Below are 114,696 nucleotides of genomic sequence, written 5' to 3'. Positions count from 1 at the left end.
GCTTTTTTCCATGTTGTTCACTGCTGTCGCAGTGTTGTTGGTGATGTTGCTTAGCAATTGGCTGATGTGCTCAGTGGCTTCTTTACTGCGCTGCGCCAAATCACGAACTTCTGACGACACCACCGCAAAACCGCGCCCGTGTTCACCGGCACGCGCCGCTTCAATCGCGGCGTTCAGGGCCAGCAGGTTGGTTTGTTCTGAAATGCCGTTGATGGTATCGACAATCTTACTCACGCTCATGGCGTCTTTTTCCAGCTCGCTCATGCAGGTTTGCGTTTGTTCGATTTGCTCCACCAGCGCCTCAACCGCTTTAAAGGAGGACTGGCTCTGACCCTGGCACTCGACGACGCGCTGAGTCATTTGGTGTGTCTCTTCCAGCGCACGCTCTGAAGACTGAGCGATTTCGACACTAGATTGCGACAACTCGGTCATCGCCGCGGCAATGTTTTCACATTTTGCGGTCGTTGCACCGCTGCTTTTACCGAGGTCTTGTGCGCCCATGACAATCTTCTTCAGGCGTTCGGCGCTATGATCGTTGGTTTGCGTCACATCAGACAGCAGGCTGCGAATGTTACTGGTCAGGCCGTTGACGCTTTGTGAAATCTGCGAAATCTCATCACGTCCTTCGGATGCAATCGACACACTCAGATCGCGCTTCGATGCCATTGAATGCAGCGTTTTATTCAGTTTGCCCGCGCGTTCGCGTAGCGTGATGACGCTGGTCAGCAGGCTCCAAACCAACAAGACCGCCACAATCAGGCTGGCAATTAAAATCACGTTCTGATTCCATATAGCCTGAGTCGCCTGCTCGGCCGACATGGTGGTCATCTGTTGTTGAATGCCGTTGCGCAGTTGGTTAATCAATTTGATACGTTCGGTTGCCGCCGCGAACCACTCAGCCGGAGCCGGACCTTCTAACGCATCCAGAGATTGACTTTGTGACAGGTAAGATTGCTGAACCTTATCGACGTTTTTCCAGGTTTCGCTGTTTTTGAATTCGCTGAGTTTGTCGCTCAGCGCTTTTGGCATGGTCATCGCGGCCATACGTTCTGCGTAGTTACCCGATTCGATATAACCATTCACGGCGGTGTACTGCGCCGGTGTGGACGATTTTCGGGCAAACGCACCATTTAGGGCACCACGTACCTGACCTGCACGCTCTTTCATGATCACCACAGAAATGAGAGAGCTGCCCAATTCGGCGACATTCGCATCATCAATGGTCGAGAGCAGAATCTGTGAGTCATCGATCGCCAGTTGGTTCAGATTGGAGTAGTAGGCAAAAGGAGAAACCGTTGGCGTTAACGAGTCGACCTGACGGCGTACATCATTCAACTGAGCGAGCTGGTTTTGCACATCCGCTTTCAGTTTGTTGGCCAATACGGGATTGACGGTCACCGGAGAAAAACTCTGCAGCGCTTTGACGTGCGTATCGGTTTCGCTGCGCTGTTTTCTCAGCTGTTCAACCTGAGGCCCTTGGCCTTTGGAGCCCAGCACACCGGCAGTCAGGCCGCGTTCGAGGGCTAAGTTGTGGGCGAGGTTATCGTACAGCAGGATCAGTTTTACCGTTTCCTGATCGTGTTCGGCGGTTTCGACTCGCTGTCTGAGGTCGAGGACGTTGAACGTAGCAAGTATTAACGCAATGGCGATAGGCAGCCCGGCAATCAGCGTGACCACCCTGTACAAAGGAAAATGCCGCAATAGTTTTTTCATAAAGCCCTCTGACGACTCATTCAATTTATAGGTTTAATCGGTAAAACATTAGTGTAGACAAGGATTAAAAAACATAACGTACGTATTAAAGCAATAAAATTGTATTCCTATTTGCATCGGGTTTGATGCCGGACAAATTACTGCTGTAACACAGGTGATATGTGCATCAACTTTCTCATTAATTACTAGCATTTTTCATACCTTGTTGGATGCATAAAGTGTTTCAAGTTGTGCATAGGTTTTCATCGGGGAAATTTTTCTTTAGACTGCGTGCTTTCGAAATCAACGGGAATGGACACACATGGAACTGAGCGCGCTATTGACTCAACTGACTGAGCAACCTGAAAACGTCGTATTTGCAGAGGTGATTGCCACCATCGATGCGCATTACTATTTCACACCGACGGCGTTTGATAACGGCGAAACCCGCAACGAAGCTAACCAGAATAATGGTTCATGCAAGATTTTTGCGTTCGCCCAGCTGAATCAGCTCAGCCCTGAAGCCACACTGGCCTGTTTTGGTGATTTTTACCGTCAGGATGTATTGCAACATCCGGAGAACGACGATCACCAGAATATTCGCAATTTCATCCGTTTTGGTTGGGATGGCGTGAAGTTTGAAGGCGTGGCACTGACCGCGAAATAAGCCGTGACTGAAAACAAAAAGGGAGGCTGAGCCTCCCTTTTTTCGTCTGATTACACGGCCAATGGCATGTGTTTGGATGGATCGTGGCGTTTGTAAACGCGGCGCAATCCAAGCAGAGCCAGTAGCGACATCACCAACATAATAATGCCCAATGGCAGTTGGTTTGAGGCCGGGAATACGGAGGCCAGCAATGTTGCCAAGCCGGCTCCCAGGTTTTGCATCCCGCCCAGAATCGCGCCGCCAGTACCGGCATGGTAAGGCAGCGGCGCCAACGCGCCAGTGGTCGCAGCCGGAAACAGAATGCCTGCACCCAGAAAGTAAACTGTCGCTCCGCCGATCAAGGTTGGCGCTGTGGTTTGGTCAAGCAGACCCGGGATCAGAACAATCATCGACCCCAACATAATCGCGAACAGGCCCACGCGCAGTGCCCGTTTTTCACTGTAGCGCTGAGCAATCACACTTGATAGCCAGGCACCAGCCAGATAACCCGGAATAGGGGTGACGAACAGCAAGCTGACGGTGGTCGCCGGCAACTCAAGTACGCCGCCTAACAGCACACCCGCGGCACCTTCAAACACTGCAACGCCAGCAAAGGTTGCCACCAAACAGATCAGGTAACCCTGAAAACGGTGATCCGACATTACGAAACTGTAGCTGCGCAGCACCGATTCTTTTTTACGGATCTCTTTTGGCAAGGTCTCGACCATGCTGGTCATCATGGTAATGACCACGGCAATCGCAAACAGCGATAAGAACAGATAACTTGAACGCCAGCCAAAGAACTCCGTCAGGTAGCCGCCCAGCACCGGGGCAATCAGTGGTGAGAAGATCAAACACATGCTGATCAGGCTGTTTGCACGATGCAGTTCTGCGCCAGTAAAACAATCTCGGGTCAGAGTACGGCACATCGCACCGCCACAACCGATGCCCAGACCCTGAATAAAGCTACCCGCCAGGAACCAGGAAAACTCTTGTGCAAACAAAGCAACCAGAGAGCCAAGGATATAGATAACTAATCCCGCGATAATGATTGGCTTGCGGCCCAGGCGATCAGACAGTGGCCCGTAGACAAACTGCGAGACACCATAAGGGATCAGATAGCACGCCATTACCGCCTGCAGCGATGCGGCAGACACCAGAAAATCATCGGCCATATGACCGATAGAAGGCACATACATGGTCTGAGTCATCTGGCCGACAGCGGTCAGAATGGCGATCAGGAACGTCAGTTTGGCTAACGGAAATGTTGCAGACATCTTTTTCTCCACCCAACAACATTAATAACGCGAGAAAGATAAATTACAAAAATATGACTAATGAGAACGGGAAGGAATGCGGTGTTCTCGGCGCGAGATATTAGTGCGGGTGGAGCGCTTTATCAATCGAAAAGTGTGATCTTACGCAAGATAAAAATCTATGTTTTGAATTAGAAAAAGTAATGTGAAATTATTATTCAAGCGGCTGTTTTGCTAAGCATCGGCGACACAAACACACTGAGCTTTCTGGCAGGGCTGAAAGGTCGCGTTTTTCCAACTCAAAACACCAGCAGGTGCTTTTGCCTGCGCTGATATCGCAATGTGCCGGCTCACCACAAGATGGGCAGTGGTGCGTGGTTTGCTGGCCGGATAAGCGCTGCATGATGGTGTCCCGCTCATGGTCGGACAAATGACGCCATTGAATAATTTCATCCATGGTGCGATGGCAACCAGAACAAACTCCGGCGTTATTTTTACAGGCGGCGATACAGGGGGTTTTCATAACAGCTGACTTCTTTATTGAGTAAACGCGAAATATACCTGAAGTCGCGGAGTTGCCCAACCGCAAGCCGGATATCTTTGTTGCTCTGCCTATTGCTTTTGCTAACGGGCATGACTATTATAAATCTAAATGAGAATTAATATCATAAAGGTGTTTTGATGTTACCTTTGCTTGCTGCCTTGGTATTTATGTTTGGATTAGGAAAAAAGCTGCTGGTGCCAGTGCGCTGGACGGTCGCTTTGTCCGTCCTGTTGGTGGCGCTGTATCTGTTCGGTGTGATTAGCGCGGTTCCTGTGTTAGTGACGCTGTTTGTCGCCTCGCCATTTCTGATCCATTTACGCTACAGCGACAAGGCCAACACTCTGTTTGGCCTGTGCGTTGTTGTGCCACTCATCGTGGAAGTGATTCGCTAAGTTATCCTTTGCCGTGTTGTGGTGGCTGGTACGCCAGCGAGGCGTCGTACTTCATAAACACGTTGCTGGCAATTAAGCTGCCGCAGCTGACCAATCCCAATCCCAGCCAGGTCATGCTGGTTGGAATCTCACCAAATACCGGAATTGCCAGTAAGGTTGCAATGGCCGGGGTTGCTGAACCAAATGCCGCCGAGCGTTCCGCGCCCAGTGTGGTTACGGCGTGCAGATAAGTAAATGCGGCAATGACGCCCGCCCCGACACCCTGAATCAAACTGTGACCAAATAGCGTCTGCCATGGCCATTGTGCGACGGGCGTTTGTGCCAGATAACTGGGTAATACGCCTGTCGCAATCAGCGCGAGCAGCAGCACTACGGATAGCAGCGAAATGAATCCGGCCGCTGCCAGCGAATGGAGGTTCGCAACGCGGGCGCAGATGGTAAACACCGCCCACATCATACTGCCGAGCAGAAACAGCAGATGGCCAAACAGTTTGTCACTCTGATAATCCATTGCGCTGGTGGAGAGAAACACGCCAATCCCGCCCAATACCAACACCAACCCAAGGATCCGATGCTGGCTTAACGGCTGATTAAACAGCCAGACGGCAATGCCGGAGACAAAGAGTGGTAGTGTGCCGGGAACCAGTGTGCTGCCATCGGAAACCGGTACAAAATGCATCGCGCTGCCAGTCAGGAGCAGATAGGGCAGGCCGCAACCGATAAACATACCGAGCAGGTAACGCTTGGGCACCACAGCGATTTTTGCTTTGGCTTTCATGACAAACGGCAGCAGCACGATAGCGGGGATCAAAAAACGCGTCAGCGCGATATCGGCAGGCGTCAGCGCGCTGATGGCACCTTCGCGCAGTGATAAGAAAAAGCCAGACCAGAGCAGCAGTGTGGCCAGCATGGCCAGATATCCTGAGAACATATGTCATCCTTGATAAGCAGTGGTGCCGTGTGCGATGCACAAATCCGGCGAAGAGATTTATTATCACGGTTACTTGACGCTGATATTCGGCGAATTTAGTTTATGTAGAGATAAATATTGATGGATTTCATCAATGAACTGAAAAATAACGCTGGAAATAACCAAAAATGAAAATGGACAGAATTGACCGCCACTTGCTGGCTCTGATTCAGAAACAGGGAAGGCTCTCAACCGCCGAGCTTGCGGAGTTGGTGGGGCTTTCGGCTTCGCCTTGCGCGCGGCGACTTAAGCGACTCGAAGATGAAGGCGTGATTGACGGTTATCAGGCTAAACTGAATCGCAAAGCGATTGGCATCGGCATGACTGTGTTTGTTGAAGTGAGCCTCAACAATCATCAAGCCAGTTCGATTGACGAGTTCGAATCGGCGTTGGTGGAGATGGATGAAGTGATCAGCGCGCACGTGGTGTCGGGGGCGTACGATTATCTGCTGGAAGTGGTCAGCCCGGATCTGGTCGGCTATGAGAGCTTTATTCGCAAAGTGCAGCAGTTGGACAACGTGAAAGACATTCACACTCACCTGGCAATGCGTCAGGTCAAACAGGCCGGCTCGCTGCCCGTGTTTCGTTAACAATATTAATGTGCATGGGATTTTATATCAGTCAGTTACGCGTTTACGGTATCTCATATTCCCCGGTTTGCGTAACAGAAAATTAACGTTATAGTGACCGCCTAACGTTGTACAGGAGCTTATGGATGAAGCTAACGATTTCAGGGAAGTTGCAGCTGAGTTTTTTGTTGTTGGCCCTTTTGTTTGTCGCGTCTGCCGCGATGACCTATCGCAGTGTGTCGATATTAGAGCGTCACACGCAATCCCTTCTTAATTCTGATTTACCCACCGTCGATACCAGCCGCGGTATTCAGCAGTCGATTCAGGCAACGCTGTCCACCGTGCGCGCCTACATGTTGCTGGGCAGTGACGAAGTTGCTGGTGAAACCCTCAAGCAGCAGTTGAATAGCATCATCGCGCAAACCGACGAAAGCTTACCGGTGCTGGAAACTCTGATCGCCGAGCAGGATTATCAAACGGTGGTTAAACAGTGGGGCGAGGTAAAAACCTCAGTCAATAAGATCGTGGAACTGGCGCACAGCCCGGAAAACCTGCCGGCACACAACCTGTTTACTAACGAAGCCGCGCCGATTGCCGAGGTGGCGCTGGACCAGATTCAGGGCCTGATCAACGACGAAGCGTCCAAGAAAGAGGGCGATGAACGTAAGCGCCTGTTTAAAGTTTACGCCGACAGCTATAACTCTTTGGCCAACGCTCTATCGGCGATGCGCGACTTCTTGCTGTACGGCAAACCGGAATACCTGAGCAAATATCAGGAGTTCATCAAAGCGCACAACCAGTCGGTCAGCGAGATCGAAGACAAACTCGAATTGCTGGATGACAGCGATCGCTCGTTGTGGGATCTGTTTAAAGAGATGCAACAACTCTATTTCCCTCTGGCGGATCAAACCATCGCGCTGCGTCAGTCGCCAGACTGGAACTTTGCCAACCAGGAAATGGCAAAGCAATTGCTACCTGCGGCGAGCGCGCTGGAAGCGAGTCTGGAAAATGTGGTGGCCGCGCAGCAACAAAAAGCCGATCGCAGCGGGCAGGGTATTGAAGCATCGATTCATCAGGTGCTGACGTTTCTGGTAGTCGCGCTGGTGCTGGTTATTGTTGCGGCACTGGCGATATCCAATTACATGGGACGCAGCATTGGTCGCCGTGTGTCGGAGATTTCACAGCGCGCGCAACGTATTGCCGCTGGCGATGTGTCGCAGCAACCGTTAGCTGTGCAAGGCAACGATGAGCTGTCTGCGCTGACCGAATCCATCAACCGCATGAACGCTTCTCTGGCGGGCATTGTGCGCGGTGTGACGGACAAAGCCAATCAGGTGAGTGAGAGCATGAACGCGTTGCTCAACTCCAATCAACAGACGCTGACTCAGGTGAAAAACCAGCAACAACACATCACGGAGATGGATGCTGAATTGTCTGACGTCGCGCAATCCACCACGCACACGTTGGATCAGGCGCAGCGTTCGGTTGAGACCCTGTCGGAATCGCAGCGCGAAATCGCGCAGGGCAAAGCGTCACTGGAACTCAACAAAGAGACTATGCAGACGCTGCATGAGACGATTGAGAAAGCCAATGTGCTGGTGAGCCAACTCAGTGCAGAGAGTGCGGCGATTGGTAAAGTGACCGAAGTGATTGAAGGCTTGGCAGAGCAAACCAACTTGTTGGCGTTGAACGCAGCGATTGAAGCAGCGCGCGCCGGCGATTACGGCCGCGGGTTTGCGGTGGTGGCGGATGAAGTGCGTTTGCTGGCCACCCGCACTACGCAGTCGACCACCGAGATTAACCAGATTGTGCAGGCGATTCAGTCCTCAACGGCATCGGTGGTGAAAGAGATCCAGCAAGGTCAGCAGATTGCGGAGCTGGGCGCGGAGCACATCGAAGAGGCGGTGGTAAAACTGGAGTCCACCACCGAACAAATCGCGATGTTGAACGATCAAATGTTGCAACTTGCCAGCGCGGCAGAGCAGCAAACCCAGGCTACCCAAGCGATCACCAGCCTGATGCATGGCGTAACGCATGCGGTGGAAGATGTGGCGGCAATCAGCCAACGCTCAAATCAGACTTCACAGCAGGTGCGTGAACAAGTTTCCGACCTGAACCACGAAATGGCACAGTTTAAACTGGCTTAACTGCCGGTAGCGTCGCGTGTAGTCTTCACGCGACGTACTGACCACGCCATTCTATCTATTCTCCTTATCTATTTTATCCTTAACATTGATGAACCTATGTTTATTAAATCTGTTGAATACTGGCTCGGGTTCACGAAGCAGGTTTTTTGTCGTCGGTAATTTCGTCACTTTCTTCTAACGTTAGATCGCTCCTCAGAGGTCCGATGTCTGTGTTTTTTATGAAGCACAGATCCCCTAATAAGAAGGAAGATCACTTGAAAAACAAACTATTACTTTCTGCTCTCTGCCTGTTCAGTTCGTTGTCACTGGCCTCGACCAGTGCGGGCGCGCTCGACCAAACAGGTTATACCCACACCAAATATCCTATTGTGCTGGTCCATGGTCTGTTTGGTTTCGATACGTTAGCTGGCGTGGATTACTTCTACGGCATTCCTCAGTCTCTGACCAAAGATGGCGCGACGGTGTATGTGGCGCAGGTGTCTGCCACCAACAGCACCGAATTGCGCGGTGAACAGTTGCTTGAGCAGGTTGAAACGCTGCTCGCCGCTACGGGCGCGGAAAAAGTCAACCTGATTGGCCACAGTCATGGTGGGCCAACGGTGCGTTACGTTGCTTCGGTCCGTCCGGATTTGGTCGCCTCGGCAACCAGTATTGGCGGAGTAAACAAAGGCTCGGCGGTGGCGGATTTAGTGCGCAACACCATTCCGCAAGACTCTGTCACTGAAGCGCTGGCGGTTAAACTGGCCGATGGCTTGGTGACGCTGATTAACCTGCTGTCTGGCGGCAGCGATCTTGAGCAAGATGCGCTGGCATCGCTGGATGCACTGACGACCCAAGGGTCACTGGCGTTCAACCAAAACTACCCGGAAGGCATTCCTACGACTGAATGTGGTGAAGGCGATTATGAGGTGAATGGCGTGCGTTATTACTCCTGGACTGGCGCATCGACGTTTACCAACGCGCTTGATCCTACCGATGCGGCGATGATGGTGCTGGGACTGGCGTTTGATGGCCCGAGTGATGGCTTGGTGGGGACGTGCAGCGCCCATTTAGGCAAAGTGATTCGAGATGATTACAAGATGAATCATTTGGATGAAATCAACGGCTTGCTCGGTATTCACCACCTGTTTGAAACTGACCCTGTTACCTTGTACCGCCAGCACGCTAACCGTCTGAAACTGCAAGGCCTATAAGGAGTCGATATGCAAAAGACCGCACTGTGTTTAGGAATAGTGGCCGTATTGGGGAGCCTCAGTGCGGCCTTTTGGCCTTCCGATTCCACTTTGCCACCTGCTGTGATGCAGGTGGCGTCTCAAAGCGATACCGAGTTGGATCAATCTTCACCGCGAGATCTGCTCGACTATTTTGTTTCCGGGTTGGGGGAACGTGATTTAAAAGAGATTGAACACCACGTCGCCAACTACGAACAGAGTGCAAACGGCTTTCTGGTCGACGGGGCGTTGTTCGATCAATTTGTGCTCTACAAACAGGCACTGGCTGGGCTTGAACCGTCGGTTGCCATCAGTTCGCTTGATTACCCCTCACTTGCTGAACTTAATCAGCAGATCCTCACCCTGCAGTTGCAGTTTTTTACCCCGCAACAACAGCAGAGTTTGTTTGGCGAAGAAAATCAGCTCAGGCATCTGGCGATGGAAAAACTGCGTATTGCCGGTCAGGCAAGTGACGCCGCCGATGCCAAATCACAGTGGCAGAGCGTTGTGGCTGAGCAGGAAGATTATATTCAGCGTAGCGAACAGAATGCCGATTTAGTCAACCGACTTTACAGCGCCGATGGCGACGATGAACAGTCGCGTTATCTGGCCCGTGTTGAAATGGTCGGTGAAGCCGGAGCGCAGCGTTTGGGGGAACTCGACAATCAACGCGCCCAATTTCAGCAGACGTTAACGTCATATCTAACGCAGCGTGCGCAGCTGCTGGCCGACAACAGCTTGAGTGAGACTCAAAAAGCGCAGCAAATTACCGCGTTGCGTGAATCGAGCTTTGATGCCAAACAATGGCGGCGGGTTGAAGCGCTGGAACGTATGCAAACGCAATAAAAAAAGAGCGCAACGGGCGTTGCGCTCAACTGTTTCCATGGATTAGAAACAAAGGTGGGACTTACAGATCAAGGGAAATGATTGTGGTGGTGCTGGCGCCGTCATCGTCCATCACTTTGAGTGTGATGTCCTGTTTGCCGTAGCTCGGCAGAATGGCGCTAAACATACGGCCACGTTTAATTTTGCCGTTTGGCAGCGTCCATTCTGTGTCGACAATGCGGCCGTCGCTGTCAGTGCTGGTGGACCACATGGTCACCCAGCGACCCAGATGAATGTGACGAGCACTTGCTTCTGGCGGATTGTTCGGCTGCACGACGGTAATGCTTTGAGTGAAGGTATCGCTATCACCCTGATCATCGGTCACGGTCAGACTAACGGTGTACGTGCCTGCGGCGTCATAGCTCCAACTTGGAGACAGTTCGCTGCTGGTTTGGCCGTTGCCAAAATCCCAGACATAACTTGCCAGCTTGCCATCCTGATCCTGACTGTAGTTGTGTGCATTGACACTCAGGCCATTCACATCCAGTTCGAAGTTCGCAGTTGGCGGTACATTCGCTGTGTTGGCGCGAGACAGGCGAACCACACCGTACTCGTTATCCTGGCTCTGATTCACGATGTCGATTTGCAGACCAAATTCGGTTAGCAGGCGGCCGGAGTCCGGTGCTAATGGCGAGCTGTAATCCTGAGAATCAGCAAAGTTTGCGTTACCAATCAGGCTTACGTCCTCAAGAACATCACCATCGGCACTTTCTAGGCGCATTGGCGCTTGGTCAAACAGTGAGAATGCCGCATCACGAACCTGGAATCGGGTTTGCGCTGCTTCACCACTGTTCGCCCAGACCATCGCGTTCTGGTCGGCATCAACTACGCCCAACCAGCCTTCACCCGGGTGTTTACCGACCCAGTTGTCTTTGTACGATTCATCCACATACCACACCAACAGACCCGGTTCGAAGCTGATCAGCTGACCCATGCGTTTGATGTTCGCCAAACCTTCATCGACGTTGTTGTGGCTGCGCCATTGCAGCAGGTAGTAGTGGTTAGCTTCGTGGAAACCATCGTTGGTGGTGTAGCCGTTCAGAGCGAACGTCGAGCCACTTTCCGCGTCATCCAGAGCTGTCACGTTCCCGTCGACGTCCAGCGCCAGATTGTCGATGTACAGACCTTCCATCGCCAAACCGCCATCCGTCACATAGTCAAAACTCAGCTCAACCGTTTGGCCTGCCCAGGCAGACAAATCGAACTGCGCATCGACCCATCCGTTCGACTCGCCACCAATCGCTGGCGCCAGACCCGTATTGTATGGGTCGTCCATCGACGTGATGTTGCCCTGGATCGGCTGGCCGTTAATCAGTACGCGCGCAAAGTCGTAATCTTTTTCGATCTGATACCAGGCTTTAAACGTCAGCATCGCGCTGCTGCCAGCAGGGATGCTGACCTGACGGCTCATGCTGTTTTTCAGATCGTCGCCTTTGTTGGAGTAAAACGCGTATTGGCCTTCATATGGCTGAATGCCTTCGGTGCGTTTCATCGGCAGGTTCACTTTAACCAGGTTCGGACGCGCATTGTCGGTGGTCTGGAACAGGGTGTAAGTGCGAGCGCCTTTTTTCAGATCGTCAATGGAAATCTGGTCGTCGTTAACCCAGCGGCCGCCAATCGCAGTTTGTAGGAATTGCTTAGACCACGCGGAGAACGCGGTTGGCTGCGTGCCGCCAATTTTACCTGCCCAGCTGCCAGAAGACATGATGGACCAGTAAGAGACCGGCTCACCTTTGCCTGTGTATTGCGTGTCGTATTCATCCGGCAGACCAAGGTCGTGGCCGTATTCGTGGGCACACACACCAGCTGCCGCATCAATCGGCTGAATGGTGTAGTCATAGGCTGCATACTGGCCGTTAAAGCGGCCCGGAACTGTGCTGCTGGTGCCTTTTAATACATGGTACTGGCCGAGATTGTAACGGTGTGACCAAATCGCAGCAGCGCCCAGTACGCCACCGCCAGCTTCCTCACCCACAGAGGCGTGGAATACCATCAGGTGGTCAATAACGCCATCCGGTTCACGGTAGTTGCCATCGCCATCGTAGTCGTAACGGTCTTCAACATCGTAGTCGGCAAGGTTGATGCTTGGGTCTTGCGCCAGTTGATCCAGTGCTTCACGCACCAGTTCCTGAGCGTGCATGTCGCTATCGGTCGCGGGAGAGTTGCCACCGTAGTAAGCCGCATTTTTCGATGCGCGATACCAGCCGGCAGCCTGACCAGCAACGCTGTAGCTCTTGCCGGATTCATTCTGGTAGTACTGGCGCATGGAGATCAGGTTTTCGCCATTCGGTCCGGTATAGCCGCTGTCTGAGAACAGCAGATTCTGATAGTGCGCGGCATCGTAACTGTCGTAGAGCATTTCGGTATGCTCTTTGGTGAGCTGGTTGTCGTTCCATGGCAGATCCGGGAAATCAATCAGCAAAGCCAGCACTTTATCGGTACGCTGCTGGCCAATTTCCAGCGCGAACACACTGGCTTTGTGCATGCCTTTTTCTTTCTTGATCACCTTCAGCACTTTCGCGCGTTGCTCAAGTGCCTTTTTGCCAAACTGAGCGTCACCCTTAAAGCCAGAGCGAATTTTGCTCTCCAGATAGAGGTCAAGTGCGTGACGTTTTTCTGCTGCGGTTGCATCTGCGCTAACGGTGCCATTGCGTACCAGCATGTCGATCAACTTGTCTTCGTTAACGACACCCATATCCACTGGTGTTTGTGCAAATGCACCGACGCTAAACCAAGAAGCCACTGCTGAGGCAAGCAAGGTTTTCCTCATGTTTTTCATTATATTTCCTTATTATTTCCCATATTTATGGTGCAAACACGCCAACAGAAAACTCTGCCAGCATGAATTCTTATTGATGTATTTATTCGGAGTCCGGAGAAATACAGTGTTCAGTCGGGTTAGGGTTTGATGAGGAACCGGTATTTTTATTATTAGGATTCTTTTTATTGTGTTTTTTATTTAAATATATATTTAACGCCTGTTGTTGTTGCTCGGCGGTTAGCCCCTGACAAATCACGCCTCGCTCTATCAGAGCTGCGATCAAACGTTCATCATCAGGCTGCGCAGTCGCATTGGCCTGTGAGGTTGCCAGCATTAGTAGCGATGCAAAAATAATTTTCATCGAGTCAACTCAACGTGTGTGAAATATTTGTAACAATTTATAGTCAGCGTATTTCATCGACAAGACGAAATAATTAAGCTCTGAAATAACCATTCCAAATTACACATAATAAGTGAACATAAAATAACGATAATTATTGAGAGTGTGGTCATTTATTTATGCACAATGTTTAAATAAATAACGGATAAATAAAGTAATAAGAAATGCTCTGAGCTTCTTCAGGGTAGATAAAGCATGGTTTTTAGAATTTTTACTCTAAATTGAAGGGCGCGGTGGAATGAAAAAATAACTTACTGTTCGCTCAACACGGGCGGATTTGGCGACTTGCGAAAGTTTGAACTTGATTCATATTTATTATCTATGGTTCAACCAGTGAAAAGTGCTGGGAAATGAATACCTTGCTTAATTATGGTGCAAGCCTGATGGCAGCAGTGATGGTTGCTCGAATTGGGTGCAAAAATGGCAGATAGAATTGGCTGTTTTATGAGCAATAAAAACAATTTTTGTCGGGATATTGCCTGTGTCCGATAAACGTGGTTAATTGAAGCCTCTTTCTGTCTGGAGGACGAATTTGTCATGTGCCGCTGGCTCGCCTATCAGGGCAACCCTATCTATCTCGATCAACTGGTTTATCAACCGGAACACTCCTTAGTTCATCAAAGTATTGAAGCTCGCAAAGCCGTGACGCGCGTCAATGCCGATGGTTTTGGTTTGGGCTGGTACACCGAGCGCAGCACGCCAGGACAATTTCATGAAGTGCTTCCGGCATGGAGTGACGAAAACCTTCGTTCACTGGCTCATCACATTCGTTCCCACCGCTTTATGGCGCACGTGCGTTCATCAACCGGCACGCAAGTTTCACGCCGAAATTGTCACCCGTTTATTTTGGATAAATGGATGTTTCTGCATAACGGTCAGATTGGCGAGTATGAAAAAGTAAAATACACGCTGGAACGCCTGTTGCCGGAATCGCTGTATGTGCAACGGACCGGAACGACTGACAGTGAACTGATCTTTCTGCTGATGATGAAAAACGGGCTGACCGACAATCCAGTGGACGCTATTCGCACCACCATCCATGAAATTGAGCAGGTGATGGCAGAGAAGGGCGTTCACACTCCTTTCAAAGCATCGATTTGTATTTCCGATGGCGAACAGTTCTGGTTGGTACGTTACAGCTCAGACCAACATCCGCCGACGGTGTTCACTAAGGTGATGGAAGGCGACATCATTCTGGCTTCTGAGCCGCTCGATAGTGAACCGGGTTGGACTATTGTCGCGCCGCAAACCATCACCCATGTGCATGGTTCACACTGCAAAACCTTCACCTTTACCTCTGCTCAGGCCGCTTAATCGATCGTTTGATCTGACGTCTTTTTAACGTCAGATCAACATCTTCCTTCTTTTACATAGATTTACAAACAGAAGTGACGCAACCCAGTTGCGGCCACACTTCGATATGGGTATAGTTGCGCCATCTTAATGCGAATGCTTATCAAAATTCATCGCAATTATTAATAGAAAGGAAGATTATGAAATCCGTTATCAGTTTGACGTCTTTGGCCCTGGTGATGTCTTTTTCTGCCCATTCTGCGCAGGTAACCATTGAACACCAGATGGGTAAAACCACACTGGAACAGAAACCACAGCGCGTAGTGGTGATCGGTTTGGGTGCTTTGGATGCGGTAGACAGTTTCGGTATTCAGCCTGTTGCGGTATCGAAAGTGCCTCAACTGCCACCTTACCTGGAAAAGTACAAAGGCGATCAATACGGTCAGGCGGGTTCGCTGTTTGAACCGGATTTCGAATCTATCTATATGCAAAAGCCGGATCTGATCATCATCGGTCCGCGTGCGGCAACCAGCTACGACGAATTGGCTAAGATTGCGCCGACTATCGTATTTGCGGCCGATGACAGCAAAGGTTACTGGGAAAGCACTCAGGAACAATGGCACAACCTGGGTAAAGTCTTTGATATCGAAGCACAAGTGGATGCCAAGATTGCCCAGATCAACGATCAGTTCAAAGCGGTGAACGATTACACACAAACGCATGAAGTGAACGCGCTAACGGTGATGAGCTCAGGTGGCAACCTGACTACTTTCGGTGCTAATTCGCGCTTCTCGGCGATTTACCGCGATTTCGGTTTCCACGAGAACGTGAAAGTGAAGCAGGGCGGCCGTCATGGCGACCTGATCTCTTACGAGTTCATTCGTGAACACAACCCACAGACACTGTTTATCATCGACCGTGACAAACTGGTGAATAAAGGCACGAGCCACACCCACGAAGAGTTTGAAAACGATCTGGTGAAAGCGACAGACGCTTATAAAAACAAACACATGACTTACCTTGACCTGAATGCTTGGTACATCTCCATCTCTGGCGTGAAAGCGACAGAACAGATGGTGGCGGACATGAAACAGTCTATCGGTCTGCTGTAATTGGCGATGGTACAGCCTGCTCTAGAAGCAGGCTGTGAGCCAGCAAGCTGAGGTTAGTTTTGAAAAGATTATTGCTTGTTTTTGTGCTAATCAGCCTATCTTCACTGTTTGTGGGGGTGGGCGATTTGTCTTTTATCGCCCTGATGAATGGCGATGCCAATAGCTGGAACCTGCTGTTCACCAGCCGCGCTCCACGTCTTCTCGCGGTATTACTGGCCGGTGCAGGGTTAAGTATCGCTGGCCTGATCATGCAGCAAATCAGTCAGAACCGTTTTGCCGCGCCGTCCACCTCCGGCACCATCGAGTGTGCGATGCTGGGCTATGTGTTAAGTCTGGTCATTTTTGGTGACGGCAATAACCTGTGGCTGATTTTTGCGGTAGCTATGGTGGGGACGCTGATTTTCGTCCAGTTCATCCAGCGCATTCAGTTTAAGAACGCCATCTTTGTGCCGCTGGTCGGGATCATCTTCGGTAATGTCGTCAGTTCGGCGGCGACGTTTATCGCCTACAAATACGACGCGGTGCAGAACCTGTCGGGCTGGGCGGTGGCCAACTTCGCCAACCTGCTTAAAGGCAACTATGAGCTGTTGTATATCGCGGTTCCCGTGGCGATATTCAGTTACCTGTACGCAGCGCGTATTTCTGCGGTGGGTATGGGTAAAGACTTTGCCGTGAATCTGGGGCTCAATTATCAGCAGGTGCTGGTGATTGGGGTGTGTCTGGTGTCAGTGATGTCGGCGACGGTGGTGATGATTGTCGGTCAACTGCCATTTCTGGGCCTGATTGTGCCGAACGTAGTGAGCTATTACTACGGCGACAACCTGAGACTCAACATTCCGCGTACCGCCATTTTCGGCGCGTTGTTGGTGCTGCTGTGCGACCTGATTGGCCGCGTGATTATCTTCCCGTATGAAGTTCCGATTTCTATGATCATCAGTATTTTTGGTGGTGTGGCGTTTATTGCGCTGATTCTGCGAGGCCAGCGCCATGCACGATAAACTCAAACTCACACTGCTGATTGTGCTGGCGATGGTGTTTGCCGCTGCATTCATCGGTGTCGGCCTGACGCCGGACAACTATCAGTATTTCTTGTCGCGCCGCGTGCCGAAAGTGCTGGCAATTGTGCTGGCGGGTATTGCGATTGCGCAGTCGTCGCTGGCATTTCAAACCATCACCCACAACCGCATTCTGACGCCGAGCATCATGGGTTTTGATTCCTTGTATCTGTTTGTACAGGTGGGGATTGTGGCGCTGTTTGGCGGCCTGAGCAGCTTTGCGATGAACGCGTACCTCAACTTCTCGTTGTCGGTTGCGGCGATGCTGGGCTTTTCGACTGTTCTGTTTACGTTCTATTTCAGCAAAGAGAAGCGCAACCTGATTGCGTTGTTGCTGCTGGGCGTGATTCTGGGGCAGTTGTTCTCCAACATCGCATCTTTCCTCATCATGCTGATGGACCCGAACGATTTTGCGTCGGTGCAGGCGAACATGTTTGCCAGCTTCAACAACGTCAAAGTCAGCCTGGTTTATTTTGTTGCGCCATTACTACTGTTGGTCGCGTATCTGCTGTTTCGCATGCACCGCGTGCTGGATGTGTTTTGGTTGGACAACGATAACGCCGTCAGTCTCGGGGTGGATGTGCGTAAAACTACGCGTAATGTGTTGATGTTGAGCGCGGTGCTGATCTCGATTTCCACCGCACTGATTGGTCCGATTATGTTCTTTGGCATTCTGGTCACCAACCTGACGCGCGAATGGTTTAAATCCTATCAGCATCGCGTGCTGCTGATTGCCTGTTCGGCGATGTCGGTGTTTGCGCTGCTGGCAGGGCAGTGGATCGTCGAAAAAGTGTTCCATTTTGGCACCACACTCAGCGTCATCATCAACTTTGTTGGTGGCATCTATTTCCTTTCTCTTCTGATTCGTAACAAAGTGGTCTAGCAATGATTCAACTCGATAAACTGACGAAAATATTTGGGCAACAAGCGGTGGTGAAAGACGCCAGTGCTGAGTTCGAAAAAGGTAAGGTGACGTCAATCATCGGGCCCAACGGCGCGGGTAAAAGTACGCTGCTCTCAATGGCAAGCCGACTGGTGAATCGCGATGAAGGTAAAGTATGGATCGACAGCAAAGAGCTGGTGGACTGGGACACCAAAGCGCTGGCGAAAAAGCTGTCGGTGCTGCGTCAGGCCAACACGCTGACGATGCGTTTCACAGTGCGAGAGCTGGTCTCATTCGGCCGTTTTCCTTATTCGCAGGGCAAACTGGATGCGCGTGATCAGCAAGTGATCGACCAGTCGATTGAGTATCTCGATCTGCAGAGCATTCAGAACAAGTATCTGGATGAGCTGAGTGGCGGTCAGCGTCAGTTGGCGTTCATTGCCATGGTGATTGCCCAAGATACCGACTATGTGTTCCTGGATGAGCCGCTTAATAACCTCGACATCAAACACTCGTTGCAAATCATGGCGACGATTCAACGCTTGGCGCACGAGCTCAATAAAGCGGTCGTCGTGGTGATTCACGACATCAACTTTGCGTCGTGCTATTCCGATTGCATTATTGCGCTGAAGAAAGGCAAAGTGGTGGCGACGGGCAGTGTGGAAGAGGTGATACGGGAAGAGGTTTTGGGCGATATCTACGAAACGCCGTTCCGCGTGCTTGAGATTGAAGGCAAGCGCATGTGTCTGTATCACACGCACTGATGCCCGATTAATCCGATTGCTTTGCCATAAAAGCCTGCGGTGATTGACCAAAGGCTTTTTTAAATGCCGCGGTAAAGTTGGACGGGTGATGATAGCCCGCTTCATACGCCGCTTCGGTAATGGTGACGTAGCCCCGCTCCAACTGCTGGCGCGCGTTATTGAGGCGTCGCTGGCGCACATAGTTCGCCACCGTCATGCCCATCTGCTGCTTGAATTTGCGTTGCAGATTTGACGTGCTCATCGCCATTTGCTGTGCCAATGCGTCGAGCGATAACTCCTCATAAAGGTGCTGATCGAGAAAATGCACGATCTGTCCCATTTGTGAACAGTAACTGCGAGCCTCGCTGGTCGTTTGTTCGTGATTGAGTGGCTCAAGTTGTTCAACCGTTTTGAGCACCAAATCAATCGCGGCGTGCTCAAGGTGCAAGGTTTCTAACAGAGTCTGCGGTTTGGGCGTTGCCAGTATTCGGCGTACGCCGCTCACCATCTCTTCACTTAATGTCAGATGGCAAAACGCTTTGTCTTGCTGGATAAACTGCGTTAGCGGGCAGGGCTTGCGAATGCGTTTACTCAGCCACGCCTGATCCAGAATGATGTTGAGTTTAACGACGTGATTGTCCTTTTGCAGACGGCGGCGAAAGCTCGCTGGCTGAGTGAAATTGACAATCACGCCCTGAGCCTGCTTGCTCGCCTCTAAATTAAACTCCAAATCGTCATAGCCAAAAATCAAACTGCCCTCAAGCAGCAGCGTGATGATGACCGATGCAGGCGTCGTGGCGACCACATTGGAGTTCGTCAGCTCGTGGCTTATTCCGCCATGCAGCATAAATGCGCCTTCGTTGGCGTAATTGATGTACGATCCTTCTGCCAGTGCGGCCGCCTGTCGCTGGCCGTGGCTAATAATAATCTGCTTATCATCCTGCTGCAGTTTTCGGGTCATCGTGACCTTTTTCGGAATCATTTCCTGACGTTGACTGAGTGACATACGGTTATTTCTCATAAGCGTTATGCGATTTTGCATAACCTATTCATCTTCTCATTCTGAGTGCGTCACTCTACCATGCTTGCGAATTATTATCATTTGTATTTTCATAACTAAAATATAAGGAATGTAAGAAAATGCGTTCTATTCACAAGTCAGTGGTATGTTTGGCGATCAGTGCGGCGCTGAGCAATATGGCTTTTGCCCAGCAAGAAGAGACTCAGACCGACAATGTTGTGGTGTGGGGAACCAAAGTGTCCAGTAGCTCAGAATCTCTGGGTACGGATGATCTGTCAGTTAAGCAGGCTGACCATATGTCCGACCTGCTGCGTGATATTCCTGGTGTGGATGTCGGCGGCACACATTCAGTCAACCAGCGTATCAACATTCGTGGTCTGAACGAAACGGACCTGGATATTAGTCTTGATGGTGCTTCACAACACGCCAACATGTTCCACCACATCGGCAACCTGACTCTTAACCCAGACATTCTGAAATCGGCCGATATTCAGGTTGGTAACAACTCGGTGACGCAAAGTGGTCTTGGCGGTGCGGTGTATTTTGAAACCAAGAACGCGAAAGATCTGCTGCGCGGTGACGAACAATTCGGTGTACGCGTTTTTGGCGGCTACAACTCGAACGCCAGCGAGCAAGGTTCGGTAACCGTTTATGGTCAGCTGAGCGACGATGTTGATGCCATGTTGTACGCACAAGGCATTGCTCGTGACAATTTTGAAGACGGCAATGGCGATGAAACCTTTGGCGTTAAAGGCGATACCTACAATATTCTGGGTAAAGTGGGTTATGAACCAGCGGCCGGCCACCGTTTCCAACTGGCGTATGACCTGTATCGCGATGAAGGCGATTACAGCCCGCGCCCGGACATGAACGGTTCAGCGAACACCAACCTGACTGCTGATGACCTGCTGCCAACCAAATACAACCGTGACACTGTCACTGCATCATACAAACTGACCAAAGAGAAACACAGCGGTACGGTAACGCTTTACAGCAGCGAAACCGAAATCGAACGTGACGAAAGCAAAGTGACCGGTCGTTGGCCGCGTCCGAAAGATACCAATACGGCGACCAACCGTAACGTGGGTCTGAACGCGAAGTTCCAGTCGGATTACCAATTGCTGAACCTGGACAACCGCGTGGTCTACGGTGCCGATGTCGTCGATCAAACCAGTAAGAGCTCTTACGCCGGTTCGTCTTACATGGATGAATCTCGCCTGTCGAACGCTATTTTTGCTGAGAACACCCTGTCACTGACCGAGAGCTGGAACATTACCGCTGGTCTGCGTTACGACGACGTGAAGCGCAAAGCGGTGAATGAAACCAACAACTTCGATGACGTGACCTGGTCTCTGGGCACCGAATGGGCAGTGAATTCAGACTGGACGCTGTTTGCCAATGCTCGCTCGCTGTTTAAAGCGCCTGAGCTGTTGGAAACCTTCGTGATGTATCAACAGACATCTTATTTGGCGGATGACATCAAAGCAGAAACCGGTCTGAACACTCAGGGTGGTGTACGCTTTGACAAGCGCATTGATGATCACTTTGTGGCTGCGAACCTGACGGTATTCCGCACCGAAATCGACGATTACATTATGCAAACCTGGGATAGCGCGGTAGACGGCTATCGCTTTGAAAATACAGGTGATGTAGTGATTAAAGGTTTTGAAGTGAGTGCGACCTACGCATACCAAGCGTTCAGCTCTCGCCTGTCTTACTCACGTTCAGACACCGAAGACAAATCAACCGGCGGTCCGATGCTGGATGCCAACGGCCGCAGCGCCGACATGGGCGACAGCATTGCTCTGAACCTGGGCTATCACGTGGATTCAATCGATACCTTGTTTGGCTGGACGTCAATCGTGGTGCTGGATGAAACCAATGTGGAAGAGAACAGCGATAAGAAAGAAGGGTATGACACGCACAACCTGTATGCGCAGTGGATGCCTTACGCCGTGCCTGACCTGACGGTAACCTTCGGTATCGACAACATCTTTGACGAACTGTACGTATCACACGCATCACGCACTGGCGCGAATGCCCGCGCAGGTGCCATGGATGATTACGAACCGGGTCGCAGCTTCAAGATTTCCGCATCTTACCAGTTCTAACCCTTTTGCCCGCTGCGAGGCGGGCAACATCAAGGATATTTTATGCAATACCAATCTAAAGCCGAATTACGTTCTGAACATGTCGCCAAATACCTTGTCACCTTGTGTCGTCACTTTGCCCGTAAAGTGCCGGCCAGCTGGGATGAAGTACAAGGCCGCGTGGAATTTCCATCCGGTGTGACAACGCTTTCACTTGATGATGAACAGCAGCGCCTGATCTTCGTCTGCCAGAGTGACAGTGCCGAGAAAGTCGCCGTGCAGCAGTCGATCATCAATGAACACATTGTCATGTTCGCGCGTCGTGAACCGATCACACTCGACTGGAATGAGATTCTGGTTGCATAAAATACAAAATATTATTCATAACAACATCAGCTAAGCTAGGCAACAAGGGCTCCTTCAGCAATGACGGAGCTCTTTTTTATTCACTGAACTGTGATTGATGGAAATATTTCCAACCTCAAAAAAAATCAATCATTGTCAAAGATCAACAAAAAAACGTTTCCATCACATAAAAGACTAAAACAAAGTTGAAAGATTCAAAAATTATTGAATAATGGGAGTCTGTAAATGGAGAAGCGCAGGCTTCGAACTCTCAGTCGGAAACAGGATACAACCCCATGTCGAACTCGTATGTGTTGGTCATCAACTCAGGTAGCTCCTCACTTAAATTCGCAGTCATTGATTCAAAGAGCGGTGATGCTTTGGTGTCGGGTCTTGGCGAATGTTTTGGTTTGCCGGAAGCGGTCATCAGCTGGAAATATCAGGGTCAGAAAACCGAAGAAGCCATTAGTACCCCAGAAAACCATCACCAGTACGCGGTAGACCGCATTGTAAAACTGGTTGATACCCTTGGCTTTACCAACGACATCGTGGCTGTAGGTCACCGTATCGTTCACGGTGGTGAGCACTTCACGTCCACCGTGCGCATTGACGACAACGTAATCGACGAAATTGAACAACTGGCTGACCTGGCGCCGTTGCACAACCCGGCACACGTGAAAGGTATCCGTGCTGCGGTTAAAGCATTCCCGACGCTGCCACAGTTTGCTGTGTTCGATACCGCATTCCACCAAACCATGCCGAAAAAAGCGTACAGCGGTGCAATCCCGACTGAACTGTACAAACAGTACGCTATCCGCCGTTACGGTTTCCATGGTACCAGCCACTACTACGTAAGCCGCGAAGCCGCCAAGATGCTCGGCAAAGACGTCAACGACACCAACGTGATTTCAGTTCACCTGGGCAACGGTGCGTCAGTTTGTGCCATCCGCGATGGTCAGAGTGTTGATACCTCGATGGGCTTCACCCCACAAGCTGGCCTGATGATGGGTACCCGTTCTGGCGACATCGACCCTGGCATCATCGAGTTCCTGCTTAAGAAAGGCTGGACCAAAGAACAAGTGTTCGAAACGCTCTACAAAAAATCGGGTTTCCTTGGTGTATCTGGCCTGACTTCTGATGCGCGTGGCGTTCTGGAAGCGATGGAACAGGGGCACGAAGGCGCGAAACTGGCGTTTGAAGTGTTTACCTACCGCGTTGCGAAATACATTGCCTCTTACATGATCCCGCTGGGTCGTGTGGATGGCATCATTTTCACTGGGGGCATCGGTGAGAACTCGCTGCCAATCCGCCGCGAAATCCTGAACTATCTATCCGTGTTCGGTTTCGTTGAAGATGCAAAAGGCAACGAAGACGCACGTTTTGGTAATGCCGGTATTGTCGCGAAGTCCGATATGATGAACGCTATCGCTATGGTCATTCCAACCAATGAAGAATTCGTGATTGCTCAACAATCAGTCGCGATGTTGTAATCGTTTAGTTTGCTCCACACTCTGACGATGCTTAAGCGAACCTTCGGGTTCGCTTTTTTTATTCTTGGTGTTGAATAGGCCATCGCAAAGTACGCGCGTGGCGACACATCGATTACTCACTACATCGGCTTCTGCAACTCATTTTTGTTGCCCTAAGATAGCGAGGTTAGTGTTGGCTTGGTTATGCCCCAAAGCGAGTTGACCCATTGTCTGTGGCGCAGTCAAACCCAGACTTTCTCGCCTAGGAGTTTTCATCCAATTTACTTAAATTTTGCAATTCTTTGAAATGCCTAAAAGCTGGACCGGCATACAGTCATATTGAAATCATGACGATCACATCCCAACTTCGTGCGTGTTTTCACATTTCAATATGAGAAAATTTTATTAAAATCATGCAATTATAAAACCTATGGGGTAGATAATAGGTTTGGGAAACGCACATGCGCGTTTTTCCAGATGGTGAATTTAGCAAAATGCTGATAAGTTCATTACATACAAATAGTTAACTGTGGGCGTTTTCACTGGTCCAACAAGGTAAACGCGCATGCGCACGAATAAGCTGTTATGTGCCAAAGCGTCAAAGGAGAACTATGTTCAAAAAATTTTTGCTAAAGTCTTTAGTTAAATTTAAAGCTAGAGAACGGGTTTATCTTGGCTCTAAATCGTCATTGGAAAATAACGATATGTACTTTATCTGGACTAAGGATTCGAAGAAATATTATCTGGAATCAATTGAAGGTGAAAATGTCCTAACTTTCCATTATCCAGACCCTGACAGTGATGATGCTGAAACTCACAAGATACCGTTCTCTCAGCTGTCTCAATACGACTTGTTGATTAAACATCATTATCGCTTATGGCAATTAGAGTATACAACGTTGCTTAGTGCTTATATTTATAATGTGCTTGGTATTAATCGTGTTAAGTGGTTTTTCGAACAAAGTCGAGATAAAAAAACGATTAGTTATTACGAAAAATTTGAATTATTAAGTGTGGTTCTGAAACATAGAGATGCGTCAAATGAAGTCAATTTCTATGCACTAAAGCGTGAAATCTATGGGAACAGCTCGGAAAAAAGAACTGACTATACCCATAACATGGACTTGCGCTGGAAACTATTAGCCTTACAAGAAAGTGGAGATGTTAGTTTTAAAGATGAAGTTCTCTATCTGTCTAACATAACTGTGAACCCACAGGCTCTGAATACACTTTCGGCATATCAAAGAGAGGAACGAAAGCACCGTGACAGTATTAGGATGGCTCGCATTCAGCAAACCATCGCATTTCTATTGTTTATTTCCGCAGTTATAAATGTGTACTTTACACATATAGCAGATAAAGGCACATAACAAACGCTTTAAGACGGATTCGCAACGCTCGGCGGTTTTGGTTTTAATTGGCTTTTGTGTTTACGGTGCAATAAGCAAGTTTCGTGGTAGTGTTGCTCACCACTTAAGCGGGCGTTATGCGCCAAAATAGAAATGGAGACAGCAATTATGGATGATTTAGTAGGGGTATTACAGAGCGATGGTTTCAACGCCAAGCTTAGAAACAGCAAAATTGTAGTTAAGCTCGAAGGGCTTTCGAATTTTGTATCAATAAGCAAAGATATAGCTGCCGATAAGTACAAAATTAAAACGAATGACACAGTACTATCGATATTAGCTAGTTTCTTTTTGCTGTTTGGTTTATACGGCATCAATCAAGCTAGTGGCGGTAATTTATTAGACTTTGTCCTAGTAACATTTTCTGTGTTGAGTTTCGTCATAGTGATACTCACAGAGCTTAAAGTGACCAAATTACGTGCTGCAATAGGCAGATTGAACCGTGGAACAAGCGAATAACAAAGCGTTCAAGAGGGATTCATGCCGCGTGGCATTTTTAGTTTGCAGTGAGTTTGGGGGGGGAAAGTGGTCTGCGGGAGGTTGGTTTATACGGCAATTACCCCTTAACGCTGGGATTGGCGTGTGTTACTCGGTAAACAACAAAGAACAGAAAAGATATTTAATGTAATCTAAATCAATGTCTTAACTATTGATTGGTTGTTTATTGTTGTTCATTTAAATGCCTGTGTATACAATAATTCTGCTACATAATCGCTACACAGGGAATCCGTGTCATGGCTATCAAGCAGAAAATTACCGCCAGCTCTATCAAAAATCTCACCATCGCGGACGAGCGATTGAACGACACGGAAATCAGCGGATTTCATGCGCGGATTTCCCCCAAAGGGGTGGTTAAGTATTACCTCTACTATCGAATTCACGGTAAGCAGCGCAATTTCTTGCTCGGTTCAGCTAATGCTTTAACGCCAGCGCAAGCGCGAGACTTAGCCAAAGAAAAAGCAGGGCAAGTCGCGGCAGGGGAAGATGTTCAAGTCACTCGCCATGAAGCCAAAAAGCGAGAGCAGCGCAACAGCCTGACACTGAGTAAATTCCTAGAGGAACATTATTCCGCCTATCTCATGTCGATTAATGCAAAAACGGCGCAAAAGTCGTTGATGTGCATTCAAAGCAACTTCAAACATTTATCCACTAAGCCACTGGTCGATATTACCGCTTGGGACATTCAGCAGTGGGTGGCCGAACGAAGCAAAGCAGGTCGCGCCCCCGCCACTATTTCCTATGCCTATAACCGCTTAAGAGCGGTATTTAATCGAGCGGTGGAGTGGGGTTTTATCGATTCTCACTCTCTTGATAATGTGAAAATCCCTCGCATTGATAACAAGCGGATTCGTTACCTGTCGGTGAGTGAAGAAGCGGCCTTGCTGGATAGCCTGAATGCGCGTGATGTGCGTTTAAAAGACGAAGCATTGCAAAGGTATGGTAAGCGCGCCCAAAGGCTAGTGTCACAGCGCTATGTGGATTTCTTAGAGCCGTTGATTGTACTGGCACTCAATACAGGTATGCGCAAAGGCGAAATGTTGTCGCTTAAGTGGTCACACATCAACATGGAAGACAGGTATTTGACCATTCGCTCTGAGAATGCCAAATCGAAAAACAAACGCACCATTCCACTCAATAACACGGTGTATACCATGTTACAGGCTTGGCATGAGCAAAATCCGGATACCGAATTGGTGTTTGAGCGAAATGGCAAGCCGCTCGACTCCTATCAATACCAGTGGGAGTCGTTACTCAAAGAGGCGGGGATCGAGAACTTCCGTTTTCACGACTTGCGCCACCACTTCGCCAGTAAGTTGGTGATGAAAGAAGCGGATTTGAACGTGGTTCGTGAGCTGTTGGGTCATGCGGATTTAAAAATGACGCTGCGCTATGCGCATCTGGCCCCCGAACATAAGGCCAGCGCGGTGAACCTCATCGGTTAAATGCGAGGTGCTTTTTAGAATGTTGCTCTATTGAATTTGGTGTTTTCGGGGATTTTATTTAGAAACATTGTAAACATGATTTAGAAAAACGTCTGCAATCTACAATCTATTTGGTTTTTTATGCTGATGTGGTGCTTTTTGGAGCCCTCAAAAGGGTGTTTTGTGATTGTCTTCGCAAATCGAAACACGCGATTCTAAATCCGATTTCAAATCCCTTTTTTAAACTGTGTAGTTTCAATGTCACTTCCTAAACAACAAAGTAGGTGACACACATATGAAAACACTTGATAAACGTGCATACACAGAGCAAGAAACCTCGATTTACATTGGCATGAGCCGTTCTTTCTTACGTCAGGCCCGTATGGAAGGGCAGCGTAAAAACCGCACCCTCGCGCCACCCTTCATTAAAATTGGTCGTGCGGTTCGCTACCTCAAAGAAGACCTAGACGCTTGGCTTGATAGCCAAACCAAACTTAACCACCTTTCTCAAGGAGGGTGGCTACATGGTTAACTTAACACCAGAACAAATCACGCTACTGAAATGGATGAGAACAGGGCGCACCTTTCAGGTGTGCTCGGATTACTGTCCCCACAATGGCGATGTGCAACCGAAATCCCGTTTACCGATACAGGTGCTGACCTGCCCCCGAGAACTAATCCAAAACTTCATTAGTAATGCTTGTTAAATTACCACTGTTTCGTGCCGTTCTTGTTGTCGCTGCAAACTCAGAAGGAGTTAAGTAACCTAGAGCTGAGTGGGGGCGATTTTCATTGTAATCCATTCGCCAGAGGCTGATTAGGTCACGAGCATGACTCAAATCCCTAAACCAGTGCTCGTTTAAACATTCATCTCTGAACTTACCATTAAAACTTTCAATATAAGCATTTTGTGTCGGTTTTCCTGCCTGGATTACTTTTAAAATCACACCATGCTGATAAGCCCATTGGTCGAGCGCTTTCCCTGTAAATTCTGGGCCTTGATCCGTTCGTATCGATGCTGGATAACCGCGAAACGCAGCGATAGACTCCAGCGTGATCACGACTTCATCTCCCGAGATCCCCGTAGCAACAGGAATATCTAGGCACTCCTTTGTGTAATCATCCACAATCGTCAGGCATTTAATCCGTCTGCCGTTACTGAGCGCATCCATCACAAAGTCCATCGACCAAGTGTGATTTGGTACTGAAGGAAGCAAGAGAGGCTCTCGCTCAACACACTGTGATTTTCTACGTCTCCGTTTGCTGACCGTTAAGCCTAATTCGCAGTACAAGCGATAAACTCGCTTATGGTTAACATCAAAACCTTCTCGCCTCAGAAGGCGATGGATCCGACGATAACCGAATCGACGTCGTTCCAATGCCAGCTCTTTTATACGAGCCTGAAGCTTATCATCCTCGCGATTAGCTTGAGGTTGATATCGCAGTGACGCGCGTTGAATACCGACGAGTAGACAGGCTCTGCGTTCTGAAAGCTGGGTGCTTTTCTGAATGACTTTAACAGCCTTGCGCTTGTCCTCGACGGTCAGTACTTTTGGCTAAGAGCGATTTTAAGTGCTTCTGCATCCAGCAGTGTCTCAGCCAGCAGCTTTTTGAGCCGAGCGTTCTCGTCTTCCAGTGCCTTAAGGCGACGGGCTTCAGAGACATCCAGTCCTGAGTATTTTTTGCGCCATGTGTAAAACGTCGCATCCGATATCCCATGCTTGCGGCAAAGCTCTCTGGCGGGGATACCTGCTTCCGCTTCCTTTAAAATGGCAATGATTTGTTGTTCATTGAATCGCTTTTTCATGTTCATCATCTCCTTGGTTGGATGAACATTACTAAGTGTAGACTGGACTAGATTAAGGGGAGCAGGTCAGTGCATCACAAAGCCATTCACAAACTGATTAGAGAGGGGCTTATCCGCTACACCTCCCAACAGTTCTTCGGTTTGCGTTGGGATGTCTTCTACATCACTGAAAAGGGGAAGGGCATTCAATGACCACTCTCGACCTTTCTTGCATTGACCGTGACGACAGAGCCTTTGTTCAGCAAAGGCTTTTGCCATTTCCGGACGTCATTCAGCGTTTGCTACTTAAAGAATACCTGAGCTATCCAACCAAGTTTGAGCGCAATACCTACCTTAGAACCACGGTCGATTCTATTGCGGCCAAATTGTCGCTGCCGATTGACAAGATAACGCTCAATATCAGTGAAGAAGACTTGCGCGCAAAAGCCAAAGCGCACGCTGCGGAAGTGCTAGAGCGCCGCCGCCGTTTTCGCAATGACGAGCGAACCTTGGGCGTGCTGCGTGAGTTTGTTGCCCAAAAAGGGTTAACGCCCTATGAGGGGCAATATTCACTTAGAGGTGAAGTGGCTCGATACAGTGACCGCAAATGGTGGCTGCGCGGATTACGCAAGGCGTTACGACGTAACACTGAGCTGGTATTGCATCACCTCAACCAAGTGAACAAACACAAAAGCCTTTATTGCTCTATGCCCACACTGATAGCAAGGCGTCACCAGAAAGCCTATCAAAAGGCGTATTTAGAAAACACCATCGCCACCAATGAGCTAGGGCAGTCGTTCTCTTTACTGGAACTGTCACAAAAAGGCGTTTCCGACCCGACTATTCGCAAAGGTGAGCTGATGGTCAGAGCCAGAGGCTTTGAAGACCTAGCCAAAGAGCTTGGTCATGTAGCAACCTTTCTCACCATTACCTGTCCGTCAAAGTACCATCGCAGTTACTCCACATCGGGACAGGTAAACCCCAAATGGGCAGGGCATACCCCGTTAGACGGGCAAACCTACCTGAATGACATTTGGAAACTGATGCGCTCAACACTCAATCGCTTGGGTGTGCGTTTCTACGGTTTTCGTGTAGCAGAGCCGCAACATGACGGCACACCGCACTGGCATTTGCTGCTGTTTGTTGAGCCCAAACACTATGACCTGATGGTGCAAACCATGCGTGATTACGCCATGCGCGAAGAGGGAGAGGAAAAGGGCGCAATGGAGCATCGTTTTACCGAAGTGAAAATCGACCCCACAAAAGGCAGCGCGACCGGATACATTGCAAAATACATCTCGAAAAACATTGACGGCAGCGACCTAGATTGTGGGGTTTACGGGGAAGACCCGAAAGACGCCGCTGCAAGAGTGGACGCGTGGGCCTCCTGTTGGGGTATTCGTCAGTTTCAACAGCTCGGCGGCTGCTCTGTGACAGTATGGCGAGAGCTGCGCCGTCTCAAAGAAATGCAAGATTTACCCGAATTGGCAAAAGAGATTGTCGAAGCGGCAGACAAAGGCGACTGGAAGCGATTCACACAACGCATGGGCGGTGTGTTCAGCACACGCAAAGCGCAAGTGTTTAAACCGCACTATGCGCTCTCAATCGACACGGAGACAGGTGTTATCAAAACCACGCTTTACTGTTGCCAACGAGTTGGTTAGATCATTGAAAGGGGTGGCCATTGAAGGGCGTGAAATCATCACTCGTCTGTTTAAGTGGCGCATCGAACCTAATATGCGTCACGCTTTTTAACTTGGAGTTCTGTGAATAACTGTATTTTTGATGTCTAGAAAGTGAAGTGAGCGATAAGTCAAAGCAAGCGTAAAGTTGATATGGTCTAATGCTCATATCAAATCAATGAATAAAAAAACAGTATGGCAAGAAAGAACGATGGGCTTTTATGGCATCTTATGGATGCCCCGTGGTGGGTCAGTGTGCTTTTCGCAGCGATAGCCTATATCGGCTTGAGCTTTGTGTTACCTGCGTTAGCCATGAGCTCAGAGAATTTTATTTTTAGTGCTATTGCGCCAAACCTGCCAATACTCGCGCCCTATGTCGCGTTTACTCTCCTGATTCCTGCTCCTTTTGCACTCTTCAAGCAATTAAGCCGACAGCGCCAGTTTGCGACCACAACCTTTGAGATAGCCAACCAAGGCACGACCGCCGCTCTAAACAAGTTGTCATGGTTGGAGTTTGAAAGCTATATCGGCGAGTTTTTCAAACAACAGGGCTATGAAGTCAAACAAACGTTCTCGCAAAAGCCGGATGGTGGCGTGGACATCTGGATGAGAAAAGACGGCCAATTAACACTCGTCCAGTGCAAACACTGGAAGGCTCGCAAGGTAGGGATCCAAATCTTACGCGAAATGTACGCCGTGATGATTGAACACAATGCAAGCCAAATGATTATAGTGACATCAGGTGACTTTACCTCAGAGGCAATCAAGTATGCGCTTGATAAGCGCCTGTGGCTAATCAATGGCGGTGAGCTAGTTCATATGATTGAACAAGTACGCAATCGACCGACAGAGAAAACCTTGGAAGTGACACCACCCCAAAACGCCACTCCGCTTTGTCCAAGTTGTCATGCGCCGTTGGTCATGCGAACCGCGAAAAGAGGGCAGAGCAAAGGCAATCAGTTTTACGGTTGTTCTTCTTATCCTCGATGTCGGTATACCAAGGATGTTAGAGAGGCATTTGGGGGAGAGTGATTTCTCTATAGAAGGTTACAGCTTATAGATAATCTTCACAATCTAAACTTTGTACTAGCTGTAGAATTCAGGTATCAATGTGTCATAGTGTGTGGTTGCCTATTGCTTGTGTATCAAACATCCCAACAGCAAGTTTTGCTGAACTGTTGGGAAAATGTATTTCTTGATATGAGCAATACTTGATTACTTCTCTATGACTTATAGAAAAATATAAAGCTCACCAATTAGGGTGAATGTTCGACAATAATGAGAATATTAAGTGATTATTTTACCTATCATTAGAAAACGTAATATTGGGGATGAACTGCAAAAACTAAAAACTCCCTTAAGAAACAAGGTTAGGGCCATCATTAGCGCTGGAGACAAAGAGGCTTTTGGTCTGATGAATAACCTTCGGTTAAAGTGTAGCATGTCAGAACTCTACCTTGCAGAAAGCGCTATTAGAAAGTTATCTTTTAATGGAAATATCCTTCCCTCTTTGTTTCCTAATCAACCGATAGTTACTGAAAAATTTGTACGACTAGAAAGTATTAAGTTATCTAATATCTTGGAATATCTTGATATCGCAATTAAGCATAACTACGATAAGCTATCTAATTTCTTTCATGATATAAACTCAATTAATAATGCAATTCTGAATAATAACAGTAGTCGTGCAGTACAACTAATCAAAAAAGCTATAGGGCAGTATGGTTATAGTCATGCGATTTTAAGGAAAGGCTTGTTAATTAGAGCTATTAACGAATCAGATGAGCTTACTGAACTACAGAAAATCTTATCTGCTTATGGGCTCGGAAGTAATATTTTAAATAGCTTGTTATATTGCTATCGGGAAGAGCAAGATTATTTGAGTGTTAAGCGTTCGGTTATGTCTACAAAAAATTTAGGTGACTATAACCGATTTACTAGAGATATTCTTAGAATAGGTTTTCATCCTCACGCTAAAGACGAAAATGATTTATCAAATTTAATTCAGAGCTGCCTGCAATCATCTCTAGTTGATGCCATCATGATTGCAAAAGTAAATAGTGATTTTTTCGAAGTTTCAAGTTACCCACATATTAAAAATCTCTTTAATAGTATCGATGGAGCAATTCAATCAATTCATGAAATTGCTAAGATATATAATGCATATGATGATCCTGAAGATGTATTCTTTCAACGAAGCAGTGCATGGCTTGAAAACGCCGATGTTGTAGAATATCGGTATTTCTTTGATCACTTCAATGATGCTAGTGATGCTAACTACTTTGAACTTAATGATAAGGTCTTAAATAGAATTATTCTTAATTTTCAAGTTCCGGTCATTGAAAATATTACTCAGGAAAACGTGAAAATAAATGGTAAGGAGGTGTTTAAAGGTAACTCTCTTATTGCTAATTCCGCCCTGTTTAATTTGTCTGTCCACGTATCCAAAGGAGAAGTTATCTTACCGGACGAGGTACTCATTAGGATTATGGAGAATACAAGAGATTTAGGGAGAACAATTAACGTAGAATATTTCAAAGTAATGATTTTATCTGCTACCAGTGAACTCGCCAAAATCATTCTGCTTTCTCTAGTAATCAAAAGAAGTAAAAATGATGCTGATAACTTCATGTTGCGAAGAACACTGCAAAATCACTTAAGAAAACATTACAATTCGGACCTGATTTCATTTGTGCGTGAAATATCGAAAAAATCACAAACAGTGGCTTCTTACATGTATGATATTTGTACAGAGGACTTTATTTCAAAGCTCAGCCACATAATTACTTCAACGGAGCAAATTACAGAAACTCGGGCGGCTCTTCACGACTGGATGGGAGAAGTAACAGGAGATCGTAACTACATTACTAGGGCTAAGAACCTGCGTATCGACCATCGAATAAACTTAGTTAAGAACGAGTTGGATGACAATCGAATTTATGTTGATACGCAGAAGTTCCTCGATTGGATGCAAGATGAAATAGCTCAGGATCTCACTACTGCATTAACGCTGATTAAACATAGTGCAGTTGACGGAAATCCTGGAGAGATTCAGATAACCCATATCATTTCAAAGTGTTATGGAGAGTTTTGTTCCAACAATCTATTTGGTATTGCTTCTTACTTGGGACGAAGACTAAGACACGGCACTTTCAAAGGTCACTTGTACCACAGTGTAGTCAATTCGATAAGCAAGCAATACTCAGATGTTATCAGTGATACCGTTATTGCTCCTCTATGGATGAACCTTAAAAATGATTACGAAAAAGAAGTCGATTTGATAGTTCGTGATAAATTGCACATCAAGAGCAATAGTAAGTTTGAAGGGTTTCTAGATCCAGAGATAAGTGGTCAGAACAAATTAGAAGTTTTAAATGGTTGTCTGAAAAATATTTATGGCGATTTTGAACTAAACGAAAATTCTTATAACTCATTACTGCTTATTAACGAGTATTGCTGGCGTCTTGCTGAGATTGATATGCGCTCAGTAAATAACTATTTGAAAAGTAGAAAATCTGACTTAATCGACTTAGATGCATTAAACGATATTAAACGAAAGTTTAACCTGTGTCGAATTGATGAACAGCGATTAGCCGCTTTCAGTAGAGAAGTGCATCGGTTGGTGAACGAGAAGTTAAGTGAGATGTATGGATGGTTTAAAAAACCTCAAAGTGTGTCTCCTAAAGCATCGTTAAACTTACTCTACAAAGCTGTCGTAGCAGAAGTTCAGCAAAGTTATTCAAGCTTTAATCCTGATACTCATTTTGATGAAGCAGAAGATGTTGAGTTGGTTGGTGGCTCGTACCATGTACTATATGACGCTTTATACGTAATTGTTTTTAATGCAGCTAAGCACGGAAAGCCTTTGGGGTGTATAAGCCGCCATTTTTTAATTGATCAAGATGAGCTAAGTCAGTTTGCGAAGGTTATTTTTACTTCTGAAATACTGGACGAAGAGTGTGAATGTGATGTAAATAATAGGTTGATGATTGCTGATGATACATCCATTGACGATGCTCAATTGCATGAAAGAACAAGCGGTATAAAAAAGTTGTATCACTTACAGAAGTATGACAAATGCTTCAAAATCTTGAAAGTCAAGTGCGAGAATCGCAAAGTATGCATTGAAATGATATACAGGTTGGGCTACTTATGAAGAATGTTCTTATAATAGAAGATGACAGTTTCAAAGCTGACAGCCTCAGTAATTATTTTAATAGGCAAGAAGAAACCTACAGCATAAGTCTTGTCGGATCATTGTCAGAAGCAACAGAGATAGTTAACGAAAGAGAATTTGATCTAATATTAGTTGACATGGCAATCCCTAGCCACCCTTCAGTTATAGGTGGAGGCTCTCCTATGTCCTTGCTTACTGGTGGTATTGATGTCTTACTAGAACTGAACTACTTAAACCGGCGTGATCCTTGTGTAGTCGTAACACAATATCCAGATATTAAAATAGCTGACATCTACTATAACCTTCAAGATGCACCTAAAGTACTCAAATCAGAATTAGGTTGTGAAGTGATTGCGTGCATTGAGTACAAAGAAGACAAAAATACTTGGGAAAGCATATTAGACAAAATTGTGGAAAATATATGAAAATACTAGTTGTAGAAGATAATCAAGAAAAATTAAATGCTATTGTTGATGTTATAAATAGTGCCAATCCAGATGTTGAAATTACTACTTGTAGTGTATTTGTAGATTTTGTTGCATACGTAAATAAAGAGAAATACGATCTACTTGTAACTGATTTACTTCTACCTATTGTTAAAAATAGAGCAGAGGAAGATGTTACAATGAATATTGTTGAAGCGGCAAGAGGTCTTGAGTCGTTAAATCTGAAAACTCCTGTAATTGCTATCACGCAATTTACAGACTCTGCCGAAAGCAACTACCAAATTTTAAATAGAAATGATATAAATATAATAACCTACTCTCCATATTCGGAGGATTGGAAAGAGCCATTTATTAAGAAGATATTGACTTGTACCCCTAAGGAAATATACGACTTTATTATTATATGCGCATTGCAGAAAGAAGCTGATGCATATTTTGAAGCAGGCTATACTACAAAAAAAATCACTATACAACATGGGTTGTCTTGCAATGAAATCACTATCGGTGACTCTACGGGTTTAATCATAGTTCCGCCTAGGATGGGGCTTGTCAATGCATCGATTGTGAGTGCTAGAGCTATTGATCTATTTGAACCCCGTGTTATTTGTATGAGTGGTATTTGCGCAGGAATTGAAGGAAGAGCAAATATCTACGATATAGTAATCCCTTCTCAATGTGATCAGCATGATTCAGGGAAGTGGACTAGTGAAGGATTTGTTTCTGAAAGCTATTCAGTGCCCTTAGATCATGAAATACAGCTTAAAATAGATAAGTTGATTAGAGAAAATGACCTAATCGATGATATTAAATCAGGTGTTGTTTTAAACAGACCTGAAATGCCTGGAGAATCAGGCAACCTTGACGTTAACATATATTTAGCTCCGACTTCAAGTGGTAGCTCCGTTATTGCTGATGAATCTATGCTCAAAAAAATTACGACCCAGCATCGTAAAAAGAATGCTTTCGAAATGGAATCATATGCTCTTTATGAAGCTGCAAGGCAATCGCCATTCAAACCAAGTTACTTTAGCGCTAAAGCTATAGTAGATAACGGTGATTCACAAAAAGGGGATAATTATCATAGAGTAGCGGCTTTAATTTCAGCGAAAGCTGTTTATGGCATATTAAAAAGATTGCTTCAAGAATGATATGAACACTCCTAGAAAAATCAACTAGCGGGTGATTGCGCTAATAATTATATTCTAACGGTTATTTTGATATGTTCATTACTTTGTTGATTAACTAACAGATATTGACTAACGCCTTAAAATAGAAATGTAAGACAAGCTAATCGGGGCTAACATTGATAGCAAACATCCACCTACTAGAAGGAGGTGGATGTTTTATCGCAAGCTTACGCACTCTACACTCTCGGTCAAAATAAACGTAGCATTAATAGCATCTACTTCGGGCAAGTTACTTATACTAACTTTGTTACATTCTTGCAGTTGCTCGAACTAAAGTTTATCAATGAGATAACTACCTTCTGATTGTCATTACAAGCTACATATTTACTACATTTAATTCTAAATCAAGCTATGATTATTATATAAATCATTGATAAATAATATTTATTATTAAAAATACTTTCACCTTAACGCGGCGTTATGTCTATCCGCTTGGAAAGGAGTTCAGTTTGAAAGATCTATCAATGGCTGTAGTGGTAAAACAAGGTAAAGTTCTTGTTCAGAACCGCTACCGACGTGGTAAAGGTATGGTTTTTGAATTTCCAGGCGGCTCGGTTGATTCTGGTGAAAGTGGTGAGCAAGCCGCTATACGGGAACTATGGGAAGAAACAGGTTTAAATGGTCTTAAGGTTCTAGGTAATCACACTGCTCAAAATAACTATGGTGGTGAAATAAGTTATGTAGTTTTAGAGGCTCTACCGAACCAAGAGCCAGCAGCCGTAGACCTAGAACGGAAGCAAACTTTCTACTGGTTTATTCCTACCGATATTCCTCGTGGTGACTTCTTTGACGCTGACTTAGCCTTCATCGAAAAGCATTTAGGATTATACACATAACAAGGCGTTTAAGAGGGGTTCTTAACGCTTGGCATTTTTGGTTCAAAGTTTAGCTTTTGTGTTTATGGCACAATGGTTTAAGTTGTGTGGCATCGCGTTGTTCACCCTTTAACACGGCGTTATAACGCATTTGAGTACGCCATATATCAAGGATTGAAATGGAAGAATATTGGAACCCGATGGTGCCTGAGTTGTCGGTATCAAACTTTACTAATTCTATAGATTTTTATTGTGAAATCATTGGCTTCAAAATTAGAAATCAGAGAAAAGAGCCAGATTTTGTTTACCTTGAGCTTGAGCAAATTCAAATTATGTTGGAGCAAATCCACGATGAAGCATGGGTGATAGGTGAGTTGGTTTGGCCACTTGGAAGGGGTGTGAATTTTCAGATTGAGCTTTCTGATATTGCACCAGTGTATGAACGAGTTAAGGCTTCAAATATTAAACTCTTCAGAGAACTAAAAGAAACTTGGTACGACGTGGGTGAGTGTTTGTCTGGACAAAAGGAGTTCCTTGTCCAAGACCCAGACGGTTATTTGTTAAGGTTTTCGCAGTACTTAGGTGAAAAACCTAAGGCTAAAACTGCGTTATAACAAGGCGTTTAAGAGTGATTCACAACGCGTGGCATTTTTGCTGGGCGTTGTATTTAGTGTTTAAGGTGGTATACGGCGGCTTCGGTATTGCGTTACTCATCCTTTAAGACGGTGTTGAAATATGGACATTAATATTAGATTGAATATTTACAAATATGTTTTCATGGAATTCGTTTATATAGCGTTTTTGTCGCTTGTTTTGTTTGGGCTCTCAAGTGGTAGCAATCAGTGGTTAGGGCTCTTTGTTTTTGCTATGAGTATGGGTACAACCATTAGAGTATTTATGCTGTGGCGCAAGCTCAGGAATAGTGCGCTAAAAATGTCAGGTGGAAGATTGCTTTTCAAAGGGTTTGCTTGCGATGTCACTCAGCCGTGTCGCTTTCTTCCTTTTGGTATTTGGTCGACAGCCAAGGTTTCATATTTTGAAGATAGCATGCAAAAACGTAGTATTTATATTCCTAAAAGTGCTTTAAGCCATGAGCATTGGCAGCAAGTGTTGGGGCATCGTACATAACAAACGCCTCAAGAGGGACTGTTACCGCCTGGTGTTTCCAGTCCCAATGAGCGGCGGTGGTTACGGTTGTTGTGTTTGAGTATTGCGCCATGCCTAATGCGTTGTCAGCCCCTTAGGCGGGCATTAACCCATAGAAATTCTTATCCGAAATTCACTTGATACAACCGACGTACTGCCACGCTTCCTTCCATATCTTTACTAGCAGATGCGTTACAAATATCAGCCTAGATAATGAAGAATTCGTGATTGCTTCATATCTTGACGATGTTTAAGCGAACTTTTGAGTTCGCTTTTTTATGGCTGGAGAACGTAACAAGGTGGGTAAAAAGTACGTGCGATGTAGGTTGAGAACAAGGTCATAAATCTGGAGTGTGAGAGCACGAATTTGTCGCACACAAAACGCGTCCACTATAGTGTGATCATTCTTGGTCAAGTCTGATTCACATCTTAATCAAGCATTAACTCAATACTATCAAGGGACAAGGAGGTTCTATGAGTCATAAAATCAGTGGTGGATGCTGCTGCGGCGAAGTGACCTTTGCCGTGGAAGACGACTTCAAACATTTCTATTTCTGTCATTGCGAGCAATGCCGAAAAATGACGGGGTCAGCGCATGCCTCCAACCTGTTTACGTCACCGGACAACATTCGTTGGCTGAGCGGTGAGGACGTCACGCAGCGTTATGATCATCCGCACCGTTCATTTGCTCAGGTGTTTTGCAAGATATGCGGCTCCGGCCTGCCTTACGTTTCATCCAGCGGAAAATTTTTGATTGTGCCGGCGGGAAGCCTTAACGAAGAGCCAAGCAAAACGCCGGATGCGCGCATTTTTTGCAGCGAGCAGACCGAATGGCATAAAGCCGGGCTGGAAGCGCCGCAAGTGGCGAAGTTTCCGGAGTAGCCTTGAATATGTTGATGCACAAGGACAACCAGTCAGAGACGACAAAGAACAGCGGTTTATTATTCGTCACGCCTGAATTAAGCGAGTTCGAACAGGTCTTCGCGACGGTTAAACAAGGTATTTTCGACTTGGTAGATGAAGTGTTTGGCTGGGATGATGAGTTCCAGCGTCAACGCCTGCACACCGATTATCAGTGGGCTTGGTTCCACTGGATTGTGCACCGTGGCGAGCGGGTCGGCCTCATCTGTTTTAAACCCTATGACAACGCTTACCATGTGCATCTGCTGATTATCTTTCCCCACTATCAGAATCAGGCCATCGGTCAGTCGGTGATGCAACAACTGAACGCCATGGGCCAAAAAGAGCAACGCTCGGCGATAACTTTGTCGAGCTTTGCCGCCAATCACGCCGCTATTCGCTTTTATCAGCGCCTTGGATACCGAATCACGGAGCAAGAAGCGGATTTCGTATCGATGGCGCTCAGGCTGGATGAACGCTAACTAAACGGCATTGCCCTTTGCAGTCGGTTTGAGAATCGGCTAACGTGATGAATCGACATCATCAGGGGGAATGCATGACCAGAAAGATCTTTGTTGTCAGACACGGACAAACTCAGTTCAACGCCGAGCGAAAGTTGCAGGGGCATTGTAATTCACCACTCACCAGTACAGGTAAAGCTCAGGCTTTGGCGGTGGGTACCCACCTTAAATCTCATCTAAATGGTCGCCCGTATCGGGTGTACGCCAGTTCACTGGGACGCGCGGTGCAGACGGCTCATATCATCTGCGATGAAATTGGCTTTGAGAAAGCGCATTTGCATCAAGATGACCGTTTGAAAGAGTTCTCACTTGGCGAGTGGGAAGAAAAGCCGCTGTTTGATTTACTGGAGGAGGATCCGCAACTGCTCGATAGTCGCGATTGGTATCTCAAAGCGCCAAACGCAGAACGCTATCAGGATGTGAAAGCGCGCCTGAAAGAGTGGTTGGCTGAAGTGCCAGAACAGGAAGATATCGTGGTGGTCAGCCATGGTCTTACTGGTATTGTACTGCGCGGACTGCTGTTGGGTCTGAACTACGATAAAGTGTGGGAGCAGGACTTACCGCAGGATGCTTTTTTTGTTATTCAAAACGGCGAAATGGAGCGGGTGAACTGTTACCAGGACAAATCGTTGATTTGATGGCGCCGAATGTCTCGTATGACTTGCCTGCCGCGAGCTCTTTAAGTAGTGTGGCGTCTCGTCCGAGAGGCGAAAACATCCACCTTGTTCTAGGAGCCCGTGCGTGAGCCATAAAGTGCAGAATGTCGACCCGTTAATTTGCCCGTTATGCGGCAATGGCAATGCCTGCGTTAATCTGTCTACCGGAGATGTGACGAAATCCTGTTGGTGCAACGATCCCAACATCACTTTTCCACAGGAGCTGCTGGACCGAGTGCCCAAAGACGCCAAGCGCAAAGCCTGTATTTGCAAAACTTGCGCGCTGAAATTTCAGCATGAGAAAGCGCAGGGCGTTCAGTTTTACCAGCCAGAATAAAGCACTAAGGAAATCGCGACATGGACGGTGACATCAAAGCACTCTTGATGCGGTACCTGACACAACTGGATACCGTGGTTGAGAAAATTCCGCCTGAACTGTTTGCCACAGCGCTGGCAGACGATATGTTCTCATTGGAGATGAACGCGAAAATTGCGGCCAATTTTGCTTTGCGCGGCTATTGCCCGTTAGCCAGAGTTGAAGAGGTATCTTTTTTCACTTCCCAAGCCGGCAAACAAACCGTTCGCCAACAAATTGCCCAAACGCTCGCGTATCTGGCGGCTGAACCTGCTTTACTCCACTGGCAAGATGACCGCGTCTTAAAAGATAACGCGGGAGAGACCACGATAGCGTTGGCGCCGTTTGAGTTCTTCCATCATTACATTGTGCCGAACATGCTGTTTCACCTCAGCATGGTTTACGCCATCGCCCGGGCTAACGGCGTGGCGCTGAGCAAAGGGGATATGGATGGTTTACATCGCTATTCTCCGGGCTTCAGTTTTCTTCCAAAGTAGCCCAGAACGTCAACGAGCCATTCGGCTCGTTTTTTATCGCTTCAATCCCCTGATGCGTCATTTCTCAATGGACGATTTTGTCATCGCGCTTAAATTGTGACCTGAGCCAGATACGCAGAAGATTGCTGTGCTAAAGAGTGTTAATGGTTAAATTTTCACTTCATGTAAGTTCATAAATCAGCATAACCCTGACTATGTTTAAATCAGGGAGTGCTAATTTGAGGCGGCGACAATGGATGAATCAAGGGATATGAACATCGACTTACGCCAAATGGTCATTGCGATTGAAACCGCAGTGTCGTTGGTCGGAATGAACGATACCAATCACGGCAAACGGGTGGGTTACATCGCCAGCCAGATTGCCAGCGAAATCGGGCTCAGCGATGACGATATTCAGTACATTTTTGAACTGGGTATGTTGCATGACTGCGGCGTGTCGACCGAACAAATGCACTCCAATCTGGTGAATCACTTCGACTGGGATGACGCGCATATTCATTGTGAAATCGGTCATCGGTTATTACGAAACTTTGCGCCGCTGGCGAAATTTGCGGTCCCGATTTTGTACCATCACACTCCGTGGGCGGAGTTGAACAAAGCGGACATCAGTGTGCGCGATGCGCGCATGGCGAACCTGATATTTCTGGCCGACAGGATTGATGTGCTGGGTGCGGGCCATTATGAAAGCGATATTTTGCTGGTTCGTGATGACATCGTGGAATCAATCAGCGACAGCGCAGGGAGTTATTTTGATCCCGAGTTGGTGCGTGTATTTCAGAGCATTCAAAAAGCGGAAGCCTTTTGGATTGCGCTTGAGGATCGTCATATCACTCGTTACACCTGGGACATGGGGCGCATGCCCAGTAACCAGCAACTCTCTCTGGCGCAGATCAAGCAGTTGTCGCTCATCATGTCCTATGTCGTCGATCAGAAAAGCCCGTTCACGGCGCAGCATTCGGTCAGGGTGGCGGATGTGGCGCGCAGCATTGCACAGGCTTACGGGTTGCCAGCCTCACAGTGCGACAAAATTGAAATTGCCGGGCTGCTGCACGATCTGGGTAAACTCAATATTCCCGACGATATTCTCGACAAACCCGGCCCACTGGATGAATACGAGCGGGCAGTCATGAGTCGTCACAGCTACGAAACCTATGAAATCCTGCGCAATATTGAAGGGCTGGGGGAAGTGGCTCGCTGGGCGGCGTTTCATCATGAGGGCATCAACGGGGTCGGTTATCCGTTTCACCCACGGGAGCGAGAACTGAGCACGGAAGCGCGCATTATTGCGGTTGCCGATGTATTTCAGGCGCTGGTGCAGGATCGCCCGTATCGCGAGGGCATGAGTCAGGACGGTGTACTGACGTTACTCAGTGGTATGGTTGATGCTGGAAAACTGGACAGCGGGATCGTTGATCTGGTGAATCAGATTGCCGAGCCGCTATATGCCGTCGCCAAGGGAGCCGATCCTAACCACAATCAGGCGTATCTCAACCTGTTTGCCGAGTAATCGGTAAAATTGATCTGTGCTCAAATTTTCAGCTGGAATTTCAGTTTCTTGATTTAGATCTAATGGAAAATTCTGGTTTTGAAAATTTGAGCTATTTTGTTTAAAAACGCGTTAGTTCTCAATTTTTGTCCCTGCTAGCCTACAGCCAATCAAACGTAACCCCGTAAATAAGAACAAGGTTGCCGCACGGTACAGCATGACCTGTACTGGCTGAAGCCAGAGGAGCACAATTATGTCTAACATGTTTTACATCCCTTCTTCTAACCTGATGGGCCCGGGCTGTCTGGCCGATGCCGCGACGGCGATTGCCTCTCACGGTTTTCAGCGCGTATTGATCGTCACTGACCGTTTTCTGAATAAAATGGGCGTGGTCGATAAAGTGGCGGCCCTGCTTAAGCAAGCGGGTGTAGACACGGTCGTGTTTGATGAAACCAAACCTAACCCAACCGTGGATAACGTGGAAGCCGGTTTAGCAAAACTCAAAGCCAGCAACTGTGACTGCGTGATGTCACTGGGTGGCGGCTCTCCACATGATTGTGCCAAAGGCATCGCGCTGCTGGCGGCCAATGGCGGTGAAATTAAAGACTATGAAGGCGTCGATAAATCGGCGAAACCTCAACTGCCTCTGTTTGCGGTCAACACCACGGCGGGTACCGCATCTGAAATGACCCGTTTCTGCATCATCACCGATGAAAAACGTCACATCAAAATGGCGATTGTCGATAAACACGTAACCCCAATGATGTCGGTCAACGATCCTGAGCTGATGCTGGCAAAACCTGCGTCACTGACGGCGGCAACCGGTATGGACGCACTGACTCATGCGATTGAAGCGTATGTGTCCGTTGCGGCAACACCCATTACTGATGCAGTGGCGATCAAAGCGATTGAAATGATTCAGGCCAATCTGCGTCAGGCAGTGAAACACGGCGATGATATCAACGCTCGTGACAACATGGCTTACGCACAATTTATGGCGGGTATGGCATTCAACAACGCATCATTGGGCTACGTGCACGCGATTGCGCACCAGTTGGGTGGTTTCTACGACCTGCCACATGGTGTGTGCAACGCAGTACTGCTGCCTCACGTACAGCAATACAACAGCGAAGTGGCGGCAGAGCGTTTGACCGACGTTGCACGCGCTATGGGTGTGGATACCGAAGGCATGACACCACGTGATGGTGCGGCAGCAGCGATTCGCGCCATCTGCAAGTTGTCATCGGATGTAAACATTCCGGCTGGCCTGACAGAACTCGGCGTGAAAGAAGCAGACTTCGACATTCTGGCTGAAAACGCACTCAACGATGCTTGTGGTTTCACGAACCCGAAACAGGCAACGCATGAAGAGATCGTTGCGATTCTGAAAGCGGCTATGTAATCCGGCTTCAGGTGTTCATGAACCCCCTGTCATGAGCACCTGACCTTTTCCCTTATCCAGCTCTGTCTTTCCTCTGTTACACGCTAAATCCCCATTTTTTATGTTGGGATCATGTTCATATCAGAACGATTCCCTTACACTGGCGTTTCTGCAAACCGTGACCATTTGGGCTGAATGAAAACTCTCAACAGTTTCCGTCGGATTGATGAAACCGAATACGCGTTGTCCACCGACAAAGTCAACATGCTGTACTATCACCTGCCAAAGCATTTTCAGGGCGAATACCGCTCTTACGAGACGCCACGCCTGTGCACGATTTTGCAGGGCAGCAAAGATGTGCGTATCAATCAGTCACAGCAATTTACCTATCGCAAAGAGCAGTGCGTACTGTTGCCACCGCATGCCAACGTGCACATGTCGATGTCGGAATTTACCAAAGCACTGGTGTACGAATTCAGTGAAGACGTGTTGCAGGATGTCAGCGCCAGAGTCGGCGACCAGTTGGAAGTGAAAGCCTCTCTCGATCACGATTACAGCCACTTCCAGATGGATTATCTGCAAGATCGCATCTATACGCTGCATGGTCGCGCGCAGGAAATTTTGCGCAGTAACGACAGCAACATTCCGTTTCTGCTCGATTTGGTGACACAGGAAATGGTGTATGAACTGCTGAAACGGCAGGGTTCGCACGAGATTTTGTCGCAGCATCAACATCATCCGGTCAATCGTGCGATTCGCATGATGAAAGCCCATTTAGGCGAACCGTTATCGATTTCCGAACTGGCGGAAGAAGTGCGAATGTCGCTGCCAAACTTCAGCCAGAAATTCAAACTGGTCACTAACCAAACACCGAAAGAGTATTTCACCCGCTTGAAGCTCAATCAGTCAAAACGCTATTTGAACCAATTGTCGGTCACCGATACCGCACTTGAGCTGGGGTATGAAAATATTTCCCATTTTATCCGCCTGTTTAAGAAAGAGTTTGGTGTGACTCCGAAGCAGTTCAAACTTTCTCAGGAGTTAACACACTAAACTGGTCGAGTCTTTGATTGCGGGAGAAAGACCATGCCTCGTCAAACTGTGCTGATCCGTGGCTTGTTTCGCGGCAAATATCACTGGGGAACGATTCCGGAAAAGCTCAATGCCCGGTTTCCTGAGCGTGAGTTTCTGTGTCTCGATATCCCCGGAGCGGGCGACCGCCACCAAGAACGCTCACCGTGGCGAATTGAGGAGATGGTCGACAGCCTGCGCGCTCAGCGCTATGGCAATGAACCGGTTGATCTCATCGCCATTTCTATGGGCGGAATGATTGGCCTCAACTGGGCCGAACGCTACCCAAATGAAGTGAGCAGCCTGTTTTGCATCAATACCACCGCACGAGGGTTCAGCCCGTTTTATCAGCGGTTGCGTCCTGATAACTATCTCAACATCTTACGGGCACTGTGTGCGCCACCCCAACGCAGAGCCCGCATCATTTATAGTATGGTAGCCAATCGTCCGATGGACGATGGCGTCATCGCGCAATGGTCAGCACTGGAGCAGCGCCTGCCCATGCAGCCGATGAACTTTATCCGCCAGTTGGCCGCAGCGCTGCTTTTTAAGGCGCAGCAACCACAATGCCGCTTGATGTTTGTCTCTTCATTACACGACAAACTGGTCAGCACTTTAGCCACACAAGCGCTGGCCAAAGCATGGCAGTCGCCGTTGATCCTCAACCCGCAAGACGGTCACGACATTCCGCTGGATAATCCCGAATGGCTGATAGAGCAATTGGTGCATTGGTATCAGCAAGCGTGACCCAAACAAGAGTACAAAATGACTAATATCGAAGGAACGTTCGACGCCGAAGGCGCACAGCTTCACTATCAGATTCATCGCCAACCGCAGCGTCATACCGTATTGGTGATGCACGGCGGTTTAGGCAGTTCGCATGATCTTCTCACCCTTTATGCCGCAATCCCTGAGGATTACCAGATCGTCAGCGTCGACTTTCGTGGACACGGTCGTTCGACCCTTGGCCATGGCAGTTTGAGTTACGCGCGTTACCAAGCGGATATCGAAGCCCTGCTTGATCATCTGGGGATTGATGAGTTTTCAATTCTCGGCTTTAGCGACGGCGGCATTGTCGGTTACCGACTTGCTGCGGCGCATCCGGACAGAGTCAAACGCCTGATCACGCTCGGCTCGCAATGGCGGCTTGAAGCGGGCGATCCTTCGATTGAGGTGTTGAAAGGCTTGACGCCAGAGTTCTGGATAGCGCGTTTTCAAGACGATGTCGCACGCTATGAAGCGAGCAATCCGCAACCGGACTTTGCTCATCTGGTCGAGAAAGTGAAAGCGCTGTGGCTCGATACTTCCGAGAGCGGCTATCCGAATCGTCAGGTGTTGGAGATTCTTTGTCCCACCTTAGTCATTCGTGGCGACAACGACTTTTTGTTTTCGCTGCCAGAAGCGGTCGCTTTGGTGGAAACCCTCAAAGATGGCCACTTTATGAATGTGCCGTTCGCAGCGCACGGTGTGCATCTGGAATCTCCGCACATGGTCGCCATGGCGGTATCCCATTTTTTGACCTGTACTTTAGCTAACGCCGAGTAACCGGAACGATGGTATGACTGAAAAACTGACGGGCCTGCGTCCATTTCGCGTGGAAGACATGGACGATCTGCTTAACGTATGGCTTTCGGCCTCGATTGAGGCGCACGACTTTGTCGCGGCTTCGTACTGGCAGTCGCAGGTTGAAAACATGCGCCATTTATATCTGCCAGCATCGGAAGTGTATGTCTATCTCCTCAGCGGCGAACTGGTTGGCTTTTACGCGCTGTATGAAAATACGCTCGCGGCGATTTTTGTCAGCCCGGATTGTCAGGGGCAGGGCATCGGCACGCTACTGCTCGATCACGCCAAACTGCAGCGCGCTCAATTGAGCCTGACGGTATACAAAGAGAATCAGGCCAGTTGCCAGTTCTACCTCAAACAGGGTTTTCATGTGGTGCGCGAACAAACCGATGAACATACAGGGCATGCTGAGTTGGTGATGAGCACATGACAGATATCATGGAAACCCCTGAGCAAGGTGTTAGCTGGCAAATCGCCTCAGAGGCGAACTATGCCGAGCAGCTCACCCGCAATAACATGGCGCGCTATTATCAGAGCCGGGGCTGGAGGTGGGATTCAGCCCGTTATCACGCCACTTGGAATGAGACGGAAAACGTTGAAGTTTGGCACAAGGGCGAAAGGGTGGGCATCATTCGCATCGCTTTGATTTCAAAAGAGGCGTTTGAAACCAATGAGGAGCAAACGTGTCTGTTCGTGCACGATTTGCAATTGGACCTTTCTCAACAAGGGTTGGGTATTGGCCGGGCTTGCATTGAGTGGGTAAAGCATCGCGCTGCGCTGCAGGGCATCAAGCAAGTGCGATTGCGGGTGTTCAGTGAGAACCGCGCGCAGGCGTTGTATCGCCGCATGGGGTTTCGAGTGGCGTCGGAACAGGACGGGCTGGTGGAGATGGCGCTCAATCTGGCATAACGTGAACCACAGGCTTTATCCGCCGCGTCTTTTCCGCTAAGGTATTCGCGCATTTCAAACTGCCCCTGGATCAGCAGACAGGGTAATAACTGAGCTGGGTAATTGATCGTTGAACTCATAGCAATCAAGGAGCCTGCTTATGTCTGCACAACGCCTATGGATACAATCCCCGCTGGCCTGTTTTACCGCCAACCACTGCGATGCCAGTGGCGGTCTGGTCATTGAAAACAACCGCATTGTTGAACTGCTAGCTCAAGGACAAATGCCGTCGACGCCCGTCGATGAGGTGTTTGATGCCCGTGAGCTGGTGATCATTCCGGGATTGATTAATACTCACCATCATTTTTATCAAACCTTAACCCGAGCGTGGGCGCCCGTTGTGAGCGTACCGCTGTTTCCGTGGTTAAAAACCTTATATCCGGTTTGGGCGAAGCTGACACCAAAAGCACTGGAGTTGGCCAGCAAAGTGGCGCTGGCTGAATTATTGTTATCCGGCTGTACCACCGCGGCCGATCACCATTATCTGTTTCCGACCGGAATGGATGAGGCGATCGACATTCAGGTGGCAGCCGTTCGTGACATGGGCATGCGCGCCATGTTGACCCGAGGTTCAATGAGCCTTGGGGAAGATGAAGGCGGTTTACCGCCACGGCACACCGTGCAAAGCGGTGATGTGATCCTCAAAGACAGCGAGCGCTTAGTGAAGCGTTATCATGAACGGGGCGAGGGCGCGCAGATCCAAATTGCGCTTGCGCCGTGCTCGCCCTTCTCGGTCACGCAGAACATCATGGCCGACAGCGCCATGCTCGCCAAAGAGCTGGACGTGCGTTTACACACGCATCTTGCCGAAACCCTCGATGAGGAAGCCTTTTGCCTCAAAATGTTTGGTATGCGTACGGTCGATTACCTCGACAGCGTCGGCTGGCTGAGCGATCGCACTTGGCTGGCGCACGGCATTCATTTTAATCAGCAAGAAATCGAACGCCTTGGACGCGCGGGGACTGGCGTGTGTCATTGTCCGGTATCGAATATGCGGTTGGCATCGGGCATGTGTCCGACGCTGGATCTGCAAGCTGCTGGTGCGCCAGTGGGGTTGGGCGTTGATGGTTCCGCATCGAATGACGCTTCCAACATGATGTATGAAGCGCGTCAGGCCCTGTATCTACAGCGGCTGAAATATGGCGCCGAACGCATCACGCCAGAAGTGGTGCTTGGCTGGGCGACCCGCGGTTCGGCTGCACTGCTCGGGCGATCGGACATTGGCGAAATTGCCGTCGGGAAACAAGCCGATCTGGCGATGTTCAAACTCGATGAGCTGCGTTTTTCCGGCAGTCATGATCCGATTGCCGCTTTGTTGCTGTGCGGTGCAGAAAAAGCGGAACATGTGATGGTAGGCGGACAATGGCGGGTGAAAAACGGCATCATTGCCGGGCTTGATATTCAAGCCCTGATGGCCGAACACAAAGCTTTGGCCGCGAAGCTGGTCGCCAGCGCTTAGTCCGGCGCTATCATCGCAGCAAATGGATCGAAGTAAAAACGGCAATGCAAAAGAAAAGGCGAACCTTGCGGTTCGCCTTTTTTAGGACTCAAAGTTATGTTCGGACTCTTAACTTTGTTTGCGGATTAGGTAGTCAAACGCGCCTAAGCTTGCTTTCGCACCTTCACCCATCGCAATGATGATCTGTTTGTAAGGGACTGTCGTTGCGTCACCTGCAGCAAACACACCATCCATGCTCGTTTCGCCGCGGCTGCCGATTTCAATCTCGCCACGGGCAGAAAGTTCAACTGCTGAATCTTTCAGCCATTCGGTGTTAGGCACCAGACCGATTTGAACGAAGATACCAGACAGTTCAAGCTGCTTAATTTCATCCGTGTGGCGGTCTTTGTATTTCAAGCCTGTCACACGAGTCCCATCACCCACCACTTCGGTTGTCTGAGCCATCGTGATGATGTCGATGTTTGGCATTGAATTCGCCTTGTTAATCAGTACTTGGTCTGCACGCAGTACGTCAGCAAATTCCAGTACGGTCACGTGTTCGACGATACCCGCCAGGTCGATAGCCGCTTCAATACCTGAGTTACCACCACCGATAACCGCGGTTTTCTTGCCTTTGAACAGCGGGCCGTCACAGTGCGGGCAGTACGCTACACCTTTGTTACGGTATTCTTGTTCGCCAGGAACGTTCATTTCACGCCAGCGAGCCCCCGGGCTTAAGATGACACTGTTACTTTTCAGTGTCGCGCCGCTTTGCAGGCTCACGTGGATTTTGCCATCTGTTGTGAACTCAGCGCCCATCAGCTTCTCAGCTTGCTGCTCAGTGATGATGTCCACGCCGTACTCTTTCAGGTGTTCACCCAAATTCGCCGCCAGCTTTGGACCTTCCGTGTGTTTCACGGAGATGAAGTTTTCGATCGCCATGGTGTCCATCACCTGACCACCCAAACGCTGCGCCACGATACCCGTGCGAATGCCTTTACGTGCTGCGTAAATCGCAGCCGCTGCACCTGCTGGGCCACCGCCGACCACAAGTACATCGTATGGGTCTTTTTCGTTGAGGCTTGCGGCTGCTTTTTCTGCTGCGCCGTCATCCAGTTTGTTCAGGATTTCAGTCAGAGTCATACGGCCTTGACCAAACAGTTCACCGTTGATGAATACACTTGGAACGGCCATGATGTCGCGATTTTTCACTTCGTCCTGGAACAGAGCGCCGTCAATCATGGTGGCGCGGATGTCCGGGTTGATCGCCGCCATCATGTTGAACGCTTGCACTACGTCAGGACAGTTTTGGCAAGACAGAGAAATGAACACTTCGACGTCGAGCTTTTTGCCGAGTTTCGCGATTTGATCAATCGTTTCTTGCTCCAGTTTGATTGGGTGACCGCCAGAGTGAAGCAGCGCCAGAACCAGAGAAGTAAATTCGTGGCCCATCGGCACACCAGCAAAACGCAGCTGTGTACCTTTGTTTGGGTTGGTCACTGTCATGACTGGTTTGCGATCGCTCGCGGCATCGTCACGTTCTACGCTGATCAGTGGGCTGAGTTCAGCGATTTCATTGGCCAGTGCCAGAATGTCTTGTGAGCCTTTGCTTTCATCTAGGCTGACCACTAAACGGACGTCTTCTTTTAAATTTGTCAGATACTGTTGTAACTGTTGCTTGATCGCTTGGTCTAGCATACGAAAATACCTTTTTCTTTATTATTCAATTTTAGAGTGGTCACTCTGGATAAAAGGGAGAGAGCGGACCGGGCATTTAGGTCGTCAGGTAAAACGCCCAGTTCGCTCTCGAACTAGTTCGTAATCAAAAGATTACTGGCCAGGCTTAGTTAGATTTTGCCAACTAGGTCTAGTGAAGGAGCCAGAGTCTGCTCGCCTTCTTTCCATTTCGCTGGACATACTTCGCCTGGGTGAGAAGCAACGTACTGAGCTGCTTTTACTTTACGCATCAGGTCTTCTGCGTCACGGCCGATGCCTTCTGCAGTGATTTCCATTGCCTGGATAACGCCTTCTGGGTCAATCAGGAATGTTGCACGGTCTGCCAGACCTTGGCCTTCACGCATCACACCGAAGTTGTTAGTGATGTTGCCAGTTTGGTCGCCTACCATGTAGTAGTTGATTTTGCCGATAGTGTCTGAGCTGTCGTGCCATGCTTTGTGAGTGAAGTGGGTGTCAGTCGATACTGAGTACACTTCTACGCCACGTGATTGAAGCTCTGCGTAGTGATCCGCAAGGTCGCCAAGTTCAGTTGGACATACGAAAGTGAAGTCCGCTGGATAGAAGAAAAATACTGCCCATTTGCCCAGAACGTCCTGTTCTGTGATATCAACGAATTTGCCTTCTTTGAATGCTGTTGCGCTAAATGGTTTGATTTTAGTATTAATCATATTCCGAGTTTCCTTTAAGTTATTGGGTTTGGAATGTCTTGTCTTCGGGATGTATATTCCCATCCACACCCAATTTAGGAAAATCGCTTGTAGCTATTCTATTGATAGGCAATTTCTATAGTCAGTTGCGCAAAATAGGCTACGTTCGATAGGTAAAATCCATCAGTATTGACCGCTCATAGGTTAATTTCTTTATTTTTCCGTTGGTTAGTGAGATTGTCTTTGCAAGCGCAACCATTCGGTGGCAGTCTGTTTTTTGTGCGCAACATCGGAAAATACAATCACAAAGGAGCAGGGAACGCGATGGAAATAGCCGTAAATAACCCGCTAAACGTGGCAAATGAAATTCATATTGTGACGCCGCGTCTTATTATGCGGCCCATAACGCGCGAGGAATGGCCGTTATTTCAGCAACTGCATAACGATCCAAACGTTATTTCTCTGTGCTTCGATAAACCAGACGATAACCAGTTGCGGGACAAGTTTGCGCAAAAGCTGGTTCCTTGGGTTGTGAACCAAAACTTGTGGCTGTGTCTGACGATTCAAGAGCGCGAAACTGGAGAGTGGGTGGGCATCACCGGATTTCTCGATGGGCAAGGCGTGGCCGAAGTGGGCTACCTATTACTGACTGAGCAGCACGGCAAAGGCTATGGCACCGAATCGCTGCGTGCGGTCATTGAGTGGGCGCAGCAGGAGTACGACATTCAGCAGTATCGCGCCATTGTGACGCAAGGGAACGTTGGCTCTGAGCGGGTACTGGAAAAGTGCGGCTTTACCTTAGCGCGTATTGAACCGCTGGCGTATGAGATTGGCGGCAAACGCTATGACGACCACATCTATACCCTTCCTACTTGAAGTTGCAGCGGTGTTGGCTGCATTCATTCACCCCAATCACATAGCGTATCTATGCTCATGGGGACTTACTCATTTGCCGCCTACCTGCAACTCCAAGTTGTTTGGGTATCTGCGCATAAGGGGTAACGGCTTTGAATTGAGCTGGTTTTTCATCTATCTATTCCGCTCTTAGTTTCCAACTTCAGGTTTTCAGCAAAGCAGTGCAATCAGTGCTGCTTTGTTTTTGTCGCCGCGATTGCCTGCTGATGCAGCGCGAGCGAGACTTTAGAGGTCGGCATTCGTGCCAGTTCGGCGCTGATCGCCCAGCCTGCACGCGCCACAGCAGGTAAATCTACCCCAGTTTCAATCCCCAACCCATGACACAAATAGAGCACATCTTCTGTCGCCACATTGCCTGCGGCGCCAAAAGCGTATGGGCACCCGCCGAGCCCGGCTACGCTGCTGTCCAGCGTCGTAATGCCCATCGACAAAGCCTGATAGAGATTGGCCAGCGCTTGTCCCCACGTATCGTGAAAATGAACGGCCAGTTGCTCGGTGGGCACATGGCGTTGTACTGCTTCTAGCATCCGCGCGATGCGCAGCGGTGTGCCGGTGCCGATGGTATCGCCAAGTGAGATTTCATAGCAGCCCAGGGCGAGTAAATCCGCCGCCACGCTGGCAACCTGTTCGGGTTGGGTCGGGCCATCATAGGGGCAGTCCGCGACGCAAGAGAGATAACCGCGCACCGGAATGTGTTGCGTTTTCGCCGCCTGCATCAGCGGTTCAAAGCGCTTCAGACTTTCGGCAATCGAACAGTTGATGTTGCGCTGGCAAAAGCCTTCGGACGATGAGGTAAAGATGGCCACTTGATTGGCGCCGCTGGCCATGGCCTGTTCAAAACCTTGCAGATTGGGGGTGAGGGCGGCGTAAATCACGCCGTCTTCTCGCTCAATGCGCGCGAACACTTCGCTGGAATCAGCCATCTGCGGCACCCATTTCGATGACACAAACGAGCCCGCTTCAATGTGGCTTAGTCCGGTTTGCGACAGTTGATTGATCAGCGCCACTTTGGCATCGGTGCTGACAAAATCTTCGTTTTGCAGCCCATCGCGCGCGCCAACTTCCACAATCGTCACTTTTGAGGGCAGTGACATCATTGGCCTCCGTCTTGCTTGTTTTCGGTTTGAATGTCTGCGGCGCGCCAGTCCGGTGTGCGTTTGTCAACAAACGCGTTGAGTCCTTCCTGTCCCTGCGCCGAAATCCGCAGTTCGGCGATCACTTGGCTGGTGTGCGCAATCAGCTTTTGATCAATCGGTTCGGCGTCGCAGCGGGCGCACAAGGCTTTGGCCTGCGTCAGGGCGGCCGGGCTATTGGCTAGGAGTTGCATGGTGAACTGGTTGACCGCTTGTTCGAGAGCATCCGGCTGATAGCCGACCACCTGATGCACCAAACCGAGGTTGAGCGCAGTAGCGGCGTCAATCGTTTCTGCGCTCAGCATGTAGCGCCGCGCTTGGCGATTCCCCATGGCGCGGCAAACATAAGGGCCGATGGTGGCAGGAATCAGCCCGAGGCGCACTTCGCTCAGGCAAAAGCGCGCATTCGGCGCGGCCAGCGCAATGTCGCAGCAGCAAATCAAACCCAAGGATCCACCAAAGGCACTGCCTTGCACGATAGCCATGGTTGGGTGCGGGAACGTGTCCAGCGTCTGCATCAGCAGCGCTAGTTGCGCCGCGTCACTGTGATTATCGGAACGGGATTTACTGGCCATCGAGCGCATCCATTGCAGATCGGCGCCCGCAGAAAAGTGTTGCCCGTTAGCTTGCAGCAACAGAATGCGCACGGCGGGGTTGGATTGAAGCTGAGTGAGCTTATCCAGCAACTGCGAAATCATCACATCATCAAACGCGTTGTGCTTCTCGACGCGGTTGAGGGTTAACGTGGCGATGCCGTCAGCGGACACTTCACACAACACATCGCTTTGACGAGGGTTCATTGTTCTCCTCCCGCTTACATTCGGAAAATACCAAACTGGCTGTCGGCAATTGGCGCTCGCAACGCGGCATTTAACGCTTGGCCCAGAACATCACGGGTTTCGAGCGGATCCAAAATTCCGTCGTCCCAGAGCCTCGCGCTGGCGTAGTAGGGGCTGCCTTGCGTGTCGTACAACTCAACAATCGAGTCGCGAAACGCTCTGGCTTCGTCATCCGGCCACGCTTCCTGCTGGCGCGCTTTCACCTCGCGCCGCACCTGCGTCAGTACGCCTGCTGCCTGTTCGCCACCCATCACCGATATTCGTGCGTTAGGCCACATCCACATCATGGTGGGATCGTACGCCCGCCCGCACATGCCGTAGTTTCCTGCACCATAAGAACCGCCGATGATCACGGTGAATTTGGGCACATCGGCACACGCCACCGCCATCACCAGCTTAGCGCCGTGCTTGGCGATGCCTTCCGCTTCCACTTTCTTGCCCACCATAAATCCGGTGATGTTTTGCAAAAACAGCAGCGGGATTTTACGTTTGGCGCACAGCTCGATGAAGTGCGCGCCTTTTTGCGCCGATTCGGAAAACAGAATACCGTTGTTGGCGACAATGCCAATGCGATGGCCGTGCAACTGAGCAAAGCCGCACACCAACGTGCTGCCATACAACGCTTTGAATTCATCAAACTCGGAATCGTCCACTAAGCGGGCAATGATTTCGCGCACGTCAAACGACAACCGGAGATCTGCGTTGACGATGCCGTATAGCTCTTGCGCGTCATATCGTGGCGGTAAGTATTCTTTTTGTGCGAGTGTCGGTGATTGGTTGGTGCTGGCGATGGCTTGGCGAGCCAGCGCCAGTGCGTGCGCATCGTCATCCGCATAGTAATCGGCCACGCCGGACTTTTTGCAGTGCACATCCGCGCCGCCCAGTTCTTCATCGGTCACTACTTCTCCGGTTGCCGCCTTCACCAAAGGTGGGCCAGCGAGAAAGATGGTGCCTTGCTGTTTGACGATGATGGCGACGTCTGCCATGGCCGGAATGTAAGCGCCGCCGGCGGTGCACAACCCCATTACCACCGCAATCTGAGGAATGCCTTGCGCCGACATGCGTGCCTGATTGTAGAAAATGCGCCCAAAATGATCGCGATCGGGAAACACGTCCGCCTGATGAGGCAGGTTCGCTCCGCCGGAGTCGACCAGATAGACACAAGGCAATTGGCAGCGCTGCGCAATCTGCTGTGCGCGCAGATGTTTTTTGACCGTTAACGGATAATAGGTACCGCCTTTGACGGCGGGATCGTTGGCAATAATCATGCACTCGATGCCGTGAATTTTGCCAATGCCTGCAACCACGCCAGCGCACGGCACTGATTCTTCATACACTTGCCAGGCTGCAAACTGACCGACCTCAAGAAAGAATGAATCGTCGTCAAGCAAGCGTTGCATCCGTTCGCGCACGGGCAGTTTGCCTTTTTGCCGCTGGCGTTCAATCGCCTTTTCTCCGGCGCCCAGTTGGAGTGCCTGACGATGCGTGTGCAGTTGCTTCACCAGTTCACTCATGTGGGTGACGTTGGCCTGAAACAGGTCTGATTCAGGTTTTGCTTTCGTTTTTATCACAGCCATTGCGTCTCCGTTACACGCCTTAGCGCGACTCTTCAAACAGTTCACGACCAATCAGAATGCGGCGGATCTCTGAGGTGCCCGCGCCAATTTCATACAGTTTGGCATCGCGCAGCAGGCGCCCGGCCGGAAACTCATTGATATAGCCGTTGCCGCCGAGTAGTTGAATCGCATCCAGCGCCATTTGGGTGGCCAGTTCGGCGGCGTAAAGAATGACGCCCGCGGAATCTTTGCGCGTCACTTCGCCGCGATCACAGGCATTGGCGACCGCGTAAACATAGGCACGTGCAGCATTCAGGCGGGTGTACATATCAGCGACTTTGGCCTGTACCAGCTGGAATTCGCCAATCGCGTGACCAAACTGTTTGCGGTCGTGCACATACGGCAGCACCAGATCGAGACACGCCTGCATAATGCCCAGCGGCCCGGCGGCCAGTACCACACGTTCGTAATCCAGCCCGCTCATCAGCACTTCGATGCCTTGGTTGAGTTCGCCCAGTATGTTCTCAGCCGGAACGGGGCAGTTTTCAAACACCAGTTCACAGGTATTGGAGCCGCGCATGCCGAGTTTGTCGAGCTTCTGCGCCGGGTAAAAGCCGGGGAAATCGCGTTCGACGATAAACGCGGTGATGCCGCGCGATTTGGCATTGGGATCGGTCTTGGCGTAGACAATGACCACCTGCGCATCCGGGCCGTTGGTGATCCACATTTTGCTGCCGTTGAGCACAAAGTGATCGCCCTGACGCTCGGCTTTGAGCTGCATGCTGACGACATCCGAGCCCGCATTGGGTTCACTCATTGCCAACGCGCCCACCCATGACCCATCCAGCAGTTTGGGCAGGTATGCCTCGCGCTGCTTGGCATTGCCGTTACGAAACAGTTGATTGACGCACAGGTTGGAATGGGCGCCATAGCTGAGGCCGACGGACGCCGACGCGCGGCTGATCTCCTCCATCGCCAGCACATGGGCAAGGTAACCCATCTCTGCGCCGCCGCAGGCTTCATCGACCGTCACGCCGAGCAGCCCCATGTCGCCAAACAGGGGCCAGAGATGCACAGGAAATTGATTATCGTGGTCGATTTGCGCCGCAAGTGGGGCGATGTGTTCGCTGGCAAACGCATGAACCTGCTCTTTGAGCAAATCCAGTGTTTCACCGAGACCGAAATTAAGCGACGGGTACTGGCTGTTCATAACACCTCCATAAGCTTGCATTCAGGCAGTGGAACGCAAGCGGATGAGAACGATGAAACGGCTCAGGTTATTGGGCTTTCAGCGCCAGCTCGCATCGTTGGCGGGCTGCTTCCAGTTCGCCCATCACCACACCGATGTCATCTAGCTGGCGCTGAAGCACCGCTTTCTTTTCATCGATAATGTTGAGCATTTTCACCAACTGTGTCTCGCCTTGATGAGCATCGTAAAGCTCAAACAATTCGCGAATCTCGGCCAGAGAAAACCCAAGGCGTTTACCGCGCATAATCAGCTTGAGGCGAATCTTGTCTCTGCGGTGATAGATTCGCACTGTGCCTTTGCGCTCTGGCTCGATTAATCCCATGTCTTCGTAAAAACGAATGCTTCTTGTCGTAATGTCGAACTCTTTTGCGAGTTCACTGATTTTAAAAGTTTCCACCTGATGATGTCCTCCAACTGCTCATTGTGGTTGAGGATCGTTTGTGCTGTTCAAAATCGGTTACAGAGGCCGATGAGAAAATCTTATTGTTGTTATTTTGTTTCTTTACGTTTACGTAAATGTTAGTGCTATGCTTACGTAAACGTCAAGAAACCGCAGGGCGAAAAATCGCCGGGTTGAAATGACCAAACGGCGCCTGTGCACCGTTTGTCGCCGTATTCAGCAGTACCTGACTTTGCGCCAATCTGTGGTCATCACTTTCGTCAAAGAGGACGGGGCATGGAAAAAGCCATCTGGATTGTATCTGCCAAACGAACGCCGCAAGGGCGTTTTCAGGGAGCATTGAAAGAATACACCGCGCCGCAATTGGGCGGAGCGGCCATTAAAGCGGCATTGAACGACACATCGGCCCCCATTGAACAAGTCGATGAAGTGCTCATGGGCTGCGTTCTGCCTGCCGGCTGCGGCCAAGCGCCAGCAAGGCAAGCGGCACTGAATGCGGGTCTACCGCTCTCGGTGGGGGCAACCACCTTAAACAAAGTGTGTGGCTCTGGCATGAAAGCCGTGATGCTGGCGCATGACCTCATCAAAGCGGGCAGTGCGCAATGCATTATTGCGGGCGGGATGGAGAGCATGACCAATGCGCCGTACCTGCTGAGCAACGCTCGCAGTGGCATGCGGATGGGCCACCAAACTACCTTTGATCACATGTTTCTCGATGGATTGCAGGATGCTTACGACGGGCACCTGATGGGCGTGTTTGCCCAGCAGATCGCCGACAAACTTGAGTTCAGTCGCGAAGCGATGGACGAATGGGCAGCGCTGTCTGCGCAACGTGCCTGGGAAGCGCAGGAGCAGCAACTCTTTGTCGCTGAAATGACGCCGCTGACGTTTGGTAAACAGGCCGAACTGCTCGATTACGACGAACATCCGCGTTCCATCAAGCTCGACAAAATCCCGCAGCTTAAACCCGCCTTTGCCGAAGATGGCAGTGTCACGGCGGCCAACTCCAGTGCCATCGCCGATGGTGCTGCTGCCTTGATGTTGATGGATGAAGAATCCGCGCGTTCGCAAGGTTTGGATCCTTTAGCGGTGATTCGCGGCCACGCCACTCACGCCAGATTGCCAGCAGAATTTACCCTGGCGCCGGTGTACGCCATCGAACAACTGCTGTCGCAGCTTGACTGGACGGTGGATGAAATCGATCTGTGGGAGATTAACGAAGCGTTCGCTGTGGTCACCCAAATCGCCGTGCAGCAGCTTGGGCTGGATGTCGACAAAGTGAATGTCAAAGGCGGTGCTTGCGCGCTGGGTCACCCGATCGGAGCCAGTGGCGCGCGCATTCTGGTCACGTTGATCCACAGCCTGCGTCAGTTGCAGGCGCTGGGCGTCAACGGCGATAAGTCAGAGCAGAAAGTGATGCGCGGCGTTGCATCGCTCTGTATCGGCGGCGGTGAAGCCACGGCCATCGCGATTGAAATTCCGCTGTCGGAAGCCTGAAGTCAATAGGTTGAAACTAACAGCCTGAAACTAAAAGCGTTTGTGAAACACGCGAGAGCCGCACGGACAACGGCAACGGATACAGCACAACTCCCGTGCGGCGCCCAATATTGAACCCATGATCGACAAGGACAACGTTATGCTAAACCCGGTTCCTTTATTCATTGATGGTGAATTTCGTCAGTCGGCCACCAAAGCGTGGGTTGACGTCACCAATCCGGCGACCAATGACGTCATCGCCTCGCTGCCCTGCGCAACGGATCTCGAAATGAGCGAAGCCATCACCAGTGCGCTGATTGCTTTCCAGAGCTGGAAACAGGTTGCGGTGCCAGAGCGCGCGCGTCTGATGCTGCGCTACCAACATCTGTTGAAAGAACATCATGATGAGCTGGCGCAAACGCTATCGCAGGAAACCGGTAAAACACTGGCGGATGCGAAAGGCGATATCTGGCGAGGCATCGAAGTGGTGGAGCAGGCGGGCAACATCGCCAGTAATATGATGGGGGAGATGGTTGAAAACGTCGCCAGCGACATCGACACGTACTCTATGATTCAGCCGCTGGGGGTGTGCTGCGGTATTACGCCATTTAACTTCCCCGCCATGATCCCGTTGTGGATGTTCCCGCTGGCGATTGCTGCTGGTAACACTTTCGTCTTGAAACCGTCTGAACAGGTACCGCTGACGTCCGTTCGCCTCGCCCAACTGTTTGAACAAGCGGGCGCGCCGAAAGGCGTGTTGCAAATTGTTCACGGGCGCAAAGAACAGGTCGATTTTCTGCTCGAACACCCTGAAATCAAAGCCATCTCTTTTGTCGGTTCGGTGAAAGTGGCGCAATACATTTATCAGCAAGGGACGCAGAACTTTAAGCGTGTGCAGGCGTTTGCCGGGGCGAAAAACCACATGGTGGTGATGCCGGATGCCAATAAAGAGCAGGTGATCAACAATCTGGTCGGTGCGTCGGTAGGCGCGGCGGGTCAGCGCTGCATGGCGATCTCGGTGGCGGTGCTGGTGGATGGCGCGAAAAAATGGCTGCCGGATCTGAAAGCTGCGATGGCGAAAATGCATCCGGGTCGCTGGGACGACAGCAATGCGGCGTACGGGCCGCTGATCAGCCCACAAGCCAAAGAGCGGGTACAATGCCTGATCCAACAAGGGATCGACGAAGGTGCCGTGTGCGAACTTGATGGTCGCCAATGCGAAGTCGACGGACTGCCCAACGGCAACTGGGTTGGGCCGACGCTGTTTAGCGGCGTCAGTACCGACATGAGCATTTACCGCGAAGAAATTTTTGGCCCGGTGTTGGTGTGTCTGGAAGCCGATTCGCTGGAAGAAGCCATCGACATCATCAACAGCAATCCGTATGGCAACGGCACGTCAATTTTCACCGCCAGCGGCGCGGCGGCGCGCAAGTTCCAGCATGAGATTCAGGTGGGTCAGGTCGGGATCAACGTGCCCATTCCGGTGCCACTGCCATTCTTCTCATTTACCGGTTGGCGCGGCAGTTTCTACGGCGATTTGCACGCATACGGCAAGCAGGCGGTGCGCTTTTACACCGAAACCAAAACCGTCACGGCGCGCTGGTTTGACGACGATATTCCCAGTGGTCCGAACCTGACGATTCATCTGCGCTAATCCGCAGATTTAGTTTTCACGACACGACGATTCGGAGCTCATTATGGATTTTGAATTCAACGAAGATCAACGAGCGTTTGCTGACACCGCTCGCCAGTTTGCCAGTGAGCGGCTGGCACCGATGGCGGCCACGTGGGACGAAGAACACATCTTTCCAAAGGATGTGCTGCGCGAAGCGGGCGAGCTAGGCTTCCTCTCGCTCTACACGCCGGAAGACGAGGGCGGGCTTGGCCTCAGCCGCCTTGATGCCTCATTGATTTTTGAGCAACTGGCGATGGGGTGTACCTCCACCACCGCGTTTATGACCATTCACAACATGGTGACGTGGATGGTCGCGAGCTTTGCAACGGCGGATGCCAAAGCGCAGTTTTGTCCCAAACTGGTCACCGGCGAATGGCTCGGCTCCTATTGTTTGACCGAACCCAATGCGGGCTCCGATGCCGCTTCGCTCACCACATCAGCAACCAAAGCCGGCGATGGCTATCTGCTGAGTGGCAGCAAAACCTTTATTTCAGGCGCCGGCGATACCGATGTGCTGGTGGTGATGGCGCGCACTGGCGAGGCTGGTCCGAAAGGCATTTCCGCTTTTGTGGTGCCCTCGCAGGCAGACGGCATTACCTACGGGCGCAAAGAGCCGAAGATGGGCTGGAACAGTCAGCCGACTCGTTCGGTCACCTTCGATAAAGTGCACGTGCCAGCCAGTGCTTTGCTGGGCGAAGAGGGCCAAGGGTTTACCTTTGCGATGAAAGGGCTGGATGGCGGGCGAATCAACATCGCCACCTGCTCGGTCGGTACGGCGCAACAGGCGCTCAATCAGGCGACGCAATACCTGCAAGAGCGCAAACAGTTCGGTCAATCGCTGGCGCAGTTTCAGGGATTGCAATTCAAGTTGGCGGACATGGCGACCGAACTGGTCGCGGCGCGTCAATTGGTGCGTTACGCCGCCAGCAAACTGGATCGCGGTGATCCGCAAGCGACGGCTTACTGCGCGATGGCGAAACGCTTTGCTACCGATGTCGGTTTTCAGGTGTGTGATGCCGCGCTGCAACTGTATGGCGGCTATGGTTACATCAAAGAGTATCCGCTGGAGCGCCATTTCCGCGATGTGCGGGTGCACCAGATCCTCGAAGGCACCAATGAAATCATGCGCCTGATTGTGGCGCGTCGGCTGTTGTCTGACGGGGGGGAACTGCTGTAAGCCAGCGCCCCAACATGTAAGTCAGCACAAAAAAATCAAGGAGTGGTTATGACGTCCAACAGTTACTCACCACAACACCCGGCCACGGATGGCGAATCCCATGCGCTGATCGGTTTTCATCTGCATCATCATGTGGCCGTGGTCACCATGAACAATCCGCCCGCCAACACCTGGACGGCGCAAAGTTTAGAACAGCTTAAAACGCTGGTGCAGTCGCTCAATCTCAACAAAGAAGTCTACGCCTTGGTACTGACGGGCGCTGGTGAGAAGTTTTTCTCGGCCGGGGCGGATCTCAAACTGTTTGCCGATGGCGACAAAGCGCGTGCGCTCAAAATGGCGCGCGTGTTTGGTGAAGCGTTTGAAGCGTTGTCGGAATTTCGCGGCGTTTCGATTGCGGCGATAAACGGCTATGCGATGGGCGGTGGTTTGGAAGCGGCGCTTGCGTGCGACATTCGCATTGCCGAAGAACAAGCAGTGATGGCGCTGCCGGAAGCCAAAGTCGGGCTGCTGCCGTGCGCGGGCGGCACACAAAATCTCACCGCGCTGGTGGGCGAAGGTTGGGCCAAACGGGTGATCTTGTGCGGCGAGCAACTGACTGCTGCCAAAGCGCACGAGATTGGTTTAGTGGAAGAGGTGGTCGCCCAAGGCGAAGCGCTCAATCGCGCGATTGCGATGGCAGAATCGGTCGCGCAGCAATCGCCCTCATCGGTGGCGGCATGCAAAAAGCTGATTCAGCAAACCCGCTTTGCACCGCGCCAGCACGGGCTGATCAAAGAGCGTGAATACTTCCTAGATCTATTCGATACCGAGGATCAGACCGAAGGCGTGCAGGCCTTTCTGCAAAAACGTGCGCCGCAATGGAAAAACCAGTAAGCGGTATGCAGTAAGTAATAAGGCAGAACGTTCGCCACGCAAGTTGCAAATTATCAGGAGGCAATATGACGGACCGGGTCAGTTTTCAGGAGCTTTGGTGCCGGGACCAAACACATAAGATTGGGATTGCGACCTTAGACAATCCGGCGTCGCTCAATGCGCTCAGCTACAACATGCTGGCACTGCTGTTTGACCAGCTCAAACAGTGGCAGGACGACGAACAGATGATGTGCGTCATTCTCGAAGGCGGCGGCGACAAAGCGTTTTGCGCCGGCGGCGATGTACGCACCATGCACAACGTCATGCGCGACAAATGCAAAGCCGAAGTGCAGGCGTTTTGCACCGAATACTTCTCACTTGAATATGAGTGCGACTACCTGATTCACACCTACAGTAAGCCGATCATCGCCTGGGGCGACGGCATTGTGATGGGTGGTGGCATGGGGCTGTTTATGGGATGCAGCCATAAAGTGGTCACGCCCCGCACACGCATGGCGATGCCGGAAATCAGCATCGGACTCTATCCCGATGTGGGCGGCACCTGGTTTTTGAACCGCTTACCCAAAGGCGTTGGGCTGTTTTTGGGCCTGACGGGCGCGTCCATCAACGCCACCGATGCGATTGATATTCGCATGGCTGATTACCTGCTGCTGCACGAACACCATTCGGCCATGCTGGAACGCTTACAAGCGCAGCGCTGGGAAGGCAACGGTTTTACCGTGGTTGGCAATGTTTTGAGCGAACTGGCGCTGATGGTCGATGACGCCGAACCAGAGAGCCAATTGCTGCCGTATTTGTCCAACATTCAGTCGGCTTGTCGCGCCGATACTCTCGTTGATATCTGCGACAACATTCTTGGTATCCGTGGCGACGACAAGTGGATCGCCAGCGCGCGAAATAACCTCGCCGCAGGCAGCCCGATTTCGGCGCACATCACCTATCGCCAACTCACCGAGTGCAGCCAGTTAACGCTGGCTGAGTGTTTTCGTTTGGAGCTGACGCTGTCGGTTCGCAGCGCCTTACTGGGCGAATTTCAGGAAGGGGTGCGCGCGCGCTTGATTGATAAAGATGGCGCACCGACCTGGCGTTATGGCTCGGTGGCCGAAGTGGATACCGCCGTGATTGATGAACTCTTTACCTCATTGTGGAACGACGCCGCGCATCCGCTGGCGTCGCTGGGACAAGCCCACTAACCACACCATTTCAAGGAGACAGAACATGAGCACCATCGCGTTTATAGGACTGGGTAACATGGGCGGCCCAATGGCTGAGAATCTGCTCAAGGCTGGATTGTCGGTGCGGGTGTTTGACCTCAACACTCAGGCGGCCAAAAAACTGGAACCGCTGGGTGGAGTGGTTGCTGAGTCTCTGCCCGCAGCGGTGGAAGGCGCCGACACCGTGATCACCATGCTGCCCGCGGGCGCGCATGTTCGCGCGGTTTACTTGGGCGATCACAGCGGCGGTGTGGGGCTGCTCAATATGATCGAAAGCGGCACCTTTCTCATCGACTGCTCAACGATTGATCCGGAATCTGCGCGGTTGGTGGCGGCTGAAGCCGAGAAAAAAGGTTTTGAGTTTGTCGATTCTCCGGTTTCCGGCGGCGTGGCGGGCGCGAAGGCGGGCACATTGACCTTTATCGTCGGCGGTACCGATTCGGCGTTTAAAAAGGCGCACGATGTGCTCAAACACATGGGCAAAAACATCTTCCATGCGGGCAATGCCGGTGACGGCCAAATGGCCAAGATCTGCAACAACCTGATGCTCGGCATTCTGATGTCCGGCACGTGTGAAGCGCTCAATCTTGGCATGGATAACGGCCTAGACCCAACAGTGCTGTCGAACATCATGCTGCAAAGTTCAGGGCGCAACTGGGCGCTGGAGCTTTACAACCCGTGCCCGGGCGTGATGGAAAACGCGCCTGCCAGCAACCAGTATCAACCGGGCTTTATGAGCAAACTGATGCAAAAAGACCTCGGGCTGGGCATTGATGCGGCGCTGAAAAGTCAATCATCGATTCCGATGGGCTCGCTGGCGCGCAATCTGTACGCTTTTCACAACGCAAACGGCAACGAAGAACTCGATTTCTCCAGCCTGTTTGAGTTCTATCGCTCACGGGGCTAAGCCGCTGGCAGGGAGAAAAAACATGAATCTTAGAGACAGTGTGATTGTGATTACCGGTGCCGGACAAGGGCTGGGGCAGATGATGGCGGTGACGCTGGCGCAAGCCGGAGCCGATTTAGCACTGCTGGACATGAACGAGCAGGGGCTGCTCGATACTCAGAAGCAGTGCCACATGCTGAGCGCCAAAGCCATTTATTACGTCATGGATGTGACCAACGAGGCGCAGGTGGTGAAAACCTTCGAAGACATCGTCATCGATTTTGGTCATGTCGATGGACTGATCAACAACGCGGGCATTTTGCGCGATGGTTTGCTGGTGAAAGTCAAAGATGGCCAGATAAGCAAAATGTCCCTTGAGCAATTTGATACCGTGATGAATGTTAACGTGACCGGCACTTTCCTGTGCGGACGCGAAGCGGCGGTCAAGATGATTGAAACCAAACGCAAAGGCGTGATCATCAACATCTCCAGCGTCGCGCGCGCAGGCAATATCGGCCAAACCAACTATTCGGCATCTAAAGCGGCGGTAGCAACGATGGCCACCAGTTGGGCGCGAGAGCTGGCACGTTATGGCATTCGCGCAGCGGCCATTGCGCCGGGGATTGTGCACACCGCGATGGCCGATCAAATGAAACCGGAAGCGATTGAACGGCTGAAACAGATGGTGCCCGTCGGGCGTATGGGAGAGCCGGGCGAAATCGCGCATGCGGCGAAATACATTCTGGAAAACGACTACTTTACTGGCCGAGTGCTGGAAATTGACGGCGGGATGCGCATGTAACGCGGCGTGTTTACCGCAATTCACCAAGCCCGCTTTATGCGGGCTTTTTTGTGCCTGCGCTTCGCTGCGGTGGTACTCGCTCGGATTATTTCATATCTGCAATTCAGACTTGCCAATACTGTAATTAACATCCTGTTAACGCTTGGCTATTCTCAAAGGGCTAACAACAAGGAAGGTGAATGTGGTCAAGACGTTAACCGCTGCGCAGGCAGCAGAATGGATCGCCGATGGCGATGCCGTCATGCTTGGCGGCTTTATTGGCAGCGTGGTTCCCGAAGCGATTGAACGCGCAATTGGCGAACGCTTTGAGCGCAGTGGCAAGCCGCAGGATCTCACCCTGTTGTTTGCCGCCGGGCAGGGCGATGGTAAAAGCCGCGCGGTGAATCATCTTGCGCAGGAAGGGTTGGTCCGCCGCGTGATTGGCGGCCACTGGGGCTTGGTGCCCAAGCTGCAAGCGCTGGCAGTCAATAACAAGATCGAAGGTTACAACCTGCCACAAGGGGTGATTTCCCATTTGCTGCGCGACACCGCAGCCGGAAAACCGGGCACGCTGAGCAAAGTCGGCCTCGGCACGTTTGTGGACCCGCGTATCGAAGGTGGGCGCATCAACAGCCGCACGCAAACTGATTGGGTCGAAGTGGTCGATTTTCGCGGTGAAGAGTTTCTGTTTTATCGCCGCCTGCCAGTGAACGTGGCGATTTTGCGCGGCACCACTGCCGACCAAAACGGCAACATCACTATGGAAGATGAGTGTTTGATCGTTGAAAGTTTAGCTGCCGCGCAGGCGGCAAAGAACCAAGGCGGTAAAGTGATTGTGCAGGTGAAACGTGTGGTGGAAGCGGGCATGCTCGACCCGCACGCGGTCAAGATACCGGGGATTTTTGTTGATGCTGTGGTGGTGTGTGACAACCCCGCCGATCACATGCAAACTTTCGCCACACAGATGAATCCGGCGTTTGTCGGCCGCCCGGGTGGCGAGGCGGTGAAACCGCAAGCGGTGGATGATGCGCTTGACGCCAAAACCATTATCGCCCGCCGCGCCGCGATGGAACTGCGCTCTGGTGCGATTCTCAATCTGGGCATCGGCGCGCCGGAATACGTCGCGGCGGTGGCGCGCGAAGCGGGTATTTTGGATCAGTTCACGCTGACGGTCGAACCGGGCGCGGTCGGCGGCGAGCCAGCGGCAGGGCTTGATTTTGGCGCGTCGCGCTATCCGCAGGCGATCATCAGCCAGGATCAGATGTTCGACTTCTACGATGGCGGCGGCATCGATCAAGCGTTTCTGGGCTTAGCGCAGTGCGACCGTCTCGGCGATATCAATGTGTCGCGCTTTGGTTCGCGCATCGCAGGGTGCGGCGGTTTCATCAATATCACCCAGAACGCCAAGGAAGTCTTTTTCTGCGGCACCTTTACCGCGCAAGGGCTGCAAACCGAAGTGGTGAACGGCGAACTGCGCATCGTAGCAGAAGGCCAGCAAGTCAAATTCCTTCCCGCTGTCGAACAGATCACATTCAGCGCAGCGCAGGCGCGTAAAATGAACAAACCCGTATTGTATATCACCGAGCGCGCGGTCTTCACCCTGACCGAACGTGGCTTAACGCTGACGGAAATTGCACCGGGAATGGATCTCAAGCGCGATGTGCTCGCGCAGATGGGCTTTGAACCTTACATCAGCCCAGGGCTGAAACTGATGGATGAGCAGATTTTTAAGCCTCAATTTACGTTAAGGATTGATCATGAATAATCAGCAAAAAGTGGCGGTCGTCACCGGCGCCGCGCGCGGAATTGGGCGCGCGATCAGTGAGCAGCTACTTGAAGATGGCTTCAAGGTTGTCGGGCTCGACATTTCACCGGTTGAATGGGCCAGCCAAGAACAGACCCGCAACGAGCGGGTCAGCAGTTATCAGGTGAACTTGTGTGATGCCCAAGCCGTGGCGCAAACCGTCGCCTGTATCGCCGAGCAGCATCAACGGGTGGATGTGTTGGTGAACAACGCTGGCATCACTCGGGATGCGATGCTGACCGACATGCTCGAAAGTGACTGGAACAGTGTGTTGGATGTGAATCTCAAAGCCGTTTTTCTGTTAACCCAGAAGATCGCACCGCTGATGTTGGCGCAGGGCAGTGGTAGCATCGTGAATATCTCTTCCATCGTCGGTACCGACGGTAACATCGGCCAAAGCAACTACGGCGCCAGTAAAGGCGGCGTGATTGCAATGAGCAAAGGCTGGGCCAAAGAACTGGCCCGCAAAGGCGCGCAAATTCGCGTTAACTGTGTCGCGCCGGGCTTTATCGAAACCGACATGACCAAAGACCTGCCCGAAAAAGTGATTGGTTACATGACCTCAAAAACACCGCTCGGGCGCATGGGCTCCGTGCAAGATATCGCCCACGGTGTGTCCTTCCTCGCCTCAGACAAAAGCCGTTTTATCACCGGACAGGTACTGAAAATCGATGGTGGTTTGGTGTTGTAAGTGTTTGGGCGAATTGACAAGCTGATACGGTAACGAAATATCTGGTCAGTGTTGCGCTGATTTTCTAAAGCTCCCCCAACTTTTTGGGGGAGCTGAACACTCATCTCACCATGTGGTCATCCGACTTACTTTTCATAAAACTCAGTGGAGTGTACCCAGTTTGTTTTTTAAAAAATGCGATAAACGCACTGTCAGAAGAGAAACCTAGCCAATCAGAGACATCGTTGACTTGCTTTTCTCTAGACAGTAATTCAATGGCCTTCAATAAACGCCATTGCTGCCTCCAGTCTTGGTAGGACATCCCCGTTTCAGTTTTGAATAGTCGACTCACGGTTTTAGTGCTTGCACCAACGGAATCGGCAATCGAAGTCAGGTCTGGTACTAAAAAAGATTCTTGCATCAATTGTGCTCGGAATTTTTGAAGTCGTCGATTTGACGGCAAAGGCAATTGGAACGCATGACGTTTCGCTGCATAAAACTCTTCCCAAAACAGAGCCGTCGTATTTTGCATTTCATTTTCTGGTTTGTCCCATGCCCACAGTGCCATTTTATCAATCAAAGCCTTTAGCAAAGCATCTACCTCTACCATGGTCATGGTCGTTGGGCAGTCAAACATATCACAATCGAAATACAGTGAGCGATAAGCCACCACGTTAGTCATCATCACTCGATGTTGAGTGTATGGTGGAATCCATACCGCTTTTGTCGGCGGCAAAATGCAGAGTAAGTTATTTAAAACAAAGCTCATACATCCTTGGGGCGCATAGAGCAGTTGTCCTTTCTTGTGCTGGTGCATACCTGAATCGTGTTTAGCGATATCGGCTGCGATCCCTATCACGCAAGCGGTTAATTTATCTGCATCAAACTGGGTTTGTTCATCGATAATTGCCATTTGTCCGAATCTTGTTGTTTTTGGTATGAATGTTGTTAATGGGTAAAGGATAGCCTCATCTATACTGCGCGCCAAGTTCATACATGAGGACACAAGATGAATATAAAACCTTCATTAGGGTTGATGGTTGTACTGCTGATGTTTCCGCAAATCGTGGAAACCACTTACAGCCCAGCTTTGGGGTCTATTGCTCAATCATTCTCCGTCAGCTATTCCCAAGCTGCCCAAACGTTATCGGTATACTTCTTGGCGTTCGCTGTTGGCGTCGTGGTCTGGGGAATATTGGCAGACAAGTTGGGTAGACGCCCAACAATGATGATTGGCTTGTTTATTTACGGTATTTCGGCTTTGGTAGCGATGTATACGGAGAGCTTTTTCATCATTATGGTCGCACGGGCATTGAGTGCGTTCGGCATTGCGGTCGGGTCCGTTGTGACACAGACGATGCTTCGCGATGCGTTTAGCCGCGAAGAATTAGGTAAAGTTTTTAGCGTAATGGGAATTGGGATCTCCATTAGCCCTGTATTAGGCATGCTCTTAGGTGGCCAACTGACAGCAATGGGTGGTCATCACTATGTGTTCTTGGCACTGTTTGTCATGGCTCTAGCCTTATTCTTGTACAACCTCTTTAAACTTCCAGAAACGCAAATGGAGCGTCAGCCGCTTCGACTGGGCTGTTTAAGCATGCGTATGTGGAAGGATTCACACATATGGTTCTCAGCGTTGTTAGTTGCGTTGTACAACATTGCTCTATTTTCCTATTACCAGCTTGGCGCATTTACTTTTGCAGAATTAGGTTATGGTTCTGAACAGTTTGGCTACAGCGGTGTGGTATTGGGATTTGGCACGTTATTAGGCAGTTACTTAAACAAAACGTTACTTTCCAAACAAGTGTTACAACGTTCGCTACTTTGGGTGTCGGCAATGCTGTTAACGGCAGGTGCGATAGGGGTTTACATCACGTTAGATTCTATCTGGTTTGTGGCATCGATGATGTTGGTGGTGATGTCTTTTGGTATCGCGATTCCCAACGTGCTGAGCGTTGCTTTGGTTGACTATAAGCCGCAAGCGGGAAGCGCTGGTGCACTGTTCGGGCTATTGTATTACTTATTGATTGGTGGCGGATTGGCTCTGGTTGGCGAAGTTCAACATTTAGGTAAAGTGCTTATAGTCGTTAGCGCCGCGACTGTGGTGGTGACATCGTTGCGAAAGTAATCGGTCACAGGTCGTGCGGTGTAATAGTTGGATACGACAAATAGTTCACCCAGCAATACAAAGAAAGGGGCGTAATGCTACTTAACTCAGTTCAACGTTGGTCGTGACCTAACCTAGGCGCACAACGAATCGTTAGATTTCAGTCTACAAAAAAGCCGTCAGAAGACGGCTTTTGATGTCATTGTTGAGGGCTTAAGCACAGCACTTTTTGTACTTTTTGCCGCTGCCGCAAATGCATGGTTCGTTGCGGTTTGGTGTTTTGTCAAAGGTAATTGTTTTAGGATTGTTTAATACCGTATCAAGTTCAACCGTGTTCTCTGGTTGATTTGCGTCGACGACAATATTAACGACCAGAGCGTGCTCAGAAAGCAATGCTTCGATCTCGGCTTTACGAGCTTCGGTTGGCACGACAACGTTGATTGGAGCTTCTTCCGTGCCTGCTTTCACATCACGTTTGACGTTGTAGCCTGAAATGACGTGGTTTTGCCTCGCATCGATTCGACCTTTGAAAAATAGTTTGGACATTTGAAACTCACTGATGATGGGTGTGGTGTAATTGGGCGGCGATTATACGGAACTATGGCAATTGATAAAGCAGTTCCTACGATGGGCATCGGATTCCTGCATCACAACATGTCAAAAGGGACTGTCAACGCGTGGCGTTTCCAGTCCCTCATCTGTTTTGGTGAATGAATGCCGTGTTAATGCACTACCTGCCTTTTACCCATACGCCACGCTGGGTACCCACAAGACGAGCTGCGGCCAGATCACCAAGCACACCAGTGCCAGCAACTGAATCACGATAAACGGGACGACGCCGCGATAAATCTCTTTGAGCGTAATGCCTTCCGGGCAGACGCCTTTGAGGTAGAACAGCGCAAAGCCGACAGGTGGGGTGAGGAAGCTGGTTTGCAGCGCCATCGCCACCAACATCACAAACCATACCAGGCTCGGGTTATCCACCACGCCATGACCATCCAATTCAAACCCTAGGCTGGCCACAACGGGCGCGAGCAGCGGCAGGGCGATCAGCGTGATTTCAATCCAGTCGAGGAAGAAGCCGAGGAAGAACACGATCATCAGAATAAACGCGATCACGCCGTAGGGGCCGAACGGCAATCCGGTGAGGAAGGATTCGATCAGCTCGTCACCGCCGAGTTCGCGCAGCACCAAGGCAAAGCACGACGCGCCAAGGAAAATCATAAAGATATAGGCGGTGGTGCCATACGAGGTCAGCACGACTTCTTTGAGCACCTTGAGGTTGAGTTTGCGGTTGTACGCGGCCAGCAACGTCGCGCCCAAAGCACCAATGCCGGAGGCTTCGGTGGGCGTGGCAATTCCCGCGAAGATGGAGCCTAACACCACCACAATCAGAATCACGGTTGGCGTGATGTCTTTAAACACCTGCAGGATCAGGCGCCAGTCGACTGGCTGTACGTCTTCCGGAATTGGCGCGCGTGCTGGTGAAAGCTTACCGACCACCAGAATGTAGGTGATGTAGAGCGCGCCAAGCAGCAGTCCCGGCAGGAGTGCGCCCATAAACAGGTCGCCGACCGAAAGCCCCAGTTGATCAGCCATAATAACCAGCATGATGGATGGCGGCAGCAGAATGCCGAGCGTTCCGGCGGACGCGACTGTGCCAAGCGCGAGTGGCATGTGATAGCCCTGACGCATCATGGTCGGCAGCGACATGACGGTCAGCAGCACGACCGATGCGCCGATAATGCCCGTCGAGGCCGCGAGAATAATCCCGATCGCCATCACCGTCACCGCAAGGCCGCCGTGCACTTTACCGAACAGTTGCTGCATGGAGGCCATCAGCTTTTCGGCGATACCGGATTTATCGAGCATATTGCCCATAAAGATAAACATCGGCAGCGCAACCAGAATCCAGTTATCCATGATCTTGTAGATGCGGTTCACCACCAGGCCGATGCTGGTGTAATCGAGCCCGGTAAAGGTGTCGAGATACAAATCCGCGCAGTAGCCAATCGCCCCGAACACAATGCCAATGCCGCCGAGCACGTACGCCACCGGAATGCCGGTAAACAGCAGCAGTATGAAGGAGCCAAACATGGCAATCACAATCCATTCATTCGGTTCCATGCGGCGCTCCTTTAATCAGGGTATCGAAGTTTCTCAGCACGCCCGCCAGCATTGCCATCAGCAGCAGAGAGAAACTGAGGGGAATCACGCTTTTGATCAGCCAGCGATAAGGCAGGCCGGAGGGTGACGAGGAGCTTTCATTCATTCGCCACGACTCATAGGCGAAATCGTACGAGTGCAGGATCACCACCACCACAAACGGCATCGCCAGAAACAGGGTGCCGAGAATGTCGATGATGGCTTTTTTTCGGGTGCTGAACTTGTGGTAGAACAGGTCGACCCGAACATGCAGATTGGTGATTTGCGCATACGCCGTACCAAACATCACGGCGGTTGCGTAAAGATGCCACTGTAACTCTTCCAGCGTGACTTGACCGTTGGAGAAGACTTTGCGCAACACTACCTGAAGGATGATGATGCCAACCAACAGCAGGTTGGCCCAGGCAAAGACTTTGCTCACGGACGAAACGCCACGTTCAATATGCAGGTAGAGAGGCACAGCAGGCGTAGATGCGAGAACCTTGCTCATTCGTGCTTCCTTAGAAAAAGGGCCGGCCCGAGAGCCGGCGAAAATGATTATTGCGTGTGCGATTTACGTGGCAGGAAGGCGTTCTCTTCCCACAGCGCGTAATCGTGGCGGAACTTGCTCAGGTCGTCCCACACTTTGGCAAAGAACGGGTCGGCTTTTTTCTTCTCGTCGACCACTTCCATCCAGGTGGTTTCAAACAGGTTGAGCATGGTGTCGTTCCAGTAACGGATCTCCACGCCATTCTGCTGCGCTTTTTGCATCGCGGAGTATTGAATCGCTTCGCCTTCCGCGATTGAGTAGGTCATGGTCGCCATACAGGTGGTTTCCACGGCGCTTTGCTGCGCTTTGTCCATCTTCTTCCAGGTGTCTTTGTTGATCAGCAATTCAAACACCGTTGACTGTTGGTGCCAGCCCGGGAAGTAGTTGTATTTCACGATCTTGTAAAAGCCGAGGCGTTCGTCGATGGCTGGCTGAGAGAATTCAGACGCATCAATCGCGCCTTTTTCCAGTGCGCCGAAAATCTCGCCGCCCGGCATCTGCACAGTGCCCACGCCCAGTTTTTCCATCACCGACGCGCCAAGGCCAAAGAAGCGCATGTTGAGGCCTTTCAGATCCTCTGGTTTTTCAATCGGCTTTTTAAACCAGCCGGACGTTTCCGGAGAGATGATGGCACACGGCAACACTTTGACGTTGTAACCGCCTTGGTCGTACATCTCTTGGTAGAGTTTCAGGCCGTTACCGAAGTAGAGCCACGCCATGTATTCACCGGCTTCCGGGCCAAAGGGGACTGAAGAAAAGAGGGCGGCGGCCGGAAGGGTGCCTTGCCAGTAACCAGCGGTGGCGTAACCGGAGTTTACTTTACCGGTAGAAACGGCATCGAGAATTTCCGCCGGATTCACCAGTTTGCCGGGTTCATAAATTTTCATTTTGATGGTGCCACCGGAGGTGTCGGTGATGTGGTCGGCGTACCATTGAATCGGGGTGCCGAGCGCAGGCAGATGCGTGCCGAACGCGACCGGGGTTTTGAGTAGAATCTTTTCCGCCGCCTGAACATTAAACGTGAGTGCTGTCGCCGCAATCGAAAGGCTGGTGGCAAGTGCAACTTTAGTGAAAGCCATTGCTAACTCCTGTGGGGTAAGTTCCTTGTTTTGAGTGTAAAAATGTGAACATCCCAAGCTCATTGATGTTAATGAGATGTTACATTTAGTCTCAAGTGTAGAGGGCGAAACGCATCGCCTCTATTGGGAAAACTGCGCAAATTTTGTCAGTAATATGTGCAGAAAATGGCGAGTTTTGTCCGTAAAACTACGTACACAGCCAAGGATGAGGCCAGAGTTTTCATGGGATTGATCAGTAACCGTAAGCTGACGGTGAATATCTTGCTGCTGTCGATTGTGCCGCTGATTGTGGTGGTCGGCATTGTGGCCAGCATTCTGTTCAGTCAGGCCAGAACGCTGGTGGAAGATCAGGTGCAGCTCACGCGCAACAACGTGCTGGCGGCAAAACGTCAGGAGTTGCAACAGTACGTCGAACTGGCGCTGAAAAGCATCGAACCCTACTACCGCGATGCGCAGCTGGAAGAGGCCGAGGCCAAGCGTTTGGTGTCGGAAAAGCTCAGTCAGCTCACCTATGGCCGCGACGGCTATTTCTTTGTCTACACCTGGGGCGGCGAAGCGCTGGTGCTGCCGTATCAGCCGGAACGTGTCGGGCGCAATTGGTGGGATGTGGAAGACTTTCACGGCAAAAAACTGCTGCAGGAGCTGATTGAAGTGTCCAAACAGGGCGGTGGGTTTGTCGAGTATTACTGGCACAAGCCGTCGACGCAGGAGCCGTTGCCTAAACTGAGCTACGCCATCGCGCTGGAAAAATGGGGCTGGATGCTCGGCACCGGCGTCTATCTGGATGATATCGAGCGTCAGATTCAGCACATGCAAAGCGGCTTTGACCAGAACATCGGCAAAAGCAGCAGCGCTTTGTTTGGCGTGGTGTTTATTGCGGTATCGGTGATTGCCGGGCTGGGCGCATCGCTCAACCTGAATGTGCGCCGTATGGCGAACGAGCAACTGAGCCAGCTTAACCAGCAGATCATCAATTCGCAGGAAAATGAGCGCCAGCGCGTGTCGCGAGAGCTGCACGATGGCGTGAACCAGTTGTTGGTGGCCGCCAAATACCGGATTGATAACGTGCAGCGCGAGCAGGATGAGCAGCGTAAGCAAACCGAGCTGGAAGCGAGCAAAGAGGTGATGGAGCACGCGATTGTCGAGCTGCGGCGTATCTCGCGTGATTTGCGTCCGCCGCAGCTTGACGATTTAGGGCTGGTGGCGGGTATTGAAGCGTATCTCAATGATCTGCGCCGCCGCACCGATTTGGAACTGGTGTTTGAACACGATATCGACGGCGTCGATATGGTCGCCGAAGTGGAAACCACCTTGTATCGCGTGGTGCAGGAGTCGCTGCATAACGTGGAAAAACATGCCGAAGCCAGTGGCGTGGATGTGGTGATGCAGCGCGAAGGACGGCTGCTGATCCTCACCATCAGCGACGATGGCAAAGGCATCACCAAAGAGCGATTGAAACAGAAAACAGCGCCGCAGGATCACATGGGGCTGCAAAATATGAAGGAACGGGTACAGGCCATTGGAGGCCAGTTTTCGGTGTCGAGTGAGGTGGGCGAAGGCACTGAAATTCGCGTCAGTTTGGACATGGAGTTTGTATGATAAAGCTAGTATTGGCCGATGATCACCGCTTAATGCAGGATGGTCTGAAATCGCGTCTGGAACGGGAAGATAACCTCAGCATTCTGGCTTGTGTCGGTACGGGAGACGACGCACTGGATATGACGCGCAAGCTCAAGCCGGATGTGCTGCTGCTCGACATCAACATGCCGCGCATGAACGGTTTGGAGGTTTTGGAGCGCATTCAGCAGTCGAATCTCAGTACCTCGGTGATCATGCTGTCGATGCACGACAGCAAAGACTACGTGATTCGCGCCGTGAAAGCGGGTGCGAAAGGGTATGTGCTCAAAGACGTCAGTTCGGATGAACTGGTGCTCGCGATTAATCAGGTCGCGCAGGGGCGCTCATACCTCTGCCCGCAGGCGTCGGATAAGCTGCTGGAGCAGTTCAACGAAAAGCCCGCCGAGCGTGATGAAACGCTGTCGAAACGTGAATCGGATGTGCTGAAAGCCATTGTCAGCGGTTGTGGCAATAAAGACATCGCCGATACGCTGCACATCAGTGTGCGCACGGTGGAAACGCATCGTTTGCGCATCAAAAAGAAACTCGGCGCGTCATCGACCGCCGCGCTGGTGAAACTGGCGTTGGAAAAAGGCTTGGTGAACTGATGGCGGGACCACTGCTTTCCAGTCGCCAGCCGATTCTGGATAAGATCCTGTTCTTTTGCGTGGTGATGCAAACCGGATCGTTCAAAGAGGCCTCGCAGCGACAGGGCATTTCGGCTGCCGCAGGCAGCCGCTGGGTCAAAGAGCTGGAAGAGACGTTGTCGGTTGAACTCATCAAACGCAGCACGCGCCAACTGGCCGCGACCCAAGCGGGGCAACTGTTGTACGAACGCTTTGCGCCGATGATTGGCGATATCGATACGCTGTGCGAAGAGGTGCAAAACCTCAGCGAGCAACAACAGGGCGAAATCCGCCTCTCGTCGACGCCGCTGTTTGCCCGCCAGTATCTGACCAAAATCGTGGCTGAATACATGGCGCAGCATCCTAAAGTACATTTCAAAATCTTTATTGAAGCGGGGGAGTTTGACCCGCTTACCATCGATTTTGCCTTTCGCGCCATCGCCACGTATGACGGTGAACCGGTGGAAGATTCGTTGCTGATCCGCAAACGCCTGCTCAGTGAACCGCTGTATTTGTGCGCCTCGGAACGCTATCTGACCGAAGCGGGCACACCGACCACGCCGCAGGAACTGAAAGAGCATCGCTGCTTGTATGCACGCACTTTATTGGGCGGCAATCGCTGGTGTTTTGAGCGCGACGAGCAGCCGGAAATCGTCACCATTCGTGATGCGCTGGAGTGCGACAACAGCGAAATGCTGCTCAATCTTGCTCAGCAAAGTGCGGGCATTGCTTATCTGCCGCATTCGCTGGTGGAGCCGTGTTTACGCAGCGGCGAATTGCGTCATGTGATGCCGCAATATCGCTGCGCGAGCTTTGACATCTTTCTTTACTATCGGCCTCGGCATCCGATGCCAGAGCGTTGCGCCAGCTTTAAACGTTACCTGCTTGAGCGGGTGGAAACGCTGCAAAAACAGGGGCCAGCGCATGACGCTGACCCGGAGAGTGCTGTGCATGCCGCGCCTTAACGCGCGGATCTTTGCACAGATGTGTGTGGTGGTGTGGAAGTGAGAGTGAACTTACTGCGCCTGACAGCAGACGCGGGCAAATTGCAGCAGGACCTGTTTGGCTTGCTCTGTTTCGGTGACCTGAGCGCTTTTCGCTGGGTAGTCGTCTTCAAATTCGTGTTTCAGACCATCAAGCGACATCTGCATGATCTCGGGTGTGAATTCCGGATGGAACTGCACGCCCCAACACGCACTGCCGACACGGTACGCATGATGCGGTTCAAAATCGCTGCGCGCGAGATGAACGGCGCTCTCTGGCAGCGTCAGCACCGATTGGTAATGAACCGCTTGCGCGCCAAATTGCTCAGGCAAATGCGCGAAAATCGCATCGTCATTCGCCACAGGTTCTTTGGCGATCTGCACTGTGCCGATTTCCAAGCCTTGCGGGTGATAACCGACAACGCCACCGAGCGCTTGCGCAATCAACTGATGGCCAAAGCAGATACCCAGCAGGGGAATTTGGCGCTCAACCAACTGAACAATTTCGTCGGATAACCGCAGCATCCACGGCTTTTTCTCGGAAGCCATCGCCAGCGAACCCATGATGATGACACCCGCTAAGGTATCGAAATTTGGCAGTGCGTGCTGCACGCCGTCATGGAATTCGATGTGAATGTCGTGCTGCTCGACGCCCTGCGAGCGAATTGCGCGCAGCGCCCACTCTTCAAAATCTCCGAACTTTTCCAACTGAGCTTGCGGCGCCTGACCGACATTGACGATGAGTAGTGTTTTCATACGCTTCCTTACGACTGAATATGCTGACAACTGATGAGTATCCATTGGCCGTTCTGACCGCGGCCGAATCTTTTCAACTGAGTCCTAATCTAGAGAAATCCCCTAAGTACTGCAATGGCTATTTCTCCTCAGCCACTTTCATCAAATGGGTCGAATTGTGTGTGTTGGCTCGCGTTCTCTACTGCGCAAAAAATTGAGTTGCATAAAATTTTTGCGAGAGTAGTATGGCGGTTTAGATGGCTAAACGTCTATTGGCGTGAAACTCGCACAGAATATGGAGAACAAGATGAAAGGATTGAAGAAAGTTGGTCAGTGGGCGTTGGTGGCAACCCTGTTTGCTGGTTTAACCGCATGTGGTCAGAACGATCAGGCGGAGATCAAAGTGGGCGCCACAGTTGGCCCGCACGCACAAGTGGTGGAAGCTGTCGCAAAAGAAGCCGCGAAACAGGGCCTGAATGTGAAAGTGGTGGAGTTTTCCGACTACATTACGCCAAACGCGGCACTGGAAGATGGCAGCATCGACATCAACAGCTACCAGCATCAACCATTCTTGGATAACTACAACAGCAGCCACAACTCGCACTTGGTTTCGATTGGTGAATCGATTCTGATGCGTATGGGTGTGTACTCGAACAAATATCACACGATTGAAGATCTGCCAGACGGCGCGCGCATCGCGATTCCAAACGATCCAACCAACGGCGGCCGCGGCCTGCTGCTGTTTGCTGATGCGAACCTGATCAAACTGCGCGACGGCGTAGGCTTTAAAGCGTCACTGAATGACATCGTTGATAACCCAAAACAGTTCCAGTTTATCGAAGTGGATGCGGCGCAACTGCCACGCACACTGGATGACGTAGACGCCGCAGCAATCACCATGAACTATGTGATGTCTGCCGGTCTGGATCCGAAAAAGCAGGGCATTTACTTAGAGTCGAAACAGGCACCGCTGGCGGTCATGGTGATTGCAACGCGTGAAAAAGACAAAGACAACGAAGCGTACAAGAAATTTGTGCAAATCTATCAATCGCAGCCAATTCGTGACTTCATGCAAGATACGTTCAAAGGCACGATTGAACCTGCTTTCTAAGCATTTTCTCTTCAGTTCGACGCTTTTAAGCTAAGTTACTGAATACAAAAAGCCATCGAAGTTCCCGTCGGTGGCTTTTTTCTTTTGTTGATTGGGGCAAGATCTCAGATGCGTCGACTGTCTCATTGATGAACTTGAGTCATGAGTAGAGAGTGCTAGAGTTAGTGATAGTTCTGCTCAAAATATGAGCGGAATGTTTGTGTCACCCATTAACTCAACGAGGTTTCTATGCTAGGCGAAAATCACTCTTTAGCGAACGAATATCCAGAACATCTGGATACCATCAGTCAGCTAACCGCGAGCGATGAGGCATTTGCAGCAAATGCGTCGAACTACAATTCACTAGACAGAGAAATTCGAAAACTGGAGCTCAGAGGCGCGCCGATTGACGACCACTCCATGAATTCGATGAAACTCAACCGAGCAGAGCTGAAAGACTGGCTACACAGCAAAATCATGAACATGTGATTTGCCACTCTTACCGGTGACCAAACACCGGCTCAGCCAAGGCAGCCAATCACCCTTGAGGTGTTGTGCTCAGCCTGACGAGAAACCACCCGGCCGGGTGGTTTTTTCATGCGCCTAATTTTGCTTCGTCACGCACTTTCGATTGTTTCAATTATTACTCACTCATACCAGTCAAAAGCGGCCGCTGACGCAGGTACAGCTTGGGCGTGACGCCGAATCGCTGGCGAAACAGCTGAATGTAGCTGCTGGAGTTGTCGTAACCCGATGCCAGTGCCACTTCGGTGATGCTCTTACCCGCTTCGAGCTGGCTCAATGAGTGGAGCAGGCGGCTTTGTTGGCGCCAATGCACAAATGTCATGCCCGTTTGTTGACGAAACAGGCGATGCAGCGTTCGGCTGCTGAGGCCAAAGCGCTCAGCCAGTGCTTCTTGGCTCAGGCGATTCTCCGGCTCGGCAATCAAATAGTTGGCGAGCTTGCGCGCTCGTTTATCTTCCGGCAGTGGCAATTGCAACGGGGTGGCGGGTGCGTGCGAGATTTCACTGCCGAGCAGCGCCAGCCACGCCTGCTCACGAGTGTCTGAAGCGTTACATTCGGCGCCGGACAGCCGTTTGAGCAGCGCCGTGATGAGATCGTCGCAACGAATCAGTTTGGGGTCTGGCATGGCATCAAACATTGTTGCGTCTTGCACATACAGCAGTTCGCCTACCACATCGGTAATCACCTCGGTTCGGTGCCGGCAGCCGGCGGGTATCCAGGCTAAACAGCCGGAGGCCACCGTCCAGCGCTGCTGCTCGGCTTCGACCATCAAAATCCCTTGGTTCACCCAAAACAGCTGACCTTCCTGATGAGAGTGCCATTCGGTGATCGCGCTTTGGGGATGCTTGAGTGAGGCTCGGCGAATCACGCTCATTTGGCGGAAATCCTTTATTGTTTGTCTGAATGTCCGAATTCTGCCATGTAAAGCGGCTGTAGCATAGAGAACAACATGGCGCAGTGAAGACGATAAGCGCCCATGTTGCGGATTTAATTGATGAACTGAGGAGAACAATATGGAACTGAAACGCTTAACTCATGCCGCGCTGCTGGCGGTCATTGAAGCTGAGCATGTCGATGAGCGCGAGGTGGAACGTTATTTCGCGTCCAGCTATCAACAAGTGGCCGATGGCGCTGTGCTGAAACTGAGCGAGTTTAAGCAGCACCTGCTGACCTTAAAACAACTGACGCGGTCGATGACCGTGACTGTCGTGGCGATGGCGCAGCAGGACGAACATGTGTTCAGTCGCCATCAGGTTAGCGTCGAGAAACGCAATGGAGAACGCAGTATGGTGGAGGTGATCGCCCATTTTCAGTGGCGAGAGGGCAAAATTGTGCGTTGCGATGAACTTTCACGCGTGATTGACGGTGACCAGAGCGACAGAGCACTGGCGTCTGTGCGGTAATTCGGTGAACGGGTTTTTTGTGCGACTGGGTTGAACTCAGTTGAGTGAGGTTGATGAAAAATTGAGCGCCGTGTAAAGCGCTCAAATCCCCGATTTCAGATAACTAAACTTATCAAAAAATAACCAATATGATAAATATTCTTTTTAAATCAATGAAATAACAAAATCGTCACAAAAATGTCATCGGGAGTTTTTAGCGTGTCCCCTGTAGCGCGCTGTCGATTTACTGAACAAGGAAGTCGGTTCAGCGATTCTCAAAGAAAATATCGGGGTTCACGATGAAAATGATGAAATCTACGCTTTTGGTGTCACTAGCACTGTGTGCTTCTGGCTCAGCATTCGCTGCCACCACATTGAATGGTGCGGGTGCGACGTTCCCATATCCGGTTTACGCCAAATGGGCGGAAGCGTACCAAAAAGAGACAGGTGTGCAAATCAACTATCAGGCGATCGGTTCTGGCGGTGGTATTCGTCAGATCGAAGCGAACACGGTTGATTTCGGCGGTACAGACGCACCACTGGATGTGACTGAACTGAACAAGGAAGACATGATTCAGTTTCCAATGGTGATGGGCGGTATCGTACCCGTGGTGAACATTCCTGGTGTCAAAGCGGGCGAACTGAAACTGACGGGCTCTGTGCTGGCGGATATCTATCTGGGCAAAATCAAAAACTGGAACGATGCGGCGATTGTTAAGCTCAATCCGAACGAAAAGCTGCCTAAACTGCCCATCTACGTGGTTCACCGCTCTGACGGTTCAGGCACGACGTTCAACTTTACCGATTATCTGTCGCGCGTGAGCAGTGACTGGCAATCAAAAATTGGTGTGGGTAAAGACATCGAATGGCCAAGCGCGGCGACCGATATCGGTGGCAAAGGGAACGCGGGTGTTGCGAACTACGTGACACGCACCAAAGGCTCTATCGGCTATGTGGAATACGCTTACGCCACGCAAAACCATTTGGCTTATACCCAACTGCAAAACAAAGCCGGCAAGTTTGTTAACCCAACAGCGGCGAGCTTCCAGGCCGCAGCGGCGAATGCCGATTGGGAACACGCGCCGGGCTTTAAACTGATCCTCAACGATCAGCCGGGCGCGGCAACGTGGCCAATGACCTCCGCGACATTCATTCTGATGCACAAAGATCAGAAAGACATGGCAAAAGCGCAGGAAATGCTGAAGTACTTCACCTGGAGTTACCAGCACCCAGAAATGGCACAAAACCTCGACTACGTGGCGATGCCGGAATCGGTCGTGAAACTGGTGAACAAGACCTGGAAACAGAATCTGGTTTCCGATGGTCAAGCCGTGATCCGTTAAGCCTAGGATGCCCCGGTGTATGCCGGGGCACAGTCAGAGTGTTATGAATAAAGCGATTTCTCGATATCAGCCAGATAAGATTTTCTCCGCTGTCAGCTTCCTCAGCGCGCTGATGGTGTTTGCCGTTCTGCTCGGCCTCATCCTCTCTCTGCTTTCCGGCAGCCAGTCGGCGTTGACGACGTTTGGTTTGTCGTTTGTCTATCGTGACGTCTGGGATCCGATTAATGGCGAGTTTGGCGCGGCTGCCGCCATTTACGGCACCTTGGTCAGCGCGTTCATTGCTTGCTTGATCGCGGTGCCGCTGTCGCTCGGCATTGCGGTGTTTCTGTCAGAACTCGCACCACGCTGGGTCAGCTCGCCCGTCGGTAAAGCGATTGAGCTGCTGGCTGCCATTCCCAGCATTATTTTCGGTATGTGGGGATTGTTTGTGTTCTGCCCGTGGTTTTCCGACAGCTTTCAAATGTGGGCCGGAGAACATCTCGCGGAATGGCCACTGATCGGTCCGCTATTCAATGGTCCGCCGATCGGAATTGGCTTGCTCAGTGCCGGCATCATCCTCGCGTTTATGATTCTGCCGATCATTACGTCACTCACGCGCGATGCGCTGGCGTCGATCCCCAATATTTTGCGTGAAACGGCCTACGGTATTGGCGCGAATCCGTTTGAAGTGATCACCAAAGTGCTCTTACCAAGCGTGCGCCGCGCGGTATTAAGCGCCTGTATTCTCGGGCTTGGCCGAGCGTTGGGTGAAACCATGGCGGTGACGTTTGTGATTGGCGGAGCGAACCGCATTCAGGCGTCGCTGTTTATGCCAGCTACCTCAATTGCCTCGACCATCGCCCAGCAGTTTAACGAAGCGACGCAGCCGATTCACATTGCTTCACTACTGGGCCTTGGCGTGCTGCTGTTTGCCATTACGTTGGTGGTGATGCTGGTCGCGAACAAATTGGTGGGAGTGAAAAAATGAACACCAGACGCATCAAAAATCGCCTGTTTCAGCTTTTCTGTTACGGCTCGGCCGCCATGGGGTTGCTGGTTCTGGCGAGTATTCTCTACACCCTGATTTCACGGGGCTTGTCCGGCATCAATCTGGCGCTGTTTACGGAGATTACGCCAGGGCCGGGCAGTGCGGGTGGGTTGAAAAACGCCTTTATCGGCAGCCTGGAAATGACTTTTCTGTCGATCTTCATCGCCACACCGATTGCGCTGTTGGCAGGGACTTGGCTGGCGGAGCAGGAAGCCGACAGCAAGTGGGCACAGGCCATTCGTTTTCTGAACAACATCCTGATGAGCGCGCCGTCGATACTGGTCGGCCTGTTTGTTTACGCGCTGATCGTCGTGCCAAGCGGCGGCTATTCTGGTTGGGCGGGGTGTATTGCGCTCGCCGTTCTGGCGCTGCCAACCATCATTGCCGGCACAGAAGAGATGCTTCGCCTGGTGCCAAGCACACTCAAAGAAGCGGGCCGTGGCCTCGGCGCGGCCAACTGGGTGGTGGTGTTTAAACTCTGCTACCGTTCAGCGGCTTCTGGCCTTATCACCGCGATTCTGTTGTCGTTTGCCCGCATTGCAGGGGAAACCGCGCCGCTGCTGTTTACTGCTCTCAACAGCAATTTTATGTCGACCGATTTCTCCGGCCCGGTCGCGAATCTGCCCGTCACCATCTATCAATTTGCGATGAGTCCTTACGAGAGTTGGCAACAGCTGGCATGGTCGGGCGCGCTGATGGTCACGCTGTTCATTCTGCTGGTGAACATCAGTGCGACCTATTTGCCTAAGCTTTTCAAAAGGTGAGAACCATTTAAAGGTGAGAACCATGAATAACAACATAGCAACCACGATTTTGTCTCCCGCCACCACTGACGTAGAGACCTCGGTGCAAACACAAACCACCACGGCAAGCGAGGTGGTGCTGGATATTCGCGATCTGAATTTCTACTACGACCGCAAAGGGGAGCGCGCGTTAAAATCCGTGTCGCTGCCGATTTATCAACATCAAGTCACGGCGCTGATTGGCCCGTCGGGCTGTGGTAAATCCACCTTGTTGCGCTGCCTGAATCGAATTTACGCGCTGTATGGCCATCAACATGCCGAAGGCATGATTGGCTATGAAGGCGCTAATCTGCTCGATTACGCAGACCTCAACGAACTGCGATCCAAAATCGGCATGATATTCCAAAAACCGACGCCGTTTCCGATGTCGATTGCCGAAAACATTGCCTTTGGTTTGCGTTTGCAAGGTCACAGCAAGGCAGAGATTGACCAGAAAATTGAGCAAGCGCTCAAAGCGGCGCACTTGTGGCAGGAAGTGAAAGACAAGCTCAATGTCGATGCGCACAGCCTGTCTGGCGGTCAGCAGCAGCGTTTGTGTATCGCTCGCACTATCGCGCTGGAGCCGGACATCATTTTGATGGACGAACCCACTTCCGCGCTCGATCCGATTGCCACATCGGCGATTGAAGAGCTGATTGGCGAGCTGAAAGAGAACTTCACCATCGTGATTGTCACGCACAACATGCAGCAAGCGATGCGCATTTCCAATCACACGGCATTTATGTATCTCGGTGAGCTGGTGGAATTTGGTCCGACGCGTCAAATGTTTCACCAACCCAAACAAGAGCGTACCCGCCGTTATATTTCGGGCGACTTCGGATAAATCCGCCCACCAGAGCTACTCTCTTGCACCGATGGGTAGCTCTGTTTTCTCTTTTATTTTCTTCAGCCCCCTTTATGGAGGGCGAGTATCGTTCAACCCTGCTGCAAAGACTTGCGATACTGCACTGGCGACATGTTGGTGTGGGTGCGGAAAAAGCGGGAGAACACCGACTGGGACGAGAAGAAGGTAAGTTCACTGATCTCACTCATGCTCTTGTTGGTTTCCGAGAGAAGTTTGACCGCTTTGTTGAGCCTTACCTGATTGTAGATATCGGTAAAACACTTGTTCTCGATGCCGAGTTTTTTGTTCAGCGTCCAGCGGCTGATTTTGAGTGTGTCACACACTTTTTCCAGCGTGCGATCACCGCAATTCTGCTCGTCTTTCTCTATTAGCGTCGATAGCAGATTTTCAACGCTGTGAGCGAAGGTGCTGTTATTAATTTCTTGTTTTGTATGGTCTAAATTATTTTTCTGAAGCTGATAAAGTTTGCGGTTAAATAATGGATTAGCTTCATTTAAACCCGGAGACTGAATAAGCAGATAATTTTCGCTTTGGCCGAAATGACAATGCGTATTGAATTTTTCATTGACCACAGAATAAGGCATTTGATTGCCGTGCCTGACCCCTAATTTCAACGAAACGTCCGGTAAATATTGACTGATAATATCTCGAATGAACGCAAAATTTGCCAATGCGCTGGAGACTTTAGGATTGGGGCCAGTGTCCGTATAGGTGACTCGCAACGTGTCGCCGCTCTCACTCACTTCACACTCATCGCAACTGCCGATCAACGCTCGGTAACGGACGAACGAGTGTACGGCGGCCGACGCCGACGATTCATTAAAGCAGAGGCTGAATAGCTCCGGGAACAGGGTGTACATCTGTTCCAGACTGGCGTGAGCGAATAGCTGCTTCTGGTATGGAAAACATTCATCGAGGATGGCGTAGTGCGACTGGCTGGAAATTCTGCCGTTGTGTCGGCCGAGTTCAAAGCGGTTAATGTGGCACTTTTCTATAATACGGTCACGGCTGAGACCGAGTGTGTTGAGTTGATGCAGCAAGCCGGAGGTTAAGAGATTCGATACATTTCCGTTCATCGTTCGCCCTTTGTTGTTTTTATTATCGAGTCCGTTCAAAACTACAATGTAGTATATCAGTTAGCCTGTTTGGCAATGTTTGCGTGTGTGAATTAGTGATGTCGTGCCAATATTTTTATCCATATAGAAAATGGGTAATAACAACAGTTAGAACACGGTTTTCTGCGGAGAAATAAACAGAACGGATGTCACTTGAGTAGGAAAAATAAAAGCCCGAACCGTCGGGCTTTTATGGCTGTCTCAATCAGAAAAAATTACTCTTTGACGGTGATGAAGCTTGCTTCCGTCACGCCATCTTGCAGTGCCAGCGCATCCGGCGTGGTTTTGCTCACCACAATTTCATGCCCAACCGAGAAGCTGACTGGTACACCTTTCTGCCCGGTCACCGTTCCATGAACATCGGACGATGGCGCCACATACACGGTGTATGTGCCCGGTTCGATGATCCACTGGTTGTTTGCCGCATCAAAGCTGGAGAGCGTTTGCGCCGAGATAGTGAACGTCAAACGTTCAGACTGGCCAGCCTTGAGCAGATGCGTTTTGGCAAACGCTTTTAGCTCGATAGTGGGCTTTTTCAGTTTCACTTCCGGTGCGGAAACATAAACCTGTGTCGCTTCTTTACCTGCCACATCTCCGGTGTTGTGAATGGTTGCCGAGAGGGTGATGCTGCCGTTGCCGCCTTTTTTGCCCAGAGTGTTCGCCACGACGGTTGGGTTGCTGTACTCAAAGTTGGTGTACGACAGGCCGTAACCAAACGGGTAGGCAGGCGCCACATCGAACGATGAGTAGTAACGGTAGCCGACATAGATCCCTTCGTTGTAGTAAACCGAGTCCGCCAGATCGTCTCCGTCCGTGTCGGTGCCAGGGAAGGTTGCTGCAGAAGGAACATCTGAGTAGGATTCTGGCAGGGTTTGCGCCAGTTTACCGCTTGGGTTGACGTCGCCAGAGAGGATATCGGTCACCGCATTACCCGTTTCCTGGCCGCCCATGTATGCCATCAGAATGGAATCGACTTTGCTCGCCCATTCGGAGGTATCGACCAGACCGTTGACGTTAAGCACTACCGTGACGGTTTTACCTTGAGCGTGAAAAGCGCTGGAAACCGCATCGATGATTTGCAGCTCTTCATCGGTCAGACGGTAATCGCCTTGCGCTTCGCTGCGATCGCCGCCTTCACCAGCCTGACGGCCGATGGTGATGATCGCCGCATCATCGCTGGTGGCAGATTCAGCAACCAGCTCAGCCAGTTGACCTTCCACCGCCGGCTCTTCACAAAAATCGTAACCGCCCAGCAGTGACTCCGTTTCTTGCTTATTCGCGTCAAAGTAGTCGCTGTAGTAGCTGGTCAGATTGGCGTTGACGACAAATTTTTCACCCAGCGCGGAAGCGATGTCCACGATGTAAGCCGCGTTCACATCACCGCTGCCCGTACCGCCTTTCAGCGTGTTGATTTGAGTGGTACCAAAAGTCGCGACTCTGCTGCCTGATGCCAACGGCAGCGCAGCATCGGTGTTTTTCAGCAGGATCATACCATCGGCAGCCGCCTGACGAGCCAGCTCGGCATGAGTGTCCAGATCCGGTTGATTTGAGAAGTGATAGCCGTTGTAAGACGGTGTTTTTTGTACCTGTGTCAGAATGGCGACCACGCTGCTGTCGATGTCGGTCATGCTCAGCGTTCCGGCATCATAAGAGGCTTGCAAATCGGCTTTCACGCCGCCCGGTTCAATCAAATCGTTGCCCGCGCTGACTTGTTTGGCTGCCGATTCGGCATCGCGCCCGACGTAGCTGGTGAAGTCGCTCGAGAGGCCGGAGACGTTGCCTGCAAACCAGTCTGACATGGCCAGACCTTTAAATCCCCATTCATTGCGCAGGATACTGGTCATGATGTCTTTGCGTTGGTTGACGTAGGTACCGTTGACCAGGTTGTAAGAACTCATGATGGCCCATGGTTGTGCGTCTTGCACCGCAATCTGGAATCCACGCAGGTAGATTTCGCGTAGTGTACGTGGGTCAGCAATGGTGTCAGAGAAGAAACGGTTGGTTTCGGCGTTGTTGGCAACAAAGTGTTTGATGGTGGCGCCAACATCGTTGGACTGAATACCGCGCACCATGGCTGCGGCGATTTTGCCCGACAGTACCGGATCTTCTGAGTAGTATTCAAAGTTACGCCCCAGCAGCGGGTTACGTTGAATGTTCATGCCCGGCCCGAGCAGAAAATCGACGCCGTACTCTTTCACCTCATTCCCCTCGGCGGTGCCGACTTTCTGCACTAAATCGGTATCCCAGGTAGAGGCGAGTAGCGAGCCGATCGGCCAGGCAGTGGCGTAGTACGTGTTGTCGTCGTTATCACGGGTTGGATTGATGCGCAGACCGGCAGGGCCATCCGCCAGTTTCACCGCCGGAATATCCAGTTTGCGGTTTTTAACCCCGTTGATGTAGCCGGCCACACCACTGACATCGGTACCGCTGGTCAGGTTGATCGGTTCAATACCTTCGTAAGTGGTGAGATCCATTCCCGGCCCGGAGAGAATATCCAGCTTCTCACTCAGACTCATTTTCTTCACCATCGACTCGGCTTTCTTGCGGTACTTGATACCGCTTTCTTGCAACTGAGTGTGGTCGGTTGAGGTCGCTGCCGATGCGCCGCTGGCCACTGCAAAGGCGACGGCGAGGGTGAGGATTTTCGGCAGAGGTAGCGTTTTAAAATCAGACATGGTTTTCCCTTATTGTTATGACATGTTTCCTGTGAGCGCTCCGGTCTGAAACCGGTTTTATTTTTCGCTCGCCATGACTTTAAGAGATCACCACCGCGGCTCGCTGTGCATTTCGGGGAAATATTTTGCATCTCGGTGAAGTGTTTCAAAATGTGATATTCATTTGAGGAATGCGTGTGAATAGTGAAAACTGGGTTTTCGATGCAGGGAGAGACGTATGGTGATTACCAATATTGACGACGCGATGTGGCCGGGAATTCTGGCGGTACAACACGAAATGTACACCGAAGTCGCGCCGGAAAAACTGGCGGTGTTGCAGAGCAAGTGGCGTCAGTCGCCGCAGAGTTGTTTTGTGTTCCGGACGTGAGATAAGGTCGATGCGTATGTTATCGCCCATACCTGGAATCGGGCGCAGCCTCCCAAACTGCATAAATAACTGCCCTCAGATTGCGCAGGCGAAACGCTGTTTTTACACGATCTCGCCGTCTCAAACCGGGTGGCAGGTCAGGGCGTCGGCTCGCGACTGGTGGAGCGTATCGTTGATGTTGGCGCAATACTGAACTGCGCCGACATCCGCTTGGTATCGGTTCAGGAATCTGCCGCGTTCTGGGAGCGCCACGACTTTACTCCCTTGGCAGACGTTGAAGTGTCGGAGTGTTATGGCGAAGGAGCGTGCGTGATGCGCCGGACTTTGCATTCGTTTTGAAAGAGAAACGGCACGGCGGCGGTCTTATTCTCACTCAGACCAAGCCATAACTTAAGGTTCTAAGTAAATGAGCAAATAGGGGTTTTTATCTTCACCAACCACCCCTATATCTTGTAGTGCCGAACTCCAACAAAGATAAGGAAACACAATGGCAAACCAATACGTACCACCAAAAGTTTGGACCATGGACAGCGAAAACGGCGGTCAGTGGGCCAGTATCAACCGACCAGACTCCGGCGCGCGCCATGAAAAAACGCTGCCGATTGGCGAGCACCCGATTCAGCTCTATTCGATGGGTACGCCGAACGGCCAGAAAGTGACCATTATGCTGGAAGAGTTGCTGGCGCTGGGCGTGAAAGACGCGGAGTACGATGCATTTTTGATTCGTATTGGTGATGGCGACCAGTTTGGTTCCGGCTTTGTTGACGTCAACCCGAACTCTAAAATCCCTGCCATGGTTGACCGTTCCGGCCCTGAACCGATTAACGTATTTGAATCCGGCAACATCCTGTTTTATCTGGCTGAAAAATTCGGTCACTTGCTGCCAACAGACGCGGCGCCACGTGCGCAGGTGATGAACTGGCTGTTCTGGCTGCAAGGTTCTGCGCCGTATCTGGGTGGTGGCTTTGGCCACTTCTACGCGTACGCGCCAGAGAAATTTGAATATCCAATCAACCGCTTTGCGATGGAAGCCAAACGTCAGTTGGATGTGTTGGATAAACAACTGGCGAAAGGTACCTTCATTGCGGGCGAAGCGTACAGCATTGCCGATATCGCAATTTGGCCTTGGTATGGCAACCTGGCGCTGGGCAACGCTTATAACGCGGCCGAGTTCCTTGATGTGCAGAGCTACAAGCATGTACAACGCTGGGCGAAAATGATGGCTGAGCGTCCTGCTGTGCAGCGTGGTCGCATTGTTAACCGCACCATGGGCGAAGAGTGGGAGCGCATTGATGAGCGCCACAGCGCCGCGGATATCGATGCCGCTCTGGCAAAAAAGCCGGCCTAACGTCATCTTAAGCGGTGCTCGCTAACCGCTTAATAAAACACGATCTCATCAAATGAAATAGCCACGACGTACCGTGGCTATTTTTGTGTCTGGCGAATGGTGTTTCGCGCGAATCGCAAGTTACATATTGCGGTAGTTCGGGCCACCTCCCCCTTCTGGCGGACACCAGATAATGTTCTGTGACGGATCTTTAATGTCGCAGGTTTTGCAATGCACGCAGTTGGCGGCGTTGATTTGAAAGCGCGGCACTTCATCGACCACAATCACTTCGTACACACCCGCGGGGCAGTAGCGTTGGGCGGGCTCGCCAAACTTGGGCAGATGCGTTTCAATCGGAATAGAAGGATCGGTCAGTTTCAGATGACAAGGCTGGTTCTCTTCATGCTGCGTGCCGGACAGAAAGACTGATGAGGGTTTGTCGAAGCTCAGCACGCCATCGGGTTTTGGATACTCAATGGGCGTGCAGCGTGAAATATCGATGATGCGGACATGGTCCGGGTGCGGATCTTCCATCTCCCATGGCGCGGCGCGTTTAAACAGCGGCCCCCAAATGTTCTGCTCGAAGCTGTTGATGACGCCGCCCGCCACATTGCCAAAGCGGTGAATGGTGGCGCAGAAGTTTTGTGACTGTTCGAGCTCTTCATACAACCAGGATGCCTTGAACAGCGAGTCGTAATCGGGCTCAAAATGACGTTGATCGCCCGCTTTCAGCGCATGTGTGATGGCTTCAGCCGCCAACATGCCGGATTTCATTGCGGTATGACAGCCTTTGATTTTGGCAAAGTTGAGCGTGCCGGCATCACAGCCGATCAGCAAACCGCCGGGAAATTGCTGTTTGGGCAAAGAATTCAAGCCGCCTTTGGCAATCGCGCGCGCGCCATAGGCAATGCGCTGACCGCCTGTTAAATGCTTGCTGATCGCCGGGTGATGTTTGAGGCGTTGAAACTCATCAAACGGGCTCAAATACGGGTTGTGATAGTTGAGATCGGTGATCAAACCAATCGCAATCTGGTTGTTGCCGAGCTTGTAGAGAAAGCTACCACCCGTGGTGTGGGTTTCATTCAGCGGCCAGCCAAGGCCGTGAATCACTTCACCCGCGTTGTTGTGCGGGTGATCGTCCGGCAGTTCCCAGATCTCTTTGATACCCAGCGCGTAGTGCTGCGGCTGCTTTCCTTCATCGAGTTTGAAATGCTCTATCAGCTCTTTCCCCAAATGGCCGCGCGCGCCTTCGGCAAAAATGGTGTATTTGGCTTTCAGCTCAATGCCCGGTTCGAAATTGGCTTTCTGATTGCCCGCTTTGTCTAACCCCATATCCGACGTGGTGACACCGACGACAGCGCCGCTTTCGTCATAATTGACGCTGGCTGCGGCAAAGCCGGGGAAGATCTCTACCCCCAGATTTTCGGCTTGTTTGGCCAGCCAGCGGCACAATTCGCTCAAGCTGATGACATAGCTTTTGTCTGTGTTGTGCATGGTTTTTGGCGTCACAAAGTGAGGCAGGCGAATGTGGTTGTATTCGGTGGTGAGATAGAGAAATTCATCCGAACTGACTTTGGTTGTCAGCGGCGACTCCATGGACGACCAGTCGGGAAACAGCTCATCCAGAGCCGTGGTTTCAAACAGAGCGCCAGAGAGAATATGCGCGCCCACTTCAGAGCCTTTCTCGACCACGCAAATGCTGAAATCCGGCTCGTTTTGCTGCTGGCTGATTTGTGCCAGTTTACACGCGCAAGCCAGTCCTGCCGGGCCTGCGCCAACAATCACGACATCAAACTCCATCGTTTCTCGTTCCATGCTTTTCATCCATGCGTTAACGGTATTTATGGATTAAATATAGTCCAGTTGACGTAAACGTAAACTCAACTAAGCTCAAAGAGTAACCTCATTTAACCCATTGAGAATGGCAGAAAGTGTATGATTTTCTGGTTAGTTTGAATGGGTTTGGTGGTCAAAGGTGGTTGATATGCGGGATTTAACCAGTCCAGAAAGCACAATGTTTTGGCTCGCATCAAACAGTCATCACCGAGCAGTTTGATTCCACCAACATTCCCTAAGGTCCATTCACCAAGGATGACCAAGCGCTTAAGGAGGCTGTGTGAAAGTCTTAGTTGCTGTCAAACGTGTTGTTGACGCTTACGTAAAAGTCAGAGTGAAAAATGATGGCTCTGGCGTTGAAACCAACAACGTCAAAATGGCCATCAACCCGTTTTGCGAAATCGCGGTGGAAGAAGCGATTCGCCTGCGAGAGGCGGGCATTGCCGAAGAGGTGATTGTGGTTTCCGCGGGAGATGCCAGTTGCCAAGAGCAACTGCGCGCTGCATTAGCACTCGGCGCCGATCGCGCGATTCACATCCAAACCGATGGTGCGCCCGAGCCGCTCAATGTGGCCAAACTGCTCAAAGCGGTGATGGCGAGCGAAGCGCCGGGTTTGATGCTGCTGGGAAAACAGTCCATCGATACCGACAACAACCAAGTCGCGCAAATGCTGGCGGCGCTGACAGAGCGCCCACAAGGCACCTTCGCATCCAAAGTGGACGTGCAGGGCGACGCCGTGCTGGTCACGCGCGAGATTGACGGCGGGCTGGAGACGCTCAAGCTCGCTTTACCAGCAATCATCAGCACCGATTTACGCCTCAATGAGCCGCGTTACGCGTCGCTGCCCAACATTATGAAAGCCAAACGCAAACCGCTAGACATCACCACGGCGGAGGATTTAGGGGTAACGCTCAACACGCATCAGCAAATCATGGAAGTCATGCCACCGCCTGAGCGTAAAGCGGGCGTGATGGTGACCAGTGTGTCTGAGCTGGTGGATAAGCTGAAAAACGAAGCCAAAGTGATTGGCTGAATGTGCAGGAGCAACAGATGAGCGAACTATCGATTTTAGTCATTGCCGAGCACAACAACCAGGTGCTGGCTGTGGATACATTACGAACTTTGCAGGCAGCTAAGGCAATTGGCGGAGAGGTGAGTGTACTTGTGATGGGCGCGGCGTGTGCCGTGGTTGCAGAGGCGGCAAAAACTTGTGCGGGGGTCAGCCATGTGCTGCTGGCCGACAATCCCGTTTATGAACATCGCCTGGCAGAAAACGGCGCGGCGTTGGTGGCAGAAATCGCGCGCAACCACTCCCACGTACTCGCGTCTGCAACGACGTTTGGTAAAAACCTGCTGCCGCGAGTGGCTGCGTTGCTCGATGTGGGGCAACTTTCTGATGTGATTGCGATTGAATCGCCAGAGATTGTGGTTCGCCCCATTTATGCAGGCAACGCGCTGGCCAAAGTGAAATCACTGGATGCGATCAAAGTGATGACGATTCGTAGCTCAGCCTTTGATGCCGTCGCCAGTACGGGAGGAAATGCGGAGGTGAAAACCGTTGATCACGCTATTGAATCGGCGACGTCGCAGTTTGTCTCGCAGCAAAAAGTGGAAAGCGCACGTCCCGAACTGCCTGCCGCCAGAGTGGTGATTTCCGGTGGCCGAGGTCTGGGGAGTAAAGAAAACTTCGCACTGGTGGAACAGCTCGCTGACAAACTCGGCGGTGCCATTGGCGCGTCACGTGCGGCGGTCGATGCCGGATTCGTCTCCAACGATTTGCAAGTCGGTCAGACCGGTAAAATCGTGGCACCAGAACTCTACATTGCGGTGGGGATTTCCGGCGCAATTCAGCACTTGGCCGGCATGAAAGATTCTAGAGTGATCGTCGCCATTAACAGCGACCCGGACGCGCCAATTTTCCAGATCGCCGACTACGGCTTGGTCGGGGATTTATTTGAGATCATGCCGGAGCTGATTAGATCGGTGTGAGATGAATGAATAAATTGTTTTGGAAAGCGTCTTTTTTAAAAACGGGTTAATAACTTAATATTTCTTGTGTTTATTTGAGCAATCAAGTTGTAGTTGTACTTTTTGATAGTTTTGCAAAAGTCACGACCTGATTGTTTGTTCGGTTGGCAAAAGAAAGGGAGCACATTGTGCTCCCTTTTTAACGATTACTTATTGTGCTGGCATATCACTATCGGCAATTGCTTTGTTGTACCGTCTGGCAACTCGCACATGACGATGGGGCCTGTCGCGCTATTGCCAGCGCGGTCTTCAGACAAAACGCTACCGCTAAAAAAGCTGAAACTTAGACAAGTAGCGAGCATAAGTATTTTGGTAAACATAACCGCTCCTTAACGAGCACACCTCAACAGTGAGGTTTGATGTTAAGTATGGTCAAAATACGCGCTCTTTCAAAAGAAATTGCAGTACTGTTAGGCTAAATTGACCTAATGTTGATAAGTTTTATTGGTAAAATTCCGGAATTTTCAAGTTTTTATCATGCAGTGTGATTTTTGACTGATTTGTCTGTTTTAGGCGTGAGTTTTCCCCTGATTTGGATGTCGATGCTGGCTGTGCATGCACATGAGTTGCTGCAAAAGAAAACCACCTTCGAAAGAGGTGGTTTTTGGTTAAGCAGATTCGCTGTTGCTCAAGTTGCGCTTGGACGTTGCAGATCCTGCACCAGCGCGCGGGCAAAGCGGGCCGCTTCACCACCTGTACAGGCACGGTGGTCGAAGGTAATCGACAGCGGCATTGCTTTCACGTTCATCAATTGCTCGTCTTTGATCATCACTTTTTCGATGATGCGACCGGCACCAACAATGGTGACCTGAGGCGGTGAGACGACTGGCGTCGCAAAGATCCCGGCAATTGCACCGAAGTTGGATAACGTGATAGTGGCGTGTTGCAACTGTTCGCGGCCAATTTTGCGTTCGCGAATCCCTTGCACGGTGGTATCGAGCCATTCACGCATGGCTTGTGGTTCAAACTCATCCGCGCGGCGCAGGACTGGCACATACAGCCCATGCGTGCTGTCGACCGCAATCCCGATATTGACGGTGCTGTGCACGCAGCGGGTCATGGTTTCGGCATCAAACCAGGCATTCATCGCCGGCTCTTGCTGGCAGGCATAGACAATCGCCTGAATGAGGCGAATCGAGATGTCTTCACCCGGCTTCCACTCGGTCAGCAGGGCTTCTTCGGTAATAGTGACCGCCGCGACTTGCAGGTGCGATTCGGTCATGGTATTGACCATGGTTCTCCGCGCGCCTTTGAGCACTTCAGTGCCGGGGATCTGTTGGTCGGCAGCATTCTGCACATCACTATCGACAATCAAACCATCAGGCCCGGTGCCTTGTAAACGCTGTAAATCCACTCCGAGACGCTGCGCCAGCAAGCGGGCTGAGGGCAGGGCGGAGAGTGATTTCTTCGCTGGATTGGCATGCTCGCTGCTGCCCACCCAGAAGTCATCCACATCCACATTGTGTGACTGGTGGGATACATTGCCGACCACGGTCGCCGCGTCTTGCTTTTTCTTGGTAGTGGATATGGCGTTGCCAGCGCTGTCGAGTTCTTCAATTTCCAGAAGCAGACTGCCGATGTTGATCACATCGCCTTCATTGCCGTGACGGCTGACGATTTTACCCGCGTAAGGTGCGGGCACTTCAACGGTGGCTTTGGCGGTTTCCACCGTCAGCACGACCTGATCGACTTTGACCACATCGCCGACGTTGACATGCCATTCGACGATTTCTGATTCGGCTAACCCCTCACCGAGGTCGGGTAACATAAATGACTTCATTTCCAACCCTCCACTAACTCTCGCGCAGCCAGCACGATGTCCTGTTCCTGAATCATGAAATACTCTTCATTTTTGTAGTAGGGCATGATGGTGTCCATACCGGTGACACGTTTGGGTGGCGCTTTGAGCAGACACATCGCCTGCTCCGCCACGCGCGCCAGAATTTCCGAGCCGACGCCGCAGGTTTTGCTGGCTTCATGCACCACCAGCAAACGCCCGGTTTTCTCCAGCGAGCGCAAGATGGTGTTCATGTCGAGCGGTTTGATGCTGGCCAAATCGACCACCTCCACTTCAATGCCTTGCGCGGACAAGGTTTTGGCTGCCTGTAATGATTCTACGACGCAGGCGCCCCAAGTGACCAACGTGACATCGCGGCCTTTACGCAGGGTAAAGCAGGTATCGAGTGGCAGGGCTTCACCGTTGTCGGTGACATCGGATTTGACGGTGCGATAGATGCGTTTCGGTTCAAAGAACATCACCGGATCGTTGCTGCGAATCGCAGCCAGCAGCAAACCGTAGGCACGCTGAGGGGAAGATGGGACGACCACTTTAAAACCGGGCACGTGCGCAAACAGGGCTTCCACACTTTCAGAGTGGTGCTCAGGCGCATGTATCCCGCCGCCAAATGGCGCGCGGAACACGGCCGGGCAGGTTAGGCGGCCACGGGTGCGGTTGCGTATGCGCGCGGCATGGCACATCAAATGCTCCATCGCCGGAAACACAAAGCCCTGGAACTGAAACTCGGCCACCGGACGCAAGCCTTGGGTGGCCATGCCCACGGCCACACCGCCAATCAGCGCTTCAGCGAGCGGCGTGTCTATCACGCGTTTAAAACCAAATTTGTCTTTGAGGCCGACGGTGGCGCGAAATACACCGCCGTTGTCGCCGACGTCTTCGCCGAGCACAATCACGTTCGGATCGTGTTCCATCTCATAATGCAAAGCCAGGTTGACAGCTTCAACTAAGGTCATTTCAGCCATGTTTGCCTCCCTGCATGCGCATTGCTTTGTTGATCAGTTCGTCACGCTGCGCGTGGAGATCCGGCGTGAGCGATTCGTAGAGAAAATCGAACGCGGCTTCAGGCGGTTGCGGGGTGATATCGAGATAGCACTGCACCGCGTGTTCCACTACTTCCTTGCAGTGAGTGAGCCACTGCTCTTCGTCCTGCTCGGTCCACACGCCGCTGTTCATCAGATAGGTTTTCAACCGGGCAATCGGTTCAAATTGCCACGCCTGTTGCAGCTCATCATCACTGCGATAGCGGCTGGCATCGTCGGCGGTGGTGTGGTCGCTTAACCGATAGCTGACCGCTTCAATTAAGGTTGAGCCTTTGCCTTTACGCGCCCGGTCAAGGCTAGTGCGCACCGCATCGTACATGGCCACAATGTCGTTGCCATCGACAGTCAGGCCCGGAATCCCGGCACCCAACGCTTTCTGAGACAAGAAATCTGCCGCACATTGCAGATGGCGCGGGACGGAAATCGCCCACTGGTTGTTGTTGACCACAAACACCAGCGGAATGTGCCACGCGCCCGCGCAGTTGATGGCTTCTAGGAAATCGCCTTTCGATGTCCCGCCGTCGCCGCACATCACTAACGCCGCCTGATGATTGCCCTGAATTTTCAGCGCTGAAGCGACGCCCACGGCGTGCGTGCATTGGGTAGCGATCGGTACGCAAAACGGCAGGTCGCGACAATGCAAATGTTCATCAGGGGTGAAATCACTGCCGCGCTCATCGCCACCCCAGTATTGCAGGTTCTTTTCCATGCCGATGCCGCGCGCCCACATGGCTGGCATATCGCGATAATAGGGAACAAACACATCGTCCACTTTGAGCGCCCGACCCACGGCAATGCCGATGGCTTCTGCACCCAAATGGGACGGATAGGTGCCGAGTTTGCCGGTGCGTTGCAGCGCAACCGCTTTGTGATCGTAGGTTCGGGTCAGTAGCATATCGCGATAAAAACCGGTCAGCGTTGACACATCTGCCCAATCGGGAAGCGGCTTAACCAGATTGCCATGGTGGTCGATAAATCGTTCCATGGGTAATGCCTGAACGTTCATCTCAAGCTCCTTTTGACGCTACGCATCGAAGATGGCAGCAATTCACATCGTTACGCCAAAGGTGATACCGAGATCAATGTGGAGAGGAATGCGCAGGTGGCAGCGTGATGGACAGTTTTGAAATAGTGTCCTGCGAATTCCGATAACGGCGTTTTATCTTGCTGTTAATACCACATTTATCTAGTGATGAATCTTGGTATAACCGGATAAGGTAAGTGTAACTAAATTGTTAAAATTCGCATGAAATTGACGGGAGGATGAGAGTAAAGGAAAGCTTACACTCGCCCAAAAGTAGCAGAAAATGCCAGTTTTTGAGTTGCTTGGTCGGAAACTCTGAAAAGATTCACTATGTTGGAATCAAATTTTGCACAAATATGGGGAACAAAAAATTTGTGTTGGTAAGGGAAAATGAAAAAGAGAAAGCCATTTGCTTTCTCTTTTCTCGGTATTTTATTTCTCACGGCCACGCTGAGGCAGCATGCTTTTGACGTAAGGGCGTTTCACCCAATGGGTCATAAAGATCACGGCACCAATGTGCGTAGCGACAGCAAACATCGTCAGGTTGGCGAAGAATTCGTGCACTGCTTTCATCGCGTCCTCACCCCAGAATATATCCCACTGGGTTGCCCAGCCGGTTAACGCCGTTGCAATCAATGCCAGCCACATGACCCAAATCATCACCGCACCTGCCGGGTTATGGCCGATGTGTTCGTCTTCTTTGGTTGCCAAGACTTCTTTTAAGTGTGATAGCGCCTTATTCACTGACGGTTTAAATGCCGAAAGGCTCGCCGGGGAATCGGTGATGATCCCCCAGGTCAGCCGCACTGAAAGTGCAGCCAGGACAAAATATCCTACCCATTCGTGCGTTTCACTACCTGCTTCGGTGAGAAAGTAGTTCGACAGGAAAAGCGCCGCAACGACCCAGTGGGTCAGACGAACGACGCCGTCCCAAACGTAAGGTTTAGTCATCTTTCTCCTCTTTTACTTTGCTCATGTCGACAGGGTTGAAGTAAATTTCGACGCGTTTATTTTCAGCATCGTAGCCATACAACTCATAACAGCTGGTTTTGGTGGTTTTGAATTTCTTGATTTTGTAGCCCATGTCCAAAACTTGCTGCTTCGCCTGATCAAAAGGCATCCAGCTTGATTCTGGCTCTGTGGTACAGGTTGGGTCTGCAAACGCCGCAGATGAAACGGCCATAGCGGCAACAAGTAATCCGGTGCGCAGAGGTGTAATGACAGACATAGCTTCTCCTTAACGTTGTCGATGTTGTCTGAGAGCTACTATGACTCCAGACACTTAAGAGAAACTTAAGAAAGAAATGTGACTGAATAATTATGGGTAACAAAGCAAGGTGTCGATGGATGAGAGATAAATGCACAAGAAGAGAAAGCCAGAGCCAATTTGCGTCCGCTCTGGCTTATTGGAAGGTTACATCACGCGGTTATCACCCGTGCTGAAGGCAATGATCTGGCTGATTTCACTGATGCTGCGGCCAGATTCCTGCTGCCATTGGCAAAACGCTTCGTTGGCGGCTTGCATAGAGCGTTTGGTGTTCTTGCCGCCTTCGATAATACCGGTGTTACGCAGGTAGGCTTCCACATCACCGGACAGAATAAAGGTATCGGCGCCCATTTGGCGCAGCGTGTACGGCCCCGTGTTACCACCTAAACGATCACCGTGCTTTTTCAGGTATTCCCACAATTCGGTGATGCGTTCAATCGGCCAGTTGGCGACCATCTCACTGAATGAACCGTGCTCCTGACGCGCTTCATAGATCATGCGCGCGTTCTTGGGAATCGACATCACTTTGGCCAAGTGGCGAATGATTTTCGGATCTTGGGCTTTCTGTTCCCACACTTCATCAGACAGCATCAGCAGAGGTTCGATGCGAAACTGGAAAAACAGCTCTTCAAAGTTGGGCCACTTCTTACGCACCACATCCCATGAAATACCACTCTGAAATACCTTCATGCTGAACGCCGATAACCAGCGATCTTCAGGAACTGCGGCTAACTCGGCTTTGCTGAGCGGCTTTTTCAGCAGGCTCTCAAGTTGGTCTTCTCCGCCTTTGCGCTCGGCGGCACGTTGATAGATTGATTGAAACTTTTCCATTGTCATGTGAAGCGCCACTTTTTTGTTTTGAGAAACAACAGTCTAACAGAGCGTTTTACGTTCGGCACGGGTTGGTTATTCGTTGAGCAAACAATATGTGCCAGCGGTTTAAAATTGATTTAATGCGATCCGAGTTTTGTTTAGCCTTGCAGTTATCCTGTATGTTAGACTAATTGGTATAACAAGTTGCTGTGGGATAGATATGGAACCGAACGTTAAGCTTTATCAGAAGATTGCTAACCGCTTCAAAACCGACATTGCCAATGGGGTATACCAGGTGGGCGATATGCTGCCAGCCGAGCGTTTGATCGCCGAGCAGATGGAAGTAAGCCGCACGGTGATTCGCGAAGCGATGATCATGCTGGAAGTGGAAGGTTACGTCGAAGTGCGTAAAGGCTCGGGGATTCGTGTCATCAACACCACTATCGAAACGCCGATTGCAGAGGCAAGTGCGGCATTGGGCGACGCCAGCTTCATGCTCACCTGCGGCCCATTCGAGCTGTTGCAGGCGCGTCAGCTGTTTGAAAGCAACATTGCCGAGTTTGCGGCTACGCAAGCGACCAAGCAAGATTTGGTCGCGCTGATGAAAATCCAAGAGCAAGCCAAATCTGATGATTACAGCCGCGATTCCTACTGGGACAGCGAATTTCACATTCAGCTTGCCCGTTGTACGCAGAACTCGGCGGTTGTGCATGTGGCAGAGATGCTGTGCAAACATCGCGAGAACAACCCGTACTGGAAGAAGCTGCACGAACACATCGAAGACAACAAAATTCGCAGTTGGTGCAGCGAGCACGATGAAATCGTCAAAGCGTTGATCAAGCGTGACCCACAGGCGGCGCGTCAGGCGGTGTGGCAGCACATTGAAAACACCAAGCAGATGCTGTTTGATGGTTCGAGCGACGATTACGACCGTTTCCTGTTTGCCGAAAGTCCGCTTTCGACATTCTGATGATTTCAAGCGAAGCCAAGTGCTTCGCTTTTTATTGCTCAAAATTTGGTGACTAACGTGCCAGCAATAAAAAATCAGGCGACCCGAGAGTCGCCTGATTGGCATCTGTGTCTTGCTGTTGGTTTAATTATATTGCTTGAGTTACAACGTCACCCCGCTCTTGAACACCGCGATTTCACGAAAATCATTCAGCTCATTACGGGTCGGCTCGCCATTGACGAAATCGGCGACTTTGACGACAAATTGTTCCAGCAGTAAATCCATCGACGTGCCTTCAACCAATGCACCAGCGTTGAAATCAATCCAGTGTGGTTTGCGTCTTGCCAAATCGCTGTTGGTCGCGAGTTTCAAGGTCGGCACCGGGCCTCCGTACGGGGTGCCGCGTCCGGTACTGAACAGCACCATGTGACAACCGGCCATTGCTAAGGCGGAGGTGGCAATCGCATCGTTGCCGGGCGCGCTGAGTAAGTTGAGCCCAGGTTTCGACAACCGCTCGCCATAGCGCAGTACATCCATCACTTGGCTGCGGCCGGCTTTTTGCGTGCAGCCGAGTGATTTCTCTTCCAGCGTGGAAATGCCGCCCGCTTTGTTGCCCGGTGACGGGTTCTCGTAAATCGGTTGTTTGTGGTCGATGAAATACTGTTTGAAATCGTTGATCATCTTCACTGTCTGCTCGAAGGTGGTTTTGTCGGCGCAGCGGCTCATGAGAATGTGTTCGGCGCCAAACATCTCCGGCACTTCGGTCAGTACCGTGGTGCCGCCATGCGTCACCAAGTAATCGGAGAAACGCCCCAGCAATGGGTTGGCGGTGATGCCTGAAAATCCATCCGACCCGCCACATTCCAAGCCAAAGCGCACTTCGCTCAGATAGCCCGGCTCACGTTGATCGCTTGCCATTTTGTCGAGCAGTTTCTTCATCAGTTCGACGCCGGTTTCTACTTCATCATCGTGTTTTTGGCAGATCATGAATTCCACCCGCTCCGGGTCGAAATCGCCGAGCGAGTCACGAAACGCATTCACTTGGTTGTTTTCACAGCCAAGGCCAACCACCAGAACCCCGCCCGCGTTGGGATGTTTGACCAGATTCTGCAACAGCAACTTGGTGTTGTTGTGGTCATCGCCCAGTTGCGAGCAGCCATATTGATGGGTGAAGACCTGAATGCCGTCGATGTGGGACAGATCCATGTCCGCTTCGACCTGCTTTTTCATCATCTTGGCCATGGCATTGACGCAGCCCACAGTCGGAATGATCCACAGTTCGTTGCGAATGCCGACGCTTCCATTGGCGCGGCGATAGAGCGACACCGGCGTATTGGCCAGTGAGCTACTGACCGACTGAAAATCGGGCTGGTAGTCGTAGTCATTCAGGTCGCTGAGGTTGGTGCGAATGTTGTCTTGATACACTCGCTGCCCGATGGCAATCGGCGCCAAAGCATGGCCAATTGGCGCGCCGTACTTGATCACCCGATCGTTTGGCGCGAAATCCTTCAGTGCTACTTTGTGCGCTTGTGGAATGGCTTCCAGCAACGTCAGGGTTTGACCATCGAGTTCCACGGTCAACCCTGCGTCTAAATCGCGCAGCGCCACGGCGACGTTATCGCTCGGATGAATTTTGAGTAATGGATTCACAAGCTTCCCCTTAACAACGGCTGAGCGCGTCTCGCATACCTTGCGCGCAAATGCGTTCAACGTGCGCCGTCACGCGTTCTGCCAGCCCAGGAACGCGGGCGAGGTCTGTTTCCCAGTGCGCGGCATTGCTCAATACGCCGTGAACCAGTTCGCGGTGGCTGCTTTCGCCACGGTCGACTTTTGGCCATTCGCTGGCAAAGAAATCGAGCCAAGGCTGGTCATCGGCGAGGACATACTCACCCTCAGCGCGTTGCCCGCGATAGAAGGTGATGAGAGCTGCCAGCGCAAAGCTCAGGTAACGCGGCAGTTGACCTTGTGTCTGCTGGTAGGTGAGCAACTGCGGCAGAATACGCGTTTTGAACTTGGTCATGCTGTTGAGCGCAATCGACAATAACAAATGCTTGATGTACGGGTTTTTGAAGCGATATTCGACATCGTGCGCAAAGGCGTGCAGTTCATCTTTTGGCAACGACAAGGTCGGAATGATTTCGTCAAACATCACCGCTTTGAGGTACGCGGCGATCTGCTCGTCTTGCATGCTGTCGCCCACCGTATCGATGCCGGCCTGAAACGCCACCGGCACTAACGCGGTGTGAGCACCATTCAAAATGGCGACTTTACGCTCTTTGTATGGCTTGATGTCATCGACGATTTTGATGTTCAGTGCCTGTTCGTCGCTCAGTTGATCAAGACACAGGGCTTGGTTCAGCCATTGCGGGCCTTGAATCACGAACAGGTAGAAGTTCTCTGCGCTGACCATAAAGGTGTCGCGGTAGTTGAGTTCGGCTTCCAAAGCGGCCACTTCATCTTTTGGATAGCCAGTGACAATGCGATCCACCAAGGTGGAGCAGAACGTATTAGCACTTTCCACCCAGTTACGAAACGCCGCAGGTAGTTCCCAAAGGTCGATGTAACGCAATACGATGGCTTTAAGTGCTTCGCCGTTGTAGTCAATCAGCTCACAAGGAATGAGGGTCCAACCTTTGTCTTGGGCGCCGTCGAAGTGATTGAAGCGCTCCCACAACATGCGGGTCAGTTTGGCGGGGTAGCTGCTTGGCGGCAAATCGCCCAGTTGATCGCTGTCGACAAACGCAATGCCCGCTTCGGTGGTATTGGAGAAGACAAACTCAATGTCCGGGTTTTTCGCGCGCTCCAGAATCGCTTCGAATTCGCGGTACGCCGACAGCTCTTCGTTGACTGAATAGATGATGCGAGACTGAGACACCGCTTCGCCGGACTCATCCAGACCACGAATCAGCGTGGTGTACAAGCCATGTTGCGTATTGAGACTGGGTGGAAACTCGCCGCCAATTGGGCGAATGACACTGACGCCAGCGTTGAAGTCGGTGTGTTGGTTCAACTGGTCAATTTGCCAGTCCAAGAATGCGCGCAGAAAGTTGCCCTCACCAAACTGAATGATTTTGGTCGGATAAGACGGGCCGGGAAAAGTATCGCGATTAAGTTGTTTCATCATAAGTACCTGTTGGGGGCTGCCCAACCTTGTGGCGGGCAGCGAATCTCGGGCGTTTAAACGTGGCAAAAGTGGATCACTTGTGCGTGATGCCAAAATAGTTTTTTGCGTTGTGGTAGCAGATGTCCGACACCATGCGGCTCAGCAGATCAAAGTCAGCTGGCGCTTCGCCGTTTTCCACCCATTGGCCAATCATCTGGCACAGAATGCGGCGGAAATATTCGTGGCGGGTATAAGAAAGGAAGCTGCGGCTGTCGGTCAGCATGCCGACAAAACGGCTCAGCAAGCCCAGTTGCGCGAGCTGCGTCATCTGACGTTCCATGCCATCTTTCTGATCGTTGAACCACCAACCCGAGCCGAACTGGATCTTGCCTTCCACGCCGCCGCCCTGGAAGTTGCCACACATTGTCGCAATGACTTCGTTATCGCGTGGGTTCAAGCAATAAAGAATGGTTTTAGGCAGCGCGTCGTCACGGTCCAGCGCGTTCAGCAGTCGCGCCAGCGGCAGGGCCACTTCGCCGTCATTGATGGAATCGAAACCCGTGTCCGGGCCAAGCAGATTGAACATGCGTTGGTTGTTGTTGCGCAGTGCACCGATGTGATACTGCTGCACCCAGCCGCGTTTGGCGTACTCTTTCCCCAGATAAACCAGCACAGCGGTTTTAAATTGCGCGGTTTCAAAGGGCGTCACTGCGCCGCCTGCAAGGCGTTTGGTTAAGATGGCATCGAGCTCTTGCTCTGTCGCGTCTTCGTAGCTCACCGTATCGAGCGCATGGTCGGTCACGCAGCAGCCATGATCGGCGAAATGTTGCAGGCGTTTGTCCAGCGCCTGGCACAAATCGGCAAAGCGATGAATCTCAACGTCTGCCACTTCGGCCAGCGCTGCCATGTAATCGGCGAAGGTGTCGAGGTGGATGTTAAACGCTTTGTCCGGACGCCAGCTTGGCAGCATTTGTACCGGGAAGTCTTTATCTTCAGCGACACGTTTGTGCGCGCTCAAATCGTCAATCGGATCGTCGGTGGTACCGACCATTTCCACGTTCATCTTCTGCATGATCGCGCGCGCACTGAACTCTGGGCTGGCCAGCATTTCATTGCACTGATCCCAAACGCGCGGGGCGCTCTCTTCATTCAATACCATGCCTGTTATACCAAACGGACGACGCAATTCGAGGTGCGTCCAGTGGTAAATCGGGTTACCGATGGTAAACGGCACCGTGCGGGCAAAGGCCATGAATTTGTCTTTGTCTGATGCGTCACCAGTACACAGACGTTCGTCCACACCGTTACTGCGCATCGCGCGCCATTTGTAATGGTCGCCACGTAGCCAGATATCGGTCAGGTTCTGAAAACGATAGTCGTCGGCCACTTGTTGTGGTGGTAGGTGACAGTGGTAATCAATGATAGGCATGTCCGCGGCGACGTCGTGATACAGGCGACGCGCAAACTCGTTATGCAGCAGAAAATTCTCAGAGAGGAAAGTGGTCATGTCCTTAATCTCAGTTGTTATACCAATTTGATTTTAAAGATACATCAGATGTCGGCTTGTTCAAGAGTCTAACGAGGCTATAGAGCTATATTGTGTGTCTTGAGTCACGTTATTGGCGTTGCTTATTGTGTTTTTGTCGGTGGGATCTGATTTTTGAAAGTTGTTATACAAAAAGTAGTGTTTTTTGATCTCGTTTTGGTTTTTTCTATTTTCGACATGTAATATATGTTTTGCAATTAGTCAGACCAATTAAGGGCATTTCAGGACGAGAATGATGGCCCCACAAATGAAAAAAGATAAGACCCTGGTTTGAGTAATAAATAGTGTGTGGCCGTTACCAGAAGAGAAACGCAATGATAATTGAGTTAATCAATGAGTATATAAACAGAGGGCTTCGCCTGCTGCTGACTCTATTTATGGCTGTGATGATCATCGCTGTGGTTTGGCAAGTCTTTACCCGTTTTGTGTTAAATGACCCGGCCAATTTCACCGATGAACTGTCACGTTATCTGCTTATTTGGATTGGGGTACTGGGGGGGGCGTATACCTTCTCAATCCGACGCCATCTGGCGCTGGAGCTTCTTTCCTCAAGATACGGTGAAAAAGGAAGAAACGTTCTATCCATTCTGACCAACCTGATTGTGGTGATGTTATCAACGATAGCCTTTATCTACGGCGGTTATTTGTTGGTGAGCTCAACGATTGCAAACGGACAAATATCTCCGGGCATTGTGATTGGCGGAAAACATTTATTAATTGGCTATGTGTATTTGGTCGTGCCTATTTCCGGGGCGCTGATCACCTATTTTGGTGTTCTGGATATTTTCAGAGCGATTTATTTTCTGACCCAAAATCGCAGTCATCACCGCGTATAAAGTCTCGCGTTAGGAACAGACATCATGACATTAACGGATTTGTTATTTTCACAAGAATTCCTGATGAACGCGCCGGATATGTTTTACGATATTTTCCCGGTGATCGTTCTGTTCGGAACGTTGGCGGTATTGCTGGTGCTTGGCGTGCCGATTGCTTTCTCAATCGGCCTGGCAGCGTTTCTGACCGTGTTTGTTGATTTCCCGATCGACAAAACCTCCATCCTGATTTCGCAAAAGCTGGCCAATGGCCTCAACAACTTTGGTTTGTTAGCGCTGCCGTTCTTTATTGTCGCCGGCAACCTGATGAACCGGGGAGGGCTGGCCAGCCGCCTGATCAACTTTGCGATGTTATTTGGTGGCCGCCTTCCGGGCGCACTGTCGCACGTGAACGTGATTGCCAACATGATGTTTGGTGCGCTTTCAGGCTCGGCTACCGCTTCTGCTGCGGCCGTCGGTGGCATCATGCGTCCGCTGCAGGATAAGCACAAATACCCGGCAGACTTCTCGACCGCGATTAACGTATCGTCGTGCCCGGCGGGTTTGCTGATTCCGCCATCCAACATTCTTATTCTGTACGCCTTGGTCAGCTCGACCTCGGTGCAGTACCTGTTTATTGCGGGTTATCTGCCGGGCATTTTGATGGGGCTCGGCATCATGGTGGGCATTTTCCTGCTCGGGTCGAAGTACAACATTCCGCGCGAAAAATACGAGTTCAACGAAAAAGCCAGCAAAGTCATTTTGGATGCGCTGCCAAGCCTTGGTCTGGTGGTGATCATCATGGGCGGTATTCTGGCGGGTATTTTTACCGCGACGGAAGCCTCGGCGATTGCGGTGGTGTACAGCTTGCTACTTGGTTTTGCGTATAAAGAGCTGAAAACTGGCGACATCTTCCCGATTCTGGTCGACAGCGTGGTGACGACTTCCATCGTACTGCTGATGGTGGCGACGTCATCGGCGATGTCGTGGTCAATGGCGAATGCGGATATCCCGACGTTCATTTCCGATTTCATTCTGGAAGCGTCGAATAACCCAATCATGATCATTCTGCTGATGAACGTCATTCTGCTCATCATCGGCACCTTTATGGACATGACACCGGCGGTGCTGATTTTTACGCCGATCTTCCTGCCTATCGCAACGCAGATGGGCATCGACCCGATTCACTTTGGCATCATCATGGTGTTCAACCTGTGTATCGGTATCTGTACGCCTCCGGTCGGCACGGCGCTGTTCGTCGGCTGTAGTGTGTATGACACGAAATTAGGACAAGTGGTACCGAAACTGATTCCACTGTTCTTCATTATGATCATTACGTTAGCGATTGTTACGTTGATCCCTTCTCTATCTTTGTGGTTGCCGCATCTGGCTGGATATAACTATTAAAACCAATATAGGACTGTGAAATGAAAACGATGAACAAACTACTTTTGGCGTGCACGGTATCAACCCTGCTGGGCAGCAACGTGTATGCTGCCACCCTGAAATTGTCACATGCGCTGCCAACCGAACACCCGGTTCACCAATCGCTGGAGTACTTTGCGGATCAGGTGAAAAAAGAGGCCAATCTGCGCGTGAAAGTGTACCCGAACGGTACGTTGGGCGATGAGTCTGAAGGCTTGCAGATGGTGCAAAACGGTACAGTCGCGTTCACGAAAGCCAGTGCGGCGACGCTGAACACCTTTGCGCCTGACTACAAACTATTGTCGCTGCCATACCTGTATAAAGACCGCGCGCAATATGACGCGGTGCTCAATGGCCCGATTGGCGAAGAGATTCTGGCCTCATCACGTGATGCGGGCTTTATCGGCCTTGCGTTCCTGGATGCAGGTTCACGCAGCTTCTACACCAGCAAACCCATCAAAACGCCGGACGATTTGAAAGGCTTGAAGATTCGCGTGCAGAACTCGGCACTGTCCATCGATACCATCAAAGCGCTCGGTGGTACGCCGGTGCCACTGCCATACGGCGAACTATATTCTGCGATGCAACAAGGCGTGGTGGATGGGGCAGAGAACAACGTGCCGTCATATTATTCATCACGCCACTATGAAGTGAAGAATGTGTTCTCGCGCGACAACCATACTATGGTGCCGGACGTACTGGTAATTTCAACCAGCGTATGGGACTCACTGACGGACGAGCAGCGTGAAGGCGTGCGTAAAGCCGCGAAAGAAACGGTGAAAGTGCAGGAAGACAATTGGGCGAAATACGTTGAGAAAGCAACGCAGGATCTGAAGCAGCACAACGTCACGTTTGTGGAAAGCGATATCGCTAAGTTCCAGGCGGCTGTGCAACCTGTGTACGACAAGTTCAAAACGGACAACCCGGATTTGGTTCCGCTACTGGATCAGATTCAGTCTATCCACTAAACAGTGGCATAAACCCGAAACGAAAAAGGCACTGCTGAGCAGTGCCTTTTCTTTGCGCGTTACACCCGGGTTTAGAAATTAACCCAGGTCAGGCTCAGCATCAGAACCACCAATGAAGTGGCTGAAAACATTGCCAGCATGCCGAATAACTCGCGAAGGTTGATAGACCAAGATTGTTTTTTATCGTACATAACGTCACCTTAATCGACATAACTAAATGAGATTTTGGTCACACTTTACTCCTGTTTATGACGTGGATCAACAAATTTGCGTAATTTTCCATCAAAACAGAAGTGAAACACTGTGAATAGCTGTTTTATTGTAATTAAGTTACATTCAGGAGTGCCGAGAATTCTGCATTCGCCCTTAATTTGGTCATCCATATAGGTGAAAAAGGGCAGTGGAATTTGGGCTAGAGGATTCAGATTGCTAGTTATTTGTACAATTAGTTAAATGAGAATGATTGTTGAATTCATTTTTATTGATATTGTTGGAAATATAAATAAGATAGCTTCCAGACTACTTTCTGACCCTCTTCGTTGATAAGGAAATAACAATGATAAAACGGCTGCTGACCCTGTTGCTGATTTCGTTTGCACCGCAGGTATTTGCTCAAGTGACGACGGTGACTGACGTCCTTGATCGTCAAGTGACGCTGGATCTTCCGGCAAAACGCGTTGTGCTGGGCTTCTACGGGGAAGACTACATGGCGATCGGTACCGAAAAATCGTTTGATAACGTGGTGGGTATGTCGAAAGGGATTTGGGAGAAGTGGCGTCCTGCTAACTGGGCGATGTATGTTGCGCACCGTCCGTCATTGGAAACGCTGCCAGACGTTGGCAAAGTGGACACACAAACGTTCTCGGTAGAGAAGGTGATTAGTCTCAATCCCGACTTGCTGGTCCTGGCTGACTGGCAGTTCAAAGGCCTTGGCAACGATGTCAATCGCATTGAAGACGCTGGCATTCCGGTGATTGTGGTGGATTACAACGCACAAACCGTTGAACGTCACGTACAAAGCACCCTGATCATCGGCCAGATCACCGGTCAGGAAGCGCGCGCGGAGAAAATCGCGAAACAATATCAGGACATGGTTCAGCTGGTGGCGGATCGTCTGGCCAAAGCGAACCTGCCTAAACCCACCATTTACGCGGAATTTGGTTTTCCTGGCACCAAAGAGTACGGCTACACCTTCGGTAAAAAACATGTGGGGTGCGATGTCGGAAATGGCAGGCGGTGAAAACATCTCTAAACCGTTTGTCGAGTGGTGGGGTCACCTCAACCCAGAGCAGGTTCTGGCTGCTCAGCCGGATGTACTGCTGATCACCGGCTATGAATTTGGCGGTGCTGATGATGCGATGGTGATTGGTCAGGACGTTGACCGCGCGACCGCGCTGGCTCGCCTGAAAGGTTACAAACAGCGCCTGGGATGGGATAGCCTGCCTGCGGTGAAAAACAACCGCATGATCAGTATCTACCACGGTGCGTGCCGCAGTATTCTCGATGGCCCGATGATTCAGTTCATCGCCAAAGCGCTCTACCCGGATCTGTTCAATGATCTCGACCCGGAAGCGGAATACATCAACTTCTATAAAGAGTACCTACCGGTGACACCAACCGGCACCTTTGCGGTTTCTCTTTCTGAATAATTCTTAGCGGCACTTTCATGTGCCGCTTGCTCTTTGTGTAATCAGGTAATGTGACATGCAATCCGCGATACTTTTACAAGCGATTGAACAACAACGAAAGAGTGAGCGCCGCCGCTGGGTGGTGCTTTGTGCATTTGGCACCATTTTATTGGCTTCCTTTGTGCTCGATATCATGACTGGCCCGTCGATGCTGGATGCATCGCGCGTGCTGAATGCGCTGCTGGAATTTATCGGCCTGCCATTTCAGGTTGATGGTTCAACCCGCGTGATTGTCACCAACCTGCGTTTGCCAATTGCGCTGATGGCGATCATTGTCGGTGGCTCGCTTGGGGTTGGTGGCGCAGAAATGCAGACGCTGCTCAATAACCCGATGGCCAGTCCGTACACACTGGGCATGGCTGCGGCGGCAGGCTTTGGTGCGGCGCTGATGCTCTACATCGGTTCGCTGGGCATGGACAGCTATTACGCGGTGCCGCTGGGCGCATTCTTGTGTTGTATGTTGTCGGCCTGTTTTCTGTTTGCTTTGGCCTCCATGCGTCACATTACGTCAGGCCAGTTGATTCTGGCGGGGATTGCGTTGCTGTTTCTGTTTCAGTCGCTGTTGTCGCTGGTGCAGTTCATCGCCTCACCGGAGCTGAGCCAACAAATTCTGTTCTGGCTGTTTGGCAGTCTGTCGAAAGCGACGTGGAGCAACTTAACCATCACCGCCGTGGTGGTGATGGGCGGTTTTGCTCTGCTGATGCGGGATTCGTGGAAACTGACAGCGCTGCGTTTGGGCGAAGAGCGCGCAAAAAGCGTCGGTGTGAACGTGCAGCGCCTGCGCCTTAAAATTCTGTTTATCGTGGCGGTAATGACGGCAACCGTAACCAGTTTTGTCGGCATTATTGGCTTTATCGGCATTGTGGCACCCAACATCGCTAAAATTCTGGTGGGCGAAGATCAACGCTTCTTCCTGCCACTTTCATTCCTAATCGGCGCATTTTTGCTTTCAACGGCTTCTGTGTTGTCAAAAGTGATTGTGCCGGGCGCGCTGTTTCCGATCGGGATTGTGACGGCAATTATCGGCGTGCCATTCTTCTTTTGGCTGATCGTGGCGAAGCGAGGTTAATCATGCTGAAGGCTGACACACTCAATATTCAGATTGGCTCGCTGACGCTGGCGCGTGACATGAGCTTTACGTTGCAACCTGGGCAGGTGACGGCGATCCTTGGTCCGAATGGCACGGGTAAAAGTACGCTGCTGAAAACGCTGTTTGGCGATATCAAACTCAACAGTGGCACGATTTCGCATCAACACGATCAACTGAGCATCAAATCACTGCCGCACTGGCGCTCGCGTTTTGGCTACATGCCGCAGGATATTCACCTCGACATCAACCTCACCGTGATTGAAGTGGTGCTGCTGGGCAAGTTGGATGCCCTGAGCCTGCGAGTGGACGACACCATGCTGCGCGGCGCGCTGGAAATTCTGGAAAGCATGGGCTTGTCTCATCTGGCGAACCGCGATGTGCGCACGCTCAGTGGTGGTCAGTGTCAGATGATTCTGTTTGCGCAGGCGCTGATGCGTGACCCACAAATTCTGATGCTCGACGAACCGGTCAGCGCGCTGGATCTTCATCACCAGCACGTGCTGCTGGATCATCTGGTGACGCAAACCCGCGAGCAGCAATACATCACACTGATGGTGCTGCACGATCTCAACCTGGCGGCGCAGTATGCTGATAATCTGCTGGTGCTGAAACAGGGTGAACTGGTGGCCTGCGGGCATCCCAAGCAGGTACTCACCTCTGAGCTGGTGCAAGATATTTATAACGTCGAGGCGCAAGTCATCACCGATGAACACGGTGTGCCTTTTGTGCGTACGCTGCGTTCGAAAAAGGTCGCGTAAATGAAGCTGCATCATTTCGTCAAGGACTGGCGATTGCTCTCTGCCGCTGGCCGGGTGCTGGTGTTTAACAGTTTCAGTTTCAACCTCGGGTTTTACATGCTGCTGCCTTATCTGGCGGAGCATTTGCAAAATCTCGGTTTCAGCGGTTGGTATATCGGTTTCATCATCGGCCTGCGTGTGCTTAGTCAGCAGGGGCTGTTTCTGATTGGCGGCACGCTGGGTGACAAGTTCGGCTATAAACCGATGATCCTGTGCGGTTGCGCCGTCCGCATTGTGGGTTTCTTTTTGCTTGGGATCAGCGACAGCTTTGCGGCGATTCTTGTTGGTGCGTTTTGCACCGGCTTTGCTGGCGCGCTGTTTACGCCCAGCAGTCAGGCGTATTTGTCCTCGGAATACCCGAACGCTCGCGAGCGTAACCGAGTGTTTGCTTTGCAGAATCTGGCCAGTGAAGCGGGGATGTTGCTGGGCCCACTGATTGGTCTGACGTTGTTCTCGGTCAGCTTTATGTGGGTCGGACTCTCGGCGGCAGGCGTGTTCTTCATTCTGCTTCTGCTGCAATGGTATTACCTGCCGAAAGACGTTCACGCCCCGGCGGCGACAGAAAAACAACTGTTCCTGCTAGATTGGTGGGCGATGCTGAAAAACAAACCCTTCATGCGTTTTGTATTCGCTGCGTGCGTCTATCAAATCCTGTTTCATCAGTTGTACCTGTCTATTCCGCATCAGGCTCGGGTTCAGACTGGCGATCCGTCGGTGATCACTTGGGTATTTATGGTGTCGTCATTGATGGGCGTGTTGTTACAACTGCCAGTCAGTCACTGGGTGGACAAACAGCTTGGTATCGCCAAAGGGATGGGGATTGGCATGGCGTTGATGGGCAGTGCATTTCTGGCGCTGAATCTGCACTTTACGCCGTGGCCACCATTGCCGTTTGTGCTGTGCGCGATACTGCTCAGCTCCGGTTCAATGATGGTTTATCCGCTGATTGGTGCCTACGTGCCACGCTTCGCCACGCCGTCCAAATTGGCCAGTTATTACGGCCTCTATTCTTGTATCGGCGGCTTTTTGCATTTGCGGGAAAACTGGGGAGCGGGTTGGTTGCTGGATTTACCGCAGTTTCCATCCGGTTGGTTGTGGGCTGACCTTCGCCGTGCTCGGCGCGTTGTCCGGTATCGGGCTGTATGTTCAGGTCAGCAAGCAGCAGGAATCAGAGCCGGAACTGGCGTGAGTTTGCGTTTAACGCAGGCTCATAGGCCGGCATTAAACGCACTCATGCTGGTGACGATACAATCTCTCATCTCTCGAATGGAGGCACTGAGCGGCCTGCCTTTTCGAATCACCAGATCAACGGAGGTGTCCAGGGTGTGCATACCTTCAATATCGATAGCCACAAAGGACTGATTTTTTCAGCTCTTTCGTCACGCAGACTTTCGGCAGTAACGTTCCGCCAAGCCCGGCTTCGCACGTAAGCTCTTGAGCGCTTCAAACGAGTTACACAGCAGAATCTCTTTGAGGCGAATTTCCTGCCGCGCCTCATAAAGATTGATGGCACGTCTTATGCTGAAACTTTCATTGAGCAGCGCGAGCGGGATCTCCGCGAGTTGTGTAGGCGAGCAGAGCTGAATGTTTGCCCATGGACTCTGCGGCGGTACAAGCAGGCTCAGCTCCTGAAACGGACAGGAGAACAGGACATCCACCTTGGTATCCTGAGGCGCGTTCAGCAGAATGCCGATATCGGCTTCCTCACTCTTAATACCTTCAATGACGTCATCTCCACCACCGACCTGTAGGATCAGTTTGACGCCCGGATGGCGGTGAGAAAATTGTGCGATGGCATGATTGATGAGGTCCGGAATAAAACCGCCTCCCACAGAAAGGCGCAGCGTTCCGGTTTGCAGATGCTCGATTTCAGACAGGTCGGACACCAGATCATTTTTCCGTTGGTTGATGTCCTGAATGTACTCGGCTAAGCGAAGGCCGGACTGAGTGAGATTGACGCCACGGCCAATCCGATCCATCAGACGGACGTTAAGCTGAGCTTCAAGTTGCGACACTTTTCGACTGATTGCAGAAGGTGAAACGTGCAGCACTTCTGAGGCTGCACGAATACTTTTCGTTTTTGCGACCACTTCAAAATATTTCAGTGCTCTTTCGTCCATACGTTCCTTCGCTGAGTACGATTAATCGGCTAACAAATGTTGAACCAGTTTAACCCAGAAGTTGGCACCGATAGGTAGTACCTCATCATTAAAGTCGTAATTCGGGCTGTGCAGATTGTGCGAATGGTTGTCGCTGCCGTTGCCGAGCCA

109 protein-coding genes (1 of these 109 only partly in view) are annotated in these 114,696 nt (G+C 50.8%); 74 read left to right on the top strand and 35 right to left on the bottom strand.

Annotated features, from left to right (window positions below; all coding sequences use genetic code 11):
• On the bottom strand, positions 1-1,713 hold the 5' portion of the coding sequence (locus DYA43_RS15560) for a methyl-accepting chemotaxis protein (RefSeq protein ID WP_061055834.1). Its footprint begins 285 nt before the window's first position; only the first 1,713 of its 1,998 coding nucleotides appear in the window; its start codon is at positions 1,711-1,713; the stop codon falls past the left edge of the window.
• A 301-nt stretch (positions 1,714-2,014) separates the two neighbouring features.
• On the opposite strand from DYA43_RS15560, the gene DYA43_RS15555 reads away from it, so the two are divergent.
• Positions 2,015-2,359 (top strand): HopJ type III effector protein, encoded by a 345-nt coding sequence (locus DYA43_RS15555; protein WP_061055833.1) that lies wholly within the window; start codon positions 2,015-2,017, stop codon positions 2,357-2,359.
• Positions 2,360-2,409: 50 nt separating this feature from the next.
• Here DYA43_RS15555 and emrD read toward each other — a convergent pair whose 3' ends face one another.
• The gene (gene emrD, locus DYA43_RS15550) at positions 2,410-3,615 is read right to left on the bottom strand and encodes a multidrug efflux MFS transporter EmrD (protein ID WP_020431615.1); all 1,206 of its coding nucleotides are present in this window, start codon (positions 3,613-3,615) and stop codon (positions 2,410-2,412) included.
• Positions 3,616-3,808: 193 nt separating this feature from the next.
• Entirely contained in the window at positions 3,809-4,117 is a 309-nt protein-coding gene (locus DYA43_RS15545; protein ID WP_020431616.1) for a cysteine-rich CWC family protein, read from the bottom strand.
• 158 nt (positions 4,118-4,275) lie between these two features.
• Here DYA43_RS15545 and DYA43_RS15540 point away from each other — a divergent pair, with 158 nt between their 5' ends.
• Entirely contained in the window at positions 4,276-4,530 is a 255-nt protein-coding gene (locus DYA43_RS15540; protein ID WP_047460605.1) for a hypothetical protein, read from the top strand.
• A 1-nt stretch (position 4,531) separates the two neighbouring features.
• Here the strand turns inward: DYA43_RS15540 and DYA43_RS15535 are convergent, their stop codons facing one another.
• On the bottom strand, positions 4,532-5,461 hold the full coding sequence (locus DYA43_RS15535) for a DMT family transporter (protein WP_172465303.1): 930 nt from the start codon (positions 5,459-5,461) through the stop codon (positions 4,532-4,534).
• A 173-nt stretch (positions 5,462-5,634) separates the two neighbouring features.
• Here DYA43_RS15535 and DYA43_RS15530 point away from each other — a divergent pair, with 173 nt between their 5' ends.
• The 4 genes from DYA43_RS15530 to DYA43_RS15515 all read left to right on the top strand — a co-directional run bounded on the left by DYA43_RS15530 (position 5,635) and on the right by DYA43_RS15515 (position 10,273).
• A complete protein-coding gene (locus tag DYA43_RS15530) occupies positions 5,635-6,090 on the top strand; it encodes an Lrp/AsnC family transcriptional regulator (RefSeq protein WP_024375260.1) in 456 nt (151 codons plus the stop codon).
• 125 nt (positions 6,091-6,215) lie between these two features.
• A complete protein-coding gene (locus DYA43_RS15525) occupies positions 6,216-8,216 on the top strand; it encodes a methyl-accepting chemotaxis protein (protein ID WP_061055832.1) in 2,001 nt (666 codons plus the stop codon).
• Between the two features lie 254 nt (positions 8,217-8,470).
• Positions 8,471-9,409, top strand: a complete 939-nt coding sequence (locus DYA43_RS15520; protein ID WP_020328197.1) for a triacylglycerol lipase — start codon at positions 8,471-8,473, stop codon at positions 9,407-9,409.
• A gap of 9 nt (positions 9,410-9,418) precedes the next feature.
• Positions 9,419-10,273, top strand: coding sequence for a lipase secretion chaperone (locus DYA43_RS15515; RefSeq protein ID WP_061055831.1), 855 nt, complete (start codon positions 9,419-9,421; stop codon positions 10,271-10,273).
• 61 nt (positions 10,274-10,334) lie between these two features.
• Here DYA43_RS15515 and DYA43_RS15510 read toward each other — a convergent pair whose 3' ends face one another.
• Together DYA43_RS15510 and DYA43_RS15505 are read right to left on the bottom strand one after the other, a co-directional pair.
• Positions 10,335-13,091 carry an immune inhibitor A domain-containing protein gene (locus DYA43_RS15510; protein ID WP_061055830.1) on the bottom strand — a complete coding sequence of 919 codons (2,757 nt, stop codon included), beginning with the start codon at positions 13,089-13,091 and terminating at the stop codon, positions 10,335-10,337.
• An 82-nt stretch (positions 13,092-13,173) separates the two neighbouring features.
• Positions 13,174-13,434, bottom strand: a complete 261-nt coding sequence (locus DYA43_RS15505; protein WP_020328200.1) for a hypothetical protein — start codon at positions 13,432-13,434, stop codon at positions 13,174-13,176.
• A gap of 576 nt (positions 13,435-14,010) precedes the next feature.
• Between DYA43_RS15505 and DYA43_RS15500 the strand changes: the two genes are divergently transcribed.
• The 5 genes from DYA43_RS15500 (at position 14,011) to vctC (ending at position 18,580) form a co-directional block, all read left to right on the top strand.
• On the top strand, positions 14,011-14,787 hold the full coding sequence (locus tag DYA43_RS15500; protein ID WP_020328201.1) for a class II glutamine amidotransferase: 777 nt from the start codon (positions 14,011-14,013) through the stop codon (positions 14,785-14,787).
• Positions 14,788-14,966: 179 nt separating this feature from the next.
• Positions 14,967-15,878, top strand: a complete 912-nt coding sequence (locus DYA43_RS15495; RefSeq protein WP_020328202.1) for a siderophore ABC transporter substrate-binding protein — start codon at positions 14,967-14,969, stop codon at positions 15,876-15,878.
• A 59-nt stretch (positions 15,879-15,937) separates the two neighbouring features.
• Entirely contained in the window at positions 15,938-16,876 is a 939-nt protein-coding gene (gene vctD, locus DYA43_RS15490) for an iron chelate uptake ABC transporter permease subunit VctD (RefSeq protein ID WP_024375265.1), read from the top strand.
• A complete protein-coding gene (gene vctG / locus DYA43_RS15485; RefSeq protein WP_020328204.1) occupies positions 16,866-17,816 on the top strand; it encodes an iron chelate uptake ABC transporter permease subunit VctG in 951 nt (316 codons plus the stop codon). Before vctD ends, vctG begins: the two co-directional genes overlap by 11 nt.
• A gap of 2 nt (positions 17,817-17,818) precedes the next feature.
• Complete coding sequence (gene vctC / locus DYA43_RS15480) at positions 17,819-18,580, top strand: iron chelate ABC transporter ATP-binding protein VctC (RefSeq protein ID WP_020328205.1); 762 nt, start codon at positions 17,819-17,821, stop codon at positions 18,578-18,580.
• A gap of 7 nt (positions 18,581-18,587) precedes the next feature.
• On the opposite strand, the gene DYA43_RS15475 is transcribed toward vctC, so the two are convergent.
• Entirely contained in the window at positions 18,588-19,565 is a 978-nt protein-coding gene (locus tag DYA43_RS15475; RefSeq protein ID WP_225869376.1) for a helix-turn-helix transcriptional regulator, read from the bottom strand.
• A 134-nt stretch (positions 19,566-19,699) separates the two neighbouring features.
• On the opposite strand from DYA43_RS15475, the gene DYA43_RS15470 reads away from it, so the two are divergent.
• From DYA43_RS15470 to DYA43_RS15435, 7 genes are all read left to right on the top strand, one after another.
• On the top strand, positions 19,700-21,691 hold the full coding sequence (locus DYA43_RS15470) for a TonB-dependent siderophore receptor (RefSeq protein WP_061055829.1): 1,992 nt from the start codon (positions 19,700-19,702) through the stop codon (positions 21,689-21,691).
• A 42-nt stretch (positions 21,692-21,733) separates the two neighbouring features.
• A complete protein-coding gene (locus DYA43_RS15465) occupies positions 21,734-22,036 on the top strand; it encodes a DUF2218 domain-containing protein (protein WP_020328210.1) in 303 nt (100 codons plus the stop codon).
• 275 nt (positions 22,037-22,311) lie between these two features.
• Positions 22,312-23,505, top strand: coding sequence for an acetate/propionate family kinase (locus tag DYA43_RS15460; RefSeq protein ID WP_020328211.1), 1,194 nt, complete (start codon positions 22,312-22,314; stop codon positions 23,503-23,505).
• A 590-nt stretch (positions 23,506-24,095) separates the two neighbouring features.
• Entirely contained in the window at positions 24,096-24,854 is a 759-nt protein-coding gene (locus tag DYA43_RS15455; RefSeq protein WP_061055828.1) for a hypothetical protein, read from the top strand.
• Positions 24,855-25,001: 147 nt separating this feature from the next.
• Positions 25,002-25,349 carry a hypothetical protein gene (locus DYA43_RS15450; RefSeq protein ID WP_061055827.1) on the top strand — a complete coding sequence of 116 codons (348 nt, stop codon included), beginning with the start codon at positions 25,002-25,004 and terminating at the stop codon, positions 25,347-25,349.
• Between the two features lie 275 nt (positions 25,350-25,624).
• Complete coding sequence (locus tag DYA43_RS15440; RefSeq protein ID WP_061055826.1) at positions 25,625-26,833, top strand: site-specific integrase; 1,209 nt, start codon at positions 25,625-25,627, stop codon at positions 26,831-26,833.
• 274 nt (positions 26,834-27,107) lie between these two features.
• Positions 27,108-27,344 carry a helix-turn-helix transcriptional regulator gene (locus DYA43_RS15435; protein ID WP_011080322.1) on the top strand — a complete coding sequence of 79 codons (237 nt, stop codon included), beginning with the start codon at positions 27,108-27,110 and terminating at the stop codon, positions 27,342-27,344.
• Positions 27,345-27,486: 142 nt separating this feature from the next.
• On the opposite strand, the gene DYA43_RS15425 is transcribed toward DYA43_RS15435, so the two are convergent.
• A protein-coding gene (locus DYA43_RS15425) for an IS3 family transposase (protein ID WP_370445993.1) occupies positions 27,487-28,619 on the bottom strand; the annotation gives its coding sequence in 2 pieces (ribosomal slippage) (positions 27,487-28,367 and positions 28,367-28,619; 1,134 coding nt in all).
• Between the two features lie 188 nt (positions 28,620-28,807).
• Between DYA43_RS15425 and DYA43_RS15420 the strand changes: the two genes are divergently transcribed.
• The 21 genes from DYA43_RS15420 (at position 28,808) to DYA43_RS15310 (ending at position 48,891) form a co-directional block, all read left to right on the top strand.
• Positions 28,808-30,262 (top strand): replication endonuclease, encoded by a 1,455-nt coding sequence (locus DYA43_RS15420; RefSeq protein WP_225869375.1) that lies wholly within the window; start codon positions 28,808-28,810, stop codon positions 30,260-30,262.
• Positions 30,263-30,475: 213 nt separating this feature from the next.
• Positions 30,476-31,312: a restriction endonuclease gene (locus tag DYA43_RS15415; RefSeq protein WP_061055825.1), complete on the top strand. Its 837-nt coding sequence runs from the start codon at positions 30,476-30,478 to the stop codon at positions 31,310-31,312.
• 259 nt (positions 31,313-31,571) lie between these two features.
• Complete coding sequence (locus DYA43_RS15410; RefSeq protein ID WP_061055824.1) at positions 31,572-34,436, top strand: hypothetical protein; 2,865 nt, start codon at positions 31,572-31,574, stop codon at positions 34,434-34,436.
• Positions 34,433-34,882 carry a response regulator gene (locus DYA43_RS15405; RefSeq protein WP_061055823.1) on the top strand — a complete coding sequence of 150 codons (450 nt, stop codon included), beginning with the start codon at positions 34,433-34,435 and terminating at the stop codon, positions 34,880-34,882. The genes DYA43_RS15410 and DYA43_RS15405 overlap by 4 nt, the downstream gene beginning before the upstream one ends.
• Positions 34,879-36,051, top strand: coding sequence for a phosphorylase family protein (locus DYA43_RS15400; protein ID WP_061055822.1), 1,173 nt, complete (start codon positions 34,879-34,881; stop codon positions 36,049-36,051). Before DYA43_RS15405 ends, DYA43_RS15400 begins: the two co-directional genes overlap by 4 nt.
• A 488-nt stretch (positions 36,052-36,539) precedes the next feature.
• A complete protein-coding gene (locus tag DYA43_RS15395; RefSeq protein ID WP_024375272.1) occupies positions 36,540-36,926 on the top strand; it encodes an NUDIX hydrolase in 387 nt (128 codons plus the stop codon).
• Positions 36,927-37,084: 158 nt separating this feature from the next.
• On the top strand, positions 37,085-37,519 hold the full coding sequence (locus tag DYA43_RS15390) for a bleomycin resistance protein (RefSeq protein ID WP_061055820.1): 435 nt from the start codon (positions 37,085-37,087) through the stop codon (positions 37,517-37,519).
• Positions 37,520-37,640: 121 nt separating this feature from the next.
• Positions 37,641-38,033, top strand: coding sequence for a hypothetical protein (locus DYA43_RS23135; RefSeq protein WP_225869374.1), 393 nt, complete (start codon positions 37,641-37,643; stop codon positions 38,031-38,033).
• Positions 38,034-38,525: 492 nt separating this feature from the next.
• The gene (locus tag DYA43_RS15370) at positions 38,526-38,933 is read left to right on the top strand and encodes a GFA family protein (protein WP_061055819.1); all 408 of its coding nucleotides are present in this window, start codon (positions 38,526-38,528) and stop codon (positions 38,931-38,933) included.
• An 8-nt stretch (positions 38,934-38,941) separates the two neighbouring features.
• Complete coding sequence (locus DYA43_RS15365; protein WP_199251583.1) at positions 38,942-39,433, top strand: GNAT family N-acetyltransferase; 492 nt, start codon at positions 38,942-38,944, stop codon at positions 39,431-39,433.
• Positions 39,434-39,507: 74 nt separating this feature from the next.
• Positions 39,508-40,110 carry a histidine phosphatase family protein gene (locus DYA43_RS15360; protein ID WP_047460628.1) on the top strand — a complete coding sequence of 201 codons (603 nt, stop codon included), beginning with the start codon at positions 39,508-39,510 and terminating at the stop codon, positions 40,108-40,110.
• Positions 40,111-40,213: 103 nt separating this feature from the next.
• Entirely contained in the window at positions 40,214-40,465 is a 252-nt protein-coding gene (locus DYA43_RS15355) for a cysteine-rich CWC family protein (protein ID WP_020328218.1), read from the top strand.
• A 20-nt stretch (positions 40,466-40,485) separates the two neighbouring features.
• A complete protein-coding gene (locus tag DYA43_RS15350; protein ID WP_061055818.1) occupies positions 40,486-40,980 on the top strand; it encodes a DUF1993 family protein in 495 nt (164 codons plus the stop codon).
• Positions 40,981-41,212: 232 nt separating this feature from the next.
• Complete coding sequence (locus DYA43_RS15345; protein WP_061055817.1) at positions 41,213-42,487, top strand: HD domain-containing phosphohydrolase; 1,275 nt, start codon at positions 41,213-41,215, stop codon at positions 42,485-42,487.
• Positions 42,488-42,719: 232 nt separating this feature from the next.
• The gene (yiaY, locus tag DYA43_RS15340; RefSeq protein ID WP_061055816.1) at positions 42,720-43,868 is read left to right on the top strand and encodes an L-threonine dehydrogenase; all 1,149 of its coding nucleotides are present in this window, start codon (positions 42,720-42,722) and stop codon (positions 43,866-43,868) included.
• 174 nt (positions 43,869-44,042) lie between these two features.
• Entirely contained in the window at positions 44,043-44,900 is an 858-nt protein-coding gene (locus DYA43_RS15335; protein WP_020328222.1) for an AraC family transcriptional regulator, read from the top strand.
• Between the two features lie 33 nt (positions 44,901-44,933).
• The gene (locus tag DYA43_RS15330) at positions 44,934-45,665 is read left to right on the top strand and encodes an alpha/beta fold hydrolase (RefSeq protein WP_061055815.1); all 732 of its coding nucleotides are present in this window, start codon (positions 44,934-44,936) and stop codon (positions 45,663-45,665) included.
• An 18-nt stretch (positions 45,666-45,683) separates the two neighbouring features.
• A complete protein-coding gene (locus DYA43_RS15325; protein ID WP_061055814.1) occupies positions 45,684-46,463 on the top strand; it encodes an alpha/beta fold hydrolase in 780 nt (259 codons plus the stop codon).
• A gap of 13 nt (positions 46,464-46,476) precedes the next feature.
• Positions 46,477-46,914, top strand: coding sequence for an N-acetyltransferase (locus DYA43_RS15320; protein ID WP_115241598.1), 438 nt, complete (start codon positions 46,477-46,479; stop codon positions 46,912-46,914).
• The gene (locus DYA43_RS15315) at positions 46,911-47,393 is read left to right on the top strand and encodes a GNAT family N-acetyltransferase (protein ID WP_061055813.1); all 483 of its coding nucleotides are present in this window, start codon (positions 46,911-46,913) and stop codon (positions 47,391-47,393) included. The genes DYA43_RS15320 and DYA43_RS15315 overlap by 4 nt, the downstream gene beginning before the upstream one ends.
• A 139-nt stretch (positions 47,394-47,532) precedes the next feature.
• Entirely contained in the window at positions 47,533-48,891 is a 1,359-nt protein-coding gene (locus tag DYA43_RS15310) for an 8-oxoguanine deaminase (RefSeq protein WP_047460643.1), read from the top strand.
• Between the two features lie 108 nt (positions 48,892-48,999).
• On the opposite strand, the gene ahpF is transcribed toward DYA43_RS15310, so the two are convergent.
• Both ahpF and ahpC read right to left on the bottom strand, forming a co-directional pair.
• Positions 49,000-50,568 carry an alkyl hydroperoxide reductase subunit F gene (ahpF, locus tag DYA43_RS15305; RefSeq protein WP_061055812.1) on the bottom strand — a complete coding sequence of 523 codons (1,569 nt, stop codon included), beginning with the start codon at positions 50,566-50,568 and terminating at the stop codon, positions 49,000-49,002.
• A gap of 149 nt (positions 50,569-50,717) precedes the next feature.
• Positions 50,718-51,275 carry an alkyl hydroperoxide reductase subunit C gene (gene ahpC / locus DYA43_RS15300; protein WP_020328230.1) on the bottom strand — a complete coding sequence of 186 codons (558 nt, stop codon included), beginning with the start codon at positions 51,273-51,275 and terminating at the stop codon, positions 50,718-50,720.
• A 303-nt stretch (positions 51,276-51,578) separates the two neighbouring features.
• Between ahpC and DYA43_RS15295 the strand changes: the two genes are divergently transcribed.
• Positions 51,579-52,130 (top strand): GNAT family N-acetyltransferase, encoded by a 552-nt coding sequence (locus DYA43_RS15295; protein WP_061056090.1) that lies wholly within the window; start codon positions 51,579-51,581, stop codon positions 52,128-52,130.
• Positions 52,131-52,336: 206 nt separating this feature from the next.
• On the opposite strand, the gene DYA43_RS15285 is transcribed toward DYA43_RS15295, so the two are convergent.
• The 5 genes from DYA43_RS15285 to DYA43_RS15265 all read right to left on the bottom strand — a co-directional run bounded on the left by DYA43_RS15285 (position 52,337) and on the right by DYA43_RS15265 (position 57,343).
• Positions 52,337-53,263, bottom strand: a complete 927-nt coding sequence (locus tag DYA43_RS15285) for a hydroxymethylglutaryl-CoA lyase (RefSeq protein ID WP_172465313.1) — start codon at positions 53,261-53,263, stop codon at positions 52,337-52,339.
• On the bottom strand, positions 53,263-54,102 hold the full coding sequence (locus DYA43_RS15280; protein ID WP_061055810.1) for an enoyl-CoA hydratase-related protein: 840 nt from the start codon (positions 54,100-54,102) through the stop codon (positions 53,263-53,265). The genes DYA43_RS15285 and DYA43_RS15280 overlap by 1 nt, the downstream gene beginning before the upstream one ends.
• Before the next feature lie 14 nt (positions 54,103-54,116).
• A complete protein-coding gene (locus DYA43_RS15275; protein ID WP_061055809.1) occupies positions 54,117-55,718 on the bottom strand; it encodes a carboxyl transferase domain-containing protein in 1,602 nt (533 codons plus the stop codon).
• A 19-nt stretch (positions 55,719-55,737) separates the two neighbouring features.
• Positions 55,738-56,907, bottom strand: a complete 1,170-nt coding sequence (locus tag DYA43_RS15270; RefSeq protein WP_024373136.1) for an isovaleryl-CoA dehydrogenase — start codon at positions 56,905-56,907, stop codon at positions 55,738-55,740.
• 67 nt (positions 56,908-56,974) lie between these two features.
• Complete coding sequence (locus DYA43_RS15265; RefSeq protein WP_020328236.1) at positions 56,975-57,343, bottom strand: MerR family transcriptional regulator; 369 nt, start codon at positions 57,341-57,343, stop codon at positions 56,975-56,977.
• Between the two features lie 279 nt (positions 57,344-57,622).
• Here DYA43_RS15265 and DYA43_RS15260 point away from each other — a divergent pair, with 279 nt between their 5' ends.
• The 9 genes from DYA43_RS15260 to DYA43_RS15220 all read left to right on the top strand — a co-directional run bounded on the left by DYA43_RS15260 (position 57,623) and on the right by DYA43_RS15220 (position 67,923).
• Positions 57,623-58,843: a thiolase family protein gene (locus DYA43_RS15260; RefSeq protein ID WP_061055808.1), complete on the top strand. Its 1,221-nt coding sequence runs from the start codon at positions 57,623-57,625 to the stop codon at positions 58,841-58,843.
• Positions 58,844-58,982: 139 nt separating this feature from the next.
• Complete coding sequence (locus DYA43_RS15255; protein ID WP_061055807.1) at positions 58,983-60,476, top strand: CoA-acylating methylmalonate-semialdehyde dehydrogenase; 1,494 nt, start codon at positions 58,983-58,985, stop codon at positions 60,474-60,476.
• A 43-nt stretch (positions 60,477-60,519) separates the two neighbouring features.
• Entirely contained in the window at positions 60,520-61,674 is a 1,155-nt protein-coding gene (locus tag DYA43_RS15250) for an acyl-CoA dehydrogenase family protein (protein ID WP_055453208.1), read from the top strand.
• 48 nt (positions 61,675-61,722) lie between these two features.
• Positions 61,723-62,547 carry an enoyl-CoA hydratase gene (locus DYA43_RS15245; protein ID WP_044362298.1) on the top strand — a complete coding sequence of 275 codons (825 nt, stop codon included), beginning with the start codon at positions 61,723-61,725 and terminating at the stop codon, positions 62,545-62,547.
• 65 nt (positions 62,548-62,612) lie between these two features.
• On the top strand, positions 62,613-63,740 hold the full coding sequence (locus DYA43_RS15240) for an enoyl-CoA hydratase/isomerase family protein (protein ID WP_061055806.1): 1,128 nt from the start codon (positions 62,613-62,615) through the stop codon (positions 63,738-63,740).
• Between the two features lie 25 nt (positions 63,741-63,765).
• Positions 63,766-64,668: a 3-hydroxyisobutyrate dehydrogenase gene (gene mmsB / locus DYA43_RS15235; protein WP_024373131.1), complete on the top strand. Its 903-nt coding sequence runs from the start codon at positions 63,766-63,768 to the stop codon at positions 64,666-64,668.
• Between the two features lie 22 nt (positions 64,669-64,690).
• Positions 64,691-65,449 (top strand): SDR family oxidoreductase, encoded by a 759-nt coding sequence (locus DYA43_RS15230; protein WP_024373130.1) that lies wholly within the window; start codon positions 64,691-64,693, stop codon positions 65,447-65,449.
• A gap of 181 nt (positions 65,450-65,630) precedes the next feature.
• Positions 65,631-67,193 (top strand): acyl CoA:acetate/3-ketoacid CoA transferase, encoded by a 1,563-nt coding sequence (locus DYA43_RS15225; RefSeq protein WP_047460673.1) that lies wholly within the window; start codon positions 65,631-65,633, stop codon positions 67,191-67,193.
• The gene (locus DYA43_RS15220; protein ID WP_061055805.1) at positions 67,186-67,923 is read left to right on the top strand and encodes a beta-ketoacyl-ACP reductase; all 738 of its coding nucleotides are present in this window, start codon (positions 67,186-67,188) and stop codon (positions 67,921-67,923) included. Before DYA43_RS15225 ends, DYA43_RS15220 begins: the two co-directional genes overlap by 8 nt.
• Before the next feature lie 100 nt (positions 67,924-68,023).
• Here DYA43_RS15220 and DYA43_RS15215 read toward each other — a convergent pair whose 3' ends face one another.
• Positions 68,024-68,815 (bottom strand): AraC family transcriptional regulator, encoded by a 792-nt coding sequence (locus DYA43_RS15215; RefSeq protein ID WP_020431643.1) that lies wholly within the window; start codon positions 68,813-68,815, stop codon positions 68,024-68,026.
• A 96-nt stretch (positions 68,816-68,911) separates the two neighbouring features.
• On the opposite strand from DYA43_RS15215, the gene DYA43_RS15210 reads away from it, so the two are divergent.
• Positions 68,912-70,030, top strand: coding sequence for a multidrug effflux MFS transporter (locus DYA43_RS15210; protein ID WP_061055804.1), 1,119 nt, complete (start codon positions 68,912-68,914; stop codon positions 70,028-70,030).
• 192 nt (positions 70,031-70,222) lie between these two features.
• Here DYA43_RS15210 and DYA43_RS15205 read toward each other — a convergent pair whose 3' ends face one another.
• The 4 genes from DYA43_RS15205 to DYA43_RS15190 all read right to left on the bottom strand — a co-directional run bounded on the left by DYA43_RS15205 (position 70,223) and on the right by DYA43_RS15190 (position 73,783).
• Positions 70,223-70,555, bottom strand: a complete 333-nt coding sequence (locus DYA43_RS15205) for a PBPRA1643 family SWIM/SEC-C metal-binding motif protein (RefSeq protein ID WP_061055803.1) — start codon at positions 70,553-70,555, stop codon at positions 70,223-70,225.
• A gap of 195 nt (positions 70,556-70,750) precedes the next feature.
• Entirely contained in the window at positions 70,751-72,136 is a 1,386-nt protein-coding gene (locus tag DYA43_RS15200) for a TRAP transporter large permease (protein WP_061055802.1), read from the bottom strand.
• The gene (locus tag DYA43_RS15195; protein ID WP_020431653.1) at positions 72,123-72,665 is read right to left on the bottom strand and encodes a TRAP transporter small permease subunit; all 543 of its coding nucleotides are present in this window, start codon (positions 72,663-72,665) and stop codon (positions 72,123-72,125) included. The genes DYA43_RS15200 and DYA43_RS15195 overlap by 14 nt, the downstream gene beginning before the upstream one ends.
• A gap of 47 nt (positions 72,666-72,712) precedes the next feature.
• Complete coding sequence (locus tag DYA43_RS15190) at positions 72,713-73,783, bottom strand: TRAP transporter substrate-binding protein (protein WP_020328251.1); 1,071 nt, start codon at positions 73,781-73,783, stop codon at positions 72,713-72,715.
• Positions 73,784-74,005: 222 nt separating this feature from the next.
• Here DYA43_RS15190 and DYA43_RS15185 point away from each other — a divergent pair, with 222 nt between their 5' ends.
• From DYA43_RS15185 to DYA43_RS15175, 3 genes are read left to right on the top strand one after another with little or no spacing between them, the layout of a single operon-like run.
• Positions 74,006-75,382 carry a cache domain-containing protein gene (locus tag DYA43_RS15185; protein ID WP_061055801.1) on the top strand — a complete coding sequence of 459 codons (1,377 nt, stop codon included), beginning with the start codon at positions 74,006-74,008 and terminating at the stop codon, positions 75,380-75,382.
• Positions 75,379-76,008 carry a response regulator gene (locus DYA43_RS15180; protein WP_020431656.1) on the top strand — a complete coding sequence of 210 codons (630 nt, stop codon included), beginning with the start codon at positions 75,379-75,381 and terminating at the stop codon, positions 76,006-76,008. Before DYA43_RS15185 ends, DYA43_RS15180 begins: the two co-directional genes overlap by 4 nt.
• On the top strand, positions 76,008-76,991 hold the full coding sequence (locus DYA43_RS15175; RefSeq protein ID WP_024373125.1) for a LysR family transcriptional regulator: 984 nt from the start codon (positions 76,008-76,010) through the stop codon (positions 76,989-76,991). Before DYA43_RS15180 ends, DYA43_RS15175 begins: the two co-directional genes overlap by 1 nt.
• Positions 76,992-77,042: 51 nt before the next feature.
• On the opposite strand, the gene DYA43_RS15170 is transcribed toward DYA43_RS15175, so the two are convergent.
• Entirely contained in the window at positions 77,043-77,765 is a 723-nt protein-coding gene (locus DYA43_RS15170; protein WP_061055800.1) for a glutamine amidotransferase, read from the bottom strand.
• 286 nt (positions 77,766-78,051) lie between these two features.
• On the opposite strand from DYA43_RS15170, the gene DYA43_RS15165 reads away from it, so the two are divergent.
• A complete protein-coding gene (locus DYA43_RS15165) occupies positions 78,052-78,855 on the top strand; it encodes a MetQ/NlpA family ABC transporter substrate-binding protein (protein WP_024373123.1) in 804 nt (267 codons plus the stop codon).
• Positions 78,856-79,083: 228 nt separating this feature from the next.
• On the top strand, positions 79,084-79,323 hold the full coding sequence (locus DYA43_RS15160; protein ID WP_020328258.1) for an HP1242/YdcH family protein: 240 nt from the start codon (positions 79,084-79,086) through the stop codon (positions 79,321-79,323).
• Between the two features lie 154 nt (positions 79,324-79,477).
• On the opposite strand, the gene DYA43_RS15155 is transcribed toward DYA43_RS15160, so the two are convergent.
• Complete coding sequence (locus DYA43_RS15155) at positions 79,478-80,233, bottom strand: AraC family transcriptional regulator (RefSeq protein ID WP_061055799.1); 756 nt, start codon at positions 80,231-80,233, stop codon at positions 79,478-79,480.
• Positions 80,234-80,372: 139 nt separating this feature from the next.
• Here DYA43_RS15155 and DYA43_RS15150 point away from each other — a divergent pair, with 139 nt between their 5' ends.
• From DYA43_RS15150 to pstB, 5 genes are all read left to right on the top strand, one after another.
• A complete protein-coding gene (locus tag DYA43_RS15150; protein ID WP_061055798.1) occupies positions 80,373-80,762 on the top strand; it encodes a nuclear transport factor 2 family protein in 390 nt (129 codons plus the stop codon).
• A 278-nt stretch (positions 80,763-81,040) separates the two neighbouring features.
• Positions 81,041-82,084 (top strand): phosphate ABC transporter substrate-binding protein PstS, encoded by a 1,044-nt coding sequence (gene pstS, locus DYA43_RS15145; RefSeq protein ID WP_061055797.1) that lies wholly within the window; start codon positions 81,041-81,043, stop codon positions 82,082-82,084.
• A gap of 19 nt (positions 82,085-82,103) precedes the next feature.
• Positions 82,104-83,051, top strand: coding sequence for a phosphate ABC transporter permease subunit PstC (gene pstC, locus DYA43_RS15140; protein ID WP_061055796.1), 948 nt, complete (start codon positions 82,104-82,106; stop codon positions 83,049-83,051).
• Positions 83,048-83,875 carry a phosphate ABC transporter permease PstA gene (gene pstA / locus DYA43_RS15135; protein ID WP_024373118.1) on the top strand — a complete coding sequence of 276 codons (828 nt, stop codon included), beginning with the start codon at positions 83,048-83,050 and terminating at the stop codon, positions 83,873-83,875. The genes pstC and pstA overlap by 4 nt, the downstream gene beginning before the upstream one ends.
• A 22-nt stretch (positions 83,876-83,897) precedes the next feature.
• Positions 83,898-84,737, top strand: coding sequence for a phosphate ABC transporter ATP-binding protein PstB (pstB, locus tag DYA43_RS15130; RefSeq protein ID WP_172465302.1), 840 nt, complete (start codon positions 83,898-83,900; stop codon positions 84,735-84,737).
• A gap of 92 nt (positions 84,738-84,829) precedes the next feature.
• Here the strand turns inward: pstB and DYA43_RS15125 are convergent, their stop codons facing one another.
• Positions 84,830-85,834 carry a helix-turn-helix transcriptional regulator gene (locus DYA43_RS15125; RefSeq protein WP_061055795.1) on the bottom strand — a complete coding sequence of 335 codons (1,005 nt, stop codon included), beginning with the start codon at positions 85,832-85,834 and terminating at the stop codon, positions 84,830-84,832.
• Positions 85,835-86,088: 254 nt separating this feature from the next.
• Positions 86,089-88,548 carry a glycoside hydrolase family 3 C-terminal domain-containing protein gene (locus DYA43_RS15120; RefSeq protein WP_061055794.1) on the bottom strand — a complete coding sequence of 820 codons (2,460 nt, stop codon included), beginning with the start codon at positions 88,546-88,548 and terminating at the stop codon, positions 86,089-86,091.
• A 217-nt stretch (positions 88,549-88,765) separates the two neighbouring features.
• Between DYA43_RS15120 and DYA43_RS22970 the strand changes: the two genes are divergently transcribed.
• The 3 genes from DYA43_RS22970 to yghU all read left to right on the top strand — a co-directional run bounded on the left by DYA43_RS22970 (position 88,766) and on the right by yghU (position 90,263).
• Positions 88,766-88,915 carry a hypothetical protein gene (locus DYA43_RS22970; RefSeq protein ID WP_155724446.1) on the top strand — a complete coding sequence of 50 codons (150 nt, stop codon included), beginning with the start codon at positions 88,766-88,768 and terminating at the stop codon, positions 88,913-88,915.
• A 69-nt stretch (positions 88,916-88,984) separates the two neighbouring features.
• Positions 88,985-89,254, top strand: a complete 270-nt coding sequence (locus DYA43_RS15115; protein WP_081094709.1) for a GNAT family N-acetyltransferase — start codon at positions 88,985-88,987, stop codon at positions 89,252-89,254.
• A 148-nt stretch (positions 89,255-89,402) separates the two neighbouring features.
• Entirely contained in the window at positions 89,403-90,263 is an 861-nt protein-coding gene (gene yghU, locus DYA43_RS15110; protein ID WP_061055793.1) for a glutathione-dependent disulfide-bond oxidoreductase, read from the top strand.
• A 120-nt stretch (positions 90,264-90,383) separates the two neighbouring features.
• On the opposite strand, the gene DYA43_RS15105 is transcribed toward yghU, so the two are convergent.
• Positions 90,384-92,057 carry an electron transfer flavoprotein-ubiquinone oxidoreductase gene (locus DYA43_RS15105; RefSeq protein ID WP_061055792.1) on the bottom strand — a complete coding sequence of 558 codons (1,674 nt, stop codon included), beginning with the start codon at positions 92,055-92,057 and terminating at the stop codon, positions 90,384-90,386.
• 301 nt (positions 92,058-92,358) lie between these two features.
• Here DYA43_RS15105 and DYA43_RS15100 point away from each other — a divergent pair, with 301 nt between their 5' ends.
• Together DYA43_RS15100 and DYA43_RS15095 are read left to right on the top strand one after the other, a co-directional pair.
• Entirely contained in the window at positions 92,359-93,111 is a 753-nt protein-coding gene (locus DYA43_RS15100; RefSeq protein ID WP_061055791.1) for an electron transfer flavoprotein subunit beta/FixA family protein, read from the top strand.
• A gap of 17 nt (positions 93,112-93,128) precedes the next feature.
• A complete protein-coding gene (locus tag DYA43_RS15095; protein WP_061055790.1) occupies positions 93,129-94,067 on the top strand; it encodes an electron transfer flavoprotein subunit alpha/FixB family protein in 939 nt (312 codons plus the stop codon).
• Positions 94,068-94,734: 667 nt separating this feature from the next.
• On the opposite strand, the gene DYA43_RS15090 is transcribed toward DYA43_RS15095, so the two are convergent.
• The 6 genes from DYA43_RS15090 to DYA43_RS15065 all read right to left on the bottom strand — a co-directional run bounded on the left by DYA43_RS15090 (position 94,735) and on the right by DYA43_RS15065 (position 100,072).
• Complete coding sequence (locus DYA43_RS15090) at positions 94,735-95,886, bottom strand: dihydrolipoamide acetyltransferase family protein (protein WP_020328274.1); 1,152 nt, start codon at positions 95,884-95,886, stop codon at positions 94,735-94,737.
• A complete protein-coding gene (locus tag DYA43_RS15085) occupies positions 95,883-96,866 on the bottom strand; it encodes an alpha-ketoacid dehydrogenase subunit beta (protein ID WP_061055789.1) in 984 nt (327 codons plus the stop codon). Before DYA43_RS15085 ends, DYA43_RS15090 begins: the two co-directional genes overlap by 4 nt.
• Positions 96,859-97,950, bottom strand: a complete 1,092-nt coding sequence (pdhA, locus tag DYA43_RS15080; RefSeq protein WP_061055788.1) for a pyruvate dehydrogenase (acetyl-transferring) E1 component subunit alpha — start codon at positions 97,948-97,950, stop codon at positions 96,859-96,861. The genes DYA43_RS15085 and pdhA overlap by 8 nt, the downstream gene beginning before the upstream one ends.
• 450 nt (positions 97,951-98,400) lie before the next feature.
• A complete protein-coding gene (locus DYA43_RS15075; protein ID WP_055453181.1) occupies positions 98,401-98,919 on the bottom strand; it encodes a cytochrome b/b6 domain-containing protein in 519 nt (172 codons plus the stop codon).
• Entirely contained in the window at positions 98,912-99,196 is a 285-nt protein-coding gene (locus DYA43_RS15070) for a PepSY domain-containing protein (RefSeq protein ID WP_020328279.1), read from the bottom strand. The genes DYA43_RS15075 and DYA43_RS15070 overlap by 8 nt, the downstream gene beginning before the upstream one ends.
• 186 nt (positions 99,197-99,382) lie before the next feature.
• On the bottom strand, positions 99,383-100,072 hold the full coding sequence (locus DYA43_RS15065; protein ID WP_020328280.1) for a DNA-3-methyladenine glycosylase I: 690 nt from the start codon (positions 100,070-100,072) through the stop codon (positions 99,383-99,385).
• A gap of 196 nt (positions 100,073-100,268) precedes the next feature.
• Between DYA43_RS15065 and DYA43_RS15060 the strand changes: the two genes are divergently transcribed.
• Positions 100,269-101,018: a GntR family transcriptional regulator gene (locus DYA43_RS15060; protein WP_020328281.1), complete on the top strand. Its 750-nt coding sequence runs from the start codon at positions 100,269-100,271 to the stop codon at positions 101,016-101,018.
• A 141-nt stretch (positions 101,019-101,159) separates the two neighbouring features.
• Here DYA43_RS15060 and DYA43_RS15055 read toward each other — a convergent pair whose 3' ends face one another.
• From DYA43_RS15055 to uxaC, 3 genes are all read right to left on the bottom strand, one after another.
• On the bottom strand, positions 101,160-102,647 hold the full coding sequence (locus DYA43_RS15055; RefSeq protein ID WP_061055787.1) for a UxaA family hydrolase: 1,488 nt from the start codon (positions 102,645-102,647) through the stop codon (positions 101,160-101,162).
• A gap of 10 nt (positions 102,648-102,657) precedes the next feature.
• Positions 102,658-104,121, bottom strand: coding sequence for a tagaturonate reductase (locus DYA43_RS15050; RefSeq protein WP_081094708.1), 1,464 nt, complete (start codon positions 104,119-104,121; stop codon positions 102,658-102,660).
• A 73-nt stretch (positions 104,122-104,194) separates the two neighbouring features.
• A complete protein-coding gene (gene uxaC / locus DYA43_RS15045; RefSeq protein ID WP_061055785.1) occupies positions 104,195-105,607 on the bottom strand; it encodes a glucuronate isomerase in 1,413 nt (470 codons plus the stop codon).
• Positions 105,608-105,960: 353 nt separating this feature from the next.
• Between uxaC and DYA43_RS15040 the strand changes: the two genes are divergently transcribed.
• From DYA43_RS15040 to DYA43_RS15010, 8 genes are all read left to right on the top strand, one after another.
• Positions 105,961-106,482: a TRAP transporter small permease gene (locus DYA43_RS15040; protein ID WP_020328290.1), complete on the top strand. Its 522-nt coding sequence runs from the start codon at positions 105,961-105,963 to the stop codon at positions 106,480-106,482.
• A gap of 78 nt (positions 106,483-106,560) precedes the next feature.
• On the top strand, positions 106,561-107,865 hold the full coding sequence (locus DYA43_RS15035) for a TRAP transporter large permease (RefSeq protein WP_032082101.1): 1,305 nt from the start codon (positions 106,561-106,563) through the stop codon (positions 107,863-107,865).
• 29 nt (positions 107,866-107,894) lie between these two features.
• Positions 107,895-108,851: a TRAP transporter substrate-binding protein gene (locus DYA43_RS15030; protein WP_230857687.1), complete on the top strand. Its 957-nt coding sequence runs from the start codon at positions 107,895-107,897 to the stop codon at positions 108,849-108,851.
• 556 nt (positions 108,852-109,407) lie between these two features.
• The gene (locus tag DYA43_RS23130) at positions 109,408-110,091 is read left to right on the top strand and encodes an ABC transporter substrate-binding protein (protein ID WP_256593280.1); all 684 of its coding nucleotides are present in this window, start codon (positions 109,408-109,410) and stop codon (positions 110,089-110,091) included.
• Entirely contained in the window at positions 110,069-110,500 is a 432-nt protein-coding gene (locus DYA43_RS23125) for a TroA family protein (protein WP_256593279.1), read from the top strand. Before DYA43_RS23130 ends, DYA43_RS23125 begins: the two co-directional genes overlap by 23 nt.
• Positions 110,501-110,555: 55 nt before the next feature.
• Positions 110,556-111,608 carry a FecCD family ABC transporter permease gene (locus DYA43_RS15020; RefSeq protein WP_061055783.1) on the top strand — a complete coding sequence of 351 codons (1,053 nt, stop codon included), beginning with the start codon at positions 110,556-110,558 and terminating at the stop codon, positions 111,606-111,608.
• Positions 111,609-111,610: 2 nt separating this feature from the next.
• On the top strand, positions 111,611-112,387 hold the full coding sequence (locus tag DYA43_RS15015) for an ABC transporter ATP-binding protein (protein WP_020328297.1): 777 nt from the start codon (positions 111,611-111,613) through the stop codon (positions 112,385-112,387).
• Entirely contained in the window at positions 112,388-113,788 is a 1,401-nt protein-coding gene (locus tag DYA43_RS15010) for an MDR family MFS transporter (protein ID WP_256593277.1), read from the top strand.
• A gap of 17 nt (positions 113,789-113,805) precedes the next feature.
• On the opposite strand, the gene DYA43_RS15005 is transcribed toward DYA43_RS15010, so the two are convergent.
• Complete coding sequence (locus tag DYA43_RS15005; protein ID WP_256593276.1) at positions 113,806-114,546, bottom strand: LysR family transcriptional regulator; 741 nt, start codon at positions 114,544-114,546, stop codon at positions 113,806-113,808.
• Positions 114,547-114,696: the final 150 nt, after the last annotated feature.

Origin of the sequence: Vibrio fluvialis, assembly GCF_900460245.1 — a bacterium.
In the GTDB taxonomy this organism is placed as follows: domain Bacteria; phylum Pseudomonadota; class Gammaproteobacteria; order Enterobacterales; family Vibrionaceae; genus Vibrio; species Vibrio fluvialis.
This window is presented reverse-complemented; position numbering and strand designations above follow the sequence as displayed.

What these genes read in the sequence shown, in the direction of transcription:
- DYA43_RS15555 (WP_061055833.1), top strand. Translation starts at nt 2,015, where the DNA reads ATGGAACTGAGCGCGCTATTGACTCAACTGACTGAGCAACCTGAAAAC.
- emrD (WP_020431615.1), bottom strand. Translation starts at nt 3,615, where the DNA reads ATGTCTGCAACATTTCCGTTAGCCAAACTGACGTTCCTGATCGCCATT.
- DYA43_RS15545 (WP_020431616.1), bottom strand. Translation starts at nt 4,117, where the DNA reads ATGAAAACCCCCTGTATCGCCGCCTGTAAAAATAACGCCGGAGTTTGT.
- DYA43_RS15540 (WP_047460605.1), top strand. Translation starts at nt 4,276, where the DNA reads ATGTTACCTTTGCTTGCTGCCTTGGTATTTATGTTTGGATTAGGAAAA.
- DYA43_RS15535 (WP_172465303.1), bottom strand. Translation starts at nt 5,461, where the DNA reads ATGTTCTCAGGATATCTGGCCATGCTGGCCACACTGCTGCTCTGGTCT.
- DYA43_RS15530 (WP_024375260.1), top strand. Translation starts at nt 5,635, where the DNA reads ATGGACAGAATTGACCGCCACTTGCTGGCTCTGATTCAGAAACAGGGA.
- DYA43_RS15525 (WP_061055832.1), top strand. Translation starts at nt 6,216, where the DNA reads ATGAAGCTAACGATTTCAGGGAAGTTGCAGCTGAGTTTTTTGTTGTTG.
- DYA43_RS15515 (WP_061055831.1), top strand. Translation starts at nt 9,419, where the DNA reads ATGCAAAAGACCGCACTGTGTTTAGGAATAGTGGCCGTATTGGGGAGC.
- DYA43_RS15510 (WP_061055830.1), bottom strand. Translation starts at nt 13,091, where the DNA reads ATGAAAAACATGAGGAAAACCTTGCTTGCCTCAGCAGTGGCTTCTTGG.
- DYA43_RS15505 (WP_020328200.1), bottom strand. Translation starts at nt 13,434, where the DNA reads ATGAAAATTATTTTTGCATCGCTACTAATGCTGGCAACCTCACAGGCC.
- DYA43_RS15500 (WP_020328201.1), top strand. Translation starts at nt 14,011, where the DNA reads ATGTGCCGCTGGCTCGCCTATCAGGGCAACCCTATCTATCTCGATCAA.
- DYA43_RS15495 (WP_020328202.1), top strand. Translation starts at nt 14,967, where the DNA reads ATGAAATCCGTTATCAGTTTGACGTCTTTGGCCCTGGTGATGTCTTTT.
- vctG (WP_020328204.1), top strand. Translation starts at nt 16,866, where the DNA reads ATGCACGATAAACTCAAACTCACACTGCTGATTGTGCTGGCGATGGTG.
- vctC (WP_020328205.1), top strand. Translation starts at nt 17,819, where the DNA reads ATGATTCAACTCGATAAACTGACGAAAATATTTGGGCAACAAGCGGTG.
- DYA43_RS15475 (WP_225869376.1), bottom strand. Translation starts at nt 19,565, where the DNA reads ATGTCACTCAGTCAACGTCAGGAAATGATTCCGAAAAAGGTCACGATG.
- DYA43_RS15470 (WP_061055829.1), top strand. Translation starts at nt 19,700, where the DNA reads ATGCGTTCTATTCACAAGTCAGTGGTATGTTTGGCGATCAGTGCGGCG.
- DYA43_RS15465 (WP_020328210.1), top strand. Translation starts at nt 21,734, where the DNA reads ATGCAATACCAATCTAAAGCCGAATTACGTTCTGAACATGTCGCCAAA.
- DYA43_RS15460 (WP_020328211.1), top strand. Translation starts at nt 22,312, where the DNA reads ATGTCGAACTCGTATGTGTTGGTCATCAACTCAGGTAGCTCCTCACTT.
- DYA43_RS15455 (WP_061055828.1), top strand. Translation starts at nt 24,096, where the DNA reads ATGTTCAAAAAATTTTTGCTAAAGTCTTTAGTTAAATTTAAAGCTAGA.
- DYA43_RS15450 (WP_061055827.1), top strand. Translation starts at nt 25,002, where the DNA reads ATGGATGATTTAGTAGGGGTATTACAGAGCGATGGTTTCAACGCCAAG.
- DYA43_RS15440 (WP_061055826.1), top strand. Translation starts at nt 25,625, where the DNA reads ATGGCTATCAAGCAGAAAATTACCGCCAGCTCTATCAAAAATCTCACC.
- DYA43_RS15435 (WP_011080322.1), top strand. Translation starts at nt 27,108, where the DNA reads ATGAAAACACTTGATAAACGTGCATACACAGAGCAAGAAACCTCGATT.
- DYA43_RS15420 (WP_225869375.1), top strand. Translation starts at nt 28,808, where the DNA reads ATGACCACTCTCGACCTTTCTTGCATTGACCGTGACGACAGAGCCTTT.
- DYA43_RS15415 (WP_061055825.1), top strand. Translation starts at nt 30,476, where the DNA reads ATGGCAAGAAAGAACGATGGGCTTTTATGGCATCTTATGGATGCCCCG.
- DYA43_RS15405 (WP_061055823.1), top strand. Translation starts at nt 34,433, where the DNA reads ATGAAGAATGTTCTTATAATAGAAGATGACAGTTTCAAAGCTGACAGC.
- DYA43_RS15400 (WP_061055822.1), top strand. Translation starts at nt 34,879, where the DNA reads ATGAAAATACTAGTTGTAGAAGATAATCAAGAAAAATTAAATGCTATT.
- DYA43_RS15390 (WP_061055820.1), top strand. Translation starts at nt 37,085, where the DNA reads ATGGAAGAATATTGGAACCCGATGGTGCCTGAGTTGTCGGTATCAAAC.
- DYA43_RS23135 (WP_225869374.1), top strand. Translation starts at nt 37,641, where the DNA reads ATGGACATTAATATTAGATTGAATATTTACAAATATGTTTTCATGGAA.
- DYA43_RS15370 (WP_061055819.1), top strand. Translation starts at nt 38,526, where the DNA reads ATGAGTCATAAAATCAGTGGTGGATGCTGCTGCGGCGAAGTGACCTTT.
- DYA43_RS15365 (WP_199251583.1), top strand. Translation starts at nt 38,942, where the DNA reads ATGTTGATGCACAAGGACAACCAGTCAGAGACGACAAAGAACAGCGGT.
- DYA43_RS15360 (WP_047460628.1), top strand. Translation starts at nt 39,508, where the DNA reads ATGACCAGAAAGATCTTTGTTGTCAGACACGGACAAACTCAGTTCAAC.
- DYA43_RS15350 (WP_061055818.1), top strand. Translation starts at nt 40,486, where the DNA reads ATGGACGGTGACATCAAAGCACTCTTGATGCGGTACCTGACACAACTG.
- DYA43_RS15345 (WP_061055817.1), top strand. Translation starts at nt 41,213, where the DNA reads ATGGATGAATCAAGGGATATGAACATCGACTTACGCCAAATGGTCATT.
- yiaY (WP_061055816.1), top strand. Translation starts at nt 42,720, where the DNA reads ATGTCTAACATGTTTTACATCCCTTCTTCTAACCTGATGGGCCCGGGC.
- DYA43_RS15335 (WP_020328222.1), top strand. Translation starts at nt 44,043, where the DNA reads ATGAAAACTCTCAACAGTTTCCGTCGGATTGATGAAACCGAATACGCG.
- DYA43_RS15330 (WP_061055815.1), top strand. Translation starts at nt 44,934, where the DNA reads ATGCCTCGTCAAACTGTGCTGATCCGTGGCTTGTTTCGCGGCAAATAT.
- DYA43_RS15325 (WP_061055814.1), top strand. Translation starts at nt 45,684, where the DNA reads ATGACTAATATCGAAGGAACGTTCGACGCCGAAGGCGCACAGCTTCAC.
- DYA43_RS15320 (WP_115241598.1), top strand. Translation starts at nt 46,477, where the DNA reads ATGACTGAAAAACTGACGGGCCTGCGTCCATTTCGCGTGGAAGACATG.
- DYA43_RS15315 (WP_061055813.1), top strand. Translation starts at nt 46,911, where the DNA reads ATGACAGATATCATGGAAACCCCTGAGCAAGGTGTTAGCTGGCAAATC.
- DYA43_RS15310 (WP_047460643.1), top strand. Translation starts at nt 47,533, where the DNA reads ATGTCTGCACAACGCCTATGGATACAATCCCCGCTGGCCTGTTTTACC.
- ahpF (WP_061055812.1), bottom strand. Translation starts at nt 50,568, where the DNA reads ATGCTAGACCAAGCGATCAAGCAACAGTTACAACAGTATCTGACAAAT.
- ahpC (WP_020328230.1), bottom strand. Translation starts at nt 51,275, where the DNA reads ATGATTAATACTAAAATCAAACCATTTAGCGCAACAGCATTCAAAGAA.
- DYA43_RS15295 (WP_061056090.1), top strand. Translation starts at nt 51,579, where the DNA reads ATGGAAATAGCCGTAAATAACCCGCTAAACGTGGCAAATGAAATTCAT.
- DYA43_RS15285 (WP_172465313.1), bottom strand. Translation starts at nt 53,263, where the DNA reads ATGTCACTGCCCTCAAAAGTGACGATTGTGGAAGTTGGCGCGCGCGAT.
- DYA43_RS15280 (WP_061055810.1), bottom strand. Translation starts at nt 54,102, where the DNA reads ATGAACCCTCGTCAAAGCGATGTGTTGTGTGAAGTGTCCGCTGACGGC.
- DYA43_RS15275 (WP_061055809.1), bottom strand. Translation starts at nt 55,718, where the DNA reads ATGGCTGTGATAAAAACGAAAGCAAAACCTGAATCAGACCTGTTTCAG.
- DYA43_RS15270 (WP_024373136.1), bottom strand. Translation starts at nt 56,907, where the DNA reads ATGAACAGCCAGTACCCGTCGCTTAATTTCGGTCTCGGTGAAACACTG.
- DYA43_RS15260 (WP_061055808.1), top strand. Translation starts at nt 57,623, where the DNA reads ATGGAAAAAGCCATCTGGATTGTATCTGCCAAACGAACGCCGCAAGGG.
- DYA43_RS15255 (WP_061055807.1), top strand. Translation starts at nt 58,983, where the DNA reads ATGCTAAACCCGGTTCCTTTATTCATTGATGGTGAATTTCGTCAGTCG.
- DYA43_RS15250 (WP_055453208.1), top strand. Translation starts at nt 60,520, where the DNA reads ATGGATTTTGAATTCAACGAAGATCAACGAGCGTTTGCTGACACCGCT.
- DYA43_RS15245 (WP_044362298.1), top strand. Translation starts at nt 61,723, where the DNA reads ATGACGTCCAACAGTTACTCACCACAACACCCGGCCACGGATGGCGAA.
- DYA43_RS15240 (WP_061055806.1), top strand. Translation starts at nt 62,613, where the DNA reads ATGACGGACCGGGTCAGTTTTCAGGAGCTTTGGTGCCGGGACCAAACA.
- mmsB (WP_024373131.1), top strand. Translation starts at nt 63,766, where the DNA reads ATGAGCACCATCGCGTTTATAGGACTGGGTAACATGGGCGGCCCAATG.
- DYA43_RS15230 (WP_024373130.1), top strand. Translation starts at nt 64,691, where the DNA reads ATGAATCTTAGAGACAGTGTGATTGTGATTACCGGTGCCGGACAAGGG.
- DYA43_RS15220 (WP_061055805.1), top strand. Translation starts at nt 67,186, where the DNA reads ATGAATAATCAGCAAAAAGTGGCGGTCGTCACCGGCGCCGCGCGCGGA.
- DYA43_RS15215 (WP_020431643.1), bottom strand. Translation starts at nt 68,815, where the DNA reads ATGGCAATTATCGATGAACAAACCCAGTTTGATGCAGATAAATTAACC.
- DYA43_RS15210 (WP_061055804.1), top strand. Translation starts at nt 68,912, where the DNA reads ATGAATATAAAACCTTCATTAGGGTTGATGGTTGTACTGCTGATGTTT.
- DYA43_RS15205 (WP_061055803.1), bottom strand. Translation starts at nt 70,555, where the DNA reads ATGTCCAAACTATTTTTCAAAGGTCGAATCGATGCGAGGCAAAACCAC.
- DYA43_RS15200 (WP_061055802.1), bottom strand. Translation starts at nt 72,136, where the DNA reads ATGGAACCGAATGAATGGATTGTGATTGCCATGTTTGGCTCCTTCATA.
- DYA43_RS15195 (WP_020431653.1), bottom strand. Translation starts at nt 72,665, where the DNA reads ATGAGCAAGGTTCTCGCATCTACGCCTGCTGTGCCTCTCTACCTGCAT.
- DYA43_RS15190 (WP_020328251.1), bottom strand. Translation starts at nt 73,783, where the DNA reads ATGGCTTTCACTAAAGTTGCACTTGCCACCAGCCTTTCGATTGCGGCG.
- DYA43_RS15185 (WP_061055801.1), top strand. Translation starts at nt 74,006, where the DNA reads ATGGGATTGATCAGTAACCGTAAGCTGACGGTGAATATCTTGCTGCTG.
- DYA43_RS15180 (WP_020431656.1), top strand. Translation starts at nt 75,379, where the DNA reads ATGATAAAGCTAGTATTGGCCGATGATCACCGCTTAATGCAGGATGGT.
- DYA43_RS15175 (WP_024373125.1), top strand. Translation starts at nt 76,008, where the DNA reads ATGGCGGGACCACTGCTTTCCAGTCGCCAGCCGATTCTGGATAAGATC.
- DYA43_RS15170 (WP_061055800.1), bottom strand. Translation starts at nt 77,765, where the DNA reads ATGAAAACACTACTCATCGTCAATGTCGGTCAGGCGCCGCAAGCTCAG.
- DYA43_RS15165 (WP_024373123.1), top strand. Translation starts at nt 78,052, where the DNA reads ATGAAAGGATTGAAGAAAGTTGGTCAGTGGGCGTTGGTGGCAACCCTG.
- DYA43_RS15160 (WP_020328258.1), top strand. Translation starts at nt 79,084, where the DNA reads ATGCTAGGCGAAAATCACTCTTTAGCGAACGAATATCCAGAACATCTG.
- DYA43_RS15155 (WP_061055799.1), bottom strand. Translation starts at nt 80,233, where the DNA reads ATGAGCGTGATTCGCCGAGCCTCACTCAAGCATCCCCAAAGCGCGATC.
- DYA43_RS15150 (WP_061055798.1), top strand. Translation starts at nt 80,373, where the DNA reads ATGGAACTGAAACGCTTAACTCATGCCGCGCTGCTGGCGGTCATTGAA.
- pstS (WP_061055797.1), top strand. Translation starts at nt 81,041, where the DNA reads ATGAAAATGATGAAATCTACGCTTTTGGTGTCACTAGCACTGTGTGCT.
- pstC (WP_061055796.1), top strand. Translation starts at nt 82,104, where the DNA reads ATGCCGGGGCACAGTCAGAGTGTTATGAATAAAGCGATTTCTCGATAT.
- pstA (WP_024373118.1), top strand. Translation starts at nt 83,048, where the DNA reads ATGAACACCAGACGCATCAAAAATCGCCTGTTTCAGCTTTTCTGTTAC.
- pstB (WP_172465302.1), top strand. Translation starts at nt 83,898, where the DNA reads ATGAATAACAACATAGCAACCACGATTTTGTCTCCCGCCACCACTGAC.
- DYA43_RS15125 (WP_061055795.1), bottom strand. Translation starts at nt 85,834, where the DNA reads ATGAACGGAAATGTATCGAATCTCTTAACCTCCGGCTTGCTGCATCAA.
- DYA43_RS15120 (WP_061055794.1), bottom strand. Translation starts at nt 88,548, where the DNA reads ATGTCTGATTTTAAAACGCTACCTCTGCCGAAAATCCTCACCCTCGCC.
- DYA43_RS22970 (WP_155724446.1), top strand. Translation starts at nt 88,766, where the DNA reads ATGGTGATTACCAATATTGACGACGCGATGTGGCCGGGAATTCTGGCG.
- yghU (WP_061055793.1), top strand. Translation starts at nt 89,403, where the DNA reads ATGGCAAACCAATACGTACCACCAAAAGTTTGGACCATGGACAGCGAA.
- DYA43_RS15105 (WP_061055792.1), bottom strand. Translation starts at nt 92,057, where the DNA reads ATGGAACGAGAAACGATGGAGTTTGATGTCGTGATTGTTGGCGCAGGC.
- DYA43_RS15095 (WP_061055790.1), top strand. Translation starts at nt 93,129, where the DNA reads ATGAGCGAACTATCGATTTTAGTCATTGCCGAGCACAACAACCAGGTG.
- DYA43_RS15090 (WP_020328274.1), bottom strand. Translation starts at nt 95,886, where the DNA reads ATGAAGTCATTTATGTTACCCGACCTCGGTGAGGGGTTAGCCGAATCA.
- DYA43_RS15085 (WP_061055789.1), bottom strand. Translation starts at nt 96,866, where the DNA reads ATGGCTGAAATGACCTTAGTTGAAGCTGTCAACCTGGCTTTGCATTAT.
- pdhA (WP_061055788.1), bottom strand. Translation starts at nt 97,950, where the DNA reads ATGAACGTTCAGGCATTACCCATGGAACGATTTATCGACCACCATGGC.
- DYA43_RS15075 (WP_055453181.1), bottom strand. Translation starts at nt 98,919, where the DNA reads ATGACTAAACCTTACGTTTGGGACGGCGTCGTTCGTCTGACCCACTGG.
- DYA43_RS15070 (WP_020328279.1), bottom strand. Translation starts at nt 99,196, where the DNA reads ATGTCTGTCATTACACCTCTGCGCACCGGATTACTTGTTGCCGCTATG.
- DYA43_RS15065 (WP_020328280.1), bottom strand. Translation starts at nt 100,072, where the DNA reads ATGACAATGGAAAAGTTTCAATCAATCTATCAACGTGCCGCCGAGCGC.
- DYA43_RS15060 (WP_020328281.1), top strand. Translation starts at nt 100,269, where the DNA reads ATGGAACCGAACGTTAAGCTTTATCAGAAGATTGCTAACCGCTTCAAA.
- DYA43_RS15050 (WP_081094708.1), bottom strand. Translation starts at nt 104,121, where the DNA reads ATGATGAAACAACTTAATCGCGATACTTTTCCCGGCCCGTCTTATCCG.
- uxaC (WP_061055785.1), bottom strand. Translation starts at nt 105,607, where the DNA reads ATGACCACTTTCCTCTCTGAGAATTTTCTGCTGCATAACGAGTTTGCG.
- DYA43_RS15040 (WP_020328290.1), top strand. Translation starts at nt 105,961, where the DNA reads ATGATAATTGAGTTAATCAATGAGTATATAAACAGAGGGCTTCGCCTG.
- DYA43_RS15035 (WP_032082101.1), top strand. Translation starts at nt 106,561, where the DNA reads ATGTTTTACGATATTTTCCCGGTGATCGTTCTGTTCGGAACGTTGGCG.
- DYA43_RS15030 (WP_230857687.1), top strand. Translation starts at nt 107,895, where the DNA reads ATGAACAAACTACTTTTGGCGTGCACGGTATCAACCCTGCTGGGCAGC.
- DYA43_RS23130 (WP_256593280.1), top strand. Translation starts at nt 109,408, where the DNA reads ATGATAAAACGGCTGCTGACCCTGTTGCTGATTTCGTTTGCACCGCAG.
- DYA43_RS23125 (WP_256593279.1), top strand. Translation starts at nt 110,069, where the DNA reads ATGTCGGAAATGGCAGGCGGTGAAAACATCTCTAAACCGTTTGTCGAG.
- DYA43_RS15020 (WP_061055783.1), top strand. Translation starts at nt 110,556, where the DNA reads ATGCAATCCGCGATACTTTTACAAGCGATTGAACAACAACGAAAGAGT.
- DYA43_RS15015 (WP_020328297.1), top strand. Translation starts at nt 111,611, where the DNA reads ATGCTGAAGGCTGACACACTCAATATTCAGATTGGCTCGCTGACGCTG.
- DYA43_RS15010 (WP_256593277.1), top strand. Translation starts at nt 112,388, where the DNA reads ATGAAGCTGCATCATTTCGTCAAGGACTGGCGATTGCTCTCTGCCGCT.
- DYA43_RS15005 (WP_256593276.1), bottom strand. Translation starts at nt 114,546, where the DNA reads ATGGACGAAAGAGCACTGAAATATTTTGAAGTGGTCGCAAAAACGAAA.